At 40.8% G+C, this 115,343-nt stretch carries 95 protein-coding genes and 4 pseudogenes; 90 read left to right on the top strand and 9 right to left on the bottom strand.

Annotated features, from left to right (window positions below; translation table 11 throughout):
• The first annotated feature begins 108 nt into the window (after window positions 1-108).
• The 4 genes from D2908_RS08785 (at window position 109) to D2908_RS08770 (ending at window position 16,442) form a co-directional block, all read left to right on the top strand.
• Complete coding sequence (locus D2908_RS08785) at window positions 109-273, top strand: YczI family protein (protein ID WP_165847488.1); 165 nt, start codon at window positions 109-111, stop codon at window positions 271-273.
• 78 nt (window positions 274-351) lie between these two features.
• Complete coding sequence (gene yaaA, locus D2908_RS08780) at window positions 352-1,080, top strand: peroxide stress protein YaaA (RefSeq protein ID WP_117306443.1); 729 nt, start codon at window positions 352-354, stop codon at window positions 1,078-1,080.
• Window positions 1,081-1,437: 357 nt separating this feature from the next.
• A complete protein-coding gene (locus tag D2908_RS08775; protein ID WP_117306441.1) occupies window positions 1,438-7,983 on the top strand; it encodes a SpGH101 family endo-alpha-N-acetylgalactosaminidase in 6,546 nt (2,181 codons plus the stop codon).
• Window positions 7,984-8,138: 155 nt separating this feature from the next.
• Entirely contained in the window at window positions 8,139-16,442 is an 8,304-nt protein-coding gene (locus D2908_RS08770; protein ID WP_117306439.1) for an SIALI-17 repeat-containing surface protein, read from the top strand.
• Window positions 16,443-17,057: 615 nt separating this feature from the next.
• Here D2908_RS08770 and D2908_RS08765 read toward each other — a convergent pair.
• Window positions 17,058-17,606: an NADPH-dependent FMN reductase gene (locus D2908_RS08765; protein ID WP_117306437.1), complete on the bottom strand. Its 549-nt coding sequence runs from the start codon at window positions 17,604-17,606 to the stop codon at window positions 17,058-17,060.
• Window positions 17,607-17,860: 254 nt separating this feature from the next.
• On the opposite strand from D2908_RS08765, the gene D2908_RS08760 reads away from it, so the two are divergent.
• The 15 genes from D2908_RS08760 (at window position 17,861) to D2908_RS08690 (ending at window position 28,307) form a co-directional block, all read left to right on the top strand.
• On the top strand, window positions 17,861-18,349 hold the full coding sequence (locus tag D2908_RS08760) for a DUF5590 domain-containing protein (RefSeq protein ID WP_165847485.1): 489 nt from the start codon (window positions 17,861-17,863) through the stop codon (window positions 18,347-18,349).
• Entirely contained in the window at window positions 18,346-19,524 is a 1,179-nt protein-coding gene (locus D2908_RS08755; protein ID WP_117306435.1) for a pyridoxal phosphate-dependent aminotransferase, read from the top strand. Before D2908_RS08760 ends, D2908_RS08755 begins: the two co-directional genes overlap by 4 nt.
• A 19-nt stretch (window positions 19,525-19,543) precedes the next feature.
• Window positions 19,544-20,890 (top strand): asparagine--tRNA ligase, encoded by a 1,347-nt coding sequence (gene asnS / locus D2908_RS08750; RefSeq protein WP_161683683.1) that lies wholly within the window; start codon window positions 19,544-19,546, stop codon window positions 20,888-20,890.
• Between the two features lie 152 nt (window positions 20,891-21,042).
• Window positions 21,043-21,333 (top strand): 30S ribosomal protein S6, encoded by a 291-nt coding sequence (gene rpsF, locus D2908_RS08745; protein ID WP_001151784.1) that lies wholly within the window; start codon window positions 21,043-21,045, stop codon window positions 21,331-21,333.
• 11 nt (window positions 21,334-21,344) lie between these two features.
• Window positions 21,345-21,815, top strand: coding sequence for a single-stranded DNA-binding protein SsbA (ssbA, locus tag D2908_RS08740; protein WP_000609604.1), 471 nt, complete (start codon window positions 21,345-21,347; stop codon window positions 21,813-21,815).
• Window positions 21,816-21,847: 32 nt separating this feature from the next.
• Window positions 21,848-22,087, top strand: a complete 240-nt coding sequence (gene rpsR, locus D2908_RS08735) for a 30S ribosomal protein S18 (RefSeq protein ID WP_000068664.1) — start codon at window positions 21,848-21,850, stop codon at window positions 22,085-22,087.
• A 249-nt stretch (window positions 22,088-22,336) separates the two neighbouring features.
• The gene (locus tag D2908_RS08730) at window positions 22,337-22,840 is read left to right on the top strand and encodes a GNAT family N-acetyltransferase (protein ID WP_117306433.1); all 504 of its coding nucleotides are present in this window, start codon (window positions 22,337-22,339) and stop codon (window positions 22,838-22,840) included.
• A gap of 80 nt (window positions 22,841-22,920) precedes the next feature.
• A complete protein-coding gene (locus tag D2908_RS08725) occupies window positions 22,921-24,321 on the top strand; it encodes a bifunctional Cof-type HAD-IIB family hydrolase/peptidylprolyl isomerase (RefSeq protein ID WP_117306431.1) in 1,401 nt (466 codons plus the stop codon).
• A gap of 1 nt (window position 24,322) precedes the next feature.
• Window positions 24,323-24,685, top strand: coding sequence for a S1 RNA-binding domain-containing protein (locus D2908_RS08720; protein ID WP_117306429.1), 363 nt, complete (start codon window positions 24,323-24,325; stop codon window positions 24,683-24,685).
• 52 nt (window positions 24,686-24,737) lie between these two features.
• Window positions 24,738-25,487 carry a tRNA1(Val) (adenine(37)-N6)-methyltransferase gene (locus tag D2908_RS08715; protein WP_117306427.1) on the top strand — a complete coding sequence of 250 codons (750 nt, stop codon included), beginning with the start codon at window positions 24,738-24,740 and terminating at the stop codon, window positions 25,485-25,487.
• Window positions 25,477-25,764: a GIY-YIG nuclease family protein gene (locus tag D2908_RS08710; RefSeq protein ID WP_117306425.1), complete on the top strand. Its 288-nt coding sequence runs from the start codon at window positions 25,477-25,479 to the stop codon at window positions 25,762-25,764. Before D2908_RS08715 ends, D2908_RS08710 begins: the two co-directional genes overlap by 11 nt.
• A gap of 82 nt (window positions 25,765-25,846) precedes the next feature.
• Entirely contained in the window at window positions 25,847-26,782 is a 936-nt protein-coding gene (locus D2908_RS08705; RefSeq protein WP_117306423.1) for a manganese-dependent inorganic pyrophosphatase, read from the top strand.
• 85 nt (window positions 26,783-26,867) lie between these two features.
• Window positions 26,868-27,380 carry a YiiX/YebB-like N1pC/P60 family cysteine hydrolase gene (locus D2908_RS08700; protein ID WP_117306421.1) on the top strand — a complete coding sequence of 171 codons (513 nt, stop codon included), beginning with the start codon at window positions 26,868-26,870 and terminating at the stop codon, window positions 27,378-27,380.
• Window positions 27,364-28,014 (top strand): DUF1803 domain-containing protein, encoded by a 651-nt coding sequence (locus D2908_RS08695; protein WP_117306419.1) that lies wholly within the window; start codon window positions 27,364-27,366, stop codon window positions 28,012-28,014. Before D2908_RS08700 ends, D2908_RS08695 begins: the two co-directional genes overlap by 17 nt.
• A 101-nt stretch (window positions 28,015-28,115) precedes the next feature.
• Window positions 28,116-28,307 (top strand): CsbD family protein, encoded by a 192-nt coding sequence (locus D2908_RS08690; protein ID WP_117306417.1) that lies wholly within the window; start codon window positions 28,116-28,118, stop codon window positions 28,305-28,307.
• Window positions 28,308-28,349: 42 nt separating this feature from the next.
• Here the strand turns inward: D2908_RS08690 and D2908_RS08685 are convergent, their stop codons facing one another.
• Window positions 28,350-29,795 carry a UDP-N-acetylmuramoyl-L-alanyl-D-glutamate--L-lysine ligase gene (locus tag D2908_RS08685; RefSeq protein ID WP_117306415.1) on the bottom strand — a complete coding sequence of 482 codons (1,446 nt, stop codon included), beginning with the start codon at window positions 29,793-29,795 and terminating at the stop codon, window positions 28,350-28,352.
• Between the two features lie 105 nt (window positions 29,796-29,900).
• Between D2908_RS08685 and D2908_RS08680 the strand changes: the two genes are divergently transcribed.
• From D2908_RS08680 to D2908_RS08525, 31 genes and pseudogenes are all read left to right on the top strand, one after another.
• Window positions 29,901-31,523, top strand: a complete 1,623-nt coding sequence (locus D2908_RS08680; RefSeq protein ID WP_117306413.1) for a polysaccharide biosynthesis protein — start codon at window positions 29,901-29,903, stop codon at window positions 31,521-31,523.
• A 204-nt stretch (window positions 31,524-31,727) separates the two neighbouring features.
• Window positions 31,728-33,686: a peptide ABC transporter substrate-binding protein gene (locus tag D2908_RS08675; protein ID WP_117306411.1), complete on the top strand. Its 1,959-nt coding sequence runs from the start codon at window positions 31,728-31,730 to the stop codon at window positions 33,684-33,686.
• A gap of 141 nt (window positions 33,687-33,827) precedes the next feature.
• Window positions 33,828-34,922, top strand: a complete 1,095-nt coding sequence (locus tag D2908_RS08670) for a cystathionine gamma-synthase (protein WP_117306409.1) — start codon at window positions 33,828-33,830, stop codon at window positions 34,920-34,922.
• A 7-nt stretch (window positions 34,923-34,929) separates the two neighbouring features.
• Complete coding sequence (locus tag D2908_RS08665) at window positions 34,930-36,096, top strand: MalY/PatB family protein (protein WP_117306407.1); 1,167 nt, start codon at window positions 34,930-34,932, stop codon at window positions 36,094-36,096.
• Between the two features lie 91 nt (window positions 36,097-36,187).
• Complete coding sequence (locus D2908_RS08660) at window positions 36,188-39,286, top strand: DEAD/DEAH box helicase (RefSeq protein ID WP_117306406.1); 3,099 nt, start codon at window positions 36,188-36,190, stop codon at window positions 39,284-39,286.
• Between the two features lie 47 nt (window positions 39,287-39,333).
• Window positions 39,334-39,951 (top strand): cystathionine gamma-synthase, encoded by a 618-nt coding sequence (locus D2908_RS08655; protein ID WP_117306404.1) that lies wholly within the window; start codon window positions 39,334-39,336, stop codon window positions 39,949-39,951.
• 10 nt (window positions 39,952-39,961) lie between these two features.
• Window positions 39,962-41,296, top strand: coding sequence for a UDP-N-acetylmuramate--L-alanine ligase (murC, locus tag D2908_RS08650; RefSeq protein WP_117306402.1), 1,335 nt, complete (start codon window positions 39,962-39,964; stop codon window positions 41,294-41,296).
• A 9-nt stretch (window positions 41,297-41,305) separates the two neighbouring features.
• Window positions 41,306-41,773 (top strand): GNAT family N-acetyltransferase, encoded by a 468-nt coding sequence (locus tag D2908_RS08645; protein WP_117306400.1) that lies wholly within the window; start codon window positions 41,306-41,308, stop codon window positions 41,771-41,773.
• Window positions 41,770-42,264: a GNAT family N-acetyltransferase gene (locus D2908_RS08640; RefSeq protein WP_117306398.1), complete on the top strand. Its 495-nt coding sequence runs from the start codon at window positions 41,770-41,772 to the stop codon at window positions 42,262-42,264. The genes D2908_RS08645 and D2908_RS08640 overlap by 4 nt, the downstream gene beginning before the upstream one ends.
• Before the next feature lie 79 nt (window positions 42,265-42,343).
• A complete protein-coding gene (gene mltG, locus D2908_RS08635) occupies window positions 42,344-44,098 on the top strand; it encodes an endolytic transglycosylase MltG (RefSeq protein ID WP_117306396.1) in 1,755 nt (584 codons plus the stop codon).
• Window positions 44,099-44,159: 61 nt separating this feature from the next.
• Window positions 44,160-44,642: a transcription elongation factor GreA gene (gene greA, locus D2908_RS08630; RefSeq protein ID WP_000818750.1), complete on the top strand. Its 483-nt coding sequence runs from the start codon at window positions 44,160-44,162 to the stop codon at window positions 44,640-44,642.
• Between the two features lie 186 nt (window positions 44,643-44,828).
• Window positions 44,829-46,190 carry an amino acid permease gene (locus D2908_RS08620; RefSeq protein ID WP_165847484.1) on the top strand — a complete coding sequence of 454 codons (1,362 nt, stop codon included), beginning with the start codon at window positions 44,829-44,831 and terminating at the stop codon, window positions 46,188-46,190.
• 112 nt (window positions 46,191-46,302) lie between these two features.
• Complete coding sequence (locus tag D2908_RS08615; RefSeq protein WP_165847487.1) at window positions 46,303-46,701, top strand: GNAT family N-acetyltransferase; 399 nt, start codon at window positions 46,303-46,305, stop codon at window positions 46,699-46,701.
• Window positions 46,702-47,051: 350 nt separating this feature from the next.
• Entirely contained in the window at window positions 47,052-47,261 is a 210-nt protein-coding gene (locus D2908_RS08610) for a helix-turn-helix transcriptional regulator (protein WP_001107493.1), read from the top strand.
• Window positions 47,251-47,724, top strand: a complete 474-nt coding sequence (locus D2908_RS08605; RefSeq protein ID WP_117306390.1) for a DUF6773 family protein — start codon at window positions 47,251-47,253, stop codon at window positions 47,722-47,724. The genes D2908_RS08610 and D2908_RS08605 overlap by 11 nt, the downstream gene beginning before the upstream one ends.
• The gene (locus D2908_RS08600; RefSeq protein WP_117306388.1) at window positions 47,714-48,202 is read left to right on the top strand and encodes a DUF6773 family protein; all 489 of its coding nucleotides are present in this window, start codon (window positions 47,714-47,716) and stop codon (window positions 48,200-48,202) included. Before D2908_RS08605 ends, D2908_RS08600 begins: the two co-directional genes overlap by 11 nt.
• Window positions 48,203-48,317: 115 nt before the next feature.
• The gene (locus tag D2908_RS08595) at window positions 48,318-49,778 is read left to right on the top strand and encodes a nicotinate phosphoribosyltransferase (protein ID WP_117306386.1); all 1,461 of its coding nucleotides are present in this window, start codon (window positions 48,318-48,320) and stop codon (window positions 49,776-49,778) included.
• Window positions 49,775-50,599: an ammonia-dependent NAD(+) synthetase gene (nadE, locus tag D2908_RS08590; protein ID WP_117306384.1), complete on the top strand. Its 825-nt coding sequence runs from the start codon at window positions 49,775-49,777 to the stop codon at window positions 50,597-50,599. Before D2908_RS08595 ends, nadE begins: the two co-directional genes overlap by 4 nt.
• A gap of 535 nt (window positions 50,600-51,134) precedes the next feature.
• A complete protein-coding gene (locus D2908_RS08585) occupies window positions 51,135-51,683 on the top strand; it encodes a GNAT family N-acetyltransferase (RefSeq protein ID WP_117306382.1) in 549 nt (182 codons plus the stop codon).
• A gap of 166 nt (window positions 51,684-51,849) precedes the next feature.
• Window positions 51,850-52,560 carry a thiol-disulfide oxidoreductase-associated membrane protein CcdA2 gene (gene ccdA2 / locus D2908_RS08580; RefSeq protein ID WP_117306380.1) on the top strand — a complete coding sequence of 237 codons (711 nt, stop codon included), beginning with the start codon at window positions 51,850-51,852 and terminating at the stop codon, window positions 52,558-52,560.
• A 13-nt stretch (window positions 52,561-52,573) separates the two neighbouring features.
• Window positions 52,574-53,137, top strand: coding sequence for a redoxin family protein (locus tag D2908_RS08575; protein WP_117306378.1), 564 nt, complete (start codon window positions 52,574-52,576; stop codon window positions 53,135-53,137).
• A 9-nt stretch (window positions 53,138-53,146) separates the two neighbouring features.
• Entirely contained in the window at window positions 53,147-54,259 is a 1,113-nt protein-coding gene (gene msrB, locus D2908_RS08570; protein ID WP_117306376.1) for a peptide-methionine (R)-S-oxide reductase MsrB, read from the top strand.
• A gap of 70 nt (window positions 54,260-54,329) precedes the next feature.
• Complete coding sequence (locus D2908_RS08565; protein ID WP_117306374.1) at window positions 54,330-55,067, top strand: response regulator transcription factor; 738 nt, start codon at window positions 54,330-54,332, stop codon at window positions 55,065-55,067.
• Window positions 55,064-56,755: pseudogene (locus D2908_RS08560) on the top strand (sensor histidine kinase). Before D2908_RS08565 ends, D2908_RS08560 begins: the two are co-directional and overlap by 4 nt.
• Before the next feature lie 114 nt (window positions 56,756-56,869).
• The gene (locus D2908_RS08555; RefSeq protein WP_165847483.1) at window positions 56,870-57,433 is read left to right on the top strand and encodes a TIGR01440 family protein; all 564 of its coding nucleotides are present in this window, start codon (window positions 56,870-56,872) and stop codon (window positions 57,431-57,433) included.
• Window positions 57,434-57,435: 2 nt separating this feature from the next.
• The gene (locus tag D2908_RS08550) at window positions 57,436-63,405 is read left to right on the top strand and encodes a ZmpA/ZmpB/ZmpC family metallo-endopeptidase (protein WP_117306370.1); all 5,970 of its coding nucleotides are present in this window, start codon (window positions 57,436-57,438) and stop codon (window positions 63,403-63,405) included.
• A gap of 75 nt (window positions 63,406-63,480) precedes the next feature.
• The gene (gene pabB, locus D2908_RS08545) at window positions 63,481-65,202 is read left to right on the top strand and encodes an aminodeoxychorismate synthase component I (RefSeq protein ID WP_117306368.1); all 1,722 of its coding nucleotides are present in this window, start codon (window positions 63,481-63,483) and stop codon (window positions 65,200-65,202) included.
• Window positions 65,203-65,820 (top strand): alpha/beta hydrolase, encoded by a 618-nt coding sequence (locus D2908_RS08540; RefSeq protein WP_117306366.1) that lies wholly within the window; start codon window positions 65,203-65,205, stop codon window positions 65,818-65,820.
• Window positions 65,821-65,869: 49 nt separating this feature from the next.
• Window positions 65,870-66,556: pseudogene (locus D2908_RS08535) on the top strand (N-acetylmuramoyl-L-alanine amidase family protein); the annotation flags it as partial.
• A gap of 109 nt (window positions 66,557-66,665) precedes the next feature.
• The gene (locus D2908_RS08530) at window positions 66,666-67,625 is read left to right on the top strand and encodes an ROK family glucokinase (protein ID WP_117306364.1); all 960 of its coding nucleotides are present in this window, start codon (window positions 66,666-66,668) and stop codon (window positions 67,623-67,625) included.
• A 97-nt stretch (window positions 67,626-67,722) separates the two neighbouring features.
• The gene (locus D2908_RS08525; RefSeq protein WP_117306362.1) at window positions 67,723-68,562 is read left to right on the top strand and encodes a thymidylate synthase; all 840 of its coding nucleotides are present in this window, start codon (window positions 67,723-67,725) and stop codon (window positions 68,560-68,562) included.
• A 117-nt stretch (window positions 68,563-68,679) separates the two neighbouring features.
• On the opposite strand, the gene D2908_RS08520 is transcribed toward D2908_RS08525, so the two are convergent.
• A complete protein-coding gene (locus D2908_RS08520) occupies window positions 68,680-68,850 on the bottom strand; it encodes a DUF3042 family protein (RefSeq protein WP_049496579.1) in 171 nt (56 codons plus the stop codon).
• Window positions 68,851-68,979: 129 nt separating this feature from the next.
• On the opposite strand from D2908_RS08520, the gene miaA reads away from it, so the two are divergent.
• The 5 genes from miaA to D2908_RS08495 are packed head-to-tail and all read left to right on the top strand — an operon-like array spanning window position 68,980 to window position 73,431.
• On the top strand, window positions 68,980-69,864 hold the full coding sequence (gene miaA, locus D2908_RS08515; RefSeq protein WP_117306360.1) for a tRNA (adenosine(37)-N6)-dimethylallyltransferase MiaA: 885 nt from the start codon (window positions 68,980-68,982) through the stop codon (window positions 69,862-69,864).
• Window positions 69,857-71,095: a GTPase HflX gene (gene hflX / locus D2908_RS08510; protein WP_117306358.1), complete on the top strand. Its 1,239-nt coding sequence runs from the start codon at window positions 69,857-69,859 to the stop codon at window positions 71,093-71,095. The genes miaA and hflX overlap by 8 nt, the downstream gene beginning before the upstream one ends.
• The gene (locus D2908_RS08505) at window positions 71,088-71,711 is read left to right on the top strand and encodes a cystathionine beta-lyase (protein ID WP_117306356.1); all 624 of its coding nucleotides are present in this window, start codon (window positions 71,088-71,090) and stop codon (window positions 71,709-71,711) included. Before hflX ends, D2908_RS08505 begins: the two co-directional genes overlap by 8 nt.
• 14 nt (window positions 71,712-71,725) lie before the next feature.
• Window positions 71,726-72,655, top strand: coding sequence for a ribonuclease Z (gene rnz / locus D2908_RS08500; protein ID WP_117306354.1), 930 nt, complete (start codon window positions 71,726-71,728; stop codon window positions 72,653-72,655).
• Window positions 72,656-72,675: 20 nt separating this feature from the next.
• A complete protein-coding gene (locus tag D2908_RS08495; protein ID WP_117306352.1) occupies window positions 72,676-73,431 on the top strand; it encodes an SDR family oxidoreductase in 756 nt (251 codons plus the stop codon).
• Window positions 73,432-73,484: 53 nt separating this feature from the next.
• On the opposite strand, the gene D2908_RS08490 is transcribed toward D2908_RS08495, so the two are convergent.
• Window positions 73,485-74,393: a LysR family transcriptional regulator gene (locus tag D2908_RS08490; protein WP_001222593.1), complete on the bottom strand. Its 909-nt coding sequence runs from the start codon at window positions 74,391-74,393 to the stop codon at window positions 73,485-73,487.
• A 63-nt stretch (window positions 74,394-74,456) separates the two neighbouring features.
• On the opposite strand from D2908_RS08490, the gene D2908_RS08485 reads away from it, so the two are divergent.
• Together D2908_RS08485 and D2908_RS08480 are read left to right on the top strand one after the other, a co-directional pair.
• On the top strand, window positions 74,457-74,726 hold the full coding sequence (locus D2908_RS08485) for a YqgQ family protein (RefSeq protein ID WP_165847481.1): 270 nt from the start codon (window positions 74,457-74,459) through the stop codon (window positions 74,724-74,726).
• On the top strand, window positions 74,726-75,109 hold the full coding sequence (locus D2908_RS08480) for a rhodanese-like domain-containing protein (protein ID WP_117306350.1): 384 nt from the start codon (window positions 74,726-74,728) through the stop codon (window positions 75,107-75,109). The genes D2908_RS08485 and D2908_RS08480 overlap by 1 nt, the downstream gene beginning before the upstream one ends.
• Window positions 75,110-75,142: 33 nt before the next feature.
• On the opposite strand, the gene D2908_RS08475 is transcribed toward D2908_RS08480, so the two are convergent.
• Complete coding sequence (locus D2908_RS08475; RefSeq protein WP_117306348.1) at window positions 75,143-75,868, bottom strand: 16S rRNA pseudouridine(516) synthase; 726 nt, start codon at window positions 75,866-75,868, stop codon at window positions 75,143-75,145.
• A 161-nt stretch (window positions 75,869-76,029) separates the two neighbouring features.
• Between D2908_RS08475 and typA the strand changes: the two genes are divergently transcribed.
• The 20 genes and pseudogenes from typA to manA all read left to right on the top strand — a co-directional run bounded on the left by typA (window position 76,030) and on the right by manA (window position 97,472).
• Window positions 76,030-77,871: a translational GTPase TypA gene (gene typA, locus D2908_RS08470; protein ID WP_117306346.1), complete on the top strand. Its 1,842-nt coding sequence runs from the start codon at window positions 76,030-76,032 to the stop codon at window positions 77,869-77,871.
• Between the two features lie 19 nt (window positions 77,872-77,890).
• Entirely contained in the window at window positions 77,891-78,145 is a 255-nt protein-coding gene (locus D2908_RS08465; RefSeq protein ID WP_117306344.1) for a DUF3165 family protein, read from the top strand.
• Window positions 78,146-78,408: 263 nt separating this feature from the next.
• Window positions 78,409-78,582, top strand: a complete 174-nt coding sequence (locus D2908_RS10165; RefSeq protein WP_165847480.1) for a hypothetical protein — start codon at window positions 78,409-78,411, stop codon at window positions 78,580-78,582.
• Between the two features lie 78 nt (window positions 78,583-78,660).
• A pseudogene (locus D2908_RS08460) lies at window positions 78,661-80,681 on the top strand (bacteriocin-associated integral membrane family protein).
• Between the two features lies 1 nt (window position 80,682).
• A complete protein-coding gene (locus tag D2908_RS08455) occupies window positions 80,683-81,324 on the top strand; it encodes an ABC transporter ATP-binding protein (RefSeq protein WP_061652866.1) in 642 nt (213 codons plus the stop codon).
• A 254-nt stretch (window positions 81,325-81,578) separates the two neighbouring features.
• Window positions 81,579-82,931 (top strand): UDP-N-acetylmuramoyl-L-alanine--D-glutamate ligase, encoded by a 1,353-nt coding sequence (gene murD, locus D2908_RS08450; RefSeq protein WP_117306342.1) that lies wholly within the window; start codon window positions 81,579-81,581, stop codon window positions 82,929-82,931.
• A gap of 1 nt (window position 82,932) precedes the next feature.
• Window positions 82,933-83,991: a UDP-N-acetylglucosamine--N-acetylmuramyl-(pentapeptide) pyrophosphoryl-undecaprenol N-acetylglucosamine transferase gene (locus D2908_RS08445; RefSeq protein ID WP_117306340.1), complete on the top strand. Its 1,059-nt coding sequence runs from the start codon at window positions 82,933-82,935 to the stop codon at window positions 83,989-83,991.
• 9 nt (window positions 83,992-84,000) lie between these two features.
• Window positions 84,001-85,245, top strand: coding sequence for a cell division protein FtsQ/DivIB (locus D2908_RS08440; protein ID WP_117306338.1), 1,245 nt, complete (start codon window positions 84,001-84,003; stop codon window positions 85,243-85,245).
• 232 nt (window positions 85,246-85,477) lie between these two features.
• Window positions 85,478-86,173: an orotidine-5'-phosphate decarboxylase gene (pyrF, locus tag D2908_RS08435; RefSeq protein ID WP_117306336.1), complete on the top strand. Its 696-nt coding sequence runs from the start codon at window positions 85,478-85,480 to the stop codon at window positions 86,171-86,173.
• A gap of 39 nt (window positions 86,174-86,212) precedes the next feature.
• On the top strand, window positions 86,213-86,845 hold the full coding sequence (gene pyrE, locus D2908_RS08430; RefSeq protein WP_117306334.1) for an orotate phosphoribosyltransferase: 633 nt from the start codon (window positions 86,213-86,215) through the stop codon (window positions 86,843-86,845).
• Between the two features lie 338 nt (window positions 86,846-87,183).
• A complete protein-coding gene (gene lctO / locus D2908_RS08425; RefSeq protein WP_038804426.1) occupies window positions 87,184-88,320 on the top strand; it encodes an L-lactate oxidase in 1,137 nt (378 codons plus the stop codon).
• Window positions 88,321-88,488: 168 nt separating this feature from the next.
• A complete protein-coding gene (locus D2908_RS08420) occupies window positions 88,489-88,884 on the top strand; it encodes a CopY/TcrY family copper transport repressor (protein ID WP_117306463.1) in 396 nt (131 codons plus the stop codon).
• Between the two features lie 10 nt (window positions 88,885-88,894).
• The gene (locus tag D2908_RS08415) at window positions 88,895-89,266 is read left to right on the top strand and encodes a cupredoxin domain-containing protein (protein WP_117306332.1); all 372 of its coding nucleotides are present in this window, start codon (window positions 88,895-88,897) and stop codon (window positions 89,264-89,266) included.
• Between the two features lie 9 nt (window positions 89,267-89,275).
• Window positions 89,276-91,519, top strand: a complete 2,244-nt coding sequence (locus tag D2908_RS08410) for a heavy metal translocating P-type ATPase (RefSeq protein ID WP_117306330.1) — start codon at window positions 89,276-89,278, stop codon at window positions 91,517-91,519.
• 288 nt (window positions 91,520-91,807) lie between these two features.
• On the top strand, window positions 91,808-93,583 hold the full coding sequence (gene spxB / locus D2908_RS08405; RefSeq protein WP_117306328.1) for a pyruvate oxidase: 1,776 nt from the start codon (window positions 91,808-91,810) through the stop codon (window positions 93,581-93,583).
• Window positions 93,584-93,641: 58 nt separating this feature from the next.
• Window positions 93,642-93,989, top strand: a complete 348-nt coding sequence (locus D2908_RS08400; protein WP_117306326.1) for a VOC family protein — start codon at window positions 93,642-93,644, stop codon at window positions 93,987-93,989.
• Between the two features lie 246 nt (window positions 93,990-94,235).
• Complete coding sequence (locus D2908_RS09965) at window positions 94,236-94,391, top strand: hypothetical protein (protein WP_165847479.1); 156 nt, start codon at window positions 94,236-94,238, stop codon at window positions 94,389-94,391.
• A 185-nt stretch (window positions 94,392-94,576) separates the two neighbouring features.
• A complete protein-coding gene (locus D2908_RS08395; RefSeq protein WP_001291476.1) occupies window positions 94,577-94,837 on the top strand; it encodes a SemiSWEET family transporter in 261 nt (86 codons plus the stop codon).
• A gap of 130 nt (window positions 94,838-94,967) precedes the next feature.
• Window positions 94,968-96,407: pseudogene (locus D2908_RS08390) on the top strand (6-phospho-beta-glucosidase).
• Between the two features lie 120 nt (window positions 96,408-96,527).
• A complete protein-coding gene (gene manA, locus D2908_RS08385; RefSeq protein ID WP_117306324.1) occupies window positions 96,528-97,472 on the top strand; it encodes a mannose-6-phosphate isomerase, class I in 945 nt (314 codons plus the stop codon).
• A gap of 42 nt (window positions 97,473-97,514) precedes the next feature.
• Here the strand turns inward: manA and D2908_RS08380 are convergent, their stop codons facing one another.
• The gene (locus tag D2908_RS08380) at window positions 97,515-98,855 is read right to left on the bottom strand and encodes a sodium-dependent transporter (protein ID WP_117306322.1); all 1,341 of its coding nucleotides are present in this window, start codon (window positions 98,853-98,855) and stop codon (window positions 97,515-97,517) included.
• 246 nt (window positions 98,856-99,101) lie between these two features.
• On the opposite strand from D2908_RS08380, the gene D2908_RS08375 reads away from it, so the two are divergent.
• Window positions 99,102-99,842, top strand: a complete 741-nt coding sequence (locus tag D2908_RS08375; RefSeq protein WP_117306320.1) for a MerR family transcriptional regulator — start codon at window positions 99,102-99,104, stop codon at window positions 99,840-99,842.
• A gap of 44 nt (window positions 99,843-99,886) precedes the next feature.
• Here the strand turns inward: D2908_RS08375 and D2908_RS08370 are convergent, their stop codons facing one another.
• From D2908_RS08370 to D2908_RS08360, 3 genes are read right to left on the bottom strand one after another with little or no spacing between them, the layout of a single operon-like run.
• The gene (locus D2908_RS08370) at window positions 99,887-100,408 is read right to left on the bottom strand and encodes a DUF1697 domain-containing protein (RefSeq protein ID WP_042767777.1); all 522 of its coding nucleotides are present in this window, start codon (window positions 100,406-100,408) and stop codon (window positions 99,887-99,889) included.
• 38 nt (window positions 100,409-100,446) lie between these two features.
• On the bottom strand, window positions 100,447-101,625 hold the full coding sequence (locus tag D2908_RS08365) for an NAD(P)/FAD-dependent oxidoreductase (protein ID WP_117306318.1): 1,179 nt from the start codon (window positions 101,623-101,625) through the stop codon (window positions 100,447-100,449).
• A gap of 57 nt (window positions 101,626-101,682) precedes the next feature.
• On the bottom strand, window positions 101,683-102,528 hold the full coding sequence (locus tag D2908_RS08360) for a DegV family protein (protein ID WP_117306316.1): 846 nt from the start codon (window positions 102,526-102,528) through the stop codon (window positions 101,683-101,685).
• A gap of 124 nt (window positions 102,529-102,652) precedes the next feature.
• Between D2908_RS08360 and D2908_RS08355 the strand changes: the two genes are divergently transcribed.
• The 12 genes from D2908_RS08355 to D2908_RS08295 form a co-directional block, all read left to right on the top strand.
• Window positions 102,653-103,210: a TetR/AcrR family transcriptional regulator gene (locus D2908_RS08355; RefSeq protein ID WP_000004131.1), complete on the top strand. Its 558-nt coding sequence runs from the start codon at window positions 102,653-102,655 to the stop codon at window positions 103,208-103,210.
• An 18-nt stretch (window positions 103,211-103,228) separates the two neighbouring features.
• A complete protein-coding gene (locus tag D2908_RS08350; RefSeq protein WP_117306314.1) occupies window positions 103,229-103,696 on the top strand; it encodes a cytidine/deoxycytidylate deaminase family protein in 468 nt (155 codons plus the stop codon).
• Between the two features lie 88 nt (window positions 103,697-103,784).
• Complete coding sequence (gene upp / locus D2908_RS08345; protein ID WP_002878997.1) at window positions 103,785-104,414, top strand: uracil phosphoribosyltransferase; 630 nt, start codon at window positions 103,785-103,787, stop codon at window positions 104,412-104,414.
• 173 nt (window positions 104,415-104,587) lie between these two features.
• The gene (clpP, locus tag D2908_RS08340; RefSeq protein ID WP_117306312.1) at window positions 104,588-105,178 is read left to right on the top strand and encodes an ATP-dependent Clp protease proteolytic subunit ClpP; all 591 of its coding nucleotides are present in this window, start codon (window positions 104,588-104,590) and stop codon (window positions 105,176-105,178) included.
• Window positions 105,179-105,256: 78 nt separating this feature from the next.
• Window positions 105,257-105,523: a YlbG family protein gene (locus tag D2908_RS08330; RefSeq protein WP_117306310.1), complete on the top strand. Its 267-nt coding sequence runs from the start codon at window positions 105,257-105,259 to the stop codon at window positions 105,521-105,523.
• 83 nt (window positions 105,524-105,606) lie between these two features.
• Window positions 105,607-106,788: an ABC transporter substrate-binding protein gene (locus tag D2908_RS08325; protein ID WP_117306308.1), complete on the top strand. Its 1,182-nt coding sequence runs from the start codon at window positions 105,607-105,609 to the stop codon at window positions 106,786-106,788.
• A gap of 87 nt (window positions 106,789-106,875) precedes the next feature.
• A complete protein-coding gene (locus D2908_RS08320; RefSeq protein ID WP_165847486.1) occupies window positions 106,876-107,805 on the top strand; it encodes a branched-chain amino acid ABC transporter permease in 930 nt (309 codons plus the stop codon).
• A 3-nt stretch (window positions 107,806-107,808) separates the two neighbouring features.
• On the top strand, window positions 107,809-108,762 hold the full coding sequence (locus D2908_RS08315) for a branched-chain amino acid ABC transporter permease (protein ID WP_117306304.1): 954 nt from the start codon (window positions 107,809-107,811) through the stop codon (window positions 108,760-108,762).
• Window positions 108,762-109,526 (top strand): ABC transporter ATP-binding protein, encoded by a 765-nt coding sequence (locus tag D2908_RS08310; RefSeq protein ID WP_117306302.1) that lies wholly within the window; start codon window positions 108,762-108,764, stop codon window positions 109,524-109,526. Before D2908_RS08315 ends, D2908_RS08310 begins: the two co-directional genes overlap by 1 nt.
• Complete coding sequence (locus D2908_RS08305) at window positions 109,526-110,236, top strand: ABC transporter ATP-binding protein (RefSeq protein WP_117306300.1); 711 nt, start codon at window positions 109,526-109,528, stop codon at window positions 110,234-110,236. The genes D2908_RS08310 and D2908_RS08305 overlap by 1 nt, the downstream gene beginning before the upstream one ends.
• Window positions 110,237-110,544: 308 nt before the next feature.
• Complete coding sequence (locus tag D2908_RS08300; protein WP_117306298.1) at window positions 110,545-111,201, top strand: CBS domain-containing protein; 657 nt, start codon at window positions 110,545-110,547, stop codon at window positions 111,199-111,201.
• A gap of 310 nt (window positions 111,202-111,511) precedes the next feature.
• On the top strand, window positions 111,512-115,343 hold a 3,832-nt coding region (locus D2908_RS08295), incomplete at its 3' end, for a YPDG domain-containing protein (RefSeq protein WP_117306296.1).

The following is a 115,343-nucleotide window of genomic DNA, read 5'->3' as shown; positions in this document are numbered from 1 at the left end:
GCGGCTAGTTTCCTAGTTTGCTCTTTGATTTTCATTGAGTATAAAAAAGGTTTATTTAAGAAATATATGTTCTAATAAGGTAAATTAAGACTAATGGAGGACAAAGAAATGGGTTTTTATGTGATGATTGCTTCAATGTTACTCGGACTGCTCGCTTTGAAGATAGGTTTTTCTCAGTTCAAGGAGAAAAAAGATAAATTCTTATCTATTCTAAAAAGTTTAGCTGGGCTAGCCCTTGTTCTCGTGGCTGTCTGGTTAGGATGGCCCAAATAAATAGAGAAACCTCGGTCAAACCGAGGTTTTTCAAATGAATTTCTTGGTTGTGGCTAAAAAATATGCTACACTATCAATATGAAAATTTTAATCCCAACAGCAAAAGAAATGAACACAGATTTGCCAAGTATCGAGGCAAATCCTTTAAGACCAGAAAGTCAGGCCGTTCTGGATGCCTTGGCTCTCTATTCTGCTAGTCAATTGGAGAGTTTTTACAAGGTATCAGCCGATAAGGCGGCGGAAGAATTTCAACATATCCAAGCTTTAAAAAGGCAAACTGCTCAACACTACCCAGCTCTGAAACTTTTTGACGGACTCATGTATCGCCATATCAAGCGAGATAAATTGACCGAGGCGGAACAAGCCTATCTTGAAAATCATGTCTTCATCACCTCGGCTTTGTACGGAGTCGTCCCAGCCTTGGCACCTATGCCCCCTCATCGTTTGGATTTTTTGATGAAATTAAAGGTCGCTGGTAAGACTTTGAAGAGCCATTGGAAGGCAGCCTACGATGAAGCTGTGAAGCAGGAAGAAGTGATTTTCTCTCTCTTGTCATCCGAGTTTGAGGCTGTATTTTCTAAGGAAATCAGAGAAAAAATGGTAACCTTTAAATTCATGGAGGATAGAGGAGGTCAGCTGAAGATTCATTCAACTATTTCCAAGAAAGCGCGTGGTGCTTTCCTGACAGCCCTGATAGAAAATCAAGTACAGACGGTCGATGAAGCTCGTCGCTTAAGCTTTGCAGGATTTAACTACCGAGAAGATTTGTCACAGCAACAGGAATTAGTTTTTGTTAAGGAAGTCTGAGAAGAGAAAAATTCAAATTGAGGCTCAATTTCTTCGTTTTTAAAACGTATGAGGTTGGTTAAAAAGTCTTTGAAATCAGAAAAATGCATATTATCAGATATTGAAAAATTTGATGATATGCATTTTATTTTTTTAGAGTATTTTGGAGATTTTGTACTTTAATTTTACTAGGATTGAAAGAAAAAATTAGTCATTTCCTATCTTTTCTATTGCTTTATTTCGTATCATTTGTTATATTAAAAGTGTAATTATTTTTTATTTAATGACGTGAGTGTTACACTTTTTAGACAGAAAGGAGTATTTTTTTAAGCAGCGGATGTAAACGCTTACGTATATAATGAAAGGATTTAGGTCATAATGGATAAAGGATTATTTGAAAAACGTTGTAAATATAGTATTCGGAAATTTTCATTAGGTGTTGCCTCTGTTGTCATTGGTGCTACATTCTTTGGAACAAGTACTGTTTTAGCAGATACAGCCCAAACTGGATCTACTGCAAATATGCCAGCTGATTTAGCAGCAGCTCTGACCAATGCAAAAGATGATAACGGGCATGATTTTGAAGCGCCAAAAGCTGGAGAAGATCAAGGTTCTCTTGAAGTGACTGATGGACCAAAAACTGAGGAAGAATTACTAGAGAAAGAAAAAGAAGCTGCAGCAACTTCAGCAACTGAAAATGAACTTCCTAAAGATCTGCGTGAAAAACTCGATAAAGCCGAAGATAGTGGTCACACCGCTTCAAAAGAAGACTTGGAAAAAGAAGATAAAAGTTTAGCTCCAGAAGAAGTTGCAAAAACAAAAAATGGGGAATTGAACTACGGTGCTACTGTTGAAATTAAGAGCGATGCTGGTACAGGTAGTGGTATTGTTATTGGAGAAAATCTTGTCTTATCAGTATCTCATAACTTTATCAAAGATGTTCCAGATGGCAATAATCGTAAGGTAGCTGATAATGTTGAAAGTGATGAAGATGTTTACACAATTTCTTATCAAGGGGCACCAGACGTCAAATTCAGTAAAAATGATGTAAAACACTGGGACCGTGAAGGCTTCCTAAAAGGTTATAAAAATGACTTAGCCATTGTCAAACTTCGCAGTCCACTTGCAAATGCTCCAGTTGAAGTTGCGGATAAACCATCAACTATCAAGACAGGAGATAAGGTACATGTATTTGGCTATCCAAAAGGAGAGCTTGATCCAATCCTTAATACCACTGTTGAAGATATTAATGACCATGGAGAGGGCGTTCGTGGAATTAGTTACCAAGGAAGTGAACCTGGTGCCAGTGGTGGCGGAATCTTTGATGAAAATGGAAAATTAATTGGGATTCATCAAAACGGTGTATCTGGTAAACGTAGTGGTGGTATACTCTTCTCACCTGCTCAGCTAGAATGGATTCAAAACTACATCAAGGGTATTGAAACAACGAAACCAGCTGGTCTAGATGCTATCGATAAACAAGTTGAGGACAAGGAAGAAAAACCAAAAGAGGATAAACCTCAAGAAGAAAAACCAGCTAAAAACAAACCGGCAGAAAATAAACCTGCTGAAGTAGCAACGGGAGAAACTAGCGATGTTACTGCCGAAGTGAAAAAAGAGTGGGACTCAGTAAGCCGTGTGAAAGGGAATGTTGAAGTCGTTGAAGAAGGCGGAGTACGCTACAATAAATTAACTTCAACAACAGCTAACGACAATGGAGCAAACGAAGCTTTATTTGAAAAAGCTGGATTACAGGCGGATGCGGAAGGAAATGTAAGCGTTGACTTAACGTTCAAGGCAAATACTCCTTCAGCTGAAACACGCTTTGGAGTATATCTAAAATATAAAGATAATGACAACAACATCTTTGTTGGGTATGACAAGGGCGGTTGGTTCTGGCAATACAAAGGACCAAATGTAAACACTTGGTATAGTAAGACTCGTGTAGAAGCACCAAATGTAGGTGAAGAAAACCACCTATCTATCGTTTACAAAAAAGACGGTCAATTAAATGCTACAAATAATGGACAAAATTTATTTAGCACAGAAGTCGTTCCAGAAGCTGTTAAGAACGCTTTAGCGGATGTGAATAAAGTTTACCTCAAAGCTGGTACTTACGGTACAGAATTATCTTCTGTATCGATCAAAGCGGATACCCAAGATAACATCAAACCTGAAGAAGAAACTCCAGCTGTGGATGATGGCTTACGTCGCAATGACCAAGATGTTCACTATGAAACTTTACAATCAGAACAATTAAAAGCGATTATTGACACAGCGTTTCCACGTGTTAAAGAATATGAATTAGATGGAAAAACGTTAACAGGTCAAGTTCAAAAATTAGATAAAATGTCAATCAACGGTGTGTTAGTGACTCCAGAAGTTCAATACCGCAAGATTGATGACACTACTGCAGAATATGTAATGAAAGTAAGAAACGATGATGAATTCATCAACGCTGAAATCACTGTGAAATTACAATTAGTTGGCAACGAAATGCACTTCGATGTGACTAAAGTAGTGAACAAAAACAATGTTGAAATGGGTAAACCAGTCGACAATGTTCGCAAATTAATCCAAACTATTGAATTTCCAGGAAACACACTTGTTTCTGTTGGTTCTAACAAACAAGGTGCAAAATTCGACGGAGCTCAAATGTCTACAAACACACATAATCGTGGAGACTATCATTTAGACTTGAAAGAAGGCAAGATGAATGAATATACTTACGGCTTCATGTATGGATTTGTTTCTTCTAACGAATTGGCAGCATCTGTTTGGAGTAACTCTCAATTTACTTACAAAGGAAATGACTTTGCACGTTTAACAACAGCGTTAGAACGTGTTGAAGGCGTAAACTACTTAGGTATTCAAAGCTCACCTTACTGGTACCAACGTGCTTATAAGAACTTAGTATTCCCAGAATACACATTAGAATTACCAAGCTCTAAAGTAGTCATTACAAAAGACTTAAACAAAGATAATGTGGTGGACTGGCAAGATGGTGCGATTGCCTATCGTAATATCATGAACAATCCTAAAGGGGCAGAATCTGTTCCAGATTTAGTAGCCTATCGCATTGCGATGAACTTCGCATCTCAAGCGCAAAACCCATTCTTAATGACATTAGATGGTATTAAGAAGATTAACTTACACACAGATGGTTTAGGCCAATCAATCCTACTTAAAGGGTATGGTAGTGAAGGTCACGACTCAGGTCACTTAAACTATGCGGATATCGGTAAGAGAATCGGTGGCGTTGAAGACTTCAAGAAATTATTAGCAAGAGCAAAAGAATATGGAGCTAAAATCGGTATTCACGTTAATGCTTCTGAAACATATCCTGAATCTAAATACTTCAGCGAAGCTATTTTACGTAGAAACTCTGATGGAACATATATGTATGGTTGGAACTGGTTAGACCAAGGTATCAACATCGATGCAGAATATGACTTAGCTCATGGACGTTTGGATCGTTGGAAAGAATTAAGAGAAAAACTAGGTGCTGACTTAGACTTTATCTATGTGGACGTTTGGGGTAACGGACAATCAGGAGATAACACTGCTTGGCCAACTCACGTACTTGCTAAAGAATTAAACGCTCAAGGATGGCGTATGGCTATCGAGTGGGGCTTCGGTGCGGAATATGATTCAACATTCCAACACTGGGCAGCTGATTTAACTTACGGTGGATACACACTGAAAGGTATTAACTCAAACATTACTCGATTCATCCGTAACCACCAAAAAGACTCATGGGTGGGTGACTATCCAAGCTACGGTGGTGCCGCTAACTATCCATTACTTGGTGGATATAACATGAAAGACTTCGAAGGATGGCAAGGTCGAAGCGATTACGAAGGATATATTCGTAACCTCTTTGAAAACAACATTATGACGAAGTACTTCCAACACTACAAAGTCTCTAAATGGGTGAATGGTAACCCAGTTGCAATGAGCGACAACGGTCAAAACTACAAGTGGACTCCAGAAATGGAAGTAGATTTAACAAATGACAATGGGGACGAAGTGAAAATTGTTCGTCAATCAAACGACCCTAATAGCCCAGACTACCGCAAACGTGTCACAACATTAAACGGTCGTGTGATTGAAAATGGCGGAAGCTACTTAGTACCATGGAACTGGGATGAAAATGGTAAAGCTTTAACAGGCGACAAAGAAAAGATGTACTTCTACACAACTGAAGGTGGAACAACTGAATGGACACTTCCAGACGATTGGACTGGAGATAAAGTATACCTTTACCGTTTAACAGACCAAGGTAAGAAAGATGTTGTAGAGTTAACAGTAGGCGCAGACCGTAAGATTCAGATTACGGGAGATGCAAACCAACCATATGTACTTTACAAGGCCACTCAAGGTAAGAAGACAATGGTATGGAGTGAAGGGCTACACATCAATGACCAAGGCTTCAACAGCGGAACATTAGATCATTGGGAAAAAACAGGTGACAGCGAACACGCTGAAATCGTGAAATCTCAAGGGGCTAACGAAATGTTACGTATTCAAGGAAACACTGAACGTGTGACATTGAAACAACGCTTAACAGACTTAAAACCCAATACAAGATATGCTGTTTATGTAGGTGTAGATAACCGAAGCGATGCTCGTGCAGATATCACAATTCGAGTAGGAGACAAAGTGATTTCTAACTACACAAATAAATCAATTGCGAAGAACTATGTACAAGCACATGCGCATAACACACTTCCAAAGAACGCAACTGTAGATAATTCAAGTTACTTCCAAAACATGTATGTATACTTCACAACAGGAGAAGATGTTTCTAATGTGACATTAGAACTTGGACGTGACGCGGATGCAGCAGCAACTTACTTCGATGAAATTCGTGTATTTGAAAATCAATCTGTAATGTACAACGAAAAACACGATACAGGAAATGGTAAATTCAAACAAGACTTTGAAGAAGTGCCTCAAGGTATCTTCCCATTCGTAGTCGGCGATGTTGAAGGCGTACAAGATAACCGTACTCACTTATCTGAGAAACACGAACCATATACTCAACGTGGATGGAATGGTAAGAAAGTCAACGATGTTATCGAAGGCAATTGGTCATTGAAGACGAACGGTTTAACAGGAAATGACAAACTCGTTTACCAAACAATTCCACAAAACTTCCGCTTCGAAGAAGGTAAGACTTATAAAGTAACCTTCGATTATGAAGCAGGTTCAAATGGAGCATATTCATTCGTTATTGGTAATGGCGAAAATTCTCGTCGTAGTAAATTAACGAAATACGACTTAGAAAACACTTGGGAAAATTCATCAACTCCTAAGAAAGTAAGCTTCTATGTTACTGGTGAAAAAGGTGGAAACACTTGGATTGGTATTTACTCAAATGCGCGTGGTGCCGATACTAAAGGAGATACAGATAACAACGAAATCAACTTCAAAGGTTATAAAGACTTTATGTTAGATAACCTTGAAATTGAAGAAATTAAGTTAACTGGTAAGATGATCATCGATGAAGCATACGAAAAGAATACTCCAATCGTAAATGGCAACTACAAACAAGATTCATTAAATGCTTATAAAGACGCTGTGGCAGCTTTATTAGAAGCAGACGATGATATTAGTGTGGATGATGCTAAAGCTCTTGTAGAACGCGTTAATGAGGCTAAAGAAAAACTTGCGGTGAAACGTAGCGCTCCAGATTGGGACGATATTCATGATCTTGATGCTCCTTATGAAGAAGCAGATAATGTGTGGTATGCATTTGATGGAAATACAAATACTTTATGGCATACACCTTATGGAGTGAATAGCTTAGGAAAACCATTAACAGTAGAGTTCAATAATCCGCTGGAATCAACTCGCTTTGAATATGTTCCTCGTCCTTCAGGTCCAAACGGACGTGTGATGAGCGGTAGCCTTACAGTGATTGATGAAAAAGGACAAGAACATAACTTTAGCTTTACTGGATGGGCAAATGATGCGAAGACAAAAGTGATTAACTTCGATGCTCCAATCAAAGTGAAGAAAGCTATCTTTACTGGTAACGAAACATACGGTGACCCTGGACATATTTCAGCAGCGGAATTACGCTTCGTCCTTCCAGTTGAAGAGGATAAACCATTAGATGAAGCTGCATACAATGCTGAAGTAGAACGTGTTCGTAAGATTGATCGTCAAGATGCGAAAGAATACTTGGCAGCTGTTGAAGCGTACAAGAATGGTCTTGCAGAACATAACTTATTGACTCCAAACGGACTTAATAAATTGATAGAAGGCTTGAAAGAAATTAAAGAAACTGAAGAGCCAACTCCAGATCCGAAACCGACCCCAAATCCAGAGCCGACTCCAGATCCAAAACCAACTCCAGATCCAGAACCAACTCCAGATCCAAAACCAACTCCAGATCCAGAGCCAACTCCAGATCCAAAACCAACTCCTGAACCTGAAGTACTATCAAGTAAGGGAGATCAGCAACCACTAGTAGTTGAAATTCCTGAATTTACAGGTGGGGTTAATGCTGCAGAAGCAGCTGTTCATGACATTCCAGAGTTCAAGGGTAGCGTTAATTGGGTTGAAGCTGCTAAGAATGAAATTCCAGAATTCAAGGGCGGCGTTAATTGGGTTGAAGCGGACAAGAATGAGCTCCCAGAATTCAAGGGTGGCGTTAATTGGGTTGAAGCTGCTAAGAATGAGGTTCCTGAGTATAAAGAAACATTAGGTGCAGGAGACAATCAGACAAGTCCAGTTGCAGAAAAACTTGATCAGAAACCAGCTCTTACACCAACACCTGCTATGCAAGCAGCAGAAAAAGAAGCAGATCAGTCCAAACTTCCTGAAACAGGTGAAGGAACAACTGAACACCTCTTCCTAGCTGGTCTTACATTAGCAATGTCTGCTCTATTTCTTGCAAAAAGAAAAGAAGATTAGAATTTAAAAAAGTTTTCATTAAAAGAGAACTTAGACTCCACATTCATTGTCGTGGAGAAAAAGAAAACCCAGAGAGGACCCTCTAGGTCCTCTCTTTTTCCAAAGAGAAATGAGAGCGCTTACTAATTGTGGGCGTATGAAAGGAAATAGGAAAAATGGGAAAACATTTTTTTGAGAAACGGTGTCATTATAGTATACGTAAATTTACAATCGGCGCAGCTTCTGTTATGATTGGTGCCAGTATCTTTGGAGCTGGTATGGTTCAAGCTGCTGAAACAGAAGGAATTGCTGAGACAGAAGGAACAATAATACATCCTCAGCCTCTGGATAAACTGCCAGCAGATATAGCAGCAGCTATTGAAAAAGTAGAAGCGAGTGCTGGAACTGTAGATGATCAACCTGCAGCGTCAGAAACTGAAGCAACTGTAGCTGAAACAACTACACTAAAACCAGCTGAAACTCCAGTTCCTAAGGAAGAAGCAACATCAAAACCAGCTGATACTCCTACTCCTAATGAAGAAGTGGCTTCACAACCAGCTACAACTCCAAAAGAGGAAGTAGCTTCTGAGGCGAAACCAGCTGCAAGTCCTGCGACTAAAGATGTAGTAGATACACCAGATGTCAATCATCTAGAAAAGGCGACTGCAACAGCTTCAAACCATGAAGCCAACACACAATACACAGCAGAAAAGGCGATTGACGGGAAACCTGACACTCGCTGGGCTACTGACCAAAATGTTGAGAAACCAACAATCGAATTTACACTTGAAAAGACAACAGTGATTAAGCATGTGGAGATTGATTGGGACCGCCGTCTTCGTGGTCAACAAAACGATCCAAATATCAAATCTTGGAATCTCTACTACGCTGGGCAAGATGATGTAAATGGTTCAGGTAACAAAGAATGGAAGTTGGCTCATCAAAGAACAGGAACACCTGTACTTGATGAAAAAGTTGACTTAAAAGAAGCTATCCATGCTAAGTACCTTAAACTTGAAATCACAGACTATCAAGCTGGTAATATGAACTGGAAAAATGTTGGTGTCCAAGAGATTCGCGCTTATTCAAATATCCCTGATGCCAGCAAACCGACAGACATTCACCAAGTTACAGAACTAACAGTTGCTGATGATGGGAAATCACTTGTCTTGCCTAAATTACCAGGTCAAGTCAGCTTGATTGGTAGCAATAAACAGGGAGTTGTTGATCTTAATAACAAAATCTATAAACCCTTAACAGATCAAACTGTTAAGGTCATGGTCCAACAAGTCAAGGATACTCATACCTTCACAAAAGAATTTGAAGTAGTCATTAAAGGCTTGCATACAGACGAAGGCGTTGGCACAAAACCAGCAGTTGCTCCAGCAGTTCAACAATGGTATGGAACTGAAGGCAAAACTTCTATTACAGCTGATACTGTTATTTCAGTCGGAGATTCTGGATTTGGTCAAGAAGCTAAATTCTATCAGACTGACCTTGAGAGTCGTGGGTTAGAAATCGCTACAGGTGATCAAACAGCTCAAAAACGGATTGAATTTAAGAAGGTTGAAGACAAGGGTTATGGTAAAGAAGGCTATGGTATCATTGTTAAAGATGGTGTTATCACTGTAGAAGCTGCAACCAATGCAGGTGCCTTCTATGCAACCCGTACTCTCCTTCAGATGGGAGAAAAAGACTTACAGAACGGTGAAATCCGTGACTTCCCAAGCTTTAGCCATCGTGGCTTTATGCTAGATACAGGCCGTAAGTTTATTCCTTATGATACGCTTGTAGATATCATGCTCAACATGGCCTACTACAAGATGAACGATCTACAGTTGCACTTGAATGACAACTATATCTTCTTAAAAGATCATTTAGCAGGGAAAAATCTTACTCCTCAAGAGGAACTGGATTATGTTCTTAAAAATGCTAAGACAGGTTTCCGTGTAGAGACTGATGTTGTCGGTAAAAATGGTGAAAAATTAACATCAAAAGAGCATTACACTAAGGAAGAAATGCAAGAAATCATCAAGTTGGCAAAAGCTTTGCATATCAACCTTGTTCCTGAAATTGACACACCAGGTCACGCCCTTTCATTTGTTAAGGTCCGTCCAGACTTGATGTACAAGGGTCAACTTAGTGCGAGAAAACACAATGTAGAACGTGTAGCTATGTTGGACTTGGATAACAAGTACGAAGAAACGCTCGCTTTTGTCAAATCAGTCTATGATAAATTACTCGATGGCGAAGATGCACCGCTCCATGGCGTTTCTACTGTTCATATCGGTACAGATGAGTACTATGGAAGTCCAGAAAGCTATCGTCGCTATATCAATGATATGATCCAGTACATCAAAGGCAAAGGCTTAACACCACGTATTTGGGGTTCACTCTCTGCCAAAAAAGGAACTACACCTGTTGATTGGAAAGATGTAGAAGTTGATATCTGGAGTATTGGTTGGCAACGTCCACAGGCAGCAATTGCTCAGGGTGCTAAGATTATCAATATCACAGATATTCCAACCTATAGTGTTCCAAGTGGAAGCAATAGCCAAGGTGGTTATGGGGATTATGCAAACTATGAAACTCAATACAACCGCTGGACACCAAATGACTTCTCAACAGGTGGAGGACCACGCCTAGAAGCCTCTAATCCAAATATCCTTGGTGGTGGTCATGCAGTCTGGAATGACAACATTGACCTCCATGAAACTGGACTTACTTCTTACGATATCTTTAAACGCTTCTTCAAGAGTATGCAATCAACTGCAGAACGCACTTGGGGTTCAGATCGTGCAGCTAAGACCTATGCAGACCGTATCCAACCAGCAAGTGTTTATGCACCACGTTCAAATCCAGAAAAGACAGTAGAAGAAAGCGACCTCTTCACAATTAAAGCAGAAACAATCAAGGGATATCTTGCTAAAAATGTGAAGAAAACAGAAGCAGGATTGAATTTTGAAAAAGATAGCACTATCGAAGGTCTTGTTGGTGATGTTGGTCCAAGTCATGTCTTGAAATTGGATGTAACTGTTATAGGTGATGGAGAGCAAGTATTCTCTACAAGTGGGGACAACCAACTTTATCTTGCGGACAAGGATGGCTATCTTGCTTATAAATTTGAACAATTCCATATTCAATTTAATAAGAAACTTGAAAAGAATAAACGTTATCAAATCTCTGTTGTTACGAAACCACAAAAAACAGAAGTTTATGTAGACGGTGAAAAGGTTGAGCGTATTGCAAATCCAGCTCATCCTCGCTTGGCTCACAATAGCTTGGTACTTCCACTTGAAACAATCGGTGGCTTCCAAGGAATCTTGCATAGTACAGAGTTGTCGAATGAAGCATTTGTAAACCCACGTTTAATCCCAACAGATCACTTCACAGTTTCTGCAACTAGTCAGGAAACACCAGGAACAGAGACTGAAGGACCAGTAGAAAAAGCTTTCGACAATGATCCGAACACCTTCTGGCATTCAAAATGGACTGGAGACCGTGCTCCTTATACCGTTGCTATGAATTTGAACGCTCCTGAAAAAGTCAATGGTTTGACTTATCTTCCACGTCCAGGTGGTGGTAACGGAGTCGTGACCTCTTATGAAATCTATGCTCAAAAAGATGGTCAAATGGTTAAAGTTGCTTCAGGAACTTGGGATAATAATACTAAAGAAAAAACTGTTAATTTTGCAGCAGTTGAAACTAATAAGGTAGAATTTAAAGTTCTATCAGGTGTAGGTGGATTTGGTAGTGCAGCAGAAATTCAACTACTCAAGCCACTTTCTGATAGCGAAGCAGAAGAACCTGTTGCTCCAGAAAAACCAGTGACTCCAGAGAAACCGGTGACTCCAGAACAACCAAGAGTTGAAGAGGTGGGTGATGGTACAACTGAACTTGCTGATAGCTTTGTAGCTACGAAACCTACAAGCGACGAGACAGTTGCTGCTGCAGCCCAAAGTCAAGATTACCTCAAGAAAGAGTACAAGGTATTCCCAACACCACAAAAAGTAACTTATGGTGAAGGCGTTACGAAACTCCATAAACAAGTCAATCTTGTTATGGGCGATCAGTTAGATATCTATACTCGTAACCGCTTGAAGAGTGTTCTACAAGATCATCAAATTTCATACACAAGCAGCCAAACACCTGTAGCAGGTGCAACAAATATCTATCTTGGTGTTCATGGTCAACATTCACAGGCTGAAAAAGAAGTGTCAGGAATTTCTCAAGGATTATTTGACAAGATTGATGCTTATGCTTTGTCAATCAAGAACAATACAATCTCTATCGTCGGTAAAGATACAGATGCTGTCTTCTATGGATTGACGACTCTTAAACACATGCTTAATGAAAGTGAAGCTCCAGTTTTACGTAATGTAACTGTTGAAGACTACGCTGAAATTAAGAATCGTGGTTTTATCGAAGGTTACTATGGAAATCCATGGAGCAATGCTGATCGTGCTGAATTGATGCGCTATGGTGGTGACTTGAAGTTGACTCAATACTTCTTTGCACCAAAAGACGATCCATACCACAACAAGAAATGGCGTGAACTTTATCCAGAAGAAAAATTAGCTGAAATCCGTGAATTGGCGCGTGTCGGAAACCAAAACAAGACTCGCTATGTTTGGACCATCCACCCATTCATGAACAACCGTATCCGTTTTGGCAACGATGCTGATTACCAACAAGATTTGGAAGCCATTAAGGCTAAATTAACTCAATTGATGGATGTCGGTGTTCGTGAGTTCGGTATTCTAGCCGATGATGCTCCAAGTCCAGTTGGTGGTTACAATAGCTACAACCGCTTGATGAAGGACATGACAGACTGGTTGACTGAAAAACAAGCAACTTATGTTGGTCTTCGTAAGGAAATGATCTTTGTCCCAGGTCAATATTGGGGTAATGGCCGTGAAGATGAGTTGAAAGCACTCAATGAAAATCTTCCAACTTCAACCTCTATGACCCTTACTGGTGGTAAGATCTGGGGTGAAGTATCCGAAAGCTTCCTCTCTAACCTTAAGAACAACCTGACTGCAGGTGGTAAGACCTACCGACCAGTTTCTCTATGGGTCAATTGGCCTGTTACAGATAACTCTAAACAACACTTAATCTTAGGTGGTGGTGAGAAATTCCTCCATCCGAATGTAGACCCTAGTCTCCTATCAGGTATCATGTTGAACCCAATGCAACAATCTGAGCCTTCTAAGATTGCCCTCTTCTCTGCAGCTCAATATGCATGGAAACAATGGAAATCTGAAGAAGAAGCTAAGAAAGTAAATGATATCGCCTTCAACTTTGTTGAAAACGGTAAGTTTACAGATAGCGAAGCATCAGTTGCCTTCCGTGAGCTTGGTAAACATATGATCAACCAAAACATGGATGGTCGTGTTGTGAAATTGGAAGAGTCTGTTGAACTTGCACCGAAATTGGCAGCCTTCATGTCTAAGTTGAAAGCTGGTCAAGATGTCAATGCAGAGCGTCAAGAATTGCGTGCAGAATTTGCTAAACTAAAAGCTGCAGCACAACTTTATAAAGCATCTGGTGATGAAAAGATGCGTGCTCAAATCCACTACTGGTTGGATAATACTATTGACCAAATGGACGCCTTGAGTGCTCTTCTTGATGGTACAGAAGCTATCGAAAAGAACGATTCTGCAAAACTTTGGGATAGTTACTATAAGGGCTTGAAACTCTACGAACAATCACAAACTTATACCTTCCACTATGTAGACCATGATGAAAGAGCTGAGTTGGGTGTTCAACATATCCGTCCATTCTTGCTTGGCCTTCGTGAAATCCTTGCAACAGAAGTTCAAAAAGCCTTGCATCCTGATCAAGTCATTAGTACCTTTATCACTAACCGTACAGGTGTAGAAGGTGGACTTGCTGAAGTGACTGATGGAGATTTAGGAACACATGCCCTTATCAAATCACCAAACAGCATCCAAACTGGTGACTATATTGGTTTGAAATTTAATAAAGCTGTTCCAATTCAAAACTTGACATTTGCAATGGGAACTCAAGCAAATCCACGCGATACCTTTAACAATGCTAAGGTTGAGTACCTCAATGAAAATGATGAGTGGGTAACCCTTTCAGAACCAAGTTACACTGGTAATGAGCCTCTGCTTAAATTTGAAAATCTCAACATCAACGCTAAAGCTGTTCGCATGATTGCAACTTCAGATCGTGGAAACACTTGGTTTGCGGTAAGAGAAATTGCTGTTAACCGCCCTGTTGAAGTTACTCGTGCTAAACAGACAGCTACTGTGACAATCAGTCCAAATCTTATGTACAAGTACAACACAACAGTTGCTCAGATTACAGATGGACGTGATAATACTGAAGCCATGCTTGCAAATGCTGATAGAACAGACACAACTCCAGTCAATGGTTGGGTACAACTTGACTTGGGTGAAGTCAAACCTGTGACCAAGGTTCGTCTCGTTCAAGGATCAGGAGACAAATTAGCAGAAGGTGTTATTGAATATTCTGCAGATGGTAGCTCATGGCAAGAGTTGGATCGCTTGACTGGTGAACAAACTAAAGAAATCGAAACTCCAATTTCAGCTCGCTACGTCCGTGTTCGCAATACCAAGAACATCAACCTATGGTGGCGTATCGCTGACTTCTCAGTTGAAACCCGTGCAGGCAATAGCGAATTGACTGATACCAATGTTGAAAGCTTGAAGTCAACTCCAGTTTATGATAGCCTAGGCCGTTATGACATGCAAATTCCAAGCGGAACTAAGCTTCCAGCTAATAGCTACTTGGGTATGAAACTTGATCGTCTTCACCAAGCTGAAAGCATTCAAGCACTTGGTATTGAAAATCCATCCCTCAACTTGGAATTCTCTCCAAACGCCCTAGAATGGTATCCAGCTGATCAAGTGACTGATAAGTCCTTGGTACGTTATGTTCGTCTGGTTAATAAGACTGATCAAGAACAAGCAGTGACAGCAACATCTCTACTTGTTAAAACAAAAGAAGTTCAACCAACAACACTTGATTCTACATCAATGGGAATTCACCCAACATACGGTAGAAATGATGTTCGTAAGATCAAGAACTTGGATCAGTTGTTTGATGGTGTTTACAATAACTTTGTAGAGTTTTCAGACTATGCTCGTAAAGATGGTCATATCACCTTGAAACTTGGTAGCGAACGCGACATCAAGAAGATTAGAGCTTACGTCCAAGACGGCACTCAAAACTATCTTCGTGATGGTAAGATTCAAGTCAGTCAAGATGGCAAGACTTGGACCGATGTTGTGACAGTTGGTGACGGCCTTGCTAATGAAACACGTGATGATTCCTTGACCGATGGCTGGACACATGATTCTAAGATGCCAGGAAATCGCTATATCGAGGGTGAACTTTCAAGCCCAGTTAAAGCCAACTATCTCCGTGTTCTATTTACAGCAGACTATGATGCTCGTTTTGTAGGCTTCACTGAGTTGGTTATTAATGATGGTGAATTCGTGAAACCAATCAATGACCCAACGGTAGAAGGAAACAGCGGTGAAAGCCAAGGCAACCTTTACACTAATATTGTTGATGGTAAAGTCTTGACAAGCTACAAGGCTGAGAAAGAACAAGGTGAGCTTGTCTACCACTTGTCAGAAACGACAGATGCTAACCATATCCGACTTGTTTCAAGTCTTCCTCAAGGAGTGAAAGCTCGTGTGCTTGCTCGTACTCTGAAAGAAGATAAAGCAGATGCTTGGTCAGAACTAGGTGAAATTACCTCAAGCTTCCAAACATTTGCTGTCAGAGATAAGTCTCCATTATTGGATGTCAAACTTGTTTGGGAAGGTGGCAGACCAGAGTTCTACGAAATGACTACATTCCACCAAGAACTTCCGGAAGAACCAGAGAAACCAGCTCCAACTACAAGTAAGGGTGAAGAAGCAGCACCAATAGTAGAAGTTCCAGAATTTACCGGTGGAGTAAATGGTGTCGAAGCAGCTGTTCATGAAGTTCCAGAGTACACTGAAACTATTGGCACAGCAGGAGATGAAGCAGCTCCAGTAGTAGCAGTCCCAGAATTCAAGGGTGACGTTAACGCAGTCGAGGCAGCTGTTCATGAAGTTCCAGAATACACAGGAGCTATTGGTACAGCAGGTGAAGAAGCAGCCCCAGTAGTAGAAGTCCCAGAATATAAAGAAACAGCAAGCCATCAAGCAACTCCAACAGAAGAAAACTTGAAAGATTCGGCTGATAACATTGATGGAGATAAGATGAGCAGTGGCAATAGTGATGTTGAAACTACTGTTGAAAAGTCCGATGAATTTGCAAGTGCATCAGTGAAAACAGATCAAGCACAAAAACGAGAACAAGCACAAACATCGGTTGCTATAGTTAAAGATAAACTTCCAGCAACAGGTGGAGAAGAATCAGCTACTTTAGCCTTATTAGGTGCTCTTGGACTAGTTCTTTCTGCCGTGTTTGTAAAAAAAGGGAAAAAGAATTAATACTCTTCGAAAATCTCTTCAAACCGCGTCAATGTCTCCTTGCCGAAGATATTTGTTTCTGACTTTGTCAGTCTTATCTACAACCTCAAAACAGTGTTTTGATCAGCCTGCGGCTAGTTTCCTAGTTTGCTCTTTGATTTGTATTGAGTATAAGAATTCGAAAAAGAGTTATTCAATGATTTCGGATAAACATTAATGTCACAATAAAACCACACAGTGATTTCAGTACTGAGCATCATCAAGCTGAAAGCAAAACTGTGTGGTTTTTTATAGTGAAATGAAATAAAAAACGAACAAATTGATTGGGGAATTTAAATCAAATTCTAAAAATATATTAAATTGAAGTAAAATATGAACAAATCAATTAGTAATACTCTTCGAAAATCAAATTAATTTCTAGAAATATTTTAGCAGCCGAGGTGTATATTTTTGGTTCAATACACTATACTTTAGAATTTGTTCTGAACTACTCTAGAGTCAATTATACTCAAAGAAAATCAAAGAACCAACTAGGAAGCTTTACTTGAGTACGGTAAGACGACACTGACGTGGATTGAAGAAGTATTAGGTATAAAAAAACCACCCATATAGGTGGCAAAGAGTCATAAAATATCTTTATTTGATAGCATTAACCAAGTCTTGAGCTTGTTTTTCAAGTGAGTTTAGGACTGTTTCTTCAAGAACCAATTTTCCGTCTACCCAGGCAGAGTCATTGACACGAGCAGCGGTGAAATCACCAACAACTTGTGTACGGATAAATGGCAAGAGGTCTTTGTAGATAGCGAAGAGTTGTTCGTGACCTGCATTAGCTACAGATGATACTGTGACAAACTTATCTTGTAGGGCAGAAGCGCTACGTGTATCAGACAAGTCAAGGGCACGAGATAGCCAGTCAAGCAAGTTTTTCACTGTTCCAGGGATGGAGAAGTTGTAAACTAGGGAGAAGATCCAGATGGCATCGGCAGCAAGAACCTCTTTACGAGCAGCTGCTACAGCTGGATGAGTTGGAACTTCTAAATCTTGGCTGAAGAGAGGAAGGACTGAATAATCGAGGTAGCTAACTTCAGCTTCACCAGCAAGGGCTTTCTCAGCTTCGAGGGCCATTTGATGGTTGAAAGAACCTTGGCGTAGGGATCCGACGATAAATAATACTTTTTTAGACATGATGTGTCTCCATTTTCTTAAAATTTCGAGAATGCTCTCGTTGTTATAAAATATATTACAACAAAACAAAATAACTTGCAAGAAATTTGCTCAGAGTTTATTTGAAAATTATAAAATTGCTGAAACTCTAGTCAGTTGCTACTGGAAAAGTAAGAACTGTTTTTTGGATTCTGGTTTACTTTGAAGGAAGAAATAAAATGCGATGGTTCTTATATTCACTTGTAATAAAGCCCAATTGATGGTAAAATAGACGAGTGAAAAAAAGACAAAACAAAGCAAAAAATAATCTACTGCGGCAGTATGGTCTAGGGATGACGATTTTGTTTGCGGTTATCAGTGTTTCCTTTTTGTATCTGGTTTCTCTTAGCATGAAACCCTATCAAACAGCTAAAAGTGAAGGAGAAAAATTAGCTCAGCAGTATGTAGGCTTAGAGAAGGCTGATCAGGTTGATTTATACAATGGCTTGGAATCCTATTACAGCATTCTTGGTCGTAATAAAAAAGCAGAAGCACTTGCTGTCCTGATCGGAAAAGATGACCATAAGATTTATGTTTATCAGTTAAGTCAAGGTGTCTCACAAGAGAAAGCAGAAGCTCTTTCTAAGGAAAAAGGAGCTGGCGAGATTGACAAGGTTACCTTTGGTCGTTATCAAGACAAGCCAATCTGGGAAGTCAAGTCAGGCTCTGATTATTATCTAGTAGATTTTGAAACAGGAGCATTGGTCAATAAGGAGGGCCTATGAAACTATCCAACCGTGTTTTAGAAATGGAAGAAAGTGTAACCTTGGCTGCTGGAGCCCGTGCCAAAGCACTCAAGGCTGAGGGAAGAGATATTTTGTCTCTAACCTTGGGTGAGCCAGATTTCACTACTCCAAAAAATATCCAAGATGCCGCCATTGCATCGATTCAAGATGGGAGCGCTTCTTTTTATACAGTAACCTCAGGTCTACCAGAGCTTAAGGCAGCAGTCAATACCTACTTTGAGCGCTTTTACGGTTATTCTGTAGCGCCAAATCAAGTGACAGTCGCTGCGGGAGCCAAATATTCTCTCTACACCTTCTTTATGGCTGTGGTCAATCCAGGTGATGAAGTGATTATACCAACCCCATACTGGGTCAGCTATGGAGACCAGGTCAAGATGGCTGAAGGAGTACCAGTCTTTGTTCCTGCTAAGGAAGACAATCACTTTAAGGTGACCGTAGAGCAGTTAGAAGCAGCTCGTACAGACAAGACCAAGATTTTGGTGCTAAATTCGCCATCCAATCCGACAGGTATGATTTATACCCGTGAGGAACTCTTGGCAATCGGAAATTGGGCTGTAGAAAAGGATATTCTCATCCTAGCAGATGATATCTATGGTCGCTTGGTCTATAATGGCCATGAATTCACACCCATTTCTAGCCTATCTGAAGCGATTCGCAAGCAAACAGTGGTCATCAATGGTGTGTCTAAAACCTACGCTATGACTGGTTGGCGGATTGGCTATGCCGTCGGAGAAGCAGACATTATCGCTGCCATGTCCAAGATTGCAGGTCAAACAACCTCCAACCCTTCAGCAGTAGCCCAGTATGCAGCAGTTGAGGCTTTATCAGGAGAGCAAGATACTGTAGAAAGCATGCGTCAGGCTTTTGAGGAACGACTAAACACTATCTATCCTCTTCTTGCTGAGGTGCCTGGATTTGAAGTGGTCAAACCGCAAGGAGCTTTCTATCTCTTCCCAAATGTCAAAAAGGCAATGGAGATGAAAGGCTATACGGATGTGACAGAATTTACAACCGCTATCCTAGAAGAAGCTGAAGTGGCCTTGGTAACAGGAGCTGGCTTTGGAGCGCCAGAAAATGTCCGTCTCAGCTATGCGACAGACCTAGACACGCTTAAAGAAGCAGTTAAACGCTTGAAAGCATTTATGGAAAAATAAACGAAAAAGAAAAGGAAACATAATGACAAAACGTGTAACGATTATTGATGTAAAAGACTATGTTGGCCAAGAAGTGACGATTGGCGCTTGGGTTGCCAACAAATCAGGAAAAGGGAAAATCGCCTTCTTGCAATTGCGTGATGGAACAGCCTTCTTCCAAGGTGTAGCCTTTAAACCAAACTTTGTAGAAAAATTTGGTGAAGAAGTAGGACTTGAGAAGTTTGATGTTATCAAACGCTTGAGCCAAGAAACGTCTGTTTATGTGACAGGTATTGTCAAAGAAGACGAACGTTCTAAGTTTGGTTATGAGTTGGATATCACAGACATCGAAGTGATCGGTGAATCTCAAGATTACCCAATCACACCAAAAGAACACGGAACAGACTTCTTGATGGACAACCGTCACTTGTGGCTTCGCTCTCGTAAGCAAGTAGCGGTGATGCAAATCCGTAACGCTATTATCTATGCGACTTATGAGTTCTTCGACAAGAACGGCTTTATGAAGTTTGATAGCCCAATTCTTTCAGGAAATGCGGCTGAAGATTCAACAGAACTCTTTGAAACAGACTACTTTGGAACGCCAGCCTACTTGAGCCAATCAGGCCAGCTTTATCTGGAAGCAGGTGCTATGGCCCTTGGTCGTGTCTTTGACTTTGGTCCTGTATTCCGAGCTGAAAAATCAAAAACACGCCGTCACTTGACTGAGTTCTGGATGATGGACGCAGAGTACTCATACTTGACACACGATGAGTCACTTGACTTGCAAGAAGCTTATGTGAAAGCTCTTCTTCAAGGTGTTCTTGACCGTGCGCCTCAAGCCTTGGAAACCTTGGAACGTGATACAGAACTCTTGAAACGCTACATTGCAGAGCCCTTCAAACGCATCACCTATGATCAAGCTATTGACCTCTTGCAAGAGCATGAAAATGATGAAGACGCTGACTACGAACATCTTGAGCATGGAGATGACTTTGGTTCACCACACGAAACGTGGATCTCAAATCACTTTGGTGTCCCAACATTTGTCATGAACTATCCAGCAGCCATCAAGGCATTTTACATGAAACCAGTTCCTGGAAATCCAGAGCGCGTGCTTTGTGCAGACTTGCTTGCCCCAGAAGGTTACGGAGAAATCATCGGTGGCTCTATGCGTGAGGAAGATTACGATGCCCTTGTAGCTAAGATGGATGAACTTGGCATGGATCGTACAGAGTACGAATTCTACCTTGACCTTCGTAAATACGGTACAGTTCCACACGGAGGATTTGGTATCGGTATCGAACGTATGGTAACCTTCGCAGCAGGAACAAAACACATCCGTGAAGCCATTCCATTTCCACGTATGTTGCACCGTATCAAACCATAAGAACAGGAAAACGCCCATGTGGCGTTTTTTCGCATTTCAGAGTTTTTACTTGCGTAAAAAACTGTTTTCTAGTATAATAGTTTATTGTGAGCGAACCTCACTTACCCCTTGCAGAGTCTTGGGGTCATTAGACCAAAAGGAGGAACATATCAATGGCTAAATACGAAATTCTTTATATTATTCGTCCAAACATTGAAGAAGAAGCTAAAAACGCTTTGGTAGCACGTTTTGACTCTATTTTGACTGACAACGGTGCAACTGTTGTTGAATCAAAAACTTGGGAAAAACGTCGTCTTGCATACGAAATCAAAGATTTCCGTGAAGGACTTTACCACATCGTTAACGTTGAAGCAAACGACGATGCAGCTCTTAAAGAGTTTGACCGTCTTTCAAAAATCAACGCTGACATTCTTCGTCACATGATCGTCAAAACTGACGCGTAAGAAGGTAAATTATGATTAACAATGTTGTACTTGTAGGGCGTATGACACGTGATGCTGAATTACGTTATACCCCATCAAATGTAGCAGTTGCGACTTTTACTCTTGCAGTAAACCGTACATTTAAGAGTCAAAATGGCGAACGTGAGGCTGATTTTATTAATGTCGTTATGTGGCGCCAACAGGCTGAAAATCTTGCTAACTGGGCTAAAAAAGGCTCACTTATCGGGGTGACAGGCCGTATTCAGACTCGTAGTTACGATAACCAGCAAGGACAACGTGTCTACGTGACGGAAGTCGTGGCTGAGAATTTCCAAATGTTGGAAAGCCGTAGTGTGCGTGAAGGACATACAGGTGGAGCTTATTCTGCACCAAGTTCAAATTATTCAGCACCTACTCAATCAGTGCCTGACTTTTCACGTGATGAAAATCCATTTGGAACAACAAATCCTTTGGATATTTCAGATGATGATTTACCATTCTAATGGACAATTAATACTATAAAGGAGAAAAAAACATGGCTCAACAACGTCGTGGCGGATTCAAACGCCGTAAAAAAGTTGATTACATCGCAGCAAACAAAATTGAATATGTTGATTACAAAGATACTGAGCTTCTTAGCCGTTTCGTTTCAGAACGTGGGAAAATCCTTCCTCGTCGTGTAACAGGAACTTCAGCTAAAAACCAACGTAAAGTAACAACAGCTATCAAACGCGCTCGCGTAATGGCTTTGATGCCTTTCGTAAACGAAGATTAAAAAAAGGGGTCCAGTGGACCTCTTTTTCATGAGCTCGGAAAAAAGAAAGCGAATTAAGACCCCGACGGGTCTTTTTTTCATGAACTTTGAAATGAAAGAGCGAGTTTTGGTCCGAGTGGCCCTCTTTTTCATGAGCTTGAAAACAAGAAAGCGAATTAAAATCCGGTTGGTTTTTTTCACGAGATAGTTTTTTTCTGACCTTGGCGTGCTATAATGGTAATAGAAAGTGTAAAGGTGGGTAAGTCAAAGATGAATTGTACAATTAGAAATATGATTAAGTCTGATATTGAATCCTTATCTCATGGATTTATGATTCAAGGTTGGCCTGCTAGAGAGGAAATTTTGGCTAGATATTTTCTGGAACAGGAAAGTGGGGAGAGAGAAGTCTTAGTTGCAGAGATTGATGGTGCTGTAGCGGGCTACGTTACCATTTTGCCCTTTGCTAAACATGGTCCTTTTGCAGAAGTCTATCCAGAATTATCAGATTTTAATGTGTTTGAGCCTTTTCGAAATCAAGGGATTGGGAATCAACTGCTAGAAGAAGCAGAAAAACGAGTCAAGTTTGTTTCGAGTAAAGTCACTCTTGGTGTAGGTTTGCACTTAGGCTATGGTCCTGCCCAGAGATTGTATATCAGACGGGGCTACATTCCAGATGGGACAGGTGTCTGGTATCGAAATCGACCCTTGGAAATGAATGCAACTAGCCAAAATAATGATGATTTGGTTTTGTATCTAGTAAAGGAATTCGGATAAGAGACAAGGATTTTATTGGGGGTAGGGGATTCGCCTACTTTATGGTATAATGGAAAGAGTGAATTGAAGGAGGTAGTGAGATGGATGCCAAATTAAGATATAAGGCAAAGAAAATCAAGATTGTCTTTTTTGATATTGATGATACATTGCGGAATTCAAAGACAGGTTTTATTCCAGCTTCAATCCCAACTGTTTTTAAGCAATTACGTGAGAAAGGAATTTTAACAGGAATTGCTTCTGGACGTGGGATTTTTGGTGTCGTTCCGGAGATTCGTGAGCTCAAGCCTGACTTTTTTGTGACTTTGAATGGGGCTTATATCGAAGATAAAAAAGGTCAGGTCATTTATCAGCATCAGATTGAGAAGTCAGATGTTGAGGAGTATATCTCTTGGACTAAGCATGAAGGAATTGAGTATGGTTTGGTTGGGAGTCATGATGCCAAACTCTCCGCTCGAACTGAGATGATCAGTGAGGCTATCAATCCAATTTACCCTGATTTGGATGTAGATCCTGACTTCCATGAAAAAGTAGATATCTATCAGATGTGGACTTTTGAAGATAAGGGAGATGACTTGCACTTGCCTGACAGTCTCTCAGATAAACTTCGCATGGTTCGTTGGCATCAACATTCGTCTGATATTGTGCCGATTTCAGGCTCCAAAGCGACGGGGGTGGAAAAGGTTGTGGAACACCTTGACTTGAAACCAGAGTACGTCATGGTTTTTGGAGATGGACTCAACGACTTGGAACTCTTTGATTATGCAGGCATTAGTATCGCTATGGGTGTCTCCCATGAAAAAATCAAAGAAAAAGCAGATTATATTACAAAAACATTAGAAGAAGATGGCATTTTTGATGCCTTAGAAGGATTTGGTATGGTAGAAAAAGAATTGCATTTCCCACAAGTAGACATTGAAACAGTAGAAGGTCCTCTTGCGACTATTAAGACCAATCACGGAGACTTGCGTATTAAGCTCTTCCCTGAACATGCTCCTAAAACAGTAGCTAACTTTGTAGCTCTTTCAAAAGATGGTTACTATGATGGTGTCATTTTCCATCGTATTATCAAGGACTTTATGATTCAAGGTGGAGACCCAACTGGAACTGGTATGGGTGGCGAATCTATCTATGGTGAGTCATTTGAGGATGAATTCTCAGAAGAACTTTACAATATCCGTGGTGCTCTTTCGATGGCCAATGCTGGTCCAAATACTAACGGTAGCCAGTTCTTTATCGTGCAAAATCAACATTTGCCATATTCTAAGAAAGAGATTGCTCGTGGTGGTTGGCCAGAACCGATTGCGGAAATTTATGCCAACCAAGGAGGAACTCCTCATCTAGACCGCCGTCACACTGTATTTGGTCAGCTAGCTGATGAAGCTTCTTACGCTGTCTTGGATGCCATTGCTGCTGTTGAGACAGGAGCTATGGACAAGCCAGTTGAAGATGTTGTGATTGAAACAATTGAAATCGAGGACTAAGATGAAAATCGGTGATAAACTTAAGGGCCGTATTACTGGGATTCAGCCCTACGGTGCCTTTGTTGAACTAGAGACCGGTGATACGGGGCTGATTCACATTTCAGAGATTCGGACAGGTTTTATTGAAAATATCCAAGAAGCCTTGAAAATCGATGAGGAGGTTCAAGTTCAAGTAGTGGATTTAGATGAATTTACAGGGAAAGCTAGTCTTTCTATCCGCACTTTAGAGGAAGAAAAGCACCAGTTTCCGAGACGGAGACGCTTTTCAAGCGACCGTTTTAACTATGGTTTTGCTCCTCTCAAACGAATGATGCCAATTTGGACCAAGGAAGCCCTTCAACATTTGAAGAATCAGAAGCACTAGTTAGAAACCTCTATCTTTTGTAATGTTAATATAAATTTGCTATAATAAGACCATGGAAGAAGAACAATTATTAAAATCGGGGGAGCGCATTAACCAGCTCTTTTCGACAGATATCAAAATCATTCAAAATAGAGAGGTTTTTAGCTATTCGGTGGATAGTGTTCTCTTGTCACGTTTTCCACGTTTCCCTAAGAAGGGCTTGATTGTGGATTTCTGTGCCGGGAATGGAGCAGTGGGGCTATTTGCTAGCACTCGGACTCAGGCACAGATTTTGGCTGTTGAGATTCAGGAGCGTTTGGCGGATATGGCTGAACGCTCTGTCCGTTTGAATGGCTTAGAAGAGCAGATGGAAGTCATCTGTGATGATTTGAAAAATATGCCTTCTCGTATACAGGGAAGTAAGGTGGATATGATTTTGTGTAATCCTCCCTATTTCAAGGTGGATCCTCATTCCAATTTGAACGAGAGCGAACATTATCTCTTGGCGCGCCACGAAATCACGACTAATTTGAAGGAAATCTGTCGTAGTGCCCAGAGTATTCTCAAGTCTAATGGGCGTTTGGCCATGGTTCATCGTCCCGATCGACTTTTAGATATCTTGGACAGCTTGCAACGGCATAATCTAGCCCCTAAGCGCCTGCAATTTGTCTATCCAAAAAGAGAAAAGGAAGCCAATATGCTTTTGATTGAGGCTATCAAGGACGGGTCCACCAGTGGCTTTAAGGTTCTGCCACCACTCATTGTTCATAATGATGATGGTTCCTATACTCCAGAAATTCAAGAGATTTACTATGGTTCATAAGGCTTATATGTATGTGGTAGAGTGTCGTGATGGGACCTACTATACTGGCTATACAACCGATGTCAAAAAAAGAATCGCCGTTCACAATAGTGGAAAGGGAGCCAAGTACACACGAGCTCGGTTGCCAGTCAAACTTATCTATGCTCAAGGTTTCGATAGTAAAGAAGAAGCCATGTCAGCCGAAGCGCTTCTAAAACGTAGGAAGAGGCCACAGAAGGAAAGATTTTTATCTGAAAACCAAGATAGAAATTTAGTAAGTTATTTTGAAGAATCGTGAGGAGTCCTTTGACTCCTCTTACTTTTGTCAAAAAGCGAAAAAAATGCTACAATAAAGAGAATAAACAAAATGAGGTATTATCATGTCTAAGATTCTAGTATTTGGTCACCAAAATCCAGACTCAGATGCCATCGGGTCATCTGTAGCTTTTGCTTATCTTGCAAAAGAAGCTTACGGTTTAGATACGGAAGCTGTTGCCCTTGGAACTCCAAATGAAGAAACAGCCTTTGTCTTGAACTATTTTGGTGTGGAAGCACCGCGTGTTATCACTTCTGCTAAAGCAGAAGGTGCAGAGCAAGTTATCCTGACTGACCACAATGAATTCCAACAATCTGTATCAGATATCGCTGAAGTAGAAGTTTACGGTGTTGTGGACCACCACCGTGTGGCTAACTTTGAAACTGCAAGCCCACTTTACATGCGTTTGGAACCTGTTGGATCAGCGTCTTCAATCGTTTACCGCATGTTCAAAGAACACGGTGTAGCTGTTCCGAAAGAAATTGCAGGTTTGATGCTTTCAGGTTTGATTTCAGATACCCTTCTTTTGAAATCACCAACAACACACCCAACAGATAAGGTGATTGCTCCTGAATTAGCTGAGTTGGCAGGTGTAAACTTGGAAGAATATGGTCTTGCCATGCTCAAAGCTGGTACCAACTTGGCTAGCAAATCTGCAGAAGAATTGATTGACATCGATGCTAAAACATTTGAACTCAATGGAAACAATGTCCGTGTGGCTCAAGTAAACACAGTTGATATTGCTGAAGTTTTGGAACGTCAAGCAGAAATCGAAGCAGCCATCCAAGCCGCAAATACAGCAAATGGCTACTCTGACTTTGTCTTGATGATTACAGACATCGTTAACTCAAACTCTGAAATCTTGGCTCTTGGTGCTAACATGGACAAGGTCGAAGCAGCCTTCAACTTCAAACTTGAAAATAACCACGCTTTCCTTGCTGGTGCTGTTTCACGTAAGAAGCAAGTGGTCCCTCAATTGACTGAGAGCTTTAATGCTTAAGGTTTTGAGTGTTAATTCAAATTAGAAAAGGCTAGTTTGCCTTATATCGAAGGAGTTTCGGCTCCTTTTTTTCTAGGAGTGAAGCATGTTAGCAAATGGCGATTTGATTTTTGTGAGAGATGAGTCAGATATGGGACAGGCCATCCAGACTTCCACAGGCAACTATAACCATGTTGCCATTTGTTTGGATGGGATGATTTACCACGCTAGTGGACAGGCTGGTGTTGTTTGTCAAGAACCAGTAGACTTCTTTGAGTCCAATCATTTGTACGATCTCTATATTTACTCAGAAATAGATATCCAGTCTGTGAAGGAAAGAGCTTGCAGACATCTTGGATCACCCTACAATGTTTCTTTCTATCCAGATGGAGAAGGTTTTTACTGTTCCCAGTACATGGCAGAAATCATACCGATTTTTGAGACCATACCTATGAAATTTGGAGATGGAGAGCAGGAGATTAGTGATTTTTGGAGAGAGTGTTATAGAGAATTAAGTCTGCCTGTTCCTCTAAACCAAGCTGGGACCAATCCCAGTCAATTGGCAGCATCGCCTCTGTTAGAAAGTAAAGAAAGGAATCTTCATGATTCAGATTTTTAATCCATCTCGTTTGACGAGACAGCCATTTTTTGGAGAATTAATCCGCTATCTGGACCAGCATGAGGATGTGATTTTACGGGAAATTAAGGCCAATTTTCCAGATGTAGCAGTTGATAAACTCATGGAAGAGTATATAAAGGCAGGCTTGATTCGTCGGGAAAATAAGCGTTATTACCTCCATCTTCCTATGCTTGAATCGCTCGATAGTCTCCAACTGGATCAAGAGATTTTTGTTAAAGAAACTAGTCCAGTCTATCAAGCTTTGTCGGAGCAGCGTTTTGAGACGGAATTGCGCAATCAAACCAATGCAGCTATTTTAGTTGAACAGACGGACTTTTCGCGAACAAAAATGACCTTGTCCAATTATTTCTATAAGGTCAAACATCAGTATCCTTTGACAGAAAAACAGCAGGAGCTCTATGACATTTTGGGAGATGTCAATCCTGAGTATGCTCTCAAATATATGACGACTTTTTTGTTGAAATTTCTCAAAAAAGACCAGCTTATGCAGAAACGCCGTGATATCTTTGTGGACAGTTTAGTTGTCCTAGGTTATATTGTCCAAAATGAAGATGGAAAGTATGAGTTGGCTATCGATTTTGATAAGGACAGATTAACTTTCTACTTGGCTTGATTTCTTGTTTCTGAGCACATTGTTTGACTTTCCTTAGTATTTGGTATAAACTATATGTAACCGGTAACACATATCGGAATAAGATTAAAGGGGATAATTATATGTCACTTGAAAACAAATTGGAACAAGCAACAGGAACTGTCAAAGAAGGAGTTGGTAAGGTTACTGGGGATAGCAATACTGAAGCAGAAGGCGCTGTAGAAAAGACAGTTGCTAAGGCAAAAGAAGTAGCTGAAGATGCTAAAGGTGCTGTAGAAGGTGCCGTTGAAGGTTTGAAAAACGCTTTTAAATAAGATAAAAAAATCAAGGGTTTCATTTCCCTTGATTTTTTTATCTTATAAATAATTTTCTGCGACAGCTGCATCTCCTGGATAGGCTTCTTTCTTGCCGTGAACGATTTGGTAGCAGTCGGCTCCCTTACCAGCAATTATCACAGCATCCAGTTCTTGATCTGTAACAGACATTGCAGCCTTGATAGCTTGCTCACGGTCGGCAATCTTCTCAACAGGATGGTTGATGTAGCTACTGATTTCATCTGCAATAGCCATTGGATCTTCGTGGTTTGGATCATCAGCCGTTAGAAAGACTTGAATTTCAGGGTGCTGATTGAGGAGGAAGCCAAAGTCCTTACGACGATTTTCTCCCTTATTTCCAGTTGAACCAAGTACTAGAGCAATTTTTCCTGTCTGATGTGTTTCAACCACAGAGATTAGTTTTTTCAGACTGTCACCATTGTGGGCGTAGTCAATGAAAACTTTTGCGCCATTTTTCTGAGTGAGAACTTCCATACGTCCCGGAACACGAGTAGTAGCAATCCCTTTTTTGATATCTTCAAGACTAGCACCTAAACGAAGGCAGGCAAGTCCAGCAGCGACTGCATTTTCTTGGTTGAAGTGTCCAATGAGTTGAATATCATAATCTCCAGCGAGTTTACCCGTAGCTGAGAAGCTAAAGGCTTTGGAGTTCTCGATTTGGTTACTCGACTGGCTACCGTAAAAGTCATGCTCTTGGTTCTCAACTTGTTCTTTTAGAACAGAGAAGTGGTCCATATCGCTATTAATGACAACTGCTCGGCTATTTTTCATCAAGAGACGCTTGTGGTAGAAGTAGTCTTCAAAGGTTGGATGTTCAATAGGACCAATATGGTCAGGACTGATATTGAGAAAAACTCCTACATCAAAGGTTAGACCGTAGACTCGCTTGACCAAGTAGGCTTGACTGGATACTTCCATGATGAGGTGGGTTCTTCCATTATCAACAGCCTGGGCCATCATGTCAAAAAGGTCAATACTTTCAGGAGTTGTCAGAGCAGATTTAAAGAAAGTCTTACCATCCAAGGTAGTGTTCATTGTTGACAACATAGCTAGACGGTGTTTTTGATTTAAGATGTTGTAAGCAAAGTAAGCTGCCGTAGTTTTTCCTTTAGTACCAGTGAAAGCAAGAATTTTAAGTTTCTCCTGAGGGTTACCATAAAACTCCATGGCGATCAAACTCATGGCTTTCTTTATATCGCTAACGACAATAACGGGAATGCCTACTTCATAGTCCTGTTCCGCTACATACCAACCAAGTCCTTGTGCGATTGCCGAAAGGATAAATTCTTTTTTAAAGGCAGCTCCTTTTGCAAAAAAGAGGCTATTTTCTTGTGTTTTTCGGCTATCGTAACTGATGCTGTCAAAAATAACATCGCTGTAGTTGTAGTGGTAATGTCCTTGATCGATAATCTCACGGAAGAGATCATCTTTCTTTAAAATATCTAATACGTTTTCAATCTTTATCATACTTTCTATTGTAAACCGAAAGTCGTAAATTTACAAGTGACAAGGAAAAGTTTATAATGGAAGATGAGGAGTTTTTCCTAGTTATTAAAATTAAATGAGGAATCTATGTCTAACGAAAACAATCACCAGCAGGCTCAGATGTTACGGGGAACTGCTTGGCTAACGGCTAGTAACTTTATCAGCCGCCTGCTCGGGGCCATTTACATCATCCCTTGGTATATCTGGATGGGGTCTTATGCGGCTAAGGCAAATGGTCTCTTTACTATGGGTTACAATATCTATGCTTGGTTCTTGTTGGTTTCGACAGCAGGTATCCCTGTTGCAGTCGCAAAGCAGGTTGCCAAGTATAATACCATGCAAGAAGAAGAGCATAGTTTTGCTCTGATTCGGAGTTTCCTGGGCTTTATGACTGGACTAGGTCTTGTCTTTGCTTTGGTCTTATACCTCTTTGCCCCTTGGTTGGCAGATCTTTCTGGTGTTGGTAAGGAGCTTATTCCCATTATGCAAAGTCTAGCTTGGGCTGTCTTGATATTCCCGTCTATGAGTGTTATCCGTGGATTTTTCCAAGGGATGAATAATCTCAAGCCTTACGCCATGAGTCAAATCGCTGAGCAAGTTATCCGAGTTATCTGGATGCTTCTAGCAACCTTTATCATCATGAAGCTTGGTTCGGGAGACTATCTAACAGCAGTCACCCAGTCTACCTTTGCAGCCTTTGTGGGAATGGTGGCTAGTTTCGCAGTCTTGCTTTATTTCCTCTATCAAGAAGGAATGCTTCAAAAGGTCTTTGAAACACGAGATAAGATTGATAGCAAACACCTGTTAATGGATACAATTAAGGAGGCTATTCCATTTATCCTGACTGGTTCGGCTATTCAGCTTTTCCAAATCTTGGACCAAAATACCTTTATCAATAGCATGAAGTGGTTTAGCAGCTACAGTAATGAAGACTTAATTGTCATGTTTTCTTATTTCTCTGCCAATCCTAATAAAATCACTATGATTTTGATTTCTGTTGGAGTTTCGATTGGTAGTGTAGGTTTGCCTCTCTTGACAGAGAACTATGTCAAGGGGGATTTGCCAGCAGCTGCTCGTTTAGTGCAAGATAGTATTACCATGCTCTTCTTATTCTTACTTCCAGCAACGGTTGGAGTGGTCATGGTAGGAGAACCTCTTTATACAGTCTTCTATGGCAAGCCGGATAGTTTGGCTATGGGCTTGTTTGTCTTCGCAGTTTTGCAGTCTACTATTTTAGGTTTGTATATGGTCTTGTCTCCAATGCTTCAAGCTATGTTTCGAAATCGTAAGGCAGTTCTCTATTTTATCTATGGTTCCATTGCCAAACTGGTCTTGCAACTGCCAACCATCGCTCTCTTCCACAGTTATGGACCTTTGATTTCTACTACAATCGGTCTCATTATTCCTAATGTCTTGATGTATCGGGATATTTGCAAGGTAACTGGTGTTAAGCGCAAGGTGATTTTGAAACGAACCATTTTAATCAGTTTGTTAACTATTTTCATGTTTCTAGTAGTTGGGACATTCCAGTGGATTTTAGGATTTGTCTTCCAACCAAGTGGACGTTTGTGGAGTTTTCTATATGTAGCCCTTGTCGGTGCCATGGGTGGGGGTGTTTATGGAGTCATGAGTCTCCGTACTCGTTTGTTGGATAAGGTGATTGGAAAAGCTCAAGCAGATCGCTTACGAATCAAATTAAAGTTAACTTAAAAAATATTTATAAATAAAAGGGATAATTTGAACATTTCTATCATGAAATGATTAGATTATTCTCTTTTTTATTAATTTGTATTATATTTTTTATAATTTGTAGATAGTAATTTAATTGTTCTTAAATTTTACTTAAAAAACTATTGACTAAATAAAACTCAAGTTGTATAATAAGACAAATATTTAAATCAGGAGGTTCTGGAGATGAAAAAGTCTAAGATCAAGTATGCAACACTTGCAGGTATCGTGTTAGGCGCAGGTATTTTATTAAGCGCGTGTGGAAATTCCAGCACAGGGTCAAAAACATACAATTATGTTTATTCTAGCGATCCGTCTAGTTTAAACTATCTAGCAGAAAACCGTGCAACGACCAATGATATTGTGACTAATCTGGTAGATGGTCTCATGGAAAATGATCAATACGGTAACTACATTCCATCCTTAGCAGAGGATTGGAGTGTTTCTCAGGATGGTTTGACCTATACCTACAAACTTCGTAAGGATATGAAGTGGTATACTTCAGAAGAGGAAGAATATGCTCCTGTAACTGCCCAAGATTTTGTTACAGGTTTGAAATATGCGGCGGATAAAAAATCAGAAGCCTTGTACTTAGTGCAAGATTCTGTTGCTGGTTTGGCTGACTATGTTAGTGGAAAAACTACAGACTTTTCAACTGTCGGAGTTAAAGCTCTAGATGATCAAACCGTTCAATATACCTTGACACGACCAGAATCTTACTGGAACTCAAAAACAACGTCAACTATTCTCTTCCCAGTCAATGCAGATTTCTTGAAATCAAAGGGAGATGATTTTGGGAAAATAGATCCATCTAGCATTTTGTATAATGGACCTTTCTTGATGAAATCCTTTGTTTCAAAATCGGTCATCGAATACAAGAAAAATCCTAACTACTGGGATGCTAAAAATGTCTTTGTAGATGATGTGAAATTGGCCTATTATGATGGTAATGACCAAGATGCACTAGCTCGTAACTTTAGCGAAGGTGTTTATAGTTTTGCCCGTCTCTATCCAAATAGTTCAAGCTTTGAAGGAATTAAAGAAAAGCATAAGGACAATATCATCTATAGCATGCAAGATGCTACATCTTACTTCTTAAACTTTAACCTAGATAGAAAATCTTATAACTTCACTTCCAAGACAAGTGATGCTGAAAAGCAATCGACTCAGGAAGCGGTTCTTAATAAAAACTTCCGTCAAGCCATTAACTTTGCCTATGACCGTACAGCTTATGGGGCTCAATCTCAAGGAGAGGATGGTGCAACTAAGATTTTGCGTAACCTAGTCGTTCCTCCAAGCTTCGTAAGTATCAATGGAAAAGACTTTGGTGAAGTAGTTGCGTCTAAGATGGTCAACTATGGTAAGGAATGGCAAGGAATCAACTTTGCGGATGCTCAGGATCCATACTACAATCCAGAAAAAGCCAAGTCTAAATTTGCAGAAGCTAAGAAAGAACTCCAAGCCCAAGGAGTCCAATTCCCTATTCACTTAGATAAAACTGTAGATTTGACCAATAAGGCAGAGATTCAAGGGATTAATTCCATGAAACAATCAATTGAATCTGTCTTGGGTTCAGATAATGTTGTGATTGATGTTCACCAGCTCTCTACTGAAGACTTTGATAATTCAAGCTATTTGGCTCAAACTGCTGCTCAGAAAGATTACGATCTATACAACGGTGGTTGGAGCGCAGACTATCAAGACCCTTCAACCTATCTTGACGTCTTTAACGTTAATTCTGGTGGTTTGATGCAAAATCTAGGTATAGAGCCAGGTGAAGCCAATGACAAGGCTAAGGCTGTTGGTTTGGATGTCTACACTCAAATGTTGGAAGAAGCTAATAAGGAGCAAGATCCAGCTAAACGTTATGACAAATACGCTGAAGCCCAAGCCTGGTTGGTGGATAGCTCTCTAGCAATTCCAAATGTTTCACTAGGCGGAACACCAACATTGAGAAAAATTGTTCCTTTCTCAACACCATATTCATTGGCTGGTAATAAAGGGGTTGAATCCTATAAATACCTCAAATTACAAGATAAGATTGTCACAAAAGATGAATACGAAAAAGCCAAAGAAAAATGGTTGAAAGAAAAAGAAGAATCTAATAAAAAAGCTCAAGAAGAATTGGCAAAACATGTCAAATAAGGATTTTTAACAAAAAAACGATAACTCTAGAAAAGGTTATCGTTTTTATATAGTTTGAAACTATAACTAGCTCTTGAAAACAAGAAAACGAAGGATACAAAATAAGTGGTACAATAGTTACTATAGATTTGGAGGAATTGTATGAGCAAGGAATTACACATTAACACAATTTTAGCCCAGGCGGGTATTAAGTCAGATGAAGCGACAGGAGCTTTGGTGACACCGCTTCATTTTTCAACGACCTATCAGCATCCAGAGTTTGGTAAATCTACTGGATTTGACTATACGCGCACTAAAAACCCAACTCGTAGTAAGGCTGAAGAAGTCTTGGGGGCTATTGAGTCAGCAGACTACGCTCTAGCTACTAGCTCGGGGATGTCAGCTATTGTACTGGCCTTTAGCGTTTTTCCAGTAGGAAGCAAGGTTTTGGCTGTCCGTGACCTTTACGGTGGTTCTTTCCGCTGGTTTAACCAAGTGGAGCAAGAAGGCCGTTTCCACTTTACCTATGCCAATACAGAAGAAGAGTTGATTGCTGAGCTAGAGAAGGACGTGGATGTCCTCTATATCGAAACGCCAACCAACCCCTTGATGTTGGAATTTGATATTGAAAAACTAGCAAAATTGGCTCAGGCTAAGGGTGCTAAAGTGGTGGTGGACAATACCTTCTACAGCCCTATCTACCAACGCCCAATTGAAGATGGAGCAGATATCGTCCTTCATTCAGCAACCAAGTATCTAGCAGGCCACAATGATGTCTTGGCTGGAGTGGTTGTGACCAATAGTTTAGAACTATACGAGAAGCTTTTCTACAATCTCAATACGACAGGAGCAGTCTTGTCTCCGTTTGACAGTTATCAATTGATTCGTGGTCTCAAGACCTTGTCTCTTCGTATGGAGCGCTCAACTGCCAATGCTCAAGAAGTGGTCGCCTTTTTGAAGGATTCTCCAGCAGTCAAGGAAGTTCTTTACACGGGTCGTGGGGGCATGATTTCCTTTAAAGTAGCAGATGAAAAACGCATTCCTCATATTTTGAACAGTCTTAAGGTCTTCTCTTTTGCGGAAAGTTTGGGTGGGGTAGAAAGTCTGATTACTTATCCAACGACTCAAACTCACGCTGATATTCCAGCAGAAGTGCGCCATTCTTATGGTTTGACAGATGACCTCTTGCGTTTGTCGATTGGGATTGAGGATGCTAGAGATTTGATTGCAGATTTGCGCCAAGCCTTAGAAGGATAAGACAAAGATGGGAAAATATGATTTTACAAGCCTGCCCAACCGTTTAGGGCACCATACCTACAAATGGAAAGAAGCAGAAACGGATAGTGAGGTCCTACCAGCTTGGATAGCGGATATGGACTTTGTAGTCTTGCCTGAAATCCGCCAAGCTGTGCAAACTTACGCTGATCAACTGGTTTATGGCTATACCTATGCCAGTGAAGAGTTAATTAAGGAAGTTCAAAAGTGGGAAGCCACACAACACGGTTACCACTTTGACAAAGAGGCCCTTGTCTTTATTGAGGGTGTAGTACCAGCCATCTCAACAGCTATTCAAGCCTTTACCAAAGAGGGTGAAGCAGTGCTCATTAACACACCTGTTTATCCACCTTTTGCTCGTAGTGTCAAGTTGAACAATCGTAGATTGATTACCAATTCTTTGGTGGAAAAGGATGGTTTATTTGAGATTGACTTTGACCAACTGGAGAAGGATTTAGTGGAAGAGGATGTCAAACTCTATATTCTTTGCAACCCTCACAATCCTGGTGGACGTGTTTGGGAAAAAGAAGTGTTGGAGAAGATTGGTCAACTCTGTCAAAAATATGGTGTTTTCTTGGTTTCAGATGAGATTCACCAAGATTTGGCCCTCTTTGGTCACAAACATCATTCCTTCAATATCATCAATTCTGCCTTCAAAGATTTTGCTATCGTCTTAAGCAGTGCTACCAAGACCTTTAACATCGCTGGAACGAAAAATTCTTACGCCATTATCGAAAATCCCAAGCTGAGACTAGCTTTCCAAAAGCGCCAGCTTACTAATAATCAGCATGAAATTTCAGGCTTGGGTTATTTGGCGACAGAAGCTGCCTATCGCTATGGGAAGGATTGGTTAGAGGAGCTCAAGCAAGTCTTTGAAGACCACATTAATTATGTGGTAGATTTATTTGGAAAAGAGACTAAAATCAAGGTCATGAAGCCGCAAGGAACCTACTTGGTTTGGCTTGATTTTTCAGCCTATGACCTGACTGATGAAACATTACAAGAGCTGTTGAAAAATGAAGCTAAGGTTATCCTCAACCGTGGTTTGGATTTTGGAGAGGAAGGTAGTCTCCATGCCCGCCTCAATGTAGCCATGCCCAAACCTCTATTGCAAGAAGTTTGTCAGCGGATTGTGACAACTTTTGCTAAACTTTAAAATCCAGCCTTCTAGGAGAAAAGTATCCCTAGAAGGCTATTTTCATAGGGGAAAATATGGTATAATAAAAAGATAAGGTAAAGGTATAAATATGGCTAAATTGATTCCGGGGAAAGTCCGTATCGAAGGCGTTGCCCTTTATGAAACTGGTAAAGTTGACATCATCAAGGAAAAGAATAATCGGCTCTACGCTCGCGTTGCAGAAGAAGAACTGCGCTATAGTTTAGAGGATGATTTGGTTTTTTGTGCCTGCGATTTTTTCCAAAAGAGGGGCTACTGTGTGCATTTGGCAGCTCTGGAGCATTTTCTAAAAAATGATGAACGTGGTCAGGAAATCTTACAGAGTCTCGAAGAAGGTCATGAAGAAAAAGAGGCCGTTGAAACCAAGGTGACCTTGGGTGGCAAATTTTTGGACCGAATCTTGTCTCCAAAATCAGCCCGAGCCTATGAGTTATCGGCTGTGGGACAAGTGGAAGCAGGAACCAATCGTATCTTGTGGACGCTGAGAATCGGGCAACTCAATAGTCAAAGATACTATGTCATTCGGGATATTCCACTCTTTTTAAAAGTTGTCGAGAAGAGAAAATCTTATATGATTGGAAAAACTTATGAGGAGTCTCTATCTTGGGAAGCCTTTGATGAAGCCAGTCAAGAACTTCTGACTTTCTTGCGTGGACTGATGGAGGAAGGATTGACTCCAGAGCTCTTTTTCCAAAATCAAGGTCGGCACCTCTTTTTCCCTCTGACTTTTTTTGAGCAGGGTGTGAATTTATTGATGACCTTGCCCCATTTTCAGTTTGACCATCAAGTGGATAGTTACCAAATTCTGCTGTTTCAGGATATGAATGCTGATGCCAATCTATATGCCTTTATAGTAACAGAATATTCGGATTATTTTGAAATGGAAATCAGTGAGAGTCCAAGGGTCAATGTCTTTTATCAGGGAGCTGTGCTTTTCCATAAAGGTCAGGTTTATTTTCTAAGAGACCAGCAGATGCGTCTTCTCAAGGAAATCAAAGCGCTGCCTCTGGATCAACATGGAAAGAAATACCTACAATTTGATAGCAGTGACCGAGATAAGTTGGCTTCTTGTTTAACGCTTTTTAGTCAGATGGGCACCGTTTCAGCTCCAGAACGCTTACAAATCAAATCCTTTGTACCCTCTTTTTACTTTGACAGGGAAGAGGATAATCGAATTCGTTTAGAAATTCAGTTTGATTATGGAGATAAGCAGGTATCTAGCCGACAAGAGCTAGAAGAATTACCATTTTCGAGTGATGCTGACTTAGAAGGAAGAGTTTTCCAAGTCTGTTTGGCAGCTGGTTTTGAAGCAGACTTCCAATCTTGGCGTCAAGCATTAAAAGCGGAGTCTGTCTATCATTTTTTTCATGAAATCATTCCAGTCTTTGAAAAAATCGGGAATGTTGATCTATCAGACAAGTTAGAAGAGCTTTATAGTCTAGCAAGTCCTCAAGTGCAGATTGGCTCTAAGGGAGGTCTCTTGGAAATCCAGTTTGATTTTCAAGATATTGCTCAAGAGAAAATTGACCAAGCCATGCAGGCCTTGGTTGATAATCGAGATTTTTATATTGATTCATCCAATCAAGTCTACTTTTTTGATGAAGAAACCAAGAACATTCGCCAAAATCTACAGGAACTGGGGCAGTTTGAATTAAAAGATGGGGCCTTGCAGGCTCGAAAATCTTTGGCTTATAGTTTAGCTCATCTCTTTACAGGACGAGATCGTGTTTCTTTTTCACAAGAATTCCAGAATCTAGCCCAGGATTTGACGCATCCAGAGGACTTTCCTCGACAAGCAACGCAGGTCAAGGTTGACTTGCGAGATTATCAGGAAAAGGGAATCGGCTGGCTGCAGATGCTTCATCATTATGGTTTTGGTGGGATTTTGGCTGATGATATGGGACTTGGTAAAACCCTGCAGACCATTGCTTTTTTGACCAGTCAAGTGACAAAAGAAAGTCGGGTTTTGATTATCGCTCCGTCAGGTTTGATTTACAACTGGGCAGATGAGTTTAAGAAATTTGCCCCTCAGTTTGATGTTGCTGTTGTTCATGGTTTGAAAGCTAGCCGTGAAGAGATTCTTGCTGAGAGCCATCAAATCTATGTGACGAGCTATGCTACCTTCCGTCAGGACAGTGATCTTTATCAGGGGATAGCTTTTGACTTCCTTTTCTTAGATGAGGCTCAGGTCATGAAAAATGCCCAGACCAAGATCGCCCAGACCTTGAGACAATTTGTGGTGCCGTCAGTTTTTGCCTTGTCAGGAACTCCGATTGAAAACCATCTGGGTGAGTTGTGGTCTATTTTCCAAATCGTCATGCCAGGACTTTTGCCAAGCAAGAAAGAATTTATGAAATTGCCAGCTGAGCGCGTGGCTCAGTTTATCAAGCCTTTCGTGATGCGGCGTAAGAAAGAAGAAGTTCTGACTGAATTGCCAGACTTGATTGAAGTAGTTTATAAGAATGAACTGGAAGACCAGCAAAAGGCTATTTACCTAGCTCAGTTGCAACAGATGCGTGACCATCTAGCTCAAGTGTCAGATCAGGAATTCCAACGAAGTCGGGTGGAAATCTTGTCTGGTTTGATGCGCTTGCGTCAAATCTGTGATACCCCTGCCCTCTTTATGGAAGATTATCAGGGTGCCAGTGGCAAACTAGATAGTCTCCGAGACCTGCTGGTACAGGTGGCAGATGGCGGACGCCGTGTATTGATTTTCTCGCAGTTTAAGGGAATGTTGGAGAAAATTGAACAAGAACTGCCTGATTTGGGCTTGACTTCCTTTAAAATTACAGGTTCAACCCCAGCCAAGGAAAGACAAGACATGACCAAGGCCTTTAACCAAGGGGAAAGAGATGCCTTTCTAATTTCGCTTAAGGCAGGTGGTGTCGGTCTGAACCTGACAGGTGCTGATACAGTGATCTTGGTTGACCTTTGGTGGAATCCGGCGGTGGAAGCGCAAGCTATTGGCCGTGCCCATCGGATGGGTCAGGAAAAAACGGTTGAGGTTTATCGCTTGGTGACCAAGGGAACCATTGAAGAAAAAATTCAGGAACTCCAAGAACAGAAGAAACATCTGGTGTCACAAGTATTGGACGGCACAGAGTCACGTGGCAGTCTGACCCTAGCAGAAATTAGAGAAATTTTGGGAATTTCTGAAGCCAGCACTTGAAAAATCAAGACAATACGCTATAATGAAGTGTTGAAAGGAAATAGAAAATGAGAGAAGAACGATTTCCATTGGTGTCAGATGATGAGGTCATGCTGACTGAGATGCCGGTTATGGACCTCTATGATGAATCTGACTTTATCAGTAATATCAAGGGAGAATACCGTGATAAGAATTATCTGGAGTGGGCCCCTATTACTGAAGCAGAGCCAATCAAACCGATTGAAAAGCCAGTAGAGAAACCTAAGAAGGGTCGTTTAGGTGCTAAGAAAGAAGGAAAGAGCTATGCGGAGGTGGCGCGTGAAGAAGCGCGTGCCGACTTGAAAAAGAAACGATCAGCAAGTTATCTGACTAAGGATATTACTCCTACAATACGCCATTCTCAACCAAGTCTAGTTAGAGAGGGCAATCAACCTACCGCGCCTTTCCAAAAGGAAAACCCTGGTGAATTTGTCAAATATAGTCAAAAATTGACCCAGTCTCATTATATCTTGGCGGAAGAGGGTGGCAATATTTCGACTCAAGCAGAGTCAAAAGCAACTTCAAATCCAAAGAAAAACAACTATGATTTTCTGCGGAAGAGCCAAATCTACAATAAAAAGAATAAACAAAAAGAACAAGAACGTCAGGTTGCCCAAGAGTTGAATCTGACAAGAATTACGGAATAGGGGAGAAATCATGCCAAAGACATATCATTTTATCGGAATTAAGGGATCAGGGATGAGTGCCTTGGCCTTGATGTTGCACCAAATGGGGCATAAGGTACAGGGGTCAGATGTTGAAAAGTACTACTTTACTCAACGTGGCCTAGAGCAGGCAGGAATAACCATTCTTCCTTTTGATGAAAAGAATCTGGACCCTGATATGGAAATTATCGCTGGAAATGCCTTTCGTCCAGATAACAATGTTGAAATTGCCTATGCAGACCAAAATGGCATCCGCTACAAACGTTATCATGAATTCCTAGGTAGCTTTATGCGTGACTTTGTCAGCATGGGAGTAGCTGGAGCGCATGGGAAAACTTCAACTACAGGTATGTTGTCTCATGTCTTGTCGCACATCACAGACACTAGCTTCTTGATTGGAGATGGGACAGGTCGTGGATCAGCCAATGCCAAATATTTTGTCTTTGAATCTGACGAATATGAGCGTCACTTCATGCCTTACCACCCAGAATACTCTATTATCACCAACATTGACTTTGACCATCCAGATTATTTCACAAGTCTAGAGGATGTTTTCAATGCCTTTAACGACTATGCCAAACAAATTACTAAAGGTTTGTTTATCTACGGTGAAGATGCTGAATTGCGTAAGATTACGTCTGATGCTCCGATTTATTATTATGGTTTTGAAGCAGAAGGCAATGACTTTGTAGCTAGCGATCTTCTTCGTTCAACAACTGGTTCAACCTTCACAGTTCATTTCCGTGGTCAAGAATTGGGTCAATTCCACATTCCAACCTTTGGTCGTCACAATATCATGAATGCGACAGCCGTTATTGGTCTACTTTACACAGCAGGATTTGATTTGAACTTGGTGCGTGAACACTTGAAAACATTTGCCGGAGTTAAGCGTCGTTTCACTGAGAAAATTGTCAATGACACGGTGATTATCGATGACTTTGCCCACCATCCAACAGAAATCATTGCAACCTTGGATGCGGCTCGTCAGAAATACCCAAGCAAGGAAATCGTAGCAGTCTTCCAACCCCACACCTTTACTAGAACCATTGCTTTATTGGACGAATTTGCCCACGCTTTGAACCAAGCGGATGCTGTTTATCTAGCGCAAATTTATGGATCTGCTCGTGAAGTAGACCATGGTGATGTTAAGGTAGAAGACCTAGCCAATAAAATCAATAAGAAACACCAAGTTATCACTGTTGAAAATGTTTCCCCACTTCTAGACCATGATAATGCTGTCTATGTCTTTATGGGAGCCGGAGACATCCAAACCTATGAATACTCATTCGAGCGTCTCTTGTCTAACCTGACAAGTAATGTTCAATAAGCTATCCCCATGGAAATTCCAATTAAAATCATTCAGGCATGTAAGTCTGATTTGGCTGAGATAGAGGTACTTCAAGCCTCATCTTTTCCAGCTGAAAAGCAGCAATCTTCCCATATTTTAGAAGAGAGTATCCGTAAGTATGCGGATACCTTTCTTCTAGCTAGGGATGAAAATCAGCTTTTGGGCTATGTTCTAGGTGGTACTCAGCCCCACAATCCGCAATGTCTAGAAGTACATTCTTTGGTCATCGAGGCTGACCATCAGAGACAGGGCTTGGGAACGCTTCTTCTTGCAGCTTTGAAAGAGGTGGCGGTTGAGCGGGATTACAAAGCTATTCGTTTGAAGAGTCCGGATGAGCTGCTTTCTTACTTTGAAATGAACGGTTTCATTGATGAAGAAGAAGTAACTTCGCTTTATGAAGCTAGTCAAGGGTTTAGTATGATTTGGTTTAATCCCTTTTATCTGGAGGCACAATGAAAATTAGAAAAGCAAGATTAGAAGATTTAGATCGTATTCTTGAGATCGAACTAGAAAATTTCTCTGCTGAAGAAGCTATTCCTCGCTCGATTTTTGAGACGCATTTGCGAGAAATTCAGACCTCGTTTCTGGTTGCAGAAAAAGAAGACAGAATCATAGGATACATCGAAGGGCCAGTTGGACCACACCGCCATCTGCAGGACCAGTCCTTTACAGAGGAGATAGAAGACAATAGCCATGAGCCTGGTGGTTATATCTCTGTGACCTGTCTTTCCATTGCCAAGGAGGCACAGGGACTAGGACTGGGTAAGAAATTGCTAACAGCCTTGAAAGAACTGGCTCTTAAACACGAAAGAGAAGGCATTAACCTAACCTGTCATGACTATCTCATTGCTTACTACGAAAAACATGGATTTGTCAATGAAGGCCAGTCCCAGTCAACCTTTGCAGGGGAAACCTGGTATGATATGGTCTGGGAAGCTAAAAAATAAGCTAGAAAAGCATGCTAGGTTGCTTTTCTTTCGTTTTTAAGATATAATATTATGGATTGTCAACGAGGAGGATAAACTTTTGAGTGAAAAGCCAAGAGAAGACGAAAAATTAAGCTTTAAAGAGCAGATTTTACGTGATTTAGAAAAAGTAAAACATTATGAAGGGATTCGCCAAGAGGCCGCTGAGCTTGCCGAAAAAAAATCAGCTTTGTCTGTCCCTAAGACAAAAATTTCTGATGAAGATGTGATGAATGCATCCCTATCAGCTGTTGAAAAAATTATGGATAATGCTCCACGTGTTCCACAGCATCCTAGTGAAGATGTGCCTGCATCACCGGCAGTTGAATCAAGAGAAGAAGCTCCGATTACTTCTAGTCACCTTAGTCAAGATGTTCCAGCTTCTCCATCAGAAGAGCTTCAAAGAGAAACTCCTGCTGTCCCAACCCACCCTAGTCAAGATGTTCTAACTTCACCAGCTGAAGCAAGTCCATCAATACCTGTTCCAGGACCAGAGACTAATCGTCCACAAAATGTCGAAGAAGATTTCAACGTAATTCCAACAAGAGTAGCTGTTTCTTATAAGACTGAAGCTAAAAAAGAACCTCAAAAAGAAGTAACAAAACCAGAACCAGTTATGGAAACGGAAGCTGTTGAAGCCACTTCTGAAATTCCACGTCGTAGTCGCCGTGAGACAGTTAAACCAGTCAAGAAGAAAAAATCACATCTGAAGGCTTTCCTCATTTCTCTACTGATTTTCCTAGCCTTGATTTCGGCAGGTGGTTACTTCGGTTATCAGTATGTCCAGTCATCTTTATTACCAGTTGATGCAAATTCTAAGGAATATGTAACCGTTCAAATCCCAGAAGGTGCCAATGTCCAAGAGATTGGCTCAGCGCTTGAAAATTCTGGTGTGATTAAAAACGGAGTGATTTTTGCTTTTTATGCGAGATATAAGAATTATTCAGATTTGAAGGCTGGATATTACAACTTGCAAAAGAGCATGAGTACAGAGGATATCATAAAGGAACTCCAAAAGGGTGGCACTCCTGAACCTCAAGAACCTGCGCTTGCGAATTTAACAATTCCAGAAGGATATACCATTGATCAAATCGCCCAAGCTGTAGGCCAATTACAAGGTGAATTTAAAGAGCCTCTGACTGCGGATGCTTTCTTGGCTAAAGTTCAAGATGACAACTTTATCAGTCAAGCAGTTGCTAAATATCCAAACCTACTCGAAAGCTTGCCAACGAAAGAAAGTGGAGCTCGTTACCGTTTGGAAGGTTATCTTTTCCCAGCGACCTACTCCATCAAGGAAAGCACGACTATTGAAAGCTTGATTGATGAGATGTTGGCAGCCATGGATAAGACCTTGACTCCGCACTATAGTGCAATCAAGTCTAAAAACTTGACAGTCAATGAATTGCTAACCATTGCTTCACTTGTTGAAAAAGAAGGTGCTAAGACTGAAGATCGTAAGTTGATTGCAGGTGTTTTCTACAATCGTTTGAACCTTGGTATGCCACTTCAAAGCAATATTGCAATCTTGTATGCCCAAGGGAAGCTGGGCCAAAATATTAGCCTAGCAGAAGATGCTGGAATTGATACATCGATTAATTCACCATACAATGTTTATACAAAACCTGGTTTGATGCCTGGCCCAGTAGATAGTCCAAGTCAGGACGCGATTGAAGCAAGTATCAATCAAACTAAGAGTGAGAACCTCTACTTTGTAGCAAATGTTACAGATGGTAAAGTCTATTACGCAGTGACACAGGAAGAACATGATCGTAATGTAGCTGAACATGTCAATAGCAAATTGAACCAAACAAACTAAAATTATGTGATGCTTCACATAATTTTCTTTAGAGAATATCATTAGAAGAAAGTTGAAAAAAATGGCAGAAAAAACATATCCTATGACCCTTGCGGAAAAGGAAAAACTTGAAAAAGAATTAGAAGAATTGAAATTGGTCCGTCGTCCAGAAGTGGTAGAACGTATTAAGATCGCCCGTTCATACGGAGACCTTTCTGAAAATAGTGAATACGAAGCAGCTAAGGATGAACAAGCCTTTGTCGAAGGACAAATCTCTAGCTTAGAAACAAAAATTCGTTATGCTGAAATCGTCAATAGTGACTCAGTTGCCCAGGATGAAGTAGCGATTGGTAAAACAGTCACTATCCAAGAAATTGGTGAGGACGAAGAAGAAGTTTATATTATCGTAGGTTCAGCTGGTGCAGATGCCTTTGCAGGTAAAGTTTCAAATGAAAGCCCAATTGGACAAGCCTTGATTGGCAAGAAAACAGGTGACACAGCAACTATTGAAACACCTGTTGGTAGCTATGATGTAAAAATCTTGAAGGTTGAAAAAACAGCCTAAAAACAGAAAAAAGGAGTGGGGAGGCGATGCGCTTCACTCACTCCTTTTTCCATTTTGCTACTCTTCGAAAATCAAATTCAAACCACGTCAGCGTAGCCTTGCCGTACTCAAGTACAGCCTGCGGCTAGCTTCCTAGTTTGCTCTTTGATTTTCATTGAGTATAAATTAAATTGAATTGGAGACGATATGAGTTCAAAGAAGAAAAATAAGATGGAGCGTGGTCTGACCAATCGTCATGTACAGGTTATGGCCATTGCAGGGACAATCGGAACAGGACTCTTTTTAGGAGCAGGTCGCTCTATCAGCCTAACAGGTCCTTCCATTGTACTGATTTATATGATTACTGGGGCTTTTATGTTCCTCATGATGCGTGCGGTTGGGGAAATGCTCTACCAAGACCCTGAGCAACATACCTTTATCAACTTTATCACGCGCCATTTGGGTAAGGGCTGGGGTTATTTCTCAGTTTGGTCTTACTGGCTATCCGTTGTCTTTATCGGTATGGCGGAAATCACAGCCATCTCTCACTATGTTCAGTTCTGGTTTCCTAGCTGGCCAAGTTGGATGATTGAGATTGGATTTTTGACCGTTCTAGCCTTGGTCAATCTGATTGCGGTTAAGCTCTTTGGAGAAGTTGAATTTTGGTTTGCGATGGTCAAGATTGTGGCTATTTTAGCCATGATTGCCACAGGAGTCTTTATGGTCTTGACAGGTTTTAAGACACCTCATGGAGTGGCAAGTTTGGCCAATATTACTGATAATTTCTCCCTCTTCCCAAATGGTGGAGCTAACTTTGTCATGGCCTTCCAGATGGTTTTCTTTGCCTACCTCATGATTGAGTTTATCGGGGTAACAACTTCAGAAACAAAAAATCCACGTCAAGTTTTGCCAAAAGCGGTTAAGGAAATTCCTCTACGAATCGTCTTTTTCTATGGTGGAGCTCTCTTGGCCATTATGTCCATTATCCCATGGCGTGAGCTTGCATCTGCTGATTCTCCTTTTGTTACGGTATTTGAATTGGCAGGTATCAAGTGGGCAGCGGCCTTGATTAACTTCGTCGTTTTGACCTCAGCAGCATCTGCTCTCAACTCAACCCTTTATTCAACAGGACGTCATTTGTACCAGATTGCCCATGATTCGCCAAATCGCTTCCTAAAGGCTATTAAAGCAGATACTCTATCTCGCCACAATGTGCCACAAAATGCTATCATCGCTTCAACAATCTTGATTGCCCTAGCAGCCTTTATTAACATCTTGCCAGGTGTTTCGGATGCCTTTGCCTTGATTACGGCATCATCATCAGGTGTCTATATCGCTATTTATATCTTGATTATGGTGGCTCACCTTAAATACCGCAAGTCACCAGACTTTATGGCGGATGGCTATCTCATGCCCCATTATCGTTTCCTAAATCCTTTAACCATGCTCTTCTTTGCCTTTGTCTTTGTAACCCTCTTTTTACAAGAGTCTACATTTGTCGGAGCAATCGGATCAGCTATTTGGATTATCGGTTTTGGGATTTACAGCCAGTGGAAATTTAGAAAATAGATTTGAAACTCATCAACTCAGGTTGGTGAGTTTTTGCTAGTTTGACAGTCTATTGAAATAAGACTATAATCAAGCTGTAACAGTGTTTAAGGAGGTTTAGATGTACTTTAGATTGGAAAATAAGGAATCCCATAAATCACAAGAAATAGGGAATCTGATTCGTGTTTATAACCGTTCAAAAAGAGAAGAAGCTGAAAGTGAGCCACTTAATCTTTATGTCGAAGATGAAAAAGGCAATCTCCTGGCAGGTTTGATAGCAGAGACTTTTGGAAATTGGCTAGAAATTGAGTATTTATTTGTAAAAGAGGAACTGAGAGGGCAAGGAATCGGTTCAAAACTAGTGCAGCAAGCAGAAAGTGAAGCTAAGAATCGAAACTGTTGTCTTGCCTTTGTCAATACCTACCAGTTCCAGGCACCGGACTTTTATCAGAAACATGGCTACAAGGAAGTCTTTACCTTGCAAGACTATCCCTATACAGGACAAAGATACTATTACCAAAAGGATTTGTAAGGAGAATATGAAAGTATAAATCAAAGAGGGATTCTTGACATAAGTATGAAGGGGATTCTCGATCAGTAGCAGTTAGAACCTAGAAATTGTGTCCTTCTAGACGATATGGAGGACAATACAATCGCAGCTGAGACATTGGGCATCAAGGCCCATCAGGTCAAGAAAAGAAGTGATGTCGTTGATATTTTGAAATCCTATATTTAAAGGTAACGCTCTCTATTTTTTGTAGTAGAGAGTTTTTTGTTAATAAAATCTTACAAAATGGCATTTATATATTGCATTAAGTTAGATATATGGTATAATGTTTTTAAAAGAAGCGCAACTTTTTAAGAATGTAAAGGAGGACGCTAGTGGCTAAAAATTTAAAATTAAAATTAGCTCGGGTGGAGTGTGATTTAACACAAGGGGATTTGGCAGAAGCTGTGGGCGTTACTAGGCAGACTATAGGCTTGATTGAAGCTGGGAAATACAATCCTAGTCTCTCCCTCTGCCAGTCCATTTGCAGATGCTTAGGAAAAACATTAGACCAACTATTTTGGGAGGAAGAAGATGAAAAATAGAAAAAAACTTGTGATCAAAGATGAACGTACAGAAAAATTGGATGGAAAGATTTCAAGAGAAATTCTTTTGGGAATGTGCCTATTTTTGGCACTGGAAATTTTTGCCAAAGTTTATATTTTTAATTTAACGCTTCTATCCTATTCACCAGAATTACTTTTATTGATTGGAGTAGGTTTGTATGCCATTATTCGTCGCATGTATGTAGGAATTGATATTCGAAATATTGTTGAGAATACTGGAAAAGAAAGAATTTTATCTGCTATGGGATTTTCTATAGTGATTTTATTGATTGATATCGTAGGCAATCGCGAGGAACTGGTCAGTCTATTGACTTGGAAGTACTCCCTAAAAGTGGTTCTAGCAGTTATCATCTATCTCGTTGGGAGTTATTCTATGGATAGAGTTATCCTATACTTGAATCGCAGAAATCAGCAAGTTTGGGAGGAAGAAGATGAAAAATAGATTTTTTTATTATCAATTACTAGACGAAAGAGAAGAACAACTGATCAATAAAGCGGGGGCTGAAAGTTTCTATATCTCTATAGCTTTCTTGATTTTATCTTATATGATTGCAGTATTAGCACCAAGTCTTTTTAATCCGAGAATGATTCTCATCATTATCATTATTGGAACTTCTTACTTTTTCGGCCGTGCTCGAGATTTTGGTGTGAACTACTATAGTCGTTTTCATTTTACAATTTTAGGGTGTTTGCTGGTAACTCTTGCTATTACGACTCTTTTGATGTTGCAGAATTATCAATTTAACATAGAAATTTATCAGCACAATCCTTTGAACCTTAAATACTTATCTGCTTGGGTCATTACTTATCTGATTTACCTTCCTTGGGTTTTTATCGGCAATCTTGGTCTTAAAAGCTATGGCGAATGGGCTCAGAAAAAGTTTGAACAAGATATGGATGAGCTGGAGAGTGGTGAATAGCTTGTTAGCTTTTTATCAATCTCGATAAAATGTGTTATAATAGTACTAATTTATTGGAATACATGAAAGTTCTTAAAAATTTTCATGGGTTTCTAGCTAAGGAAGTAGGAAAAGTATGTATCCAGATGATAGTTTGACATTGCACACTGACTTGTACCAGATTAACATGATGCAGGTTTACTTTGACCAAGGGATTCACAATAAAAAGGCGGTCTTTGAGGTATATTTCCGCCAACAGCCTTTTAAGAACGGCTATGCGGTTTTTGCAGGTTTGGAAAGAATTGTGAGCTATCTTGAAAACTTGCGTTTTTCAGATAGTGATATCGCCTACTTGGAGTCGCTTGGTTATCATGGAGCATTCTTGGATTACCTTCGCAATTTCAAGTTGGAGTTGACCGTTCGTTCTGCCCAAGAAGGGGACCTGGTCTTTGCCAATGAGCCAATTGTGCAGGTGGAAGGCCCTCTAGCCCAATGTCAATTGGTCGAAACGGCTCTCTTAAACATCGTTAACTTTCAAACCTTGATAGCGACCAAGGCAGCACGTATTCGTTCAGTCATTGAAGATGAGCCTTTGATGGAATTCGGGACACGTCGTGCGCAAGAAATGGATGCGGCCATTTGGGGAACACGCGCAGCGGTGATTGGTGGCGCCAATGGGACTAGCAACGTGCGTGCTGGTAAACTCTTTGACATTCCTGTCTTGGGGACCCATGCCCATGCCTTGGTACAGGTTTATGGCAATGACTATGAGGCTTTTAAGGCCTATGCTTCAACCCATCGTGACTGTGTCTTTCTAGTAGATACTTATGATACCCTTCGCATCGGTGTGCCAGCTGCCATTCAGGTTGCTCGTGAACTGGGAGACAAGATTAACTTTAAGGGTGTTCGTATTGACTCTGGGGATATTGCCTATATTTCCAAGAAAGTTCGTCAGCAATTGGACGAGGCTGGATATCCAGAAGCTAAGATTTATGCCTCAAATGACCTGGATGAAAATACCATCCTTAACCTCAAGATGCAAAAGGCTAAAATCGATGTCTGGGGTGTGGGAACCAAGCTGATTACAGCCTATGACCAGCCAGCTCTTGGCGCAGTTTACAAGATTGTTGCAATCGAAGATGAAAATGGTCAGATGCGCAATACGATCAAGTTGTCTAATAATGCGGAAAAAGTGTCTACGCCAGGTAAGAAGCAGGTATGGCGTATTACCAGTCGTGAAAAAGGCAAGTCAGAAGGCGACTACATCACTTATGACGGCGTAGATGTTGCCAGCATGACAGAAATCAAGATGTTCCATCCGACTTATACCTACATCAAGAAGACCGTTCGTAATTTTGATGCTGTTCCTCTCTTGGTGGATATTTTCAAGGACGGAAAATTGATTTACAACCTGCCTAGTTTGACTGAGATTCAGGCTTATGCTCGTAAGGAATTTGACAAGCTTTGGGATGAGTACAAGCGCGTGCTTAATCCGCAGCATTACCCAGTGGATTTGGCGCGTGATGTATGGCAAGATAAGATGGACTTGATTGATAAGATGCGTAAGGAAGCCCTCGGTGAAGGAGAAGAAGAATGAGTTTGCAAGAAACGATTATCCAAGAACTGGGCGTGAAACCAGTGATTGATCCTCAGGAAGAAATTCGTCGTTCTATTGATTTCTTAAAAAGATACCTGAAAAAACATCCCTTCCTAAAAACCTTTGTACTAGGGATTTCTGGGGGACAAGATTCAACCTTAGCAGGTCGATTGGCTCAATTAACTATGGAAGAACTGCGAGCAGAAACGGGGGGTGACAGCTACAAATTTATCGCTGTCCGCCTGCCATATGGAGTCCAAGCCGATGAAGCAGATGCTCAAAAAGCCCTAGCCTTCATCCAGCCAGATGTCAGTTTAGTCGTCAATATTAAGGAATCAGCTGACGCTATGACAGCTGCAGTTGAAGAGACAGGTAGTCCTGTTTCAGACTTTAACAAGGGCAATATCAAGGCACGTTGCCGTATGATTGCCCAATATGCCCTTGCGGGTGCCCATAGCGGAGCGGTTATTGGAACAGACCACGCTGCGGAAAATATCACAGGTTTCTTTACCAAGTTTGGTGACGGTGGTGCGGATATTCTCCCCCTTTACCGCCTTAATAAACGCCAAGGAAAACAACTCTTGAAGGAGCTTGGTGCAGATCCTGCCCTCTATGAAAAAGTCCCAACAGCAGACCTAGAAGAAGACAAACCAGGCCTAGCTGACGAAGTAGCCCTCGGAGTTACTTATGAAGAGATTGACGACTACCTAGAAGGCAAAACAATCAGCCCAGGAGCCCAAGCGACTATCGAAAACTGGTGGCACAAAGGCCAACATAAACGCCACCTACCCATCACCGTATTCGATGACTTTTGGGAGTAAAAAGGTCCGGGGGACATTTTTACCCCGAGTTTAGAAATAAGTAAGCGAGGAAGGTCCGGTAACTCACAGAGTTCGATTTCGTAGTCTCACCCCCGCAACGGTGACTAGGTTTGAAAAAGCTTGATAGAGCGCATTTCAAACCAGACAGCGACTGCGTCAAGGAACTAGATGAAAAACTTGTTTTCTAGCTGTTATTGAGTTTAGTCTTTTTACCCCGAGTTTAGAAATAAGTAAGCGAGGAAGGTCCGGTAACTCACAGAGTTCGATTTCGTCGTCTCACCCCCGCAACGATGACTAGGTTTGAAAAAGCTTGGTAGAGCGTATTTCAAACCAGACAGCGACTGCGTCAAGGAACTAGATGAAAAACTTGTTTTTTAGTTGTTACTGAGTTTAGTCTTTTTACCCCGAGTTTAGAAATAAGTAAGCGAGGAAGGTCCGGGAGACCTTTTTAGCTTATTACCTTGAGATTCCAATGTAAGACAAGTTTCAATGAAGACTGGATATAGAATCATCTATCAGAAAGCGAGGTAGCGTCATGAAAGCAATCGGTACGCAAATATTACAGTCAGAACGTTTGATTTTGAGAAGATTTGTAGAAAGTGATGCAGAAGCCATGTTTCAGAATTGGGCTTCGTCTGCTGAGAATCTAACCTACGTCACTTGGGATCCCCATTCTGATGTCGAGGTAACTCGAAATTCGATTCGCAATTGGGTTTCCTCCTATGCCAATCCCAACTATTACAAATGGGCCATTTGTCTCAAAGAAAATCCAGAGCAAGTGATTGGAGATATCAGTATCGTTGCAATAGATGAGAATGATTCTTCTTGTGAAATTGGCTATGTCTTAGGAAAAAACTATTGGAGCAGAGATATAATGACGGAGGCCTTAAAAACTGTCTTGGACTTTTGTTTTACTCAAGTAGGTTTTCAAAAGGTCAGAGCACGATATGCCAGTCTCAATCTAGCTTCAGGTCGTGTCATGGAGAAGGCTGGAATGTCCTATCTAAAAACCATTACTAATGGTGTAGAGAGGAAAGGCTATCTTGCGGACCTGATTTATTACCAGATAAGTAGAGAAGACTAGTGAATTTTCTTTTCTGTTTCTATCAAAGTCAGACCTTGTCTGGCTTTTTTTGTGCCAGATTCTGAATAAACTGATTAAATTCCTATTTTTCCCTATTATTATCCCTGTTTTTTCTGGAATTTTGGAGTTATAATAGTCCTATCAAATCAAAGAATGGAGGAAGGCGATGGATAATATTATCTTTTTTATCAGTGTTTTTCTTGCTGGAATTCTCTCCTTCTTTTCTCCTTGTATTTTACCCTTGTTACCGGTATATGCAGGGGTCTTGTTGGATGACAAAGATGGTACTCAGGCTTCTAGCGAAAAATTTTCAATCTCACTTGTCAGTTTATTGCGAACTCTGGCCTTTATAGCGGGGATTTCTTTTATCTTTATCTTACTGGGCTATGGAGCTGGTTTTTTAGGCAATTTGCTGTATGCTTCCTGGTTTCAGTATGTGACGGGTGCGGTTATCATTCTCTTGGGCTTGCACCAGATGGAAGTTTTACATTTGAAGGGACTCTACAAGGAAAGAAGGCTACAATTAAAGAGAAAGGGGCAAAAGGGTAAGGGCTATAGTCAGGCATTTTTACTGGGGTTAACCTTTAGTTTTGCTTGGACGCCATGTGTGGGGCCAGTTCTGGGTTCTGTTTTAGCCTTGGCAGCTTCAGGTGGTTCAGGAGCTTGGCAGGGAGCCGGTCTCATGTTGGTCTATACGCTGGGTTTGGCGCTACCATTTTTGGTTCTAGCTCTCGCCTCCAGCTATGTTTTGAAACATTTCCGAAAACTCCATCCTTACCTCGGAACCCTCAAAAAAGTGGGTGGTTTCCTCATTATCGTGATGGGAATCTTGGTGCTTTTTGGGAATGCTTCTATTTTGACAAGATTATTTGAATAGAGAGGAAGATGAAATGAAAAAATGGCAAACATGTCTCCTTGGAGTCGGCTCAATCTGTTGCTTGGCAGCCTGTTCGGCTAAAAATGTGTCAGATGAGTCTACAACGAAGGAGCAAACCAAAACAGAACAAGTCAGTGCGCAAACTGCCACTAAGGGTCAGGCGGTTGCTGATTTTGAATTAACAGGAGTAGATGGTAAGACTTATCGTTTATCTGACTTCAAAGGCAAGAAAGTCTATCTCAAATTCTGGGCTTCTTGGTGTTCCATCTGTCTAGCTAGTCTTCCAGATACGGATGAAATCGCTAAGGATGCTGGTGATGACTACGTGGTCTTGACAGTGGTCTCTCCTGGACACAAAGGTGAACAAGCAGAAGCGGACTTTAAAAACTGGTACAAGGGCTTGGATTATAAAAATATTCCAGTTCTAATTGACCCATCAGGCAAACTTTTGGAAAGTTATGGTGTCCGTTCTTACCCAACTCAAGCCTTTATAGACAAGGAAGGAAAGTTGGTCAAAACGCAACCAGGTTTTATGGATAAGGATATGATTTTAAAGACATTGAAAGAAATGGAGTAGAGAAAGGTCATGAATGATAAAGTAAAATGGTTTGTCTTGGCAGGAATCTTTTTCCTAGCCATAAGCGGTTTCTATTTTCTATTGATGCGAAATGCAGGGCAGACAAATAGCTCGCAAATTGAGAAAGCAGCAGTTAGCCAAGGAGGAAAAACAGTGAAAAAAACAGAAGTGAGTAAAGACGCAGATTTGCACGAAATTTATCTAGCTGGTGGTTGTTTCTGGGGAGTTGAGGAGTATTTTTCTCGCGTTCCCGGAGTGACAGATGCCGTTTCAGGCTATGCAAATGGTAGAGGGGAAACAACCAAGTACGAATTGATTAACCAAACAGGTCATGCGGAGACAGTCCATGTCACCTATGATGCCAATCAAATTTCTCTCAAGGAAATCCTGCTTCATTATTTCCGCATTATCAATCCAACCAGCAAAAATAAACAAGGAAATGATGTGGGAACCCAGTACCGTACTGGTGTTTATTACACAGATGACAAGGATTTAGAGGTGATTAACCAGGTCTTTGATGAGGTGGCTAAGAAATACGATCAACCTCTAGCAGTTGAAAAGGAGCCCTTGAAGAATTTTATAGTAGCTGAGGATTACCACCAAGACTACCTCAAGAAAAATCCAAATGGCTACTGCCATATCAATGTCAATCAGGCGGCCTATCCTGTCATCGATGCCAGCAAATATCCAAAACCAAGTGATGAGGAATTGAAAAAGACCTTGTCAGCTGAGGAGTATGCAGTTACTCAGAAAAATCAAACAGAACGGGCTTTCTCAAACCGCTACTGGGATAAATTTGAATCTGGTATCTATGTGGATGTGGCAACTGGCGAACCCCTCTTTTCATCAAAGGACAAATTTGAGTCTGGTTGTGGCTGGCCTAGTTTCACCCAACCCATTAGTCCAGATGTGGCTACCTACAAGGAAGATAAGTCTTACAATATGACGCGCATGGAAGTGCGGAGCCGGGTTGGGGATTCTCACCTTGGTCATGTCTTTACGGATGGACCACAGGACAAGGGTGGCTTACGTTACTGTATCAATAGTCTTTCTATCCGCTTTATTCCCAAAGACCAAATGGAAGAAAAAGGCTATACTTATTTACTAGATTATGTTGATTAAAAGGTCTTTCCTAAGCAGTTAGAGGAGAATTTTGCTATACTGATACTAGTAAGTGGCAAAGGAGAGAAGCATGACCTACACAATCTTAATCGTAGAAGATGAATATCTGGTAAGACAAGGCTTGACTAAACTGGTCAATGTAGCAGCCTACGATATGGAAATCATCGGTCAGGCTGAAAATGGAAGACAGGCTTGGGAATTGATACAAAAGCAGGTGCCAGATATTATTTTAACCGATATCAACATGCCCCAGCTAAATGGCATCCAGTTAGCCAGTCTGGTCCGAGAAACCTATCCTCAGGTGCATTTGGTCTTTTTAACAGGCTACGATGATTTTGATTATGCTCTTTCTGCTGTCAAACTCGGTGTGGACGACTACCTGCTCAAACCCTTTTCTCGTCAGGACATTGAGGAAATGTTGGGGAAAATCAAGCAAAAGTTGTACAAGGAGGAGAAAGAAGAGCAGTTACAAGATTTATTGACCGATCAATTTGAAGGAAACATGGCTCAGAAAATCCACTCCCATCTAGCTGATAGCCAATTTAGTTTAAAGAGCTTGGCCAGTGACTTGGGCTTCAGTCCGACTTATTTGAGTTCTTTAATCAAGAAAGAGTTGGGTTTGCCTTTTCAGGATTATCTGGTGCGAGAACGTGTCAAACAAGCCAAGCTTTTGCTTTTAACTACCGATCTGAAGATTTACGAGATAGCCGAAAAGGTTGGTTTTGAAGATATGAACTACTTTACCCAACGTTTTAAGCAGATTGCAGGTGTGACACCTCGTCAGTTTAAGAAGGGAGAAGGTCGATGAAGCGTTCTTCTCTCCTAGTCAGAATGGTTATTTCCATTTTTCTGGTCTTTCTCATTCTCCTAGCTCTGGTTGGGACTTTCTACTATCGATCTAGTTCATCAGCTATTGAGGCCACCATTGAAGGCAATAGCCAGACGACTATCAGCCAAACTAGCCACTTTATCCAGTCTTATATCAAAAAATTAGAAACCACCTCGACCAGTTTGACCCAGCAGACGGATGTCCTAGCCTATGCTGAGAATCCCAGTCAAGACAGAGTAAAAGGAATCCGCGATCTGTTTTTGACTATCTTAAAGGCAGATCAGGACTTGAAAGCTGTTGTGCTGGTAACCAAGTCTGGTCAACTCATTTCTACAGATGACACTGTGCAGATGAAAACATCTTCAGATATGATGACTGAGGATTGGTATCAAAAGGCCATTCATCAGGGGGCTAAGCCAGTTTTGACCCCAGCTCGTAAATCAGACAGTCAGTGGGTCATTTCTATTACGCAAGAACTTCTTGATGCAAAGGGTGCCAATCTGGGCGTGCTTCGTTTGGACATTTCCTACGAAACTCTGGAAGCCTATCTCAATCAACTCCAGTTGGGTCAGCAGGGCTTTGCTTTTATCATCAATGAAAACCATGAATTTGTCTACCATCCTAAACACACCGTTTATAGTTCGTCTAGCGAAATGGAGGCCATGAACCCCTATATTGAGACAGGGCAGGGCTATACTCCTGGTCACAAATTCTACGTCAGTCAGGAAAAGATTGCAGGTACTGATTGGACGGTGCTTGGCGTGTCATCACTGGAGAAGTTAGACCAGGTTCGGAGTTAACTCATGTGGACCTTGCTTGGGGCTAGTGTCACATCTCTTCTTGTCTGTCTCTGTTTAGTGTGGTTCAGTCTCAAGCGCTGGATTGCTCCTCTGAATGACTTGAGAGAAACCATGATGGAGATTGCTTCCGGGAATCAGAATCTCCGTGCCAAGGAAGCGGGTGCCTATGAACTGAGAGAAGTGTCTCGTCAGTTCAATGCCATGTTGGATCAGATTGATCAGCTGATGTCAGATATTCGCAGACAGGAAGAAACGACCCGTCAGTATCAACTTCAAGCCCTATCGAGCCAGATTAACCCCCATTTCCTTTATAACACCTTGGATACCATCATCTGGATGGCTGAATTTCAGGATAGTCAGAGAGTGGTGCAAGTGACCAAGTCCTTGGCAACCTATTTCCGCTTGGCGCTCAATCAAGGCAAGGACTTGATTTGCCTGTCTGACGAAATCAATCATGTCCGCCAATATCTCTTCATTCAGAAACAACGTTATGGGGATAAGCTAGACTATGAAATTATTGAAAATCCTGCCTTTGATCATCTAGTCTTGCCTAAGTTAGTGCTACAACCCCTAGTAGAGAATGCTCTTTACCATGGCATTAAGGAAAAGGAAGGTCAGGGACATATTAAAGTTTCTGTCCAGAAACAGGATAGGGGATTGGTCATATGCATTAAGGATGATGGAGTTGGCTTCCAACATGCTTCTGATAGTAGTCAAAGTCAACTCAAACGTGGAGGAGTTGGTCTTCAAAATGTTGATCAGCGACTTAAACTTCATTTTGGAGAACATTACCAGATGAAGATCGTTTCTACCCCTTTAAAAGGAACGACGGTTGAAATATACATAAATAAAATAGAAACTAGTTAACTCCCAGTTCATTCTGGGAGTTTTATGCGTAATTGGGCAAGCTTTCAAGGTTGTCTATCTTGCTAAAACGTAGAAAAAACGATATGATAGATAATGACAAAAGAGGTATCAAGTATGAAGGAAAAAGACATTCAAAGAGACACAAGCCAGATTGTAAAAGATGTATTAGAAAAAGCCAATTTGAAGCAGGGATCTATCTTTGTTTTGGGCCTATCTTCTAGCGAGGTGATAGGTGGTCAGATTGGCAAGGAATCCAGCCAAGAAATTGGGGAAATTATTGTGAAGACCATCCTAGATATCTTAGAGGAAAAAGGAATTCATCTAGCTGTTCAAGGTTGTGAACATGTCAATCGGGCCCTCGTTGTTGAACGTCAGGTGGCAGAACAGTTTGGTCTGGAAATGGTCAGTGTCCTTCCTACTCTTCATGCAGGAGGTTCGGGTCAGTTGGCAGCCTTCAAATTTATGCAAGATCCAGTTGAGGTAGAATTTATCAAGGCTCATGCTGGATTGGATATCGGAGATACTGCAATTGGCATGCATGTCAAGCATGTTCAGGTTCCGATTCGCCCTCTTTTGAGAGAGATTGGACATGCCCATGTAACGGCGCTTGCTAGCCGTCCAAAATTAATCGGAGGTGCGCGTGCGCACTATCCACAAGATTCTATCAGAAAGTCGTGAGAATGAAAAAAACAAAACAACAACTAGAAAAAATCACCAAATATTCGATTCGCAAGCTAACTGTTGGGGTAGGTCCTGTAGCCATCGGGGCCTTCCTTTTTGGTGCTAGTACCCTTTCAGTAGATAAGGTACAAGCCAATGAAGTCAGTGATTCTCATAGTGTTCATTACCGTTATTTGGCGGAGCAGGAATTGACCGAGTCTGAAAAAGCCTTGATTCATCATGAGGTTCCAACAGAATTTCAAGATGATGATATTCTCTATGTAGTTTATCGCAAAAAGGCAACTACCAGTCAACAACTTCCTTACACAGGAAGTAAAGAACTAGCCTTGGCAGGACTTGGCTTAGCAACGGCCTCGCTAGCAGTCTTTTTGGTGTCCAAAAAAGGTCGCAAAGAGGTCCTAGGTGTTCTCTTGATTGGTTCTTTAGGAGCCAGCACTTTTGTACCTTATGGGGCATTTGCGTTTGAAAATAAAGAATTGCTTTCTTATAATCAAACTATTTCGGCCTCTACACATGAGGGCTTGGCTGAAGGGATTATCCACATTGATGGCTATGAATACATTGGCTACTTCAAAGAAGCAGAACTCCATCCATCAAGACCAGCTTCAGCTGAGAAGCCTCAGTTGCCAGTAGAAAAGCAAAGTTCAAAAGAAATCGAGAAAACAGAAGTCGTTCAAGAAACACCTGCTGTTGCTCCGGAACCTGCTATCGAAAAACCTGTGACACAAGCTCCAGTTGCTCCTGCTCTTGAAGAAAAACCAGTTTCTGAGAAGCCTCAGACTAGACAGGAAGAGAGCTTGGTAGAGATTCCGTTTGAAACAGTCACAAGCCCAGATGCGAATCTAGCAGAAGGACAGACTCGTATCGTCACAGCCGGAGTAAATGGTCAGCGCCGTCTTGTAACTAAAGTATCCATGGTTAATGGTCAAGAAGTTAGAGAAGTCGTTGAAGATCAAGTAGTCCAAAATCCTGTGTCGCAAGTCATTGTAGTCGGAACGAAGAAAGTTGGGCAACCTGCTCCAACTCCAGTACCACAAGCTGAACCAATGCATCAAGTAGCAAAAGGTACACAAGAGGAAGGCAAAGAAGGCCAGGCTTTAATACAAGCTGAATTGCCAGAGGCTCCAGTTGAAACGAAGGGAACTCAAGAGGAAGGCAAAGAAGGTCAGGCTTTAACACAGCCAGAATTGCCAGAGGCTCCAGTAGAAGCAAAAGGCACCCAAGAAAAAGGTAAGACAGGTCAGGCTTTAACACAGCCAGAATTGCCAGAGACTCCAGTTGAAGCGAAGGGGACTCAAGAGAAAGGCAAAGAAGGCCAAGCACTAACACAAGCTGAGTTACCAGAAGCTCCAATTGAAGTAAAAGGTACCCAAGAGGAAGGTAAAGAAGGCCAAGCCCTTGTACAAGATCAGTTACCTGAGTACAAAGTAACTGAGGGAACCCTTGTTGAAACATCGACTACAGACCTAGACTACAAAACTGAAACGACTGAGGATCCAACCAAGTATACGGATGAAGAAACTGTCGTAAGAAATGGTGAAAAAGGTAGTCAAGTTACTAAAACAACCTATAAAACAGTAGAAGGTGTTAAAACGAACCAAGTTCTTTCAACTAGCACAGAAGTAACCAAGGAACCTGTAAATCAACAGGTAAGTCGTGGGACAAAACCAATTGAGGGAACTCTTGTAGAAGAAAGTCTTGAAAAGATTCCATTTAAGGAAGTTGTTAAAGAAGATGACCAACTGAAAAAAGGCATAGAAGTTGTAGCTCAAGAAGGTAAAGAAGGTCAGAAAAAAATCACCAAGACTTTTAATACCATTAAGGGAGTTAAAACAGAGGACGCTCCAAAAGTTACAGAGGAAATCCTTGAGGCACCTCAAGACAAAATTTTGAAACGTAGTACCAAGACTTTTGAAAAACCAGTATTGACTATCACAGCAGTTGAACCTAAGGATTTGAAGCGTACTTCAGACGTTAAATACAGTCTAGAAAATCCAAGTAAGGCAGCTATTAAATCTATCACCCTAACTCTGAAAAAAGGTGATGAGATTGTCAAAACCATGAATGTTTCACCAGATGACTTGACAACTACCCTGACAGATTTGCAGTACTACAAGGATTATAAACTTGAAACGAAGATGGTTTATAACCGTGGTGAGGGTGATGAGGAAGAAGTTCTGAAAGAAGAACCGCTAAGAATTGACCTCAAAAAAGTTGAAATAAAAAACATCAAAGAAACAAGCTTGATGAGTGTAGATGCTGACGGTAATGAAACAGATACTAGTTTACTGACAGAAAAACCAACTGATGTTGCTCCGCTTTATTTACGAGTGACCACTCATGATAACAAAATAACAAGACTTGCTGTTGACAAGATTGAAGAAGTAGAAAAAGACGGAAAAACTTTATACAAAGTCACTGCAAAAGCACCTGATTTGATTCAACGGAATGCTGATAACACACTTAGCGAAGAGTATGTTCATTATTTTGAAAAACAAAAATTAAAAGAAGGTAATGTTTATTATAACTTCAACGAACTTGTAAAAGATATGAAAGCTAACCCTAGTGGTGAGTTTAAACTTGGTGCAGATCTAAATGCAGCCAATGTACCTACACCAAATAAAGAGTATGTTCCAGGTACATTTAAGGGTAAGTTATCAAGTGTTGAAGGGCAACGTTATTCAATCCACAATATGGGTCGTCAACTATTTGGTGGTATTGAAGGTGGTTCTGTAAAAGATGTTAATTTAGCTAATGTTGATATCAACATGCCTTGGATTGACAATATTTCTGCACTTGCTAGAACTGTTAAAAATGCTACGGTTGAAAATATTAAAGTAACTGGAAGCATTCTTGGAAGAGATGGAATTGCTGGTATTATTAATAAAGGAGATACGGGAGCTCAATTAACAAATGTTGCATTTATCGGTAATCTTACTGGTGTTGGTAACAGAGGTTGGGATTTCGGTGGTATTGCCGGAGAACTTTGGAAAGGTAATATCGATAAAGCTTATGTAGATGCTAATATGGTAGCTAATAAAGCGCGTATCGGTGGTCTTGTTGCTAGAACGGACAACAGTGGTGACCCTAATGGAATCGGTAAATACGGAGCTGTCCGTAATGCTGTTACAAAAGGAATTATTAAAGTAAAAGATCCTGTTGAAACAGGTGGATTCATCAGTAAAAACTGGGCATGGGGTAAAGTTGCTGACTCTGTGTCTATGATGAAAGTGGAAAATGGTGAAGTGTTCTATGGATCTAAAGATATTGACGAAGATGGTGGTTACTTCTCAAACAATGCATTAGAACGTAACTTCATCGTGAAAGATGTAAGTACAGGTAAGCGTTCATTCAGATTCTCTACTTCTGATAGAATTAAAGAGGTATCTCAAGAAGAAGCAGATAAGAAGATTGCAACATTAGGAATTACAGCTAATGATTATGTTATCAATCCTCTTGTTTCAGATACACTAAATAATGTAAAACCAAAAGCTGACACTTACAAAGATACTCAGGATTACGATGCGTCTCGTGAACTTGCTTACCGTAATGTTGAAAAACTTCAGCCATTCTACAATAAAGAGTGGATTATAAACCAAGGAAATAAGTTAGCCACTGATAGTCCATTAATGACTAAAAAAGTATTGTCTGTAACTGCAATGAAAGGTAATGACTTTGTTACAGACCTTACAGATGCTGACCATATTATGGTTCATTACGCAGATAAGACAAAAGATATCTTTACAATTTCACCGAAAGAATCTAAGGTTCAACAAGTTCGTGAATATAGTATTGAAGGATTAGGTGATATTGTATATACACCAAATATGGTTGTTAAAGAGAGAACACAATTAATCAACGATATTAGAGCTAAATTATCTTCCGTTGAATTATATTCTGATGAAGTACGTAAGATCCATGGTGATCCGAAAATGTTATACTTAGATGAAAACTTCAAAGAAGTAAAAGATAACCTAGATGCATTTGTAAAAGCTTTAGTTGAAAATGAAGATCACCAACTGAATACTGACCAAGCAGCTCAACGTGCATTAGTTAAAAAAGTTGAAGATAACAAAGCTAAGATTATGTTAGCTCTGGCTTACTTTAACCAATACTATGGAATTAAATTTGATAGATTAAATATCAAAAATATGATGACATTCAAACCTGATTTCTATGGTAAGAACGTTAACGTGCTTGATAGATTAATTCGATTTGGATCAAATGGGGATAACCTAAAAGGTGATCGTTCTCATGACACATTTAATCGTTTATTAGCCGGTGATACTGGTAAAGCTAACTTACATGAGTTCTTGAAATACAACATGGAACTATTCACTAATGATACTGATATGAACACTTGGTTCAAGAATAACATTGCAGAGAACGCTTATGTTGTTGAGAAACAATCATCAAATCCAGATTTCGCTAATAAGAAACATAAATTATATGAAGTGATTAATAACGGACATCACGGACGTTATATCTTACCACTTCTAAACTTGAAGAAAGCTCATATGTTCTTAATTACAACCTATAACACCATTGCGTTTAGTTCATTTGAGAAATACGGTAAGAACACAGCAGAAGAACGTGAAGCGTTCAAGAAAGAAATCGACTTACGTGCACAAGAGCAGATCAATTACTTAGACTTCTGGTCTCGCTTAGCTGCTGATAATGTACGCAATAAGTTACTCAAGAGTGAAAACATGGTTCCATCTGCGATTTGGGATAACCACTTCGCACCAGACCTTGGTTGGGTAGACCGTATGGGACACACTAAGAAGGGTGACTTCGCTCCAATTCGTGAGTTTTATGGCCCAACTGATAAATGGCACGGTAACAATGGTATGGGGGCATATGCTTATATTTTCCAAGATCCACAACCACAAGAAGCTGTATACTATATCTTATCTAGTTTAATCAGTGACTTCGGTACATCTGCATTTACCCATGAAACAACACACATCAACGACCGTATGGCGTACTTAGGTGGATGGCGTCACCGTGAAGGAACCGACGTTGAAGCATTTGCTCAGGGTATGTTACAATCACCATCAGTCTCAAATCCAAATGGTGAATATGGTGCCTTAGGATTAAACATGGCATATGAACGTCAAAATGATGGTAACCAATGGTATAACTATAATCCTAATATGTTAGATAGTCGTGAAAAAATTGATCATTATATGAAGAATTATAATGAATCAATGATGATGCTTGATTACTTAGAAGCTGATGCGGTCATTAAGAAAAATGAAGGAACCAATGATAAGTGGTTCAAGAAAATGGATAGAGAATGGCGTTCGAATGCTGATCGTAACAGTCTAAAAGGTGAACCACATCAATGGGATAAACTTCGTGATTTAAATGATGAAGAAAAAAACATGAAGTTAACAACGATTGATCAATTGGTAAACAATAACTTTGTTACCAAGCATGGAATGCCAGGTAATGGACGTTACCGTTCGGAAGGTTTCGATTCTGCTTATCAAACCGTTAATATGATGGCAGGTATCTATGGTGGTAATACAAGTAGAAGTACTGTAGGTTCTATTTCATTTAAACATAATACATTCCGTATGTGGGGTTACTTTGGTTACCTTGATGGTTTCTTAGGATACGCTTCTAATAAATATAAAGATGCTGCTAAGAAAGAAAACAACGGTTATGTTGGAGATGATTTCATCATTAAGAAAGTTTCAAATGGAAGATTCCAAAACTTAGAAGAATGGAAATCTGCTTGGTATCATGAAGTTCATGAGAAAGCTCAAAAAGGCTTTGTTGAAATTGAAATTAATGGGGAGAAAATTTCAACTTATGCAAGACTTCAAGAATTGTTTGATGAAGCAGTTGAAAAAGATCTCAAAGAGAATGGATCTGGAAATACAGTTAGTCTGAAAGAGAAAGTTTATAAACAACTTCTACAAAAAACGAATGGATTTACTGGAGATTTGTTCTCTAAATAGTTGATAGGATTAATTGAATAATAAAAAGGTAGATCAGTTTTGTCTGAATCTGCCTTTTTATGCTATACTTGAAATATGCATAGAAAAACAGTGATTGATTTTAGATCTTTGGGGGAGAGATACACCTTTACCCAGCCGATTAAAGAGTTAAAAACGAGAGATTTAGCAGAAGTGGCAAACTTGCTGGCACAAGTGGAGAGCTACCAAGAGCAAGGCTATTACGTGGTGGGCTATGTCAGCTACGAGGCTGCACCTGCTTTTGAGGAGAAATTAGCAGTTCACAAGGCACCTTTATTGGACGAGTATTTGCTTTACTTTACTGTTCACGATAGGGTGGAAACTTCCCCTATTCCTCTGACTTATGATAAGATTGATCTGCCTTCAAAGTGGCAGGAAGTAACGTCTGCAGAGGACTATGAAAAGGCGATTGCCCAGATACATCATCATTTGCGGCAGGGAGACACCTATCAAGTCAACTACACCGTCCAACTCAAGCAAGACTTAAGTGCTAATCCTTTTGCCATCTACAATCGCATGGTGGTTGAGCAGGAGGCTGGTTACAATGCCTATGTTGAACATGATGAGATGGCAGTGATTTCCATGAGCCCAGAGCTCTTTTTTGAGCAAGATGGTCGCGAGTTGACAACGCGACCAATGAAGGGAACGACTCAGCGTGGAGTGACTGACCAAGAAGACCTTGCCCAAGCTAGTTGGTTGGAGCAGGATCCTAAAAATCGGTCTGAAAATATGATGATTGTGGACCTCTTGCGCAATGATATGAACCGTATTTCCGAAGTGGGAAGTGAGCATGTGGAGCGTCTGTGTCAGGTAGAGCAGTATTCGACTGTCTGGCAGATGACTTCGACTATCAAGAGTCGGTTGCGAGAGGAAGTTGACCTTGTTGAAATCTTCCGTTCTATCTTTCCTTGTGGATCCATAACAGGAGCTCCGAAAATTGCGACTATGGAAATCATTAAGGACTTAGAGCCCCAACCACGTGGAGTCTACTGTGGAACGATTGGTCTTTTGCTTCCAAATGGGCGACGGATTTTCAATGTGGCCATTCGGACCATTCAACTGCATCAAGGGAAAGCTATCTATGGAGTTGGCGGAGGCATTACATGGGATAGCACTTGGGAATCTGAATACCGCGAGGTTCATCAAAAGGCAGCTGTTCTCTATCGTAAACAGGCTCGTTTCAAACTGATTACAACTGGAAAAATCAGCCAGAAGTGCTTGCTGTTTGAGAATCAACATATAGAAAGGCTGAGAAAAGCTAGTCGGTATTTTGCCTTTCCATTTGATTCAGAAAACTTGAAACAAAAAATAAAAGAAGAGTGTCAGGCTTGTGATGCTAATCAAGATTACCGCTTGCGTATTTCTCTTAGCAAATCTGGAAAGATAGAACTCAGTCGTCAAGTATTGGAACCTCTTAATCCGACCTTCTGCCAAGCAAAACTTTGTCTTCAGGAGGCGAATTTACAACAAGCCTTTACCTACTTCAAAACGACTCACAGACCGCATTTGAGCCTAGGGGAACAAGAGAAAATTTACCACAATAAGTCAGGAGAACTGCTTGAAACCTCTATTGGAAATTTGGTTCTGAAAATTGCTGGAAAACTCTACACACCGCCTATCGAACTTGGGATCTTGCCAGGAATTTATCGTCAACATTTGCTGAAAATAGGACAGGTAGAAGAGAAAACCTTGACCTTGGCAGATTTAGCCCAAGCAGAAGTTATTTACGGCTGTAATGCAGTGAGAGGTTTATATGAGCTAATCATACAGGAGAACTAGATGAAACTGATATTTTTGCACGGGCTAGGGCAGTCAGCAGAGAGTTGGAAAGAAGTTCGGAATCTACTGACAGATTATCCTTCTGAGGCTATCGAGTTATTTCCTTCTGAAGTTAGCAGCTATCAAAAGGCCAAGGAGCGAGTTTATCAGCAACTATCTAAAAAGACAGAACCTTTTGTTTTGGTTGGATTGTCCTTAGGTGCTGCCCTGGCACTAGAACTGTCTAGTTACGATTTGCCAAATCTCCGAGCTTTGGTTCTATCAGGATGCCCACTAAAATTAGCAGGGAATATCCTATTTTATCTTCAGTTGCTGATATTTAAATTACTTCCCAAAAGAGTATTTGAAAAACAGGGAGCAGACAAAGCTCTTATGGTCGAAGTTTCTGAGGAATTGAAGACACTTGATTTAAGAGAGATTGTACGGAATTGTCCCCATCCAAGCTTGTTAATTTGTGGTAGTCAGGATAAGCCTAATCTCAGTTCAATGAAAACTATTCAAGAACTGATGCCAAATTCTCAGTTTCAGATTATCCCTGATGGTCCTCATGTCTTGAATGAGGTTAAACCAAAAGAGTTTGCTGAACAGATTAAATCTTTCCTTGAATTGCTGAAATAAGTTTGATAAAATAATATTGAAATCGATAACATCCTTATAGGAGAAAGAAATGAACAAACGTCTATTTTTAAAAATGAGTCTGGCTACCTTGCCAGTTTTAGCCTTGTTTTCACAACCAGTGTTAGCAGAAGAAAACATTCATTTTTCTAGTTGTAAAGAAGCCTAGGCGAATGGATACGCAGATATTCACGAGGGAGAACCTGGTTATTCTGCCAAGTTAGACCGCGATCATGATGGTGTGGCTTGCGAATTGAAAAATGCTCCAAAGGGTGCCTTCAAAGCAAAACAATCAACGACAGCTCAAACTAACACAAGTTCAGCAACAACAAGTGGTTGGGTTAAGCAGGATGGTGCTTGGTATTACCTTGATGGAAATGGAAATCCAGTGAAAAATGCTTGGCAGGGAAGCTATTACCTGAAAGCTGATGGGAAAATGGCACAGAGTGAATGGATTTATGACTCTTCTTATCAAGCTTGGTATTACTTGAAATCAGATGGTTCTTATGCAAAAAATGCATGGCAAGGAGCTTACTATCTTAAATCAAACGGTAAAATGGCCCAAGGTGAGTGGGTTTATGACTCTTCTTACCAAGCCTGGTATTACTTGAAATCAGATGGTTCATACGCTCGCAATGCATGGCAAGGAAATTACTATTTGAAATCAGATGGTAAAATGGCTAAAAATGAGCGAGTTGATGGAGGCCGTTACTATGTAGATGCTTCCGGTCTATGGAAACCATAAGTAAGGATAAAATCTAGAAAGTTAATGCAAACCTTTGCACTGATTGGCAGATTTTGTTATACTAGTAGTGTAAGCATTTTCAATTAAGAATAAGGAGAAGACGATGAGTCAAAAGATTATTGGGATTGACCTTGGTGGAACTTCTATCAAGTTCGCTATTTTAACGCAAGAAGGAGAAATCCAAGAAAAATGGTCTATTAAGACAAACATTTTGGATGAAGGAAGCCATATCGTAGACGAAATGATTGAAACGATTCAACACCGATTGGGCTTGCTTGGATTGTCTGCTGAAAATTTCCGTGGAATTGGTATGGGGTCACCTGGTGTGGTTGACCGTGAAAAAGGGACTGTTATCGGTGCCTACAACTTGAACTGGAAAACTCTTCAACCAATCAAAGAAAAAATGGAAAAAGCCTTGGGGATTCCATTCTTTATCGACAATGACGCCAACGTGGCAGCTCTTGGTGAGCGTTGGATGGGTGCTGGTGACAACCAACCAGATGTTGTCTTTATGACACTTGGTACAGGTGTTGGTGGCGGTATCGTAGCAGAAGGTAAATTGCTTCACGGTGTTGCAGGTGCTGCTGGTGAACTTGGACACATCACAGTTGACTTTGACCAACCAATCGCATGTACTTGTGGTAAAAAAGGCTGTCTTGAGACAGTAGCTTCAGCGACAGGTATCGTTAATTTGACTCGTCGTTACGCAGATGAATACGAAGGCGATGCAGAGTTGAAACGCTTGATTGATGACGGAGCAGAAGTAACAGCTAAAACTGTCTTTGATTTGGCAAAAGAAGGAGACGACCTTGCTTTGATCGTTTACCGTAACTTCTCACGTTACTTGGGAATCGCTTGTGCTAACATTGGTTCAATCCTAAACCCATCAACAATTGTTATCGGTGGTGGTGTGTCAGCTGCGGGAGAATTCCTTCTACAAGGTGTTCAAAAAGTCTACGACGAAAATACTTTCCCACAAGTACGCACATCAACAAAATTAGCTCTTGCAACACTAGGAAATGACGCTGGAGTTATCGGAGCAGCATCACTTGTATTACAGTAAAATAAAAAAGGAGAAAATTGCTTTCTGTAAGCGAGTGATTTTCTTCCTTTCTTTTTTTATGCTATACTAGTTAGGACAATAAATGAGGTGAGAGAGAATGACAAAAGCAGATACAATTTTTAAAGAAAATATCGAGCGAATCTTGAATGAAGGTGTCTTTTCTGAGCAGGCGCGTCCTAAGTACAAGGATGGAACGGTAGCTAACTCCAAGTACATCACAGGGGCCTTTGCAGAGTATGATTTGTCTAAGGGTGAATTCCCCATCACAACTTTGCGTCCTATCGCTATTAAATCAGCTATTAAAGAAGTGCTTTGGATTTACCAAGATCAATCAAATAGTCTGGAAGTTCTAAATGATAGATACAATGTTCATTATTGGAATGACTGGGAAGTGGGAGATACAGGGACAATCGGCGAGCGTTATGGGGCTGTGGTAAAGAAACACGACATCATTAACAAGATTCTCAAACAGTTGGAAGCCAATCCTTGGAATCGCCGCAATATCATATCGCTCTGGGATTATCAAGCTTTCGAAGAAACAGAAGGGCTGCTGCCATGCGCCTTTCAGACCATGTTTGATGTCCGCCGTGTTGATGGAGAAATCTATCTGGATGCGACCTTGACTCAGCGTTCGAATGACATGCTGGTCGCCCACCACATCAACGCTATGCAGTACGTAGCTCTTCAAATGATGATTGCCAAGCATTTTGGCTGGAAAGTTGGAAAGTTTTTCTACTTTATCAATAACCTCCATATCTATGACAATCAATTTGAACAAGCTCAGGAATTGCTTCGTCGTGAGCCTTCAAATTGCCAACCACGTTTGGTCTTGAATGTACCAGACAAGACCAATTTCTTTGATATTAAAGCAGAGGATTTTGAGTTGGTAGATTATGACCCTGTCAAGCCACAGTTGAAGTTTGACCTAGCTATTTAATATTCTTCGAAAATCTCTTCAAACCAGGCTCGATTCCTAGTTTGCTCTTTGATTTTCATTGAGTATAAAAGAATAGAAAAAGAAGTTGAGACAATGAATCCCAACTTCTTTTATTTCTTAACGTGATACGCGGCGACGAGCTGCTTTCTTACGGTTTTCTTCGATGAAAGCTGTTTTTTGCTCTTCTGGTTCAATCACTTTCTTTTTGAAAGTGTATACTGCACCTGCAACGGCAGCAACAGTTCCTGCTACACCTGTTACAAGACCTTTACCAAATCCTTTAGCCATGAGTCTTCCTCCTTTATATTTTCAATCAGCCAGCCTCCTCAAGAGGTCACATTTTTCTGACTGACCTTTTTGTGTTATAATAGTTATAATAATAGTAACGAAAAAATGGAAATTTTTCAAGGAAAAAAGATGAAAATAAAAATAATTGTGATTGTTGGACCGACTTCAGTTGGAAAAACAGCCCTAGCCATTGAAGTTGCAAAGCGTTTTAATGGTGAAGTGGTTAGTGGCGATAGCCAACAAGTCTATCGAGGGCTAGATATCGGAACGGCAAAGGCTAGTCAAGAAGAGCAGGCAGCTGTTCCTCATCATTTAATCGATGTTAGAGAGGTAACCGAGTCTTACTCGGCTTTTGATTTTGTTTCAGAAGCCAAGTTAGCTATTGAGGATATTCACAGCCGTGGCAAGCTTGCTATTATCGCTGGTGGGACTGGACTTTATATCCAGAGTTTGCTAGAAGGTTATCACCTGGGTGGGGAGACCCCCCATGAAGAGATTTTAGCCTATCGAGCTAGCTTGGAGCCCTATACAGATGAGGAATTAGCTCATCTGGTAGAGCAAGCAGGCCTTGAAATTTCTCAGTTTAATCGTCGTCGTGCCATGCGTGCCTTGGAGATTGCTCATTTTGGTCAGAATTTGGAAAATCAAGAGACCTTATATGAACCACTGATTATTTGTTTGGATGATGAACGTAGTCAACTTTATGAACGTATCAATCACCGAGTGGACCTGATGTTTGAAGCTGGACTTCTAGACGAAGCTAAGTGGCTCTTTGACCATTATCCAGATGTTCAGGCTGCTAAAGGGATTGGTTACAAGGAACTCTTTCCTTATTTTCGTGGAGAGCAGTTTTTGGAAGAAGCTAGTGACAGCCTAAAACAGGCAACTCGCCGATTTGCCAAGCGTCAGTTGACCTGGTTCCGTAATCGCATGCAGGTGACCTTTTATCAGATTGGAGAAGCTGGTGTGCAAGACCGCATTTTAAGCCGGATAGAGGAGTTTTTAAATGATTGAAACGGAGAAAAAAGAGGAGCGGGTCCTGCTGATTGGAGTTGAACTCCAGGGCATGGATAATTTTGATCTCTCCATGGAAGAATTGGCCAGTCTGGCTAAGACGGCTGGTGCAGTTGTAGTCGATAGTTACAGACAAAAACGTGAAAAATACGATTCCAAGACCTTCGTCGGTTCTGGTAAGTTGGAAGAAATAGCTCAAATGGTGGACGCAGAAGAAATCACGACAGTCATCGTCAATAACCGTCTGACACCTCGACAAAATGTTAATTTAGAGGAAGTTCTCGGTGTTAAGGTCATTGACCGTATGCAGTTGATTTTGGATATCTTTGCCATGCGAGCTCGAAGCCATGAAGGGAAGCTCCAAGTCCACCTAGCCCAGCTCAAATACCTCTTGCCTCGTTTGGTTGGTCAAGGGATTATGCTCAGCCGTCAGGCAGGGGGGATTGGTTCCCGTGGTCCCGGTGAAAGTCAGCTGGAGCTGAACCGTCGTAGTGTTCGCAATCAGATCACAGATATCGAGCGCCAGCTCAAGGTGGTTGAGAAAAATCGGGCGACAGTCAGAGAAAAACGTCTGGAATCGAGCACCTTTAAGATTGGTTTGATTGGTTATACCAATGCTGGTAAATCAACCATCATGAACACCTTGACTAGCAAGACCCAGTATGAGGCTGACGAGCTTTTTGCGACTCTGGATGCGACGACTAAGAGCATCCATCTTGGTGGCAATTTACAGGTAACCTTGACAGATACCGTTGGATTTATTCAAGACCTACCAACCGAATTGGTGTCCAGTTTTAAGTCGACTTTGGAAGAAAGCAAGCATGTGGACCTTCTGGTTCATGTTATCGATGCTAGCAATCCTTACCACGAAGAGCATGAAAAAACAGTTCTTTCCATCATGAAAGACTTGGACATGGAGGATATTCCTCGCCTGACCCTTTATAATAAAGCGGATTTGGTGGAGGATTTCACACCTACTCAAACGCCTTATGCCCTCATTTCTGCTAAATCCGAGGATAGTCGTGAAAATTTGCAGGCACTATTTTTAGAGAAAATCAAGGATATTTTTGAAGCCTTTACCTTGCACGTGCCTTTTTCTAAGTCTTACAAGATTCATGATTTGGAGAGTGTTGCTATCCTAGAAGAACGTGACTACCAAGATGACGGCGAAGTCATCACAGGCTTCATTTCTGAGAAAAATAAATGGAGATTAGAGGAATTTTATGACTGATATTAAAACGTTGGCTCTAAAATATGGAGGCTATACAAGTCTAGACAAGGTCTATCTGGATCAGCTTTTAGCTGGTAGGTCTGACGAGGAACAGCTAGCCCTTATCACTCCTCCACCCAGCGTAGTGAATGCCTACTTTGCAGAACTTTACCAGAAAAAGAGTCCCGAGGCTGCGACCGATTATTTTGCGGAAGTCAGTAAAGAATTAAACCTCTACAATGCTGAGCCAAATTTCACGGAAGAAAGCAAACCCTTTATTCGGCTTAATCTGTCTGGTAAATCCTTTGGTTTTTGCTACGAGAAAGAAGGACTTGGTCGGATTTTCTCTGAACACAAGGAAACCATTACAGATGAATTACTCTTTGAAATTGCGCAAATTTTTCCTCATCAGCTAGTTTTTGAGGAGTCTGGGAAAATTTACATGAAGGCTGTCGGGGACGAGGAAGTTGTTAATGTTGAAAATCTCACAGCTTTGACAGATTTGGAAACCTTGGCAGATGGAAGAAAGCGACTCAAAGGCTACAGCCAAGAGGATTTACTACAAGAAGCTAAAGCTTTTTCTGGCAAATTTTATTACCGCTCGGAAAATAGAACTGCTATGTTATATATTGATTAATTAGAAAGTATCGAATGGATATTCAATTTTTAGGAACGGGGGCTGGTCAGCCCTCTAAAGCCCGCAACGTTTCAAGCCTTGCCCTGAAACTCTTGGACGAGATTAACGAAGTTTGGCTCTTTGACTGTGGAGAAGGAACGCAAAATCGCATTCTGGAAACGACAATTCGACCACGAAAGGTCAGCAAAATCTTTATCACCCACTTGCACGGAGACCACATCTTTGGCTTGCCAGGTTTTCTTTCTAGTCGTGCCTTTCAAGCTAATGAAGAGCAGACAGATTTAGAAATTTATGGCCCGCAAGGGATCAAGTCCTTTGTCTTAACCAGCCTTCGTGTGTCAGGTTCGCGCCTGCCTTACCGTATTTATTTTCATGAGTTTGACCAAGATTCTCTAGGAAAAATCCTTGAGACCGATAAATTCGTTGTGTATGCAGAGGAGTTGGATCACACTATTTTCTGCGTTGGTTACCGTGTCATGCAAAAGGATCTTGAGGGAACCTTGGATGCTGAAAAACTCAAGGAGGCTGGCGTCCCATTTGGCCCACTTTTTGGAAAAATCAAAAACGGTCAGGATGTGGTTCTCGAAGATGGGACTGAAATTAAGGCAGCTGACTATATCTCAGCGCCACGTCCTGGTAAGATTATCACTATTCTGGGTGATACTCGAAAAACCAATGCCAGTGTGCGTCTGGCTGTCAATGCAGATGTCCTAGTTCACGAATCGACTTATGGCAAGGGTGATGAAAAAATTGCTCGCAACCATGGTCACTCTACTAATATGCAGGCAGCGCAGGTGGCAGTAGAAGCAGGAGCTAAACGCCTCTTACTCAACCATATCAGTGCCCGTTTCCTCTCAAAAGATATCAGCAAGCTCAAGAAAGATGCTGCTAGCATTTTTGAAAATGTCCATGTGGTTAAAGACTTGGAAGAAGTGGAAATCTAAAAGTTTGAGAAAGGAACAGTATGTCTACTATTCTCATTACCGGAGCTAGTGGTGGTCTAGCCCAAGAAATGGTCAAACTTCTGCAAAATGACCAACTCATCTTGCTTGGTAGAAATAAGGAAAAATTAGTCCAACTCTACGGCAACCATCCCCATGCAGAATTGATTGAAATTGATATTACCGATGATTCAGCCCTAGAAACTCTGGTAGCAGACCTCTATCTCCGTTATGGCAAGATTGATGTCTTGATAAACAACGCTGGTTACGGGATTTTTGAGGAATTTGACCAGATTTCTGACCAAGATATTCATCAGATGTTCGAGGTCAATACCTTTGCCCTGATGAACCTGTCTCGTCGCCTTGGAGCTCGCATGAAGGAGAGAGGAAAAGGCCATATCATCAACATCGTCAGCATGGCAGGTTTGATCGCTACTGGCAAGTCTAGTCTCTACTCAGCCACTAAGTTTGCGGCCATTGGTTTTTCAAATGCTCTGCGCCTCGAACTCATGCCCTATGGAGTCTATGTGACAACAGTCAATCCAGGTCCAATCCGCACAGGATTTTTTGACCAGGCAGACCCAGATGGCAGCTATCTCAAGTCTGTTGACCGATTTCTCTTAGAACCAGATGCAGTGGCTAAAAAGATTGTCAAGATTATAGGAAAAAATAAACGAGATCTTAATCTTCCTGTTTTGTTGAACTTAGCCCATAAGTTTTATACTCTCTTTCCTAAGCTAGCTGATAAGTTGGCAGGGGAAACTTTTAATTATAAATAAAAAGAACCAATATGCAGGTTGTTGCTAGCCTACATATTGGTTCTTATTATTTCTCAACTATCAAACTGGACTTCTTCTAATAGATAGTCGATAAAGCGTTCGCCCATCTTAGATAGACTGGTTTTCTCATGCTGGATATAGACCAGCTCAATGGAGTCATCAATATCCAGTGGGATAGAAACGATATTGTCTCCGTTGAGGTTGCTGTTCAAAATCCCTGTCGCAATGGTGTAACCATCCAAACCAATCAAGAGATTAAAGAGGGTAGCACGGTCACTAACCACAATGGATTTCTTGTGGTGCTCTTGAGAAAGAATCTCCTCTGAAAAGTAGAAGGAGTTGTGAGTTCCTTGATCATAGCTGAGGTAAGGGAAGTTTTCTAAATCAGATAGTTTGACCTTGTCTTTTTTGGCCAGAGGATTGGTCTTGCTGACAAAGATATGGGGCTGGGCTGTGAAGAGATGGTGAGCTAGTAGGTGGTTGTCATCTAGCATCTTGGTCAAAACATCTCGGTTATAACTGTTTAAAAAGAGGACACCGACTTCGCTACGGAAATTCTTGACGTCATCAATAATCTCCCAAGTACGAGTTTCACGAAGGAAGAGCTCATATTTTTCCATATCACTCTTTTTAAGTAACGATACAAAGGCATTGACCACAAAGGCATAGTGTTGAGACGAAACGCTAAAGAGTTCGCGGTGGGCGACAGGATTTTTATAGCGTTCCTCAAGAAGCTGAGTTTGCTCGACAACCTGACGGGCATAAGAGAGAAACTCCATCCCATCACGGGTCAAGGTGATCCCCTTGGGATTGCGGATAAAGATTTCAATGCCCATTTCATTTTCCAAATCTCTTACTGCATTGGAAAGACTAGGCTGAGTGATAAAGAGCTGCTTGGCGGCTTCATTCATGGAGCCTGTTTCGACGATTTTGATAATATAGTGTAATTGTTGAATTCTCATATTTTTATTGTACCATACTTGCATCAGAATCGCCAAAGATGATAGGAAAATCAGGAGCATTGTGTGAGTCTCTTCTTGAAAAAAACACAAAATTTTGTTAGAATGAGTCTTATGAAAACATTCTATGATGTGCAGCAATTCCTCAAACGATTTGGTATTATTGTTTACATGGGAAAACGCTTATATGATATTGAACTGATGAAGTTGGAACTCTCTCGGATTTACGATGCAGGGTTGATGGACAAATTAGACTATCTAGAGGCAGAAGCAGTTCTTCGCAGAGAGCACAAGATAGAATTGGATTATATTGAGAAAAATGGAGAAAAGAACTAATGGTTACTTGGATTTTGTTGGTACTTATATTAGCGATGTTGGCGTGGATGGGCTTTAACTATCTTCGTATTCGCCGTGCGGCTAAAATTGTAGATAATGAGGAGTTTGAAGCCTTGATTCGTACGGGTCAATTGATTGATGTCCGTGAACCAGCAGAATTTCACAGAAAACATATCCTCGGAGCTCGCAATATTCCTTCAAATCAGTTGAAGTCAAGCCTTGCAGCTCTTCGCAAGGATAAACCTGTCCTTCTCTACGAAAACCAACGCGGACAACGAGTGACCAATGTAGCCCTTTACTTAAAAAAACAAGGTTTTTCTGAGATTTATATCCTTTCTTATGGTTTGGATTCTTGGAAAGGGAAAGTCAAAGTTGAGAAATAAGAAAACGAGCTTGGATGTTCCCAAGCTCATTTTTTAACCACTTTTTCTGAGAAAATCACGAATGCTTGTCAGCTCTTCTGAGTTTAGGAGACGATAGTCTCCCTCTTGCAGGTTTTCATCCAAGCTCCAAGGCCCAAAATGAGTACGTTTGAGGGAGGTCACCTTAACACCAACCGAGAGGAACATTTTCTTAACCTGATGAAATTTTCCTTCTGAAATGGTGATAGAGGCTTGACTGAGGGAAGGACTTGCAGAAAGAATCTCTAGTCTTGCAGGTTTACAGACAGTACCATCTAAAAAGACAATTCCCTTTTGAAAGGCTTGGATATGGTCAGGTGTCAGAAATCCATTAACCTCAACTTGATAAGTCTTATCGACATGATATTGGGGATGAAGGAGTTGAAAGCCCAAAGGTCCGTTATCGGTCAAGAGGAGGAGGCCTGTCGTATCTCGGTCCAGTCGGCCGATGGCATAGAGCTTGTCAGACTGGGTGTCAGGTGATAGCAGGTCCATGACGGTTGGAAGTTTCTTGTCTTTGTTGGCTGTCACGATACCGGCAGGCTTATGAAGCATAAGATAGGTGTGCTCATAGCCTTGAATGATTTGGTCCTGAAAAAGGAGTTCCTGTAGTCCTGTATCGATATTTTGAGCTAGGGAGCGGGCTGGGTAACCATCGACTAAAATTTCCCCTTTTAGTAAGGCTTGTTTCATGGCCTTTCGGCTAACTTTTTCTTGGGCTAATAAATTATCTAAACGCATACTGTGCCTATCTTATCATAAGTCGCTTGCTTTGAAAAGGCTTGACGTGAAAAGAAAAGCGGTGTGAAAACATTTACACTTGCTTGAGTTATGTTATTTACCTGAAATTATGGTATAATCGTTCAGTTAGAAAATAAATTTTGAATATTATAGAGGAAATCATGACAAAATTAAGAGAAGATATCCGTAACATTGCGATTATCGCCCACGTTGACCACGGTAAAACAACCCTCGTTGACGAATTATTGAAACAGTCAGAAACGCTTGATGCACGTACTGAATTGGCTGAGCGTGCTATGGACTCAAACGATATCGAAAAAGAGCGTGGAATTACCATCCTTGCTAAAAATACAGCCGTTGCCTACAACGGAACTCGTATCAACATCATGGACACACCAGGACACGCGGACTTCGGTGGAGAAGTTGAACGTATCATGAAAATGGTTGACGGTGTTGTCTTGGTCGTAGATGCCTACGAAGGAACCATGCCACAGACTCGTTTCGTATTGAAAAAAGCTTTGGAACAAGACCTTGTCCCAATCGTGGTTGTTAACAAAATCGACAAACCATCAGCTCGTCCAGCAGAGGTAGTGGACGAAGTCTTGGAACTTTTCATCGAGCTTGGTGCTGATGATGACCAGCTTGACTTCCCAGTGGTATATGCTTCAGCGATCAACGGAACTTCTTCATTGTCAGATGATCCAGCTGACCAAGAAGCGACTATGGCACCAATCTTTGACACGATTATCGACCATATCCCAGCTCCAGTAGATAACTCAGATGAGCCTTTGCAGTTCCAAGTGTCACTTTTGGACTACAACGACTTCGTTGGACGTATCGGTATCGGTCGTGTTTTCCGTGGTACTGTTAAAGTTGGTGACCAAGTTACCCTTTCTAAATTGGATGGTACAACCAAGAACTTCCGTGTTACAAAACTCTTCGGTTTCTTTGGTTTGGAACGTCGTGAAATCCAAGAAGCCAAAGCAGGTGACTTGATTGCCGTTTCAGGTATGGAAGATATCTTTGTCGGTGAAACTATTACTCCGACAGACGCAGTTGAAGCTCTTCCAATCCTACACATCGATGAGCCAACTCTTCAAATGACTTTCTTGGTCAACAACTCACCATTTGCTGGTAAAGAAGGTAAATGGGTGACTTCTCGTAAGGTAGAAGAACGTTTGCAGGCAGAATTGCAAACAGACGTTTCCCTTCGTGTTGACCCAACTGATTCACCAGATAAATGGACAGTTTCAGGTCGTGGAGAATTGCACTTGTCAATCCTTATCGAAACAATGCGTCGTGAGGGTTATGAACTTCAAGTATCTCGTCCAGAAGTTATCGTAAAAGAAATTGACGGTGTGAAATGTGAGCCATTTGAACGTGTTCAAATCGACACTCCAGAAGAATACCAAGGATCTGTTATCCAAAGCCTTTCTGAACGTAAGGGTGAAATGTTGGATATGATTTCAACTGGTAATGGTCAAACTCGCTTGGTCTTCCTTGTGCCAGCGCGTGGTTTGATCGGATACTCAACTGAGTTCTTGTCAATGACTCGTGGTTACGGTATCATGAACCATACTTTCGATCAATACTTGCCATTGATTGCAGGTGAAATTGGTGGACGTCACCGTGGTGCCCTTGTTTCTATTGATGCTGGTAAGGCTACAACTTACTCAATCATGTCTATCGAAGAACGTGGTACGATCTTTGTCAACCCAGGTACTGAGGTTTACGAAGGAATGATTATCGGTGAAAACTCTCGTGAAAATGACTTGACAGTTAATATCACTAAGGCGAAACAAATGACTAACGTTCGTTCAGCTACTAAGGACCAAACAGCTGTTATCAAGACACCTCGTATCTTGACACTTGAAGAGTCTCTTGAGTTCTTGAACGACGATGAGTACATGGAAGTGACGCCTGAGTCTATCCGTTTGCGTAAACAAATCCTTAACAAGGCAGAGCGTGAGAAAGCTAACAAGAAGAAAAAATCAGCCGAATAAGAGCTAGAAAGAGATAAAGATGGTTTATTTAATCATAGGACTCCTCTTATTGCTACTCTATGTATTTGCGACACCAGAAAGCATTAAAGGGACAGTTAATATCGTCCTTGTCGTCCTTGCTTTTGTAGCACTTTTGATTTTGATCATGTTATCTGTCCTGCAAATCCTTCAGCTACCGACAGAATTCTTTATCGCAATCGCCATGCTCTTCTTAGCATACTTTAGCTTGCGAGATATTACCCTCATGTCGGTCCATAAAAGTAAAAGAAGATAAAAAGAGAGTTTCGGCTCTCTTTTTTTGTAGAAATTTTATAATAGTTTAAATTGCCTTTTACTATAACATCATCTCTTTTGCTTGAATAATATGAAGGGGAAAACTGGAATAAAATTCTTTTCCGACATCTATTTCTAAGGGAACTGTAAAATTCTATTACTAATAATATTTTGCTAAAATATGTTGATAAATTATATAGAAAGTGATATACTTAAGTTATAAGAAACCGTTTTCAAAATAAGAAAGGATTAAATTGATACTCAATGAAAATCAAAGAGCAAACTAGGAAACTAGCCGCAGGTTGCTCAAAGCTCTGCTTTGAGGTTGTAGATAGAACTGACGAAGTCAGTCTTATCTACGGCAAGGCGACGTTGACGAGGTTTGAAGAGATTTTTGAAGAGTATTATTGTCTTGTTGCTCAGGGTGTGATGGATTAAACTAGGGAAATAATTCTAAGGATTTATAAAAGAAAAAACTTTTTATATAGAGTTATTCTCTTATACAAGGAGTCTACTATGAAGAAACTATTTATTTGCTTGTCTACTATTTTTCTCAGTTGCTTCTTCATTTGGATTATTATCTTACGTGCCCCTCAGTATCTCTATACTAGTTATGACTCCGTTACCCTGCTACGTTTTAAAAATGGGGCACAAGAGCCGACTCGTGAGGAGTTTGAGCGAGAGTTGGAGAAGTTTGCAAGCTCGGAGCAGAGTTTGATTGCTAGACGGATAGTAGAGCCGAGTAAGGATGGAAGGACCAACTTCACCTATGCGATCTATGGTCAGGGAGGCTTGCCAAAAGAGTTTCAAGCGGCCAGCCAAGAAAGCCGAGAACGGAGCGATCCTCTCAATAGCTACCTTCTCTTATCTGGTTCATTGACCAAGGAAAAATTAGCTGCAAAATTAGATGATTTAGGTTATAAAGCGATTGCAGACCGCAAAACTCCTCCGTATCTTTTAGCTTTTTGGATTGCTTTAAATCCGTTGTTGTTGATTAGTTTAGCTATATTTGGATTAGCTTTCTTTGCTTTAGTGATTATCACTCGGATTAAGGAGATGCGGGCTGCAGGGATTCAGCTCTTTTCAGGACAGACTCTCTTGTCTATTATAGGAAGCGCCTTATACGATGACGTCAAGTGGCTTTGCTTAGCTGGGGGGGATCCCTTATAGTGGGAGGTGCTGTCCTCCTCGGCCAAGGACTCTTTTATCCCGTTCTTTTAGCAACCTTTAGTATCGGAGTGGGGCTTTATCTTCTCTTTTTATTGGGAATTTCGCTCGTACTGAGCCTGCTCTATTTGATGAGCTTGAGCTACAAGGCTTTGGTTCCTGTGTTAAAAGGACGTTTGCCCCTCAAACGTTTGATGACCTTGACCTTGCTATGTCAGTTGGTTGCTGTCTTTACAGTAGGTTATGCAGTCAAGACTGGCTTGACTTCTTACCAGCGTTTACAGGAACTCCAGCTATCCAAGCAAGCTTGGGAAGATCGAGCAGATTATTACCAGATTTCCTTTGGGCTCGGTGATAGAAGAAAAAATGCGGAAAATCAGAGCAAGTGGTATGCCTTTGCCAAGGAAGCAATCGAAGAAGAACAGGCTCTATTTGTAAAGGATAATCTCTTACATTTTGCCAATCCACAAGGAAAAAATGAACAGGGAGAGACACCGGATACCTATAGTCCAGATGCTAATGTTCTCTATGTCAGTCCAAGTTATTTGGACAAGGAAAATGTATCTGTAAATGGTGAGACTAGACAGAAACTAGCCCATCTTCAAAAATGGGAATTTGTACTCTTATTACCAGAATCTCTTCGTTCACAGGAAGCAGAACTTAAGAAAGCTTTTGAAGAAAGATTGAGTGATTATGGAAAATCTGGTGAGGAGGCAAGTGCTCCTTTAGAGTATGAAATGAGAGCGATTGTTAGTTATCTTCCAACTGGAGAAAAGCGGTTTGTTTATAATAACGGTGAGAATCCCGTACCCACTCAGTATTTGACTGATCCGATTTTAGTTGTATTCACGCCGACCTCTACAGGTGATAGTTTTACATCCCTATCTAGTTGGTCTATCAATGCTGGTAAGAATATCTTTGTCAAAGGATATGAAGATGGGATTAAACTCTTGAAAAATGCAGGAATTTATGATCAAGTCTCCTACCTCAAGGAGGGACGAAGTGTTTACCTCGCACGTTACTATGAGGTTCAAACAGAAACTCTAACCCTTATTTTAGGAGCTATTATTGGAATCGCGAGTTCTTTGCTTCTCTTTTATTCTGTCAATCTTCTTTATTTTGAACAATTCCGTCGTGAGATTTTGATTAAACGAATTTCAGGTTTACGATTTTTTGAAACACATGCTCAGTATATGGTTAGTCAATTTGCCAGTTTTGTATTTGGTGCTAGTCTCTTTATTTGGCGTAGTCGGGATGTGGTGATTGGATTGGTAACTTTATCGATCTTCCTCGTTAGTGCTATACTGACTCTCTACCGTCAAGCGCAGAAAGAATCTCGTGTTTCTATGACAATTATGAAAGGAAAATAGGATGATTGAACTAAAGAATATATCTAAAAAATTTGGAAGCCGTCAGCTATTTTCAGATACGAATCTTCATTTTGAAGGTGGGAAAATTTATGCCTTAATCGGTACAAGTGGCTGTGGTAAGACAACACTCTTGAATATGATTGGACGATTAGAGCCATATGACAAAGGACAAATCATCTATGATGGTACTTTTCTTAAGGACATCAAGCCTTCTGTTTTCTTTAGAGATTACTTGGGATACTTATTTCAAGATTTTGGCTTAATTGAAAGCCAAACCGTCAAAGAGAATCTCAATCTGGGTTTAGTTGGTAAAAAGTTGAAAGAAAAAGAGAAAATCTCTTTGATGAAACAAGCTCTAAACTGTGTTAACCTCTCTTATTTAGATTTAAAGCAACCTATCTTTGAATTATCAGGAGGAGAAGCACAACGTGTTGCACTAGCGAAGATAATTTTAAAGGATCCACCTTTGATTCTGGCAGATGAACCAACCGCTTCACTAGACCCCAAAAACTCTGAGGAATTACTTTCTATCCTAGAATCTTTAAAAAATCCGAATCGGACCATTATTATTGCGACCCACAATCCTCTGATTTGGGAGCAAGTGGACCAAGTTATTCGAGTTACCGATTTATCACATAGATGATATGGTAAGATTCATACTCAATGAAAATCAAAAAGCAAACTAGGAAGCTAGCCGCAGGTTGCTCAAAGCATTGCTTTGAGGTTGTGGATAGAACTGACGAAGTCAGTAACATCTATACGGCAAGGCGAAGCTGACGTGGTTTGAAGAGATTTTCGAAGAGTATCAGTTAGAAGAAAGAGTCACAAACACACTTTGTGGCTTTTTTATTTCCATAAAAATGGTAAAATAGTAAGAGTAGAAATGGAGTTCGAGACATGAAAGTAATAGATCAATTTAAAAATAAGAAAGTCCTTGTTTTAGGTTTGGCCAAGTCTGGTGAATCTGCAGCTCGTTTGTTGGACAAGCTAGGTGCTATTGTGACGGTAAATGATGGGAAACCATTCGAGGACAATCCAGCTGCGCAAAGTTTGCTGGAAGAAGGGATCAAGGTTATCACAGGTGGCCATCCTTTGGAACTCCTGGATGAAGAGTTTGCCCTTATGGTGAAAAATCCAGGCATTCCCTACAGCAATCCCATGATTGAAAAGGCTTTGACAAAGGGAATTCCGGTCTTGACTGAGGTGGAATTGGCTTACTTGATTTCAGAAGCACCGATTGTTGGTATTACTGGTTCGAACGGTAAAACAACTACAACGACCATGATTGGGGAAGTTTTGACTGCTGCTGGCCAACATGGTCTCCTATCAGGAAATATTGGCTATCCTGCCAGTCAAGTGGCTCAAACTGCGACAGATAAGGATACGCTTGTCATGGAACTTTCTTCTTTCCAACTCATGGGTGTTCAAGAATTCCATCCAGAGATTGCAGTTATTACCAACCTCATGCCAACTCATATCGATTATCATGGTTCTTTTGAGGAATATGTAGCAGCCAAGTGGAATATCCAGAACAAGATGACAGCGGCTGATTTCCTTGTCTTGAACTTTAACCAAGACTTGGCAAAAGAGTTGGCTACTAAAACACAAGCTACCGTTGTACCATTCTCAACACTTGAAAAGGTTGATGGAGCTTATCTGGAAGATGGTCAACTTTACTTCCGTGGGGAAGTTGTCATGGCAGCTAGCGAAATCGGAGTTCCAGGTAGCCACAATGTAGAAAATGCCCTTGCGACTATTGCTGTAGCCAAGCTTCGTGGTGTGGATAACCAAACCATTAAAGAAACTCTTTCAGCCTTTGGTGGTGTCAAACACCGTCTCCAGTTTGTGGATGAAATTCAGGGTGTCAAATTCTATAATGATAGCAAGTCAACCAATATCTTGGCTACTCAAAAAGCCTTGTCAGGATTTGACAACAGCAAGGTCATTTTGATTGCAGGTGGTTTAGACCGTGGTAATGAGTTTGACGAACTGGTTCCAGATATTACTGGACTCAAGAAAATGGTCATCCTGGGTCAGTCAGCAGAACGTGTCAAACGAGCAGCAGACAAGGCTGGTGTGGCATATGTGGATGCGACTGATATTGCTGATGCAACCCGCAAAGCCTACGAGCTTGCGACTCAAGGAGATGTGGTCCTCCTCAGTCCTGCTAATGCTAGCTGGGATATGTATGCTAACTTTGAAGTACGTGGCGACCTCTTTATCGACACAGTAGCGGAGTTAAAGGAATAATATGAAAAAAATTGTTTTTACAGGTGGGGGGACGGTTGGACATGTCACCCTCAACCTTTTGTTGATGCCTAAGTTTATCGAAGATGGCTGGGAAGTCCACTATATAGGAGACAAGCGTGGTATCGAACACCAAGAAATCCTCAAGTCAGGTCTAGATATCACCTTCCACTCTATTGCGACTGGAAAATTGCGTCGTTATTTCTCTTGGCAAAATATGCTGGACGTCTTTAAAGTTGGATGGGGAATTGTCCAATCGCTCTTTATCATGTTGCGACTTCGTCCACAAGCACTTTTTTCAAAGGGAGGCTTTGTCTCTGTGCCGCCTGTTATCGCAGCACGTGTGTCAGGAGTGCCTGTCTTTATTCACGAATCTGACCTGTCAATGGGCTTGGCAAATAAAATCGCTTATAAATTTGCGACCAAGATGTATTCAACCTTTGAGCAACCTTCAAGTTTGTCTAAGGTCGAGCATGTGGGAGCAGTGACCAAGGTTTCAGATCAAAAAAATTCAGAACCCGATGAATTGGTAGATATTCAAACCCACTTTAATCCCCAATTGCCAACTATATTGTTTGTCGGTGGTTCTGCGGGCGCTCGTGTCTTTAACCAATTGGTGACAGACCATAAGAAAGAGCTGACAGAACACTACAATATTATCAATCTAACTGGAGATTCTAGCCTGAACGAGTTGAGCCAAAATCTTTTTCGTGTTGACTATGTGACCAAACTCTATCAACCCTTGATGGAATTGGCTGATATTGTTGTAACACGAGGTGGCGCCAATACGATTTTTGAGCTCTTGGCCATGGCAAAATTATATGTCATTGTACCGCTTGGGCGTGAAGCTAGTCGTGGTGACCAGATTGAAAATGCGGCTTACTTTGTAAAAAAAGGCTATGCACAAGAGCTTCAAGAAAGTGATTTGACCTTGGATAGTTTGGAAGAGAAGCTTTCTCACTTACTAAGTCACAAGGAAGACTACCAGACTAACATGAAGGCTTCCAAGGAATTGAAATCTCTAGCAGATTTTTATCAATTATTGAAAAAAGATTTATCATAAGGAAAGTAAATGTCAAAAGATAAGAAAAATGAGGACAAAGAAATCCTCGAAGAATTTAAAGAGTTATCAGAATGGCAGAAACGAAACCAAGAATATCTAAAAAAGAAGGCTGAAGAAGAGGCGGCCCTAGCTGAGGAGAAGGAAAAGGAAAGACAAGCTCGAATGGCTTCAAAATCTGAAAAGTCAGATGCAACTGAGGAGCAAGAGAGTGAATCTGATCCAAAAGACTCAGAATCAGCTAAGGAAGACTCTGAAGAAAAAGTAGAAGAGTCAGAAGACGCCAAAAATGAAGTAGCCAAAGAAGAGCCAAAGTCCAAAGAACCAAAGAAACAGGATAAAAAAATTGAGAAAAAGCCTGCAAAGAAGGAACCGGCTAAACCAAAAATTCCAGTAGTTCATATCTGGAGGGCTATCTCGATTTTGTTTATCAGTCTGATTTTATTGATTGTCTCTGCCTACTTGCTCAGTCCTTATGCGACCATGAAGGATATTCAAGTTGAGGGAGCAGTGCAAACTACAGCTGATGATATTCGACAGGCTTCAGGTATTCAGGATTCGGATTATACGATTAGCCTTCTGCTAGATAAGGCAAAATATGAAGAGCAGATCAAGTCTAACTATTGGGTTGAATCAGCTCAGCTTGTCTATCATTTTCCAACCAAGTTTACTATCAAGGTCAAGGAATACGATATAGTCGCCTACTATGTTTCTGGAGAAAATCATTATCCTATTCTTTCCAGTGGTCAGCTTGAGACCAGTGCGGTAAGTTTGGTGAGTCTGCCAGAAACTTATATATCCGTTCTCTTTAATGACAGCGAACAAATCAAGACCTTTACCTCAGAGCTTTCTCAAATTAGTCCAGAACTCAAGGCGGCTATCCAAAAGGTGGAATTAGCCCCAAGCAATGTGACTTCAGATTTAATTCGATTGACCATGAATGATTCGGACGAAGTCTTGGTTCCCCTGTCTGAAATGAGCAAGAAATTGCCTTATTATAGTAAGATTAAGCCTCAATTGTCAGAGCCGAGTGTAATTGACATGGAAGTTGGAATTTACAGTTACACAGTGGCGGATAAATTAATTTTGGAGGCTGAGGAAAAAGCCAAACAAGAGGCTAAGGAAGCTGAGAAGAAACAAAAAGAGGAAGAGAAGAAAAGGCTAGAAGAACAGCAGAATAAACTGGAAGAGAAAAAGAAAAAGCTGGAGGAAGAGAGCAATCAAAACCAAACGACCCGACGTTCATCACGTCGCTAAGTTTATCTCTTCTCTCATAGTTCTTTAGTGACCATGTTTTTACTTGACAAGTGCTAGTAGAAATAATAGAATAGTAAAAAACCTTTAAAGCAGTCCAGAGAGGCAGCTAAGGTTAGACGGTGAAAGGGTGGAGACTACCCATTTTTCGTGGAACCTTGCTGTTGGCAGGTTCCTTTTTTTGTAGTTATTTTGAAGGAAGCTGGACTGATAAGAAAGATAAAAGGAGAAACACATGCGTGAAAGTCGCCCGGTCATAGCTCTGGATTTTCCAAGTTTTGAGGAAGCCAAGGAGTTTTTAGCCCTATTTCCAGCAGATGAAAAGCTTTATGTCAAAGTAGGAATGGAGATCTACTATGCTGTAGGACCTGAAGTTGTCAGCTATTTGAAATCATTAGGGCACAGTGTCTTTTTGGATCTCAAGTTGCATGACATTCCTAATACAGTCAAATCAGCTATGAAGGTTCTATCTCAGCTTGGTGTGGATATGACCAATGTTCATGCGGCTGGGGGTGTAGAGATGATGAAGGCTGCGCGTGAAGGTCTTGGAAATCAAGCAAAATTGATCGCAGTCACTCAGCTCACATCAACATCAGAAGCTCAGATGCAGGAGTTTCAAAATATCCAAACCAGCCTGCAAGAATCTGTGATTCATTATGCCAAGAAGACAGCTGAAGCTGGTCTAGATGGAGTCGTTTGCTCGGCTCAGGAAGTACAAGTCATCAAGCAGGCCACCAATCCAGATTTTATCTGTTTGACACCGGGCATTCGTCCTGCAGGTGCTGCAGTAGGAGATCAAAAACGCGTCATGACACCTGTTGATGCCTATCAAATTGGTAGTGACTATATCGTAGTGGGACGTCCCATTACCCAGGCTGAGTATCCTGTTGCAGCTTATCATGCTATCAAGGATGAATGGAACCAAGACTAGAATTAAAGAAATAGATTAGAAAAACAAAAGGAGAAGACCATGACACTTGCTAAAGATATTGCTAGCCACCTCTTGAAAATTCAAGCCGTTTACCTCAAACCAGAGGAGCCTTTCACTTGGGCATCTGGTATCAAGTCACCCATTTACACAGATAACCGTGTGACGCTTGCCTATCCAGAAACTCGTACCTTAATTGAAAATGGCTTTGTGGAAGCTATCAAAGAAGCCTTTCCTGAGGTTGAAGTGATTGCAGGAACTGCAACAGCAGGGATTCCTCACGGAGCTATTATTGCTGACAAGATGAACTTGCCATTTGCCTACATCCGTAGCAAACCAAAAGACCACGGTGCTGGTAATCAAATCGAAGGCCGTGTAGCCCAAGGACAAAAGATGGTCGTTGTTGAAGATTTGATTTCAACTGGTGGTTCTGTTCTTGAAGCCGTAGCCGCAGCTAAGCGAGAAGGAGCAGATGTGCTTGGAGTTGTAGCGATTTTCAGTTACCAATTGCCAAAAGCAGACAAGAACTTTGCAGATGCTGGTGTCAAACTTGTGACACTTTCGAACTACAGCGAGCTTATCCATTTAGCCCAAGAAGAAGGTTACATCACGCCAGAAGGGCTCGACCTTCTAAAACGCTTTAAAGAAGACCAAGAGAATTGGCAAAATGCTTAAAACATAGAAAATCAGGTAGTCACTAGGGTTGCCTGATTTTGTTTTTATAGTGTATTGAATCTAGAATAGTACGATGTATCTGCTGAAATTTTTCTAGAAATTAATTTGACTTTTCTAATCGATTTGTTTGCAACTTATTTCAATCTACTATATTACTAGAAAATGAAAGGATTATTTGAATTTCTATAACTTAAGAAAGTTTATCATTTTTAATTATCCCTGTAAAATGATTGAAAGTATGAAATTCCTAAACAAAATATTTGAAAAATTTTGAAAAAAGAGTTAAGTTATTTCTGTAATATACAAAGTAAACGCTTACTTATCAAGGAGGACAGTTTATGTCATACAAAACAAGCAATGCAGAAGGACCTGTAGATTTTATTAACACTTATGATTTGGAGCCAATGGCGCAACAAGTTATTCCTAAAGCAGCATTTGGCTATATCGCTAGTGGAGCAGAGGATACTTTCACTTTACGTGAGAATATTCGTGCCTTTAACCACAAACTCATCGTTCCACATACGCTTTGTAATGTTGAAAATCCAAGTACAGAGATTGAATTTGCAGGTGAAAAATTGTCTTCACCAATCATTATGGCGCCTGTTGCGGCTCATAAATTAGCAAATGAACAGGGTGAAGTGGCTACTGCGCGTGGTGTGCATGAGTTTGGTTCTCTTTATACAACCAGCTCTTACTCTACTGTAGACCTTCCAGAAATTACAGAGGCCCTTCAAGGGACACCTCACTGGTTCCAATTTTACTTTAGTAAAGATGACGGTATCAACCGCCACATCATGGACCGTGTGAAGGCTGAAGGCTACAAAGCGATTGTCTTGACTGCAGATGCAACTGTAGGGGGCAATCGTGAGGTTGATAAGCGTAATGGTTTTGTCTTCCCAGTTGGTATGCCGATTGTTGAAGAATACCTGCCAGAAGGTGCTGGTAAATCAATGGACTTTGTTTACAAATCAGCTAAGCAACGCTTGTCCCCACGTGACGTAGAATTTATCGCTGAATATTCAGGACTTCCTGTGTATGTCAAGGGACCACAATGCCGTGAGGACGTTGAACGTTCGCTTGCTGCGGGAGCTTCTGGTATCTGGGTAACCAACCACGGTGGCCGCCAAATCGACGGCGGACCAGCTGCCTTTGACTCACTTCAAGAAGTAGCAGAAGCAGTTGATAAACGTGTGCCAATTGTCTTTGACTCAGGTGTTCGTCGTGGTCAACATGTCTTTAAAGCCTTGGCTTCAGGAGCAGACTTGGTAGCTATTGGTCGCCCTGTCATTTATGGACTGGCTCTCGGCGGTAGTGTTGGTGTGCGTCAAGTCTTTGAACACTTGAATGCAGAATTGAAGACAGTCATGCAGTTATCTGGAACTCAGACAATTGAAGATGTCAAACACTTCAAACTCCGTCACAATCCATACAACCCAACCTTCCCAGTTGATCCTCGTGACTTAAAATTGTATTGATAAAACAGATTGCCTCCACAGAATGTGGAGGTTTTTGTTTGTATTTTAATCACTTTTGTAATGAAAATTGAAAAATGAAAAAAATTCGATTTTCATAGTTGACAAATGTAGATTTTGGGAGTATACTAATAACTGTAATTGACAAATGTAGATTTAGGAGGTGTGATGATGCAGATTTCAGATGCAGAATGGCAGGTTATGAAGATTATTTGGATGCAAGGGGAGCAGACCAGTACGGATTTGATTAGGGTTCTGGCGGAGCGGTTCGACTGGTCCAAGTCGACCATTCAGACTCTTTTGGCTCGTTTGGTTGAGAAAGAGTGTTTGACTCGGAAAAGAGAAGGCAAGTCCTTTGTTTATTCAGCCCTTTTAACTTTGGACCAAAGTCAAGACTTGCTTGTCCAAGATATCAAGGACAAGGTTTGTTCTCGTAGGATTAAGAACTTGCTGGCTGATTTGATTGCTGAATGTGATTTTACTCAGGCTGACTTGGAAGATTTGGAAGCTGTGATTTCAGAGAAGAAATCAAGCGCTGTAACAGAAGTAAAATGTAATTGTATGTAAAGGAGACGTTATGTTAAATAGTATTGTAACCATTGTTTGTATTGCTCTTATCGCCTTTATCTTGTTTTGGTTTTTCAAAAAGCCTGAAAAATCTGGACAAAAGGCCCAGCAAAAAAACGGCTACCAAGAGATTCGAGTGGAGGTCATGGGAGGCTATACGCCTGAGTTGATTATCCTCAAGAAATCAGTGCCAGCCCGCATTGTCTTTGACCGTAAGGACCCCTCACCCTGTCTGGACCAAATTGTTTTTCCAGATTTTGGTGTCCATGCGGACCTGCCAATGAAGGAAGAGTATGTAGTGGAAATCACGCCTGAGCAGGCTGGAGAATATGGTTTCTCTTGTGGCATGAATATGATGCACGGTAAGATGATTGTAGAATAGGAGAATAATATGACTGAAATTGAAAAAGCAAGCCTAGAAAACGGCATTCAAAAAATCCGTATCACGGCAGACAAAGGCTACCATCCAGCCCACATTCAACTGCAAAAAGGAGTTCCTGCTGAGATCACCTTTCATCGCGTTACTCCTTCAAACTGTTATAAGGAAATTCTGTTTGAAGAAGAAGGTATCTTGGAACCAATCGGCGTAGATGAGGAGAAAGTCATTCGTTTTACACCTCAAGAATTAGGTCAACATGAATTTTCTTGTGGCATGAAGATGCAAAAAGGAAGCTATACAGTCGTTGAGAAGACTAGAAAATCCCTATCACTTTTACAGCGTTTTTGGATTACTAGTATCTTTACTGTGCCTCTTGTGATTCTCATGATTGGGATGATGACAGGAAGCATTAGTCACCAAGTCATGCGTTGGGGCACCTTTTTAGCCACAACACCGATTATGTTGGTGGCAGGTGGTCCTTATGCCCAGAGCGCTTGGGCCAGCTTTAAAAAGCACAATGCCAATATGGATACCTTGGTTGCGCTAGGCACTCTAGTGGCCTATTTCTATAGCCTAGTTGCCCTCTTTACCGGTCTTCCTGTTTACTTCGAAAGTGCTGGATTTATCCTCTTCTTCGTTCTTTTAGGAGCCGTTTTTGAGGAGAAAATGCGGAAAAATACATCCCAAGCTGTGGAGAAATTACTTGACTTGCAGGCTAAAACAGCAGAAGTCTTGCGTGATGAAAGCTATGTCCAAGTTCCTTTGGAACAAGTCAAGGTAGGCGACCAGATTCGAGTGCGTCCAGGTGAGAAGATTGCGGTTGATGGTGTCGTAGTGGAAGGTATTTCTAGTATTGATGAGTCTATGGTGACAGGTGAGAGCCTACCTGTGGACAAGACAGTTGGAGATACTGTGATTGGCTCAACCATCAATAATAGTGGAACACTTGTTTTTAGAGCAGAAAAAGTTGGTTCAGAGACTGTTTTGGCTCAGATTGTGGATTTTGTGAAGAAAGCTCAAACCAGTCGTGCGCCGATTCAGGACTTGACGGATAAGATTTCAGGGATTTTTGTCCCAGCAGTTGTCATTTTAGGAATTGTGACCTTTTGGGTTTGGTTTGTCTTGCTCAGAGATAGTGTAGTTGTGCTTGGAGCTAGCTTTGTGTCCTCTCTTCTCTATGCGGTGGCGGTTTTGATTATTGCCTGCCCTTGTGCCTTAGGTCTTGCAACACCGACAGCCCTTATGGTAGGGACAGGACGCAGTGCCAAGATGGGAGTTCTCCTCAAAAACGGAACGGTTCTACAGGAAATCCAGAAAGTCCAAACGATTGTCTTTGATAAGACCGGGACTTTGACAGAAGGAAAACCAGTGGTCACAGATATCATCGGAGACGAAGTAGAAGTGCTTGGATTGGCAGCTTCCTTGGAAGAAGCTTCTCAACACCCATTGGCTGAAGCCATTGTCAAGCGAGCGACTGAAACTGGACTTGAGCTTCACACTGTTGAAAATTTCCAAGCCTTGCACGGAAAAGGTGTTTCAGGACAAATCAATGGAAAACAAGTTCTACTCGGAAATGCTAAAATGCTGGATGGCATGAACATTTCTAGCACTTATCAAGAAAAACTAGAACAACTAGAAAAAGAAGCTAAGACAGTTGTTTTCTTGGCTGTTGACAATGAAATCAAAGGCTTGCTTGCTTTGCAAGATATTCCTAAGGAAAATGCTAAGCTTGCGATCAGTGAGCTAAAAAAACGTGGTCTTAAAACAGTCATGCTGACAGGAGATAATGCAGGTGTAGCGCGTGCTATTGCAAATCAAATCGGAATCGAGGAGGTTATTGCAGGCGTCTTGCCAGAAGAAAAAGCTCATGAAATCCATAAACTACAATCAGCTGGCAAAGTAGCCTTTGTTGGTGATGGCATCAACGACGCTCCTGCCCTCAGTGTAGCAGATGTGGGGATTGCTATGGGAGCTGGAACAGATATCGCCATCGAGTCAGCAGATTTGGTGTTGACAACTAATAACCTCCTAGGTGTGGTACGTGCCTTTGACATGAGTAAGAAGACCTTTAATCGTATTCTGCTCAATCTTTTCTGGGCCTTTATCTACAATGTTGTCGGAATTCCGATTGCAGCAGGACTATTTTCAGGTGTTGGACTAGCTCTCAACCCAGAACTGGCAGGTCTAGCCATGGCCTTTAGTTCTGTATCTGTTCTGACTAGTTCCCTTCTCTTAAACTTTAGTAAAATAGATTAAAAAGCGGGCTTGCTCGCTTTTTATACTCTTTTAAAATCGCTTCAAACCACATCGGCTTTACCTGCAATCTCAAAGCTGTGCTTTGATTTTCATTGAGTATTATAAAACAGAATTTAAAAACATTTTCAAACTGTACTGTAATAGAGAATAAAAACTTCTGAGCAGATTCTTAGTAAAGTCGAACGAAATGTGATAAATTAGTAGAGTAAAAATTTACTGAAACGTTTTCAAAAACTATATGAAACCTTTTTCAGTAGATTTAAAAATATTTGAAGGAGAGTTATCATTATGACTCAAGGAAAAATTACTGCATCTGCAGCAATGCTTAACGTATTGAAAACATGGGGTGTAGATACAATCTACGGTATCCCATCAGGAACACTCAGCTCATTGATGGACGCTTTGGCTGAAGATAAAGATATCCGCTTCTTGCAAGTTCGCCACGAAGAAACAGGTGCTCTTGCAGCGGTTATGCAAGCTAAATTCGGCGGTTCTATCGGTGTTGCAGTTGGTTCAGGTGGTCCAGGTGCGACTCACTTGATTAACGGTGTTTACGATGCAGCTATGGATAACACTCCATTCCTAGCAATCCTTGGATCACGTCCAGTTAACGAACTCAACATGGATGCCTTCCAAGAACTTAACCAAAACCCAATGTACAACGGTATCGCTGTTTACAACAAACGTGTAGCTTACGCTGAGCAATTGCCAAAAGTGATTGACGAAGCTTGTCGTGCTGCAGTTTCTAAAAAAGGTCCAGCTGTTGTTGAAATTCCAGTAAACTTTGGTTTCCAAGAAATCGACGAAAACTCATACTACGGATCAGGTTCATACGAGCGTTCATTCATCGCTCCTGCCTTGAACGAAGTTGAAATCGACAAAGCTGTTGAAATCTTGAACAATGCTGAACGTCCAGTTATCTATGCTGGTTACGGTGGTGTGAAAGCTGGTGAAGTGATCACTGAATTGTCACGTAAAATCAAAGCACCAATCATCACAACTGGTAAAAACTTTGAAGCCTTTGAATGGAACTATGAAGGTTTGACAGGTTCTGCTTACCGTGTTGGTTGGAAACCAGCCAACGAAGTGGTCTTTGAAGCAGACACAGTTCTTTTCCTTGGCTCAAACTTCCCATTTGCTGAAGTTTACGAAGCATTCAAGAACACTGAAAAATTCATCCAAGTCGATATCGACCCTTACAAACTTGCTAAACGTCATGCCCTTGACGCTTCAATCCTTGGTGACGCAGGTCAAGCAGCCAAAGCTATCCTTGACAAAGTGAATCCAGTTGAATCAACTCCATGGTGGCGTGCAAACGTTAAGAACAACCAAAACTGGCGTGATTACATGAACAAACTCGAAGGTAAAACTGAGGGTGAATTGCAATTGTACCAAGTTTACAATGCAATCAACAAACATGCTGATCAAGACGCTATCTACTCAATCGACGTAGGTGACACTACTCAAACATCTACTCGTCACCTTCACATGACACCTAAGAACATGTGGCGTACATCTCCACTCTTTGCGACAATGGGTATTGCCCTTCCTGGTGGTATTGCTGCTAAGAAAGACAATCCAGATCGCCAAGTATGGAACATCATGGGTGACGGTGCATTCAACATGTGCTACCCAGACGTTATCACAAACGTTCAATATGACCTTCCAGTTATCAACGTTGTCTTCTCAAATGGTAAATATGCCTTCATCAAGGACAAATACGAAGACACAAACAAACACTTGTTTGGTTGTGACTTCACAAACGCTGACTACGCGAAAATTGCTGAAGCGCAAGGTGCTGTAGGATTTACAGTTGACCGTATCGAAGACATCGATGCAGTTGTTGCAGAAGCTGTTAAATTGAACAAAGAAGGTAAAACTGTTGTGATCGATGCTCACATCACTCCACACCGTCCACTTCCAGTAGAAGTACTTGAGTTGGATCCAAAACAACACTCAGAAGAAGCTATCAAAGCCTTCAAGGAAAAATACGAAGCTGAAGAGCTTGTACCATTCCGTCTCTTCTTGGAAGAAGAAGGATTGCAATCACGCGCAATTAAATAATTCCTTTGTGGAACTTAAAAAGATCGGAGCAATCCGGTCTTTTTATGGAGGATAGTAAATGAATTTAAATCAATTAGATATTATCGTTTCAAATGTTCCCCAAGTCTGTGCTGACCTGGAGCGTATTTTGGATAAAAAGTCCGATTATGTTGATGACGGTTTTGCTCAGTTCACGATTGGCAGTCACTGTCTCTTGTTGTCCCAAAATCATTTGATTCCTTTGGAAAATTTTCAGTCAGGAATCATTCTTCATATCGAGGTTGAGGATGTAGACCAGAACTGCAAACGTTTAAAAGATATCGGTGTCGAAATTTTACACGGTCCTTGTGAAACGGATTGGGGAACAGAGTCCTTATTAGTTAAAGGGCCTGCTGGTTTAGTGATTGATTTTTATCGTATGAAATAAGGAGCTCAGTCATTTGACGTTAACCTTAATGATTCTTAAAACAGTATATGAGAATATGGACTATTGAAAGATCGGAGCAATCCGGTCTTTTTAATATAAAGCAATTGCATATAAATAGTTGACAGCGCTTTCTTAAAACTTTATAATAAAAATATAATAATAGAAACTATAACTGATATGGAAAGGAGAAACATTTTTTACATAGCTGTAGCAAGTAGATTTTCTTATTTCATTAGGAGGAAAGAGATGAAAAAAAAGGATGTTTATCTAATCTGTTTGACCATGATTATCTGTTCAGTTATTATAGGACTAATTATAGGAAGTTTTATTTTGCATGGTCTTGAAGATATTGCAGCAATAATTAACCATGGCTTACTGACGATTAATCAATCCATTAATTGACAAAAGCTATTCATTTTTACATTTTATGAATCAAACAGATCGGAGCAATCCGGTCTTTTTCTGTTTCCTCTTTCTTATCACAAGATTGTGAGAGTTTACATCTTCATAACAAAAGCTTCAAAGTCTTGATTGTTTTGAAAAAAGATTATAAAATATGATTCATAAAAAATGAAAGAGGTTTGAAAATGTCTGAAAAACAAATGAAAGTTTTGGGTTGGGTAGCGACCTTCATGTCTGTTATGATGTACGTATCTTACTTCCCACAAATTATGAACAACCTGGCTGGTCAAAAAGGGAATTTTATCCAGCCCTTGGTTGCAGCCATCAACTGTAGTCTCTGGGTTTACTACGGTCTTTTCAAGAAGGAAAGAGATATTCCCCTTGCTGCTGCCAATGCACCAGGTATTGTCTTTGGTCTAGTAACGGCTATCACAGCTTTGATTTAAAAAGAAGACTGATTTCAGTCTTTTTTCGTATATATAAAAGCAAGCTCAGCCCCGTCATTACCCAGATAGTTCCAAACTTTTTGTCCCCTTTTTAGTATAATAGAACTATCAAATTAAGTGAGGTAAAGTGATGACAGAAAGACTACAATTTCCAAAGGGTTTCCTCTGAGGCGGTGCTACAGCAGCTAATCAATGTGAGGGGGCTTATAATATAGATGGGCGTGGATTGGCCAACGTGGATGTGGTCCCCATTGGTCCAGATCGTGAAGCCATTATCACTGGTCAGAAAAAGATGTTTTCGTTTGAGGAGGGCTATTTTTACCCAGCAAAAGAAGCCATTGATATGTACCATCATTGCAAGGAAGATATTGGCCTTTTTGCGGAGATGGGCTTTAAAACCTATCGGCTTTCCATTGCTTGGACTCGGATTTTTCCTAAGGGCGACGAAAGCGAGCCAAATGAAGCTGGCCTAGCCTTTTATGAAGACTTATTTAAGGAGTGCCACAAGTATGGGATCCAACCTCTGGTGACTATCACCCATTTTGACTGCTCCATGCACTTAATTGAAGAATACGGTGGATGGCGCAATCGTCGTATGTTGGACTTCTATGAGAATCTCTGTCGCATACTCTTTATCCGTTACAAGGGCTTGGTCAAGTACTGGCTAACATTTAATGAAATTAATATGATTCTTCATGCTCCCTTTATGGGAGCTGGTCTCTATTTTGAAGAAGGTGAAAATCAAGAACAAGTCAAATACCAAGCAGCTCACCATGAGCTGGTAGCTTCAGCTCTGGCGACTAAGCTTGCCCATGAAATTGACCCAGAAAACAAGGTTGGATGTATGTTGGCAGCAGGGCAGTATTATCCTAACACAGCCCATCCAAGAGACTACTGGGTTGCTATGGAGGAAGACCGCAAGAGTTACTTCTTCATTGATGTTCAAGCGCGTGGGGAATACCCAAATTATGCCAAGAAGCAGTGGGAGCGTGAGGGGATTGAGATTCAGATGACAGCAGAGGATCTAGACTTGTTGAAGAATTACACTGTTGACTTTGTTTCCTTCTCTTACTATGCGAGTCGAGTGGCCTCAGGGGATCCAAAAGTTAAAGAATTAACAGCTGGAAATGTCTTTGCCTCTCTCAAAAATCCCTATCTTGAATCCTCAGAATGGGGATGGCAGATTGACCCACTGGGGCTTCGTATCACCCTCAATGCCATCTGGGATCGTTACCAAAAGCCTATGTTTATCGTAGAAAATGGTCTCGGTGCTATGGATACACCAGATGAGAATGGTTATGTAGCAGATGACTATCGGATTTTTTATCTAGAGGCCCACATCAAGGCTATGCGAGATGCTATTTATCAAGATGGGGTAGATTTGCTTGGTTATACAACTTGGGGTTGTATCGATCTGGTTTCAGCTGGAACAGGCGAAATGAACAAGCGCTATGGCTTTATCTATGTGGATCGTGATAATGCTGGTCATGGAACTCTCAAACGTAGCAAGAAGAAGTCCTTCTACTGGTACAAGGATGTCATTGCCAGCAATGGTGCAAGTATTGAGTAGAGCACATTTGTTCACTATTTTTACAAAATCTTCTCCCTACTTTATAAGATAGGAAAAAGAGTTCAATTCGAACTCTTTTTTTGCTATAATGAGGGGAGAAAAATCAGACAGGAGATCAAGATGTCAGAACCATTATTTTTAAATTCTGTAATGCAAGAAAAAATCTGGGGTGGGACTAAGCTACGTGATGAGTTTGGCTACGACATTCCAAATGAAAAAATCGGAGAATATTGGGCGATCTCAGCTCATCCAAATGGAGTGTCTAAGGTAGCCAATGGCCACTATCAAGGAACAGACCTCGCTACTTTATATGCGGAACACCGTGAGTTGTTTGGCAACCGTCCAGAGCCAGTATTTCCACTTTTGACCAAAATCCTTGATGCCAATGACTGGCTCAGTGTTCAAGTTCATCCAGACGATACTTATGGACTAGAGCATGAGGGCGAACTCGGAAAAACTGAATGCTGGTACATCATCGCCGCAGATGAAGGTTCTGAGATTATCTATGGCCACAATGCCAAGTCTAAGGAAGAACTCCGCCAGCAAATTGAAGACAAGAACTGGGATGCCTTGCTGACCAAAGTCCCTGTTAAGGCTGGAGATTTCTTCTATGTACCAAGTGGGACTATGCACGCCATCGGTGCGGGAATCTTGATCCTTGAAACGCAACAGTCTAGTGATACAACCTACCGTGTCTATGACTTTGACCGCAAGGATGATAATGGCAACTTGCGCGAGCTTCATCTTGAAAAATCCATCGATGTTTTAAATATCGGTGAGCCTGCAAATAGCCGTCCTGTGACTGTCAAAGCAGATGATTTGCGTTCAACTTTACTTGTCTCTAATGATTTCTTTGCAGTTTACAAGTGGGAAATTACTGGAAAAGTTGACTTCGAAAAGACAGCTGACTACAGCTTATTGAGTGTCTTGGCTGGTCAAGGTCAGCTCATTGTAGACGGTAAGGAATATTCAATCCAAAAAGGTAGCCACTTTATCTTGCCAAGTGATGTTGATGCTTGGACTCTGGAAGGGCAAGATTTGGAATTGATTGTTAGCCATCCATAAAAAGAAAGGGCCTGAGTTCATTACTCAAGTCCTTTTTTGTATTTACATAAATTGGGCAATAAAGACCACGATGATGATGATTGGAATGATGAAACGAAGAAGGAAGAGCCAGACTTGGAAAAATCCTTGTTTCCACGGTGTTTCATCAAGATGGAGTTCCTCCATAGCAAGAGCCTTTTTAAAGATATAGCCTGTAAAAAGAGACAAGCAGAGAGCACCAAAAGGCATGAGAAGGTTGGAAACCAAGAAATCCATAGCATCAAAGAAGGTTTTCCCAAAGATTTGAACATCCGCCATGACACCGTAAGATAGGGCCGAAGGGATACCAAAGATAAAGGTCAAGATACCTAAAATAAGACTCCATTTATTACGTTTTTCGTTATCTTGGTCTGTGATATTTCCAACATTAATTTCCAGCATCACGACAGAAGAAGTAATCGTCGCAAAGAGGAAGAGCAAGAGGAAGAGGATGTAGAAAATGGTTCCAAAAGGCATCTTGTCAAAGAGTTGGGGCAAGACGATAAAGAGGAGACTCGGACCACCTTCAGACTGGATATTAAATGCTGACATAGCTGGAAAAATAGCGAGTCCTGCCATGATTGATACAGAAATGTTCATGGCAACGATAGACATACCTGATTGGACCAGATTGGTTTTCTTATCTAGGTAAGAAGCATAGGTCAACATGGCCGTAACACCGAGCGATAATGCAAAGAAAGATTGCCCCAGAGCATAGAGGAGGCCAGCACTGGTCAGTTTTGAAAAGTCAGGTTTGAGGAAGTATACGACACCTTCCATAGCATTTGGCAAGCTAAGAGAGCGCCCGATAATAATGACAAAGATGATAAAGAGGAGGGGCATCATAACTTTCGATGCTCTTTCAATTCCTTTTTGGACTCCCTTAGATACAATAAAGATGTTTAGGAAGATAAAAAGAGCTTGAGACCCAAGGGCAATCCAAGGATTTGAAATAATATCTGTGAAGAGCTGGGCATAATCACTGCTAATCCCAACTTGGAAGGCTTTAGCAATAGCGATACCTAGATAAACTAAAACCCATCCCCCGATAACACTGTAGAAAGATAAGAGGATGAAAAGGGCAAAGGCACCAATCCAACCGATAAAGTTGTAGTTCTTGTTATCACCTAATTTTCCAAAGGTTTTGATTGCTGACACGCCCGCACTTCGACCAAGAGCAAACTCAGCAAGTAAAAGTGGAAAACCAATTAAAATTGTTGAGATGAGAAAGACCAGTAAAAAGCCTCCCCCACCGTTGGCGGCAGTCATGTAAGGGAACTTCCAAACGGCTCCAAGACCAATAGCAGAACCAGCAGAGGCAAGGATAAAGCCAAGTTTTGAGCCCCATTGCGATTTTTCAGACATAGTTAAACTCCTAAAATTAGTGTTCCAAAAGAAAAAGCCACTGCCCTTGGCAAATAGCCTCATCAGTACTCAAAATGAGCCTTCCTTTTGATTGATAGACTTGACTATCCTATCATGTTTTCTAAGGTCTGTCAAGAAAACCATTTTCAGGCTTTTAGCCCCTTCTCAAAAAGTTTAAAGATTTAGCAAAAACGCTTGACTTTGACCTAAGGGGAGGGGTTATACTATTAGTGTAAGGAGGAAATCATGTACCATATAAAAGAAGCTGCGCAGCTTTCGGGTGTCTCTGTCAAGACCCTGTACCACTACGATAAGATAGGACTTTTGGTTCCTTTAAAATCGGAAAATGGCTATCGAACCTACAGTCAGGAGGATTTAGAACGCCTTCAGGTTATTCTTTACTATAAATATCTAGGCTTTTCTTTAGAAAAAATAGCAGAGCTGTTAAAGGAAGAAAGGACAGATTTATTGCCCCATTTGACCAGACAGTTGGACTATCTAACTCGAGAAAGGCAACATCTGGATACCTTGATTTCCACCTTGCAAAAAACCATTCAAGAACAAAAAGGAGAAAGAAAAATGACCATTGAGGAAAAATTCACTGGATTTAGTTATCAAGACCATCAGAAATACCACCAAGAGGCGGTAGAGAAATATGGACAAGAAGTCATGGGAGAAGCGCTCGAGCGCCAAAAAGGCCGCGAAGATGAGGCTACGGCTGCCTTCAATCAAGTCTTTCAAACATTGGCACAAAATCTTCAAGCTGGTCTACCGATAACAGCGTCTGAAAACCAAGAAGAAGCAGGCAAACTCTTGCAAGCCATTCGCACTTATGGATTTGACTGCTCTATTGAAGTCTTCGGACATATCGGTAAAGGATACGTCTACAACCCTGAGTTTAAGGAGAACATTGACAAATTTGGACCTGGTACAGCCCAGTACACATCAGATGTCATTGCGGCTTACGTTCAGACACAGACAAAATAAAAATCAGCGGAGTTACCTCTGCTGATTTTTTCTGGTTTCAAGTACTATTTGGTTAATAGTTTTTCAACTACGTTTAACTTTCGCATGGTCAGAACCACGCCAAACAATTTTTCAAGATAGTTGGTATTGAGCTTTTTTTGTTTTGCAGTTCTAGGAAGATAGAGGTAGAGACAGTAATCGCCTACACAGATTTCTTCCTCGCCGTAGTCAGTTTTCAATTTTTCTAGTGGCAGACTTTGGATAAGTCCTTGATAAAGAATTACATGCACACGATCATGAAGATAGTCTTCTTTAAATGGATTCTCATGAACAATCTTTTCAAAATCGTTCTTATTCTTGATAACCATTTTTAAGTCGGCCCCAATTTTTTCCTTTATCAAAGTATGAACGCGTTCTCGTATTTCTTCTAAATCTGAGTCACTCTCAAGAATGATATTCCCACTTTGAATATAGGTTCGAACGTGTTGAAAACCAGCTTCTGTCAAAATATCTACCAAATAAGACATTTTCGGGATAGCATTTTTTCCGTTAGGAGTAACGCCTCTTAGTAAAATAATATGTTCCAAAGTAGTTCCTTTCTTATCTAACATCCTTAGATACTAAATCATTTATAGATTAAGTTTGAGCCTGCCACCCAGCCAGTACAGAGGGCAGAAGTGATGTTAAAGCCACCTGTGTGGGCGTTGATATCTAGGACCTCTCCTGCAAAGTGAAGGCCAGGAACCAGTTTGCTTTCCAGCGTTTTAGGATTGATTTCCTTAAGACTGACGCCACCCTTGGTGACAAAAGACTTAGCCAAGGACATTTTTCCAGTTACAGGGATTTTGAGTCCCTTGATAGACTGGAGCAGTTGGTCGCGTTCTCTTTCAGTTAGTTGTTTGACTTTTTCAGGATATCCTTGGACAAAAAATTCTGCCAAGCGTTCTGGAAGCAAAGTTTTTAAGGCATTTTTTAGAGATTTTTCCCGATGTTCTTCTAGAAATGCAGCCAAGTCCTTCTCAGAAAGTTGTGGCAAAACATCTAGCGAGAGCACCTCCCCACCCTTTACAAAGCTAGATAAGCGTAGCGCAGCAGGACCTGACAAACCAAAGTGGGTAAAGAGTAGGTCATGAGTGATGACATGCTTGCCATAGCTTAGGGTCACATCGTCTAGGGAAATTCCCTGTAAGGCCTTATGTGGAAAATCTGTCAACAAAGGACTTTCAGCAGCCTCAAGTTCGGTAATAGTGTGTTTGAAGTGGCGAGCAATCTCGTGACCAAAACCAGTCGAACCAGTTGAAGGATAGGATTTTCCACCAGTTGTGACAATGAGTTTATCACAAGTGAAGGTTTGATCTGTAGACTTAAGGACAAACTGGTCGTCAATCTTTTTAACCGAAACAATCTCTGTTTGAGTGGCAACTTGCCCACCAAGTTCAATCATTTTCTTTTCCAAAGCTTCGATAATGGTCCGAGATTTGTCACTGGCTGGAAAGACGCGGCCATGGTCTTCGACCTTGAGTTTTACGCCATTTTCAGTAAAAAAGTTGATGATATCATGGTTATCAAACTGGGAAAAGACACTGTATAGAAAGCGGCCATTTCCAGGGATGCCAGCTAATAGGTCATCTAGAGTTCCATTGTTGGTCACGTTGCAGCGCCCACCACCAGTACCAGCTAATTTTTTTCCAAGTTTTCGATTTTTTTCAATGAGAAGGGTTTTCTGCCCATAAAAGCTACTGGAAATCGTAGCCATCATACCAGCCGGGCCTCCCCCGATTACAATAGTGTCAAAATGTTTCATAAAAGTATTGTACCATAAAAAACAAGAGATGATGGTCACCTCTTGTCAAGAATGTAATCAATCAATTTCATATCCCATGAGGAGTCCACCCTCTTCTGCATAAAAACTGCAGAGTCCAGAGGTTGGGATAATCTTGATTTCAGCTTGTGGGAATGTTTCACGTAAGAGCTCTGAGAACTGTTGGCAGAATTTATCATTATTGCGGTGAGCAATGACGATGCGTCCACCAGCATAGCCAGCTTTTATCAACTCTTCATAGGCTGCCTGAATCGATTTCTTTGGTCCTCTTGCTTTTTGTAGCAATTCGAGAGTTCCAGTTTCACTAGCTTCTCCAACCATACGGATGTTGAGCAGGCCAACTACCGTACCGATCAGCTTGCTCAAACGGCCGTTCTTCACCAAGTTATCGACTTTAGCTAGGACAAAGAGCAACTTGGTTTTTTCTTGATAGGCAGTGATAGCTTCAACCACTTCTTCAAAAGATAAGCCCTGGTCAATCAAGTCGTTTAATTTTTCTACGAGCAAGTCAACTTCCCCACCAGCAGACAAACTATCAATCACATGAATCTTAGTATCAGGATGTTCTTCCAGATAAATATTCTTAGCCAGTTGAGCACTATTGTGACTGCCAGAAAGAGTCCCTGTGATGGTTACTAGGAAAATGTTTTTGGCTCCTTCAAATGCTCGCAAATAATCATCTGGGCTTGGACAAGCTGATTTTGAAGCTTCTGCAGTTGCATACATGGTTTCCATCATTTGGTCAATATCAAGACTGGCATCATCCACAAAGACCTGATCAGCTACTTGAATGGTTAAGGGAACACTGACAAAGGTCGTGTCAATAGCTGGTGTTTCCAGCTGACGATAATCACAACCAGAGTCAGCAATAATCTTCCAAGTCATAGAAATTCTCCATCTTTGCCATTTATACATTGACAAAGGTTCTGTCTTTTTTTACAATTATATCATGAAAGCCCTTGAAACAAAAGCCTTATCCGTCTGTTGTGACAAGTAGAAAGAAAATGTTATGTCTGAACGTAGAATCTCTGAAAAATCACTTGAAAATCTAAGAAAATCAAACCAAGAATCCAATTTATTAACTAGAGAAGCCATCGAAACAGCCCTCTTGCAACTTTTGGAAAAAAAGGACTTGACCAAGATTAGTATTTCTGAATTGGTCAAACGTGCAGGCGTTTCGCGTGCGGCCTTTTATCGCAATTATGATTCCAAAGAGGAAATTTTAGAGAGCGTTTTCAAACGGAGCGTTCACAATATCATGGAACAACTCCATCATTATGATTTAAAGACAGACCTTTATCTGGTCTGGGTTCACCTTTTCCGCGAGGCCAGAAAGGAAGCCAGAGTGATTCAACTGGCCTTGGATTACCATCTGGAAAAAATCTTTGTCCAAGCCATGCAGGAATTTCTGGAAAAATACCACGGAAAATCAAAAGGCGTCAGCTCTTATCTTCATTCCTTCTGGAGCTCGGCCATCGTCTCTGTCCTTCTAAAATGGATCAAGGATGGCATGAAGGTACCTGCTGAAAAGATTGCGGATTTAGGTTTACCATTTTTTAAAAAATAGAGAAAAAGGAGAAAAGAGATGACTGAAAAAAGACTGGCCTGGGATGAGTATTTTGCAGCCCAAGCCCTACTAATTGCCAATCGTTCCACTTGTAAACGTGCTAAAGTGGGTGCAATTCTGGTAAAGGATAATAAAGTTATTTCCACTGGTTATAATGGTTCGGTGTCAGGAACCGAGCATTGTATTGATCACGAATGTCTGGTCATCGAAGGCCACTGTGTGCGTACTCTTCATGCAGAGGTTAATGCTATCCTTCAAGGTGCAGAACGTGGTGTTCCTAAAGGTTTTACAGCCTATGTGACCCATTTTCCTTGTCTGAATTGCACGAAACAATTGCTTCAGGTCGGCTGCAAGCGCGTAGTTTATATCAACCAGTACCGAATGGATGACTATGCCAAATACCTTTATCAAGAAAAAGGGACAGAATTGACCCATTTACCACTTGAGACAGTACAACAAGCTCTGAAAGAGGCAGATTTAATGTAAAAATTATCGAAAATAAATAGTCTAGAAAGATTTTTAAACCATTTTTTGGTATAATAAGAAGAATAAATTGAAAGAAGGAATTCCAAAAATGGGAAAAATTGAAGTCATTAATCATCCACTGATTCAACACAAATTGTCAATCTTGCGTCGTACAGATACTTCTACAAAAGCTTTTCGTGAGCTAGTAGATGAGATTGCAATGTTGATGGGGTATGAAGTACTTCGTGATCTTCCACTTGAAGATGTAGAAATCGAAACGCCAATCACAAAAACAGTTCAAAAACAATTGGCAGGTAAGAAATTGGCTATTGTTCCCATCTTGCGTGCAGGTATCGGGATGGTTGATGGCCTCTTGAGCTTGGTTCCAGCTGCTAAAGTTGGTCACATCGGTATGTATCGTGATGAAGAAACACTTCAACCAGTTGAATACTTGGTAAAATTGCCTGAAGATATTGACCAACGTCAAATTTTTGTAGTAGACCCAATGCTCGCAACAGGTGGTTCAGCAATCTTGGCTGTTGACTCGCTTAAAAAACGTGGCGCATCAAATATCAAATTTGTCTGCCTTGTCGCTGCTCCAGAAGGCGTCAAAGCCCTTCAAGAAGCTCATCCAGATGTAGAAATCTTTACAGCAGCCTTGGATGAACGCTTGAACGAACACGGTTATATCGTTCCAGGCCTTGGAGATGCTGGAGACCGCTTGTTCGGTACGAAATAAGATCGTAAAGAAGAACGACTTGGAAAAGAATTTCCAGTTACGAAAGGAGGTTGAATTTTTGTTTCTGTCTAATGAAAGCAGAGCAAAAATTTGACCTTTTTTGACCAATATATTATAATAGTCTTATCTTCAGTCATTTGACTAACAAAATTAAAACTCAAAAGGAGAAATAAATGATTCCTGTAGTTATTGAACAAACAAGCCGTGGAGAACGTTCATACGATATTTACTCACGTCTTCTCAAAGACCGCATCATTATGCTGACAGGTCCAGTTGAAGACAATATGGCTAACTCAGTTATTGCCCAATTGCTTTTCTTAGATGCCCAAGATAGTACAAAAGATATTTACCTTTATGTCAATACACCTGGTGGTTCCGTTTCAGCTGGTTTGGCAATCGTTGATACCATGAACTTTATTAAGGCAGATGTCCAAACCATTGTTATGGGCATGGCCGCATCTATGGGAACAGTCATCGCATCAAGTGGAGCAAAAGGCAAACGTTTCATGCTTCCAAATGCTGAATACATGATTCACCAACCAATGGGTGGTACAGGTGGTGGTACACAGCAAACGGATATGGCGATTGCTGCTGAACACTTGCTTAAAACTCGTAAGATTTTGGAGCAAATTCTTGCAGATAATTCTGGTAAAACAGTTGAGCAAATCCACGCAGATGCTGAACGTGATTACTGGATGAGCGCTCAAGAAACGCTTGAATATGGCTTTATTGATGAAATCATGGCCAACAATTCATTGAACTAATAATCAAAGAAGGTAAACTCGACTGGGTTTGCTTTTTTTGGTATAATAGGGAGAGATTTCTTAGAAAGAGGATTTATCATGTTTGAAAAAGTCAATCGATCTGGCTTGATTATCTATCTTTACTATAATCGTGATGCAAAAAAACTGCAGGATTATGGAGATATTACCTATCATTCCAAAAAACATCGTTACTTACAACTCTATGTTTCAACTCAAGAAGTGGAGCAATTGGTTGGACGCTTGAGCAAGGAAAAATTTATTAAAAAAGTTAAAGTCTGTCATATCCAAGAGTTGGAGACACCCTTTGTTGGGAATCTCTATCGAGATGAAAACGCAATCATGTAAAAGAATGCGTTTTTTATGTTGACAATATTCAGATAATTCTGTATATTAGTATTTATTACATTATTCGCAATAAGGAGACGATTATGATAAAAAAAATTGCTCAAGGAGCTTTTTCTTTGTTAGTCCTTATGAGCTTGGCAGCGTGTGGACAGTCGCCAGATGTCACAGCCAATGCTAAAGGAAATAAAATGGGAGCAGACACTATCAAAATTGGTGTCAATATGGAGCTTTCCGGTGCAGTAGCAGCTTATGGTACTGCTGAGTATAATGGAATTAGACTTGCTGTTAAGGAAATTAACGACAAGGGTGGTGTTGATGGCAAGAAACTAGAGTTGGTGGCTAAAGATAATAAATCTGAGATTGCTGAAGCGTCAACTACAGCCACAAACCTTGCTGTTCAAAGTCAAGTAACGACCATTATTGGACCAGCTACTTCCGGTGCGACAGCAGCATCAAGCCTAGAATCTCAAAAGACAGGGGTTCCTCTTTTGACCCCATCTGGGACACAGGATGATTTGACAACAAATAAAGACGGTTCAACTAAAGATTATGTCTTTAGAACGACCTTTAAAGATAGTTTCCAAGGTCAAGTTTTGGCCCAGTTTGCTGCTGAAAATATGAATGCGAAAAAGGTTGTCCTCTATTATGATAACTCTTCAGACTATGCGCAAGGGATTGCAGCAGAGTTCAAACGTAAATACAAGGGAGAAATCGTTGCTGAATCAACCTTTATCGCAGGAGATAAAGACTACAAAGCAGCCTTGACTCGTTTCAAAGACTTGGATTACGATGCGATTGTAATGCCTGGTTACTATACAGAGACTGGTATCATTACAAAGCAGGCGCGTGAAATGGGAATTAATAAACCGATTCTTGGACCAGATGGATTTAGTGACGAAACCTTCGTAAAACTTTCAGATAAGAAAAATGCAACCGATGTTTATTTTGTATCTGGATATTCATCAAAAATCAACTTGAATGAAAAAGCCGCTGCTTTCATTGAAAACTACAAGAAAGAATATGCAGAAGTTCCAAATATGTTTGCGGCTCTTGCTTATGATTCAGTTTATATGGTGGCAGAAGCTTCTAAGAATGCTTCAGACTCAACTGAGGTTGCCAAAAATCTCGGCCAATTGAAAGATTTTGAAGGAGTCACAGGGGTCATGACTATTGATGAACAACACAATCCAATTAAGTCAGCCCTCATGGTTCGTCTTGAAAATGGAGCAGAAGAGTCTGCTACCCCAGTTGAAGTGAAAGATTAGACTCTAGTAGAGTCTATCTCTTACTCATTTCATTAAATAGGGAATGACTAGAAATTATAGAAAGTTTGGTAGAATATGTCAAATCAGATTTTACATCAGCTCGTAAACGCCTTGGTATCGGGGAGTATCTTTGCTCTCCTTGCTTTAGGATATACCATGGTTTACGGGATTATTAAATTAATTAACTTTGCGCATGGAGATATTTTCATGCTTGGAGCTTTTATGGGGTATTTCCTTTTTAAGAATTTTAACATTGCTCCGTATTTAACCTTTATCCCATCAGAAGAATGGCGCTTTTACATTGCTTTGTTACTTATTATTGCAATTACGATGGTTGTGACTGCAGCAGTTGGGATGTTGATTGAATTTTTAGCCTATCGCCCAATCCGAAATGCTTCAAGAATTTCGGCCTTGATTACCGCGATTGGAGTATCTTTCTTCTTAGAATATGGAATGGTCTTCCTTTTTGGAGCCCAACCTCGTTCTTATCCAGAAGAAGCTCTTGTGGTTAAACCGCTACAAATTGGCTCAATGACTTTTGATTTCATTACTAATGCGGAATTTATCATCTTTATCGTTTCGATTGCTCTGATGTTTGTCCTTCAATATGTGGTGAAGCAAACAAAAATGGGTAAAGCTATGCGTGCTGTTTCTGTAGATAGTGATGCCGCTCAATTGATGGGGATTAATGTAAACTCAACTATTAGTTTCACTTTTGCTTTGGGTTCTGCACTTGCAGGTGCTGCAGGTGTCTTGATTCCACTTTCTCAACCATCTATCGAGCCATTAATGGGGATGGTGCCAGGTATTAAAGCTTTTGTCGCAGCAGTTTTAGGTGGAATTGGAATTATTCCTGGTGCAACCTTGGGAGGATTCCTCATCGGTGGTGTTGAAACCATTACAGTTGCTCTCGGATTCTCAAACTTCCGTGATGCGATTGTTTATATTGTTTTGATTTTGATCCTCTTGATTCGTCCAGCTGGTATTCTTGGTAAAAATGTGAAAGAGAAGGTGTAAGCAATGAAGAAAAATTTAAAAATAAATTTGATTTGGCTTGCGCTAATCGTGGCACTCTTTGCCCTTTTAAAGCTAGCTGAAGTAACAGGACTAATGAACATGTACTATGTTCGAATTTTGATTGGAATTGGAATCGCCGTTCTGATGGGATTGGGAACCAACCTTGTTCTCGGGTTCACAGGACAGTTCACTCTTGGTCAAGCTGGTTTCATGGCTATCGGTGCCTATGCCACTGCTATTATGACCACTAAATCTCCAACTTATGATAGTTTCTATTTGTCAATTGTAGTGGGTGTCATTCTTGCAGCTATTGTTGCCATTATTTTCGGTTTACCAACCCTTCGTCTGAAAGGAGATTACCTAGCAATCGCAACGCTAGGGATGGCAGAAATTATTCGTAAACTGATTGAAAATGGTGGTGAATTAACGAATGGACCTGCTGGTCTGACAAATATTCTTCCATATGTCAGTTGGGAAGCTGTTTTTGTCATTGTTGTACTGATTACTATTCTTGTTCTTAACTTCCTTAATTCCTCAACAGGTCGTCAGGCTATTACTATTCGCGAAGACGAAATTGCAGCTGAGGCTATGGGAGTTAATGTGACCAAGATGAAGGTTATGATTTTCGTTATTGGAGCCATGATTTCTGCTGTAGCTGGATCAATCTATGCAAGCTATATTGGAGTTGTTGTTCCAAATAACTTCCGTCTAATGAACTCTATCGACTATCTCATTATCGCGGTACTGGGTGGACTTGGTTCGATTACAGGAACCATCATTGCCGCAGTAGTCCTTGGAATTTTGAATATGTACCTTCAAAACTTTGCAGAATTGCGCATGATCATTTATGCCTTGGCTCTTGTATTGGTAATGCTTTTCCGTTCGGAAGGTTTGCTTGGAACTAAAGAATTGTATCTTTCAAAATTCTTTAACAAGAAAAAGGAGGAGACAAAATAATGGCATTACTTGAAGTAAAAAATTTAACAAAACATTTTGGTGGTTTAACTGCAGTTAGTGATGTAAGTATGGAGCTCCACGAGGGAGAATTAGTTGGACTGATTGGACCAAACGGAGCTGGTAAAACAACTCTTTTCAATCTTTTAACAGGTGTATATGTTCCTTCTGAAGGAACTGTAACCCTGAATGATACAGTTTTAAACAATAAGGCACCCTACAAGATTGCTTCTCTTGGCCTTTCGCGGACATTCCAAAATATCCGTCTCTTTAAAAATATGACTGTTTTGGAAAATGTTTTAATCGGCATGGCTAATCATCATCCGTCTCATCTATTTGCTTCTTTGTTCCGTCTTCCTGCATACTACAAGAGTGAGGAAGAGTTGAAGAAAAAAGCCATGGAACTTTTGGCAATCTTCCATTTGGAAGAGGAGGCAGATACTTTGGCGAAAAATTTAGCCTATGGTCAACAACGTCATTTAGAAATCGTTCGTGCTTTGGCTACTGAGCCTAAAATCCTTTTCTTGGATGAACCTGCTGCTGGGATGAACCCGCAAGAAACAGCAGAATTAACTTCTTTAATCCGTCAGATTAAAAAAGATTTTGGCATTACGATCATTCTGATCGAGCATGATATGAATCTGGTTATGGATGTGACAGAGAGAATCTATGTATTAGAATATGGTCGTTTGATTGCTCATGGTACTCCAGAAGAAATCAAGACTAACAAACGCGTTATTGAAGCTTATTTAGGAGGTGAAGCATAATGTCCTTATTAAAAGTTGAAAATTTGTCTATCTCCTATGGAGCTATCGAAGCTGTGAAAGACATTTCTTTTGAAGTAAATGAGGGAGAAGTCGTAACTTTGATTGGAGCCAATGGTGCTGGGAAAACATCTACTCTCCGTGCCATCTCTGGTTTGGAGAAAGTTTCTTCTGGTAAAATCATTTACAATCATCAAGAAATCCAAAAATTTCCAGCTCGTAAGATTGTCGCTGAAGGTTTGTCTCAGGTTCCAGAAGGACGTCATGTTTTCCCAGGGATGACAGTTTTGGAGAATCTGGAGATGGGAGCATTCTTGAGTACTGATAAAGATAAAAATTTGCTTAATCTCAAGAAAGTTTTTTCACGTTTCCCACGTCTTGAAGAACGCAAGAACCAGGATGCAGCTACTCTTTCAGGAGGGGAACAACAAATGCTTGCCATGGGACGTGCTCTCATGTCTATGCCTAAACTTCTTCTCTTAGACGAGCCATCTATGGGACTTGCCCCCATCTTTATTCAAGAAATTTTTGACATTATCCAAGAGATTCAGAAGCAAGGAACGACAGTTCTCTTGGTTGAACAAAATGCCAATAAGGCACTTGCCATCTCTGATCGTGCTTATGTACTAGAAACGGGTAAGATTGTTCTATCAGGAACAGGAAAAGAACTAGCCTCATCAGAAGAAGTCCGAAAAGCATATCTAGGTGGCTAAAAAGGTCCGGGGGGCCTTTTTAGTCGGTGGATAGAGATTACGAAGTAATCATCATTAATAGTCCGGGGGACCTTTTTAGTCGGCAGATTAAGATTTCAAACAAATCTGGATCCTCGTTGAAAGTTTAATTTCTAATAATTAAAAAAATCGAATGAAAGGTATCTTACCTTCATTCAGAGAGCTCGGATTTAGAGCTCTTTTTGCTAGCTTATTTATAGTTTTCTGAATTTTGAAAAAGAGATGTAAGCGTTTGATAGATTTGCAAAAAGATTGTATAATAGGGATAAGAATAGAAAAGGAGAAGTCTCATGGCAGTTAAAGATTTTATGACCCGCAAGGTAGTGTATATTAGTCCAGATACAACAGTATCATATGCAGCAGATTTGATGAGAGAGCAAGGATTGCATCGCTTGCCCGTTATCGAAAATGATCAGTTAGTTGGTTTGGTAACTGAGGGAACCATTGCCCAAGCTAGTCCATCCAAAGCAACCAGTCTTTCTATCTATGAAATGAATTATCTTCTGAATAAGACCAAAGTAAAAGATGTCATGATTCGCGATGTTATCACTGTCTCAGGCTATGCGAGTCTAGAGGATGCAACTTATTTGATGTTGAAAAACAAGATTGGTATTCTTCCTGTAGTAGATAATCATCAAGTTTACGGAGTGATTACTGACCGTGATGTTTTCCAAGCCTTTCTTGAAATTGCTGGTTATGGGGAAGAAGGAATTCGTGTGCGCTTTGTAACAGAAAATGAAGTGGGTGTACTCGGAAAAATTGTTTCTTTAATAGTAGAAGAAAATCTGAATATCTCTCATACAGTCAATATTCCACGTAAAGATGGTAAGGTGATCATCGAAGTGCAAATCGATGGATCAATTGATTTACCAGCCTTGAAAGAAAAATTTGAAGCAGAAAATATTCAAGTCGAAGAGATTACTCGTACGTCAGCAAAAGTCTTATAAGAAGAGAAGCCGGAAGGCTTCTTTTTTGGTTTTTTTCAACTGTAGTGGGTAGACAAAAGCTAAGGGTATTTATATCTTGCCATAGTGAACCTCATCTCTAACTCAAACATTTCACACTTAGTTCCACCATAAAAATCCGTTTTAGACTCATTTCTACTTTGACAAGCCAAGTGGAAGTTACTTTGAGAAGTTATCTCCGATTTTTCTATATTTTTTAATTTCTTATTCTTGACATTTTCAAATAGATATTTTATATTGAAATAGTATGTAGCATATAAAATGCTAATAAATACTAAAAGGAGATCCAAACATGTATTTTAATCGTAAAAATGCAGAGCAAAAAAATTGGCGTATGATTAAAAAAGGAAAACATTTCCTTTTCGGTTGTTCGCTTGTTTTTGCGGTTGGGGCAGCACTAGCAGCTCCATCAGTTAAAGCAGATACAACAGTAGAAGGTAAGCCAGAAGCTGGTTCTACTACGGAATCTACTAAGCCAGAAGCAGGTCCTACTACGGAAACCACTAAGGCGACTGCAGGTGAAGAGAATGTAACTTATGCAGCACCTGCTGCAGAAGCTCAAACACCTACAGAAGCTAATGCGAAGCCAGCCCCTACGCCAGCTGCACCAGCTGCAGAAGAAGCTAAAGCTGAAGAGAAAACTACAGAGCCTTCTGCTGCACCAGTAGCAGCAACTACAAAAGAATCAGATTCTGCTGAAGCACCAAGCTTGACACCAGTAGCGGATTCATCAGCCTTAACTGCTGAAGAAATTTCAAATGTTACAGAAGCAATTAAAGGTGTAAATCCAACAGCGACTGATGTTAAAGTCAGCAAAGACGGATCAGCTGTTGTTACATTTAAAGATGGGTCAAGCGCAACATTTGCAGCTTCTCAAACAGTTAAAGTAAAGGCAAAAGATGCTGCTGCATCTGAAACACCTGCACGTTCACGTCGTGCCCGTGCCGCTGCTCTTGATCCAGAAAATGCTGTCAACACGAATGGTTTCGCCTCTGAACTCCAAAATGCTGCACAAAAAACAGCTATCTATAGCCCAGGTGTTTGGGATCAAAAACAAGGTTACCAAGGAAAAGTTTGGCTCTACCGTAATGGTACACTCAATAACTCTGACCAAGAAGATGCAAAACCTCTTGGTGGTGTGAATGTTTACCTTCAGTATGTAACTGGTAAAGGTTTTGTTTCTCCAGTTTATAAGACAACAAGTCAAGAAGATGGAAGATTTGTATTTGACTTGTCTAAACCAGCAGCAAACCGTCTAGGAGCTACAGGTGAGTTTCAACTTGCAGGAGATCCTGACTTTGCTGTTCGTACTTGGGCAGAAAATCCAGATCCAAAGAAATATAATGTCATCAAAGCAGGTGACCAACGTACAGGTTTCCACACTCGTCTTGTTCGTATAAATGAAAGTTGGGATTTCACGGCTGGTATCAACCGTATTGTGAATGGTCAAGTCGTTCTTCAAGAAAAACCAAATTCAGAAGACTACCTTTTGAAACCAGAGGCGGAACGTGAAACAGGCGACCTAGCAGACGGCCAATTTTCACGTAAAGGTAACTATGGTACCATCCGTGGAAGTGTCTGGTATGACCTTCGTGACCCAATGGGTTCTGACAGACGCATGTACAAAAAAGATAGCTACGATATTAATGCCACAGGTGTTAAAGTAGCAGCTTCATACCTTAACGATGAAGTGACAAATCTTTTGGATGCATGGAAAAAAGAACACAAAAACTATAAACTAGATGATTTCAAAGCAGCTCAAGCAGAAATTATCAAAGCATATGAAGCTGAACACGGTAAAGGTTCACATATCGCTGAAACGGTTGTAGCACCAGTTGACAAAGATGGTAACTACCGTCTCGCATTCCGAGGTCTTTATGGTGTAAGTTCTACTCAAGCTAATAGTGGTTTGAAAATTTCACATACGATTTCTGATGAAGAATTCGGAACCCTTGTTAAAGACGAGGATTTAGACAATGATCATCTTATGAAGTGGAATGGAACGATCGGACAAAAACACCGTCACATCAATACAGACTATGTCTATACTACTGTTCTTGTCGATAACTATTCTATCTGGAGCAATAACTACCAAGCAAATATGTTCGAAGGTACAGGAGATGCTGTACTTCCAGCAGGACCTTCATCACTTGCGTCAGCAAATATTTCAAACACAAACTTTGCCTTAATTGCCCCTCAACCAATGCACGATGTCTTGGTATATGATAACGATAAGACTTTTGCAAAACCAGGAAATACTGCTGAAAGTACGACTGGTGGACTCATGCCATCACATGAATACCAAATTCGTTGGTTCAAAGATGGTAAAGCAATTGGTGAGGCAACAACAGTAACGTCAAAAGCAGATGGAACTGCACAGTCAGTACCACTCACTGTGCCAACTGATCTTGATAAAACTGCAATCTATACATCAGCGGTATTCCTCCAAGGTGATAACACAAGTGACCTTGGTTCAGCTTTGGCCCTCGATTCATTTACAGCTGTTCCTGCTGAAGAAACAGACAAATACACTCCAGAATATGCAGATACACTTGTAACTCCAGGAACACCTGCTACATCAACACCAACTTTCACTGGTAAAGATGGTCAAGATACTAAAGCGCCTGAAGGAGCTAACTACACTATTCCATCAACCTTTACAGCACCAGAAGGATATACTGTATCAATTGACCAAAATACAGGTAAAGTTACAGTAGAAGCTAAGCCAGGAACAACAATTGAAGAAGTAGATGTCCCTGTTACAGTAACTTACAAAGACAAATCAACAGATTCAGTCAATGCTAAGTTTTTGTTGGATACTGATGGTGATAAAATTCCAGATAAAACGGATGAAGATGACGATAACGACGGTGTAAAAGATTCTGATGAAACAACAGATGGTACAAACACTAAAGATCCAAATTCAATCGCTTCAAAAATCACTCCAATTGATGATCAAACAGGCGTAGTTGGAAAAGAAATCACACCAGTTCCTGTAGTTGTAGAGAAGATCCCTACAGATGGTTCTATCAAGGTTGAAGGTCTTCCAGATGGTGTTTCTTACGACCCAGCAACAAAACAAATTACTGGAACACCAACAACTGAAGGTAAATCAAAAGTAACTGTTACAGTTCTAGGTAAGGATGGAAATCCAGTTAAAGGTGCTGACGGAAATCCTGTAACTGAAACATTTAAATTTACAGTTACAAAAGCACCAAAAGATGCAGACAAGTACACACCAGAATATGCAGATACACTTGTAACGCCAGGAACACCTGCAACAGTAACACCTACATTCAAAGGTGAAGATAATGCAGAAACTAAAGCTCCAGAAGGTGCTACATATAGTATCCCATCTGACTTTATGGCTCCAGAAGGCTATACTGTAACAATTGATCCAAGTACAGGTGCAATCACTGTTGAAGCTAAGCCAGGAACAACAATTGAAGAAGTTGATGTCCCTGTCACAGTAACCTACAAAGATAACTCAACTGATTCAGTGACAGCTAAATTTAAGTTGGATACTGATGGTGATAAAATTCCAGATGTGACTGACGAAGATGATGATAACGACGGTGTGAATGATACTGACGAAACAACAGATGGTACAAACACTAAAGATCCCAACTCAATCGCTTCAAAAATCACTCCAATTGATGATCAAACAGGCGTAGTTGGAAAAGAAATCACACCAGTTACTGTCACAGTAGAAAAAGTCCCTACAGATGGTTCTGTTAAGGTTGAAGGACTTCCTGATGGTGTTTCTTACGACCCAGCAACAAAACAAATTACTGGAACACCAACAACTGAAGGGGAATCAGAAGTAACTGTTACAGTTTTAGGTAAGGATGGAAATCCTGTTAAAGGTGCTGACGGAAATCCTGTAACTGAAACATTTAAATTTACTATTACAAAAGCACCAACACAAGCCGATGAAAACACACCAACACCTAAGGAACAATCTGTTAATGTTGGTGAAACTCCAGATCCTAAGAAATCAATCGGAAACGTTGGAGACCTTCCAGACGGAACTAAGTTCGAATACAAGACACCAGTTGATACAACAACACCAGGTGACAAAGACGCAACAGTTGTAGTAACTTACCCAGATGGATCTAAGGATG

The sequence above is a fragment of the Streptococcus sp. LQJ-218 genome (assembly GCF_003428885.1).
Taxonomy (GTDB): Bacteria; Bacillota; Bacilli; order Lactobacillales; family Streptococcaceae; genus Streptococcus.
Note: the sequence above shows the minus strand (reverse complement) of the source record. Positions and strands in the feature narration are given on the sequence as shown.

Bases quoted from the DNA above. Each gene is read 5' to 3' on its own strand.
- D2908_RS08475 (WP_117306348.1), bottom strand. From the start codon at position 75,868: ATGCGTTTAGATAATTTATTAGCCCAAGAAAAAGTTAGCCGAAAGGCC.
- D2908_RS08600 (WP_117306388.1), top strand. From the start codon at position 47,714: ATGAAAAATAGATTTTTTTATTATCAATTACTAGACGAAAGAGAAGAA.
- D2908_RS08705 (WP_117306423.1), top strand. From the start codon at position 25,847: ATGTCTAAGATTCTAGTATTTGGTCACCAAAATCCAGACTCAGATGCC.
- D2908_RS08355 (WP_000004131.1), top strand. From the start codon at position 102,653: ATGTCTGAACGTAGAATCTCTGAAAAATCACTTGAAAATCTAAGAAAA.
- rpsR (WP_000068664.1), top strand. From the start codon at position 21,848: ATGGCTCAACAACGTCGTGGCGGATTCAAACGCCGTAAAAAAGTTGAT.
- D2908_RS08690 (WP_117306417.1), top strand. From the start codon at position 28,116: ATGTCACTTGAAAACAAATTGGAACAAGCAACAGGAACTGTCAAAGAA.
- D2908_RS08375 (WP_117306320.1), top strand. From the start codon at position 99,102: ATGTACCATATAAAAGAAGCTGCGCAGCTTTCGGGTGTCTCTGTCAAG.
- rnz (WP_117306354.1), top strand. From the start codon at position 71,726: ATGGATATTCAATTTTTAGGAACGGGGGCTGGTCAGCCCTCTAAAGCC.
- D2908_RS08575 (WP_117306378.1), top strand. From the start codon at position 52,574: ATGAAAAAATGGCAAACATGTCTCCTTGGAGTCGGCTCAATCTGTTGC.
- D2908_RS08305 (WP_117306300.1), top strand. From the start codon at position 109,526: ATGTCCTTATTAAAAGTTGAAAATTTGTCTATCTCCTATGGAGCTATC.
- D2908_RS08595 (WP_117306386.1), top strand. From the start codon at position 48,318: ATGTATCCAGATGATAGTTTGACATTGCACACTGACTTGTACCAGATT.
- D2908_RS08755 (WP_117306435.1), top strand. From the start codon at position 18,346: ATGAAACTATCCAACCGTGTTTTAGAAATGGAAGAAAGTGTAACCTTG.
- D2908_RS08775 (WP_117306441.1), top strand. From the start codon at position 1,438: ATGGATAAAGGATTATTTGAAAAACGTTGTAAATATAGTATTCGGAAA.
- D2908_RS08420 (WP_117306463.1), top strand. From the start codon at position 88,489: ATGCAGATTTCAGATGCAGAATGGCAGGTTATGAAGATTATTTGGATG.
- D2908_RS08675 (WP_117306411.1), top strand. From the start codon at position 31,728: ATGAAAAAGTCTAAGATCAAGTATGCAACACTTGCAGGTATCGTGTTA.
- D2908_RS08680 (WP_117306413.1), top strand. From the start codon at position 29,901: ATGTCTAACGAAAACAATCACCAGCAGGCTCAGATGTTACGGGGAACT.
- nadE (WP_117306384.1), top strand. From the start codon at position 49,775: ATGAGTTTGCAAGAAACGATTATCCAAGAACTGGGCGTGAAACCAGTG.
- D2908_RS08300 (WP_117306298.1), top strand. From the start codon at position 110,545: ATGGCAGTTAAAGATTTTATGACCCGCAAGGTAGTGTATATTAGTCCA.
- D2908_RS08480 (WP_117306350.1), top strand. From the start codon at position 74,726: ATGGTTACTTGGATTTTGTTGGTACTTATATTAGCGATGTTGGCGTGG.
- D2908_RS08315 (WP_117306304.1), top strand. From the start codon at position 107,809: ATGAAGAAAAATTTAAAAATAAATTTGATTTGGCTTGCGCTAATCGTG.
- D2908_RS08540 (WP_117306366.1), top strand. From the start codon at position 65,203: ATGAAACTGATATTTTTGCACGGGCTAGGGCAGTCAGCAGAGAGTTGG.
- D2908_RS08440 (WP_117306338.1), top strand. From the start codon at position 84,001: ATGTCAAAAGATAAGAAAAATGAGGACAAAGAAATCCTCGAAGAATTT.
- upp (WP_002878997.1), top strand. From the start codon at position 103,785: ATGGGAAAAATTGAAGTCATTAATCATCCACTGATTCAACACAAATTG.
- pabB (WP_117306368.1), top strand. From the start codon at position 63,481: ATGCATAGAAAAACAGTGATTGATTTTAGATCTTTGGGGGAGAGATAC.
- D2908_RS08720 (WP_117306429.1), top strand. From the start codon at position 24,323: ATGAAAATCGGTGATAAACTTAAGGGCCGTATTACTGGGATTCAGCCC.
- D2908_RS08725 (WP_117306431.1), top strand. From the start codon at position 22,921: ATGGATGCCAAATTAAGATATAAGGCAAAGAAAATCAAGATTGTCTTT.
- pyrF (WP_117306336.1), top strand. From the start codon at position 85,478: ATGCGTGAAAGTCGCCCGGTCATAGCTCTGGATTTTCCAAGTTTTGAG.
- D2908_RS08530 (WP_117306364.1), top strand. From the start codon at position 66,666: ATGAGTCAAAAGATTATTGGGATTGACCTTGGTGGAACTTCTATCAAG.
- D2908_RS08695 (WP_117306419.1), top strand. From the start codon at position 27,364: ATGATTCAGATTTTTAATCCATCTCGTTTGACGAGACAGCCATTTTTT.
- D2908_RS08455 (WP_061652866.1), top strand. From the start codon at position 80,683: ATGATTGAACTAAAGAATATATCTAAAAAATTTGGAAGCCGTCAGCTA.
- D2908_RS08660 (WP_117306406.1), top strand. From the start codon at position 36,188: ATGGCTAAATTGATTCCGGGGAAAGTCCGTATCGAAGGCGTTGCCCTT.
- D2908_RS08325 (WP_117306308.1), top strand. From the start codon at position 105,607: ATGATAAAAAAAATTGCTCAAGGAGCTTTTTCTTTGTTAGTCCTTATG.
- murC (WP_117306402.1), top strand. From the start codon at position 39,962: ATGCCAAAGACATATCATTTTATCGGAATTAAGGGATCAGGGATGAGT.
- rpsF (WP_001151784.1), top strand. From the start codon at position 21,043: ATGGCTAAATACGAAATTCTTTATATTATTCGTCCAAACATTGAAGAA.
- D2908_RS08785 (WP_165847488.1), top strand. From the start codon at position 109: ATGGGTTTTTATGTGATGATTGCTTCAATGTTACTCGGACTGCTCGCT.
- ssbA (WP_000609604.1), top strand. From the start codon at position 21,345: ATGATTAACAATGTTGTACTTGTAGGGCGTATGACACGTGATGCTGAA.
- D2908_RS08555 (WP_165847483.1), top strand. From the start codon at position 56,870: ATGAAGGAAAAAGACATTCAAAGAGACACAAGCCAGATTGTAAAAGAT.
- msrB (WP_117306376.1), top strand. From the start codon at position 53,147: ATGAATGATAAAGTAAAATGGTTTGTCTTGGCAGGAATCTTTTTCCTA.
- D2908_RS08700 (WP_117306421.1), top strand. From the start codon at position 26,868: ATGTTAGCAAATGGCGATTTGATTTTTGTGAGAGATGAGTCAGATATG.
- typA (WP_117306346.1), top strand. From the start codon at position 76,030: ATGACAAAATTAAGAGAAGATATCCGTAACATTGCGATTATCGCCCAC.
- D2908_RS08505 (WP_117306356.1), top strand. From the start codon at position 71,088: ATGACTGATATTAAAACGTTGGCTCTAAAATATGGAGGCTATACAAGT.
- D2908_RS08585 (WP_117306382.1), top strand. From the start codon at position 51,135: ATGAAAGCAATCGGTACGCAAATATTACAGTCAGAACGTTTGATTTTG.
- D2908_RS08400 (WP_117306326.1), top strand. From the start codon at position 93,642: ATGAATTTAAATCAATTAGATATTATCGTTTCAAATGTTCCCCAAGTC.
- lctO (WP_038804426.1), top strand. From the start codon at position 87,184: ATGTCATACAAAACAAGCAATGCAGAAGGACCTGTAGATTTTATTAAC.
- D2908_RS08685 (WP_117306415.1), bottom strand. From the start codon at position 29,795: ATGATAAAGATTGAAAACGTATTAGATATTTTAAAGAAAGATGATCTC.
- D2908_RS08605 (WP_117306390.1), top strand. From the start codon at position 47,251: ATGAAAAATAGAAAAAAACTTGTGATCAAAGATGAACGTACAGAAAAA.
- D2908_RS08645 (WP_117306400.1), top strand. From the start codon at position 41,306: ATGGAAATTCCAATTAAAATCATTCAGGCATGTAAGTCTGATTTGGCT.
- D2908_RS08330 (WP_117306310.1), top strand. From the start codon at position 105,257: ATGTTTGAAAAAGTCAATCGATCTGGCTTGATTATCTATCTTTACTAT.
- D2908_RS08525 (WP_117306362.1), top strand. From the start codon at position 67,723: ATGACAAAAGCAGATACAATTTTTAAAGAAAATATCGAGCGAATCTTG.
- ccdA2 (WP_117306380.1), top strand. From the start codon at position 51,850: ATGGATAATATTATCTTTTTTATCAGTGTTTTTCTTGCTGGAATTCTC.
- D2908_RS08765 (WP_117306437.1), bottom strand. From the start codon at position 17,606: ATGTCTAAAAAAGTATTATTTATCGTCGGATCCCTACGCCAAGGTTCT.
- D2908_RS08495 (WP_117306352.1), top strand. From the start codon at position 72,676: ATGTCTACTATTCTCATTACCGGAGCTAGTGGTGGTCTAGCCCAAGAA.
- spxB (WP_117306328.1), top strand. From the start codon at position 91,808: ATGACTCAAGGAAAAATTACTGCATCTGCAGCAATGCTTAACGTATTG.
- D2908_RS08640 (WP_117306398.1), top strand. From the start codon at position 41,770: ATGAAAATTAGAAAAGCAAGATTAGAAGATTTAGATCGTATTCTTGAG.
- D2908_RS08565 (WP_117306374.1), top strand. From the start codon at position 54,330: ATGACCTACACAATCTTAATCGTAGAAGATGAATATCTGGTAAGACAA.
- D2908_RS08445 (WP_117306340.1), top strand. From the start codon at position 82,933: ATGAAAAAAATTGTTTTTACAGGTGGGGGGACGGTTGGACATGTCACC.
- D2908_RS10165 (WP_165847480.1), top strand. From the start codon at position 78,409: ATGAAAATCAAAGAGCAAACTAGGAAACTAGCCGCAGGTTGCTCAAAG.
- clpP (WP_117306312.1), top strand. From the start codon at position 104,588: ATGATTCCTGTAGTTATTGAACAAACAAGCCGTGGAGAACGTTCATAC.
- greA (WP_000818750.1), top strand. From the start codon at position 44,160: ATGGCAGAAAAAACATATCCTATGACCCTTGCGGAAAAGGAAAAACTT.
- D2908_RS09965 (WP_165847479.1), top strand. From the start codon at position 94,236: ATGAAAAAAAAGGATGTTTATCTAATCTGTTTGACCATGATTATCTGT.
- manA (WP_117306324.1), top strand. From the start codon at position 96,528: ATGTCAGAACCATTATTTTTAAATTCTGTAATGCAAGAAAAAATCTGG.
- D2908_RS08395 (WP_001291476.1), top strand. From the start codon at position 94,577: ATGTCTGAAAAACAAATGAAAGTTTTGGGTTGGGTAGCGACCTTCATG.
- D2908_RS08360 (WP_117306316.1), bottom strand. From the start codon at position 102,528: ATGACTTGGAAGATTATTGCTGACTCTGGTTGTGATTATCGTCAGCTG.
- D2908_RS08350 (WP_117306314.1), top strand. From the start codon at position 103,229: ATGACTGAAAAAAGACTGGCCTGGGATGAGTATTTTGCAGCCCAAGCC.
- D2908_RS08770 (WP_117306439.1), top strand. From the start codon at position 8,139: ATGGGAAAACATTTTTTTGAGAAACGGTGTCATTATAGTATACGTAAA.
- D2908_RS08415 (WP_117306332.1), top strand. From the start codon at position 88,895: ATGTTAAATAGTATTGTAACCATTGTTTGTATTGCTCTTATCGCCTTT.
- D2908_RS08670 (WP_117306409.1), top strand. From the start codon at position 33,828: ATGAGCAAGGAATTACACATTAACACAATTTTAGCCCAGGCGGGTATT.
- D2908_RS08715 (WP_117306427.1), top strand. From the start codon at position 24,738: ATGGAAGAAGAACAATTATTAAAATCGGGGGAGCGCATTAACCAGCTC.
- D2908_RS08665 (WP_117306407.1), top strand. From the start codon at position 34,930: ATGGGAAAATATGATTTTACAAGCCTGCCCAACCGTTTAGGGCACCAT.
- D2908_RS08520 (WP_049496579.1), bottom strand. From the start codon at position 68,850: ATGGCTAAAGGATTTGGTAAAGGTCTTGTAACAGGTGTAGCAGGAACT.
- D2908_RS08730 (WP_117306433.1), top strand. From the start codon at position 22,337: ATGAATTGTACAATTAGAAATATGATTAAGTCTGATATTGAATCCTTA.
- D2908_RS08365 (WP_117306318.1), bottom strand. From the start codon at position 101,625: ATGAAACATTTTGACACTATTGTAATCGGGGGAGGCCCGGCTGGTATG.
- hflX (WP_117306358.1), top strand. From the start codon at position 69,857: ATGATTGAAACGGAGAAAAAAGAGGAGCGGGTCCTGCTGATTGGAGTT.
- pyrE (WP_117306334.1), top strand. From the start codon at position 86,213: ATGACACTTGCTAAAGATATTGCTAGCCACCTCTTGAAAATTCAAGCC.
- D2908_RS08655 (WP_117306404.1), top strand. From the start codon at position 39,334: ATGAGAGAAGAACGATTTCCATTGGTGTCAGATGATGAGGTCATGCTG.
- D2908_RS08490 (WP_001222593.1), bottom strand. From the start codon at position 74,393: ATGAGAATTCAACAATTACACTATATTATCAAAATCGTCGAAACAGGC.
- D2908_RS08465 (WP_117306344.1), top strand. From the start codon at position 77,891: ATGGTTTATTTAATCATAGGACTCCTCTTATTGCTACTCTATGTATTT.
- D2908_RS08380 (WP_117306322.1), bottom strand. From the start codon at position 98,855: ATGTCTGAAAAATCGCAATGGGGCTCAAAACTTGGCTTTATCCTTGCC.
- D2908_RS08550 (WP_117306370.1), top strand. From the start codon at position 57,436: ATGAAAAAAACAAAACAACAACTAGAAAAAATCACCAAATATTCGATT.
- miaA (WP_117306360.1), top strand. From the start codon at position 68,980: ATGAAAATAAAAATAATTGTGATTGTTGGACCGACTTCAGTTGGAAAA.
- D2908_RS08710 (WP_117306425.1), top strand. From the start codon at position 25,477: ATGGTTCATAAGGCTTATATGTATGTGGTAGAGTGTCGTGATGGGACC.
- D2908_RS08620 (WP_165847484.1), top strand. From the start codon at position 44,829: ATGAGTTCAAAGAAGAAAAATAAGATGGAGCGTGGTCTGACCAATCGT.
- D2908_RS08310 (WP_117306302.1), top strand. From the start codon at position 108,762: ATGGCATTACTTGAAGTAAAAAATTTAACAAAACATTTTGGTGGTTTA.
- yaaA (WP_117306443.1), top strand. From the start codon at position 352: ATGAAAATTTTAATCCCAACAGCAAAAGAAATGAACACAGATTTGCCA.
- murD (WP_117306342.1), top strand. From the start codon at position 81,579: ATGAAAGTAATAGATCAATTTAAAAATAAGAAAGTCCTTGTTTTAGGT.
- D2908_RS08410 (WP_117306330.1), top strand. From the start codon at position 89,276: ATGACTGAAATTGAAAAAGCAAGCCTAGAAAACGGCATTCAAAAAATC.